This is a genomic window from Pseudomonas sp. TH31 (assembly GCF_016650815.1).
In the GTDB taxonomy this organism is placed as follows: Bacteria; Pseudomonadota; Gammaproteobacteria; order Pseudomonadales; family Pseudomonadaceae; genus Aquipseudomonas.
The window spans coordinates 1-115,343 of record NZ_JAEKEZ010000014.1; the positions used below are offsets into that span (position 1 = coordinate 1).

Sequence of the window (115,343 nt, forward strand, 5' to 3'; positions counted from 1 at the left end):
GCACACCGAACTGCTGGCAATGCCGCGAATACAACCACTGGTAGGCCTGATCGATGCTCGCATCGGCCATGTCCGAGAGGTCGCGGCAGGTCTGGATCAAGTCGGCCTGGCGTGTCAGGTCACGCCAGATGATGCGCACTTGCTGGCGGGTGCGTTGGCGGCGCAGGGCCCGGCCGAGTTCATCTTCGGTTTGCGCCGCATTCACTGCCGCCGCAATCTGCGCGCACAGCTCACCGGGGGCGAAGCGACGATCCAGTTCGCCGGACTGCACCAGCGCCAGCAACATCAAAGGGTCACGAACGCTCTGTTCAATGACGAAGTCGCTGGCGCCAGCGACACGGGCGAATTGCGCCCAGCGCTCAGGCGTCCAGGCAGACAGGCCATGATCGTCTTCCAGTAAGGCGACGGCGGCACGGAACGACTGCTCGGCACGGATGACCAATGGCTCAAGAATGGCGGGCAGTTCGGCAAGCGAAGGCAGGGTCATGGTCTATCCTTGATCGGCGTGTGAAGGGGCGCATGTAGTGATTCTTGAAAACACGCTACGTGACCGACTGTCGAACAAAGGTTAGAAATAGCTGAAATTTCTTTTATTTTGGCAGCCAACATCAAGCTTTCACCTTTTTCGGTTGGCAAAAGACCAACCTTAACGATTATTCTCACAACGCAGCCGGAGGCCACAAGCCATTCATCTGTAGTTTTACTACTCGTCTATACATTCGAAAGGCTGAAATGCCCGTTGATTTGTAGTAAAACTACACGCCGCCGGAACAACCTCTCGGCAATCCAAGAATTTATATCGTCTGCCCACAAGGCCAGTCGCAAACTCAGGCAACCGATTCTGGAAGCCTTTCCGCCCTGGAGCAAGCCATGCAAGACCTCGATCCCGTCGAAACCCAGGAGTGGCTGGACGCCCTGGAATCGGTTCTCGACAAAGAAGGCGAAGACCGCGCTCACTATCTGATGACCCGTATGGGCGAATTGGCGACCCGTAGCGGTTCGCAACTGCCTTACGCCATCACCACGCCATACCGCAACACCATTCCAGTTACCCACGAAGCACGCATGCCTGGCGACCTGTTCATGGAACGCCGCATTCGCTCGTTGGTACGCTGGAACGCGATGGCCATGGTGATGCGCACGAACCTGAAAGATTCTGACCTGGGCGGTCACATCTCCAGCTTCGCTTCCAGTGCAACCCTGTACGACATCGGCTTCAACTACTTCTTCCAGGCCCCGACCGACGAACACGGCGGCGACCTGATCTACTTCCAGGGCCACACCTCGCCAGGCGTTTACGCCCGTGCGTTCATGGAAGGTCGCATCACCGAAGAACAAATGAACAACTTCCGCCAGGAAGTCGACGGCCAGGGCCTGTCGTCCTATCCGCACCCTTGGCTGATGCCTGACTTCTGGCAGTTCCCGACTGTATCCATGGGTCTGGGCCCGATCCAGGCGATCTACCAGGCACGCTTCATGAAGTACCTGGAAGCCCGTGGTTTCATTCCTGAAGGCAAGCAAAAAGTCTGGTGCTTCCTGGGCGACGGTGAGTGTGACGAGCCGGAATCCCTGGGCGCGATCTCGCTGGCTGGCCGCGAGAAGCTCGACAACCTGATCTTCGTCATTAACTGCAACCTGCAGCGCCTTGATGGCCCGGTTCGCGGCAACGGCAAGATCATCCAGGAACTCGAAGGCGTGTTCCGCGGTGCTCAGTGGAACGTGACCAAAGTTATCTGGGGCCGTTTCTGGGACCCACTGTTGGCCAAAGACGTCGACGGTATCCTGCAACGTCGCATGGACGAAGTCATCGACGGCGAGTACCAGAACTACAAAGCCAAAGACGGCGCGTTCGTGCGTGAACACTTCTTCAACTCGCCAGAACTCAAGGCGATGGTTGCCGATCTGTCCGACGACGAGATCTGGAAACTCAACCGTGGCGGCCACGACCCGTACAAGGTCTACGCGGCGTACCACGAAGCGGTCAACCACAAAGAACAACCGACCGTCATCCTGGCCAAGACCATCAAAGGTTATGGCACCGGTGCCGGCGAAGCGAAAAACACCGCGCACAACACCAAGAAAGTCGATGTCGACAGCCTGAAGTTGTTCCGTGATCGTTTCGACATCCCGGTCAAAGACGAAGAGCTGGAAAACCTGCCCTTCTTCAAACCAGAACCAAACAGCGCCGAAGCCCGCTACCTCAGCGAGCGCCGCACTGCATTGGGCGGTTTCGTGCCGCAGCGTCGCGCCGAGAGCTTCAGCGTGCCGACGCCGTCACTCGATACCCTCAAGGCTATCCTTGATGGCTCGGGTGACCGTGAGATTTCCACCACCATGGCTTTCGTGCGAATCCTCGCGCAACTGGTCAAGGACAAGGAAATCGGTCCACGCATCGTTCCGATCATCCCGGACGAAGCCCGTACCTTCGGTATGGAAGGCATGTTCCGTCAGTTGGGCATCTACTCGTCCGTCGGCCAGCTCTACGAGCCAGTCGATAAAGACCAGGTGATGTTCTACCGCGAAGACAAGAAAGGCCAGATCCTCGAAGAAGGCATCAACGAAGCAGGCGCCATGAGCTCCTTCATCGCTGCCGGTACTTCGTACTCCAGCCACAACCAGCCAATGCTGCCGTTCTACATCTTCTACTCGATGTTCGGCTTCCAGCGTATCGGCGACCTCGCCTGGGCCGCTGGCGACAGCCGTACCCGTGGCTTCCTGATCGGCGGCACCGCCGGCCGGACCACGCTGAACGGCGAAGGCCTGCAACACGAAGATGGTCACAGCCACATCCTGGCCGGCACCATCCCGAACTGCCGCACCTTTGATCCAACCTACGGCTATGAGCTGGCGGTGATCATCCAGGACGGCATGAAGAAGATGACCGAAGAGCAGCAGGACGTTTTCTACTACATTACCGTGATGAACGAGTCCTACCAGCAGCCAGCCATGCCGGCCGGTGTCGAGGAAGGCATCATCAAGGGCATGTACCTGCTCGAGGAAGACACCCGCGAAGCGGCACACCACGTTCAGCTGATGGGCTCCGGCACCATCCTGCGTGAAGTCCGTGAAGCGGCGAAGATCCTGCGTGAAGAGTTCAACGTCGGCGCTGATGTCTGGAGCGTTACCAGCTTCAACGAACTGCGTCGCGACGGCCTGGCCGTGGAACGCAGCAACCGCCTGCACCCAGGCCAGAAGCCTAAGCTGAGCTACGTCGAAGAGTGCCTGAACGGCCGTAAAGGTCCGGTCATTGCCTCTACCGACTACATGAAGCTGTTCGCTGAACAAATTCGTCAGTGGGTCCCGTCCAAGGAGTTCAAAGTCCTGGGCACCGATGGTTTCGGCCGCAGTGACAGCCGCAAGAAGCTGCGTCACTTCTTCGAAGTCGACCGTCATTTCGTGGTGTTGGCAGCCCTGGAAGCCTTGGCTGACCGTGGTGATATCGAACCTAAGGTGGTAGCCGAGGCTATCGTCAAGTTCGGGATCAACCCGGAAAAACGCAACCCACTGGACTGCTGAGGAGACAATCTGTGAGCGAACTCATTCGAGTACCTGACATCGGCAGCGGTGAAGGTGAAGTAATCGAACTATTTGTGAAAGTCGGCGACCGTATCGAAGCCGACCAGAGCATCCTGACGCTTGAGTCGGACAAGGCGAGCATGGAGATTCCTGCCCCGAAGGCCGGCATCGTCAAAAGCCTGAAAGTCAAAATCGGCGATCGCCTGAAAGAAGGCGACGAGCTGCTGGAGCTGGAAGTCGAAGGTGCCGCAGCTGCGGCCCCGGCGGCTGCCGCTGCGCAGGCGCCAAAAGCTGAAGCGAAACCGGCTGCTGCACCTGCTCCGGCAGCGGCTGCACCGGCCGCTGCTCCAGCCGCTGCAACCACTCAGCAGATTCACGTGCCGGACATCGGTTCGTCGGGCAAGGCCCAGATCATCGAGATCCAGGTCAAGGTCGGCGACACCGTTGCCGCTGATCAGTCGCTGATCACCCTGGAATCCGACAAGGCGAGCATGGAAATTCCATCGCCTGCCGCTGGCGTGGTCGAAAGCATCAGCGTCAAGTTGAACGACGAAGTCGGTACTGGCGATCTGATCCTGGCGTTGAAAGTGGCAAGTGCTGCGGCCCCTGCTGCTGCCGCACCCGCTCAGGCTGCTGCACCTGCTCCGGCAGCCGCTGCGGCTCCAGCCGCCGCGCCTGCGGCTCCGGTAGCCGACAGCGTTCAGGACATTCATGTCCCGGACATCGGCTCGTCGGGCAAAGCCAAGATCATCGAAGTACTGGTCAAGGCTGGCGACACCGTCACTGCCGACCAGTCGCTGATCACCCTGGAATCCGACAAGGCGAGCATGGAAATTCCATCGCCTGCCGCTGGCGTGGTGGAAAGCGTTTCCATCAAGCTGGATGACGAAGTCGGTACCGGCGACCTGATCCTGAAGCTGAAAGTCAAAGGCGTTGCTCCGGCAGCGGCCCCGGCCCCGGCTCCAGCCGCTGCTGCTCCGGCTGCCGCTGCTCCTGTTGCGGCTCCTGCTGCTGCGCCTGCCGCACCGGTTGCTGCTGCCCCCGTCAAGTCGGGCGCCAAGGTTCACGCTGGTCCGGCAGTACGCCAACTGGCCCGTGAATTCGGCGTCGAACTGAACGCGGTCAGCCCAAGCGGCCCGCACGGTCGTGTGCTCAAAGAAGACGTGCAGGTTTACGTCAAAGCCATGATGCAAAAGGCCAAGCAAGCACCGGCCGCCGCAGCTGGCGCAACCGGCGGCGCGGGCATCCCGCCGATTCCGGTCGTGGACTTCAGCCGCTTCGGTGAAACCGAAGAAGTGCCGATGACTCGCCTGATGCAAATCGGCGCGTCGAGCCTGCATCGCAGCTGGTTGAATATCCCGCACGTGACTCAGTTCGATTCGGCTGATATCACCGACCTGGAAGCGTTCCGCATTGCTCAGAAAGCCGTTGCAGAGAAGGCTGGCGTCAAGCTGACCATCCTGCCCCTGCTGCTCAAGTCCTGCGCGCACCTGCTCAAGGAACTGCCGGACTTCAACAGTTCGCTGGCACCAAGCGGCAAGGCGATCATCCGCAAGAAGTACGTAAACATCGGCTTCGCGGTCGACACTCCGGATGGCCTGCTGGTACCGGTCATCAAGAACGTCGACCAGAAGAGCCTGTTGCAACTGGCAGCCGAAGCCGCTGTGCTGGCCGCCAAGGCCCGCGACAAGAAGCTTACCGCTGACGACATGCAAGGCGCCTGCTTCACCATTTCCAGCCTCGGCCACATTGGCGGCACCGGCTTCACGCCGATCGTCAACGCGCCGGAAGTGGCGATCCTCGGTGTTTCCAAGGCAACCATCCAGCCAGTCTGGGACGGCAAAGCCTTCCAGCCGAAGCTGATGCTGCCGCTGTCGCTGTCCTACGATCACCGCGTGATCAACGGCGCCGCTGCTGCACGCTTCACCAAGCGTCTGAGCGACCTGCTGGCGGACATCCGCACCATCTTGCTGTAACACCGGGCGGCCCTCCCTCGCCGGAGGGCCTGTCGCGTTCCACGATTTCCGAGCGCCACGCTCGTACCTCAACCCCGCCAATTTGGCGGGGCTTTTTTTGCCTGGCAGAAAGTAGCTGGCAACCTCCTACAGGCACGGCTTATTTGGCCTGACCAGTCGCCTGACTCAAAAAATCAAAAGATCGCAGCCTTCGGCAGCTCCTACGGGTTTATGGGCGCCGCTGCGGGCTGCGATTCTTTCGCTCCCACGCATTACTTTCACGCCTTCGCTGGAGAAATCCCCTCGCCTGCCGACACATTCTTATAGCACTTGGCCTTCATGTCTCTTGTCAGTCGGTGCCGCAATGATGCAACCTTGCCGCAGGCAACAGTAAAGAGGGCGAGAGCCCGGCGCGATCAGCATATTCGAAGCGAGTTTCCCCCCATGAAAAGCCAACCCGATGCCGCCAGCCGTAAGGTGGCCGAGGTAGTGACGCAGTTGCCTGTGCCCTCGCGGCTCGGCATGCTGCGTTTCGAACGGCTGAATGAAGCAAGCTGGGCGCTGCTGTTTCTTGATCCCAACTGCGAACGACAGTTCGGCCTCCCGGCCGTGGAGCTCTGCGCACTGGTCGGTTCGCCCTACGCCAGCCTGATGGAGCCCGAAGCGCGCTATCAACTGCATGACGCGATCCAGCTACAACTCGCCGACAGCCCGCATTACCTGATCCGCTACACACTGCACACCGCCGCTGGCACCTTGAGCCTGCTGGAACTGGGCGAAGCCTACAAACAACACAATCGTCATTTGCTGCGCGGCTACTTGCTGGTGGTGGACGGCCTGTTCGAGGGCGAGCCGCTGCTGCCGGCCCTGGACCTGGAAACCCAGAACTCGCGCCTGCAAATTGCCCTGGAACTCAACCAGCGTGCCCAGCAGGAACAACTGCAGCATCTGGACCGGGTGCGTGCCCAGCAAGACTTGATCCTGCTGCTGACCCGCCAGCGCTACAGTTCTGGCAATTCCTTGCAAGAAGCTGCCGAACTGATCACCCGCTGTGCCTGTGATATCTACGAAATCGACTGCGCCAGCCTGTGGAACCTCGAAGGCTCGATGCTGGTGTCGATCTCGGCCTACCACCGCGCGACCCAGGATTACCAACTGCCGGAGCCGATCGACGTCAGCGGTTTCCCGGATTATCTGGAAGCCTTGCAAACCAGTCGGGCTATCGACGCGCACAACGCCATGCGTGACCCGCGTACCCGGCACATGGCTGAAAGCCTGCGCCCGCGGGACGTCAACGCAATGCTCGACGCCAGCATTCGCGTCGATGGCCAGGTGGTCGGCGTGTTGTGCCTGGAACAGACCGGTGCAACCCGCGCCTGGCAGTCAGACGAAATCGCCTTTGCCGGCGAACTGGCGGACCAATTCGCCCAGGTTATCAACAACCACAACCGCCGCACCGCCACCAGCGCTCTGCACCTGTTCCAGCGCGCGGTGGAACAAAGTGCCAACGCCTTTTTGCTGGTCAATTGCGACGGCGTGGTCGAATACGTCAACCCGAGCTTCACCGCGATCACCCAGTACAGCACCGAAGAAGTCCACGGCCAGCGGCTGTCGGAACTGCCGGCGCTGGAAAACCTCAGCGAACTGCTGTTCGACGCGCCCTCGGCGCTGGCCAAAAGCAACAGTTGGCAGGGCGAATTCAAGAGCCGGCGAAAAAACCTCGAACCCTACTGGGGCCAACTGTCGATCTCCAAGGTTTACGGCGACAACCGCGAGCTGACGCATTACATCGGCATCTACGAAGACATCACCCAGACCAAGCTCGCCCAGCAGCGTATCGAACGCCTGGCCTACACCGACAACCTGACCAACCTCGGCAACCGCCCGGCGTTTATCCGCAACCTGGACGAACGCTTCGCCCGAGACAGCGATACCCCCATCAGCCTGTTGCTGGTGGACATCGACAATTTCAAGCGGATCAACGACAGCCTCGGCCACCAGACCGGCGACAAACTGCTGATCAGCCTGGCCCGACGCCTGCGCAACAGCCTGAGCCCGAGCGGCAGCCTGGCGCGCTTCGCCAGTAACGAATTTGCCGTGCTGCTGGACAACACCGACCTCTCGGCCGGCCAGCAAGTCGCCAACCAGTTGCTGGCGACCCTCGACAAGCCAATGTTCGTCGACAACCAGTTGATCAGCGTCACCGGTTCCGTGGGCCTGGCCTGCGCGCCGCTGCACGGTCGCGATCCGCAAACCCTGATGCGCAACGCCGGCCTCGCCCTGCACAAGGCCAAAGCCAACGGCAAGCATCAGGTTCAGGTGTTCACCGAAGCGCTGAACGCCGAAGCCAGCTACAAGCTGTTTGTCGAGAACAACCTGCGCCGGGCCTTGACCCAAAACGAACTGGACGTGTTCTACCAGCCCAAGCTGTGCCTGCGCAGCGGTCGTTTGCTGGGGATGGAAGCCTTGCTGCGCTGGAACCATCCGGAAAAAGGCATGATCCGCCCGGACCAGTTCATCAGCGTTGCCGAAGAGACCGGCCTGATCATTCCAATCGGCAAATGGATCGCCCGTCAGGCCTGCCGCATGAGCAAGGAACTGACCGCCGCCGGCCTGGGCAATCTTCAGGTAGCGATCAACCTGTCGCCCAAGCAGTTTTCCGACCCGGACCTGGTGGCGTCCATCGCCAGCATCCTCAAGGAAGAAGCGCTGCCGTCGAACCTGCTGGAGCTGGAGCTGACCGAAGGCCTGCTGCTGGAAGCCACCGAAGACACCCACTTGCAACTCGACCAGCTCAAACGCTTGGGCCTGACCCTGGCCATGGACGACTTCGGCACCGGTTACTCGTCGCTCAGCTACTTGAAAAAATTCCCGATCGACATCATTAAGATCGATCGAAGCTTTATCCACGAAATCCCGGACAACCAGGACGACATGGAAATCACCTCCGCGGTGATCGCCATGGCGCACAACCTGAAACTCAAGGTCGTGGCTGAAGGCATCGAGACCGCCGAGCAGTTGGCGTTCCTGCGCCGTCATCGCTGCGACGTCGGCCAGGGCTACCTGTTCGACCGCCCCATCCCGGGTTCCGAGCTGATCGAGAAGCTCAAACGCTATCCGCGCGGCCCTATCGCCTGACAGAGCCCCACCTTGTGAGAGCGAGCCTGCTCGCGATGGCGGTGCCCCAGCGTGAGTTCTGACTGACACACCGCCATCGCGAGCAGGGGTAGTGCGTAACTAGCCGGCATTAGGCACACTGGCGGTCTGACTACTTACACACTCTGACTGAGAGGACTGATCATGGTCTTGCGCTCGGAAATTCTGGTGAACAAAAACGTGCTCCCGACTAAAGAACAAGCTCTGCCTGGCCGTGAAACCCCGATGAACCTGCCGCAAAGACACTTCGTCCACGACGCCCCGCTGCTGGGCCCGTTCGTGACCGACGTGGATTTCGCGATCTTCGGCCTGGGCTGCTTCTGGGGCGCGGAACGCAAATTCTGGCAGCGCGAAGGCGTAGTCAGCACGGTGGTGGGTTACGCCGGCGGCTTTACGCCGAACCCGACGTATGAAGAAGTCTGCTCTGGCCTGACCGGCCATAGCGAAGTGGTACTGGTGGTCTACGAACCGGCAAAAGTCAGCTACGAAGAGCTGCTGAAGATGTTCTGGGAGCTGCACAACCCGACTCAGGGCATGCGCCAGGGCAACGACATCGGCACCCAGTACCGCTCGGTGATCTACGCCACCAACCCGACTCAGTTGGCAGCGGCCAAACACAGCGAGCAAGTGTTCCAGGCTGAACTGACCAAGGCTGGCAAAGGCACCATCACCACCGAAATCGACGAAGCGCCGACGGTGTACTTCGCCGAGGCGTATCACCAGCAATATCTGGCCAAAAATCCTGAAGGGTATTGCGGGATTGGCGGTACGGGCGTGGTTTGCCCGATTTGACCCTTTAAAGCAAAAGATCGCAGCCTTCGGCAGCTCCTACATGGGACTTATGTACACCCTGTAGGAGCTGCCGAAGGCTGCGATCTTTTGATCTTGCTCGTTGGCTTATCGATTGACCTTATTCGGCAATCAACCAATCCATCTGCCACCCGCCCTGGGTCTGCCCAAGCGTCTTGGACAACCACGGCAGCAACTCACGCAATTCCTCTTCCAGACCCCACGGCGGATTCGCAATCGCCAACCCCGAGCCGTTCAGGCTGTTCGGCGTATCCAGCGGATGTACCAACAACTCCACCCGCAACAACTTCGGCGCCCCCGTGCCGGCCAGGTCCTGATAGAAACGACGCAGCATGCGCGGGTCCTTCACCGGGTACCAGATCGCTGCCACGGTCTGACGCATCCGACCGATGGCTTCTTTCAGTGACGCCGCACAACGCTGCATTTCATCCAGTTGCTCGAACGGCGGATCAATCAACATCACCGCCCGCTTCTCCTGCACCGGCAACATCGCGCGCGGCACATGCCAGCCTTCGCCCAGGTGAACCTTCACCCGACGATCACCCGCCATGTTGTCCTTGAGCAACAAGCCGTCCTCGGGGTGCTTCTCATTGAGCATCACCCGATCCTGCGGCCGCGTCAGCCGCCGCGCCAACTCTGGCGACCCCGGGTAATAGCGCAACTGGCCATCCGGGTTCATGTCGTGCAGCACTTTCATGTAATCGGCGGTCAGCTCAGGCAGATCCGGCCGATCCCACAACCGCGCGATCCCTTCCAGATACTCACCGGTACGGCTCGCCTGATCACCCTGCAGGTCATACAGACCAATACCGGCGTGAGTGTCGAGATAGGCAAACGGCTGCTCCTTACGCGACATCAGGGCGATGAGGCGGGTCAAAGTCAGGTGTTTGAACACATCGGCGTGATTGCCGGCATGGAAGGCGTGACGATAATTCATGATTGCTCCTGCGCAGGGCGGGAAGTTTACCTTGTACGGGGCCGAACGTCAGGGCTTCGCAGCCGAGCGGCTCCTCACGCCGTCATCGCAATCACCGTAGGAGCTGCCGAAGGCTGCGATCCTTTGATCTTGCTTTACCTTTTCGGCACCTGAAAAATCCCCCCTCACCCTGACCCTCTCCCAAGGGGCGAGGGGAATGACCGAGTTGTCTGGGTGATTTACGGCGACCTGCGACTGTGCGGCGCTCTTGGCTTGGCCAAGCCTGAGTTCACCTTGTTCGCTCAGGTCGGCGGCGGCCAGTAGATCACCGCAATCAGTCCCCTATGGCGCGAGCAAGTTCGCACCCACAGGGAATTCAGCGCCCATAAAAAACGGCCCGCCTCCAAAAGGAAGCGGGCCGTTTTCATGTTCGGCGAAAGATCAGAGCCTCAGCTCATCCCCCATCACTTGTTCAGGCGGTAATCCTTCTCGGCCGCATCAAAGCGCATCAGCATGCCTTTGGTCGGTTCGCCCAGTTTACTGACGATGTAGATCGCCAGACTGGCGAAAATGAAGCCCGGGATGATTTCGTACAGGCCCAACACGTTGAAGTGCTTCCAGACGATCACGGTAATCGCGCCGACCAGGATGCCGGCCAGTGCGCCGTCACGGGTCATGTCTTTCCAGATCACGGAGATCAACACCACCGGACCAAACGCAGCGCCGAAACCGGCCCAGGCGTAGCTGACCAGGCCGAGTACGCGGTTTTCCGGGTTAGCGGCCAACGCGATAGCGATCAGGGCCACCAGCAATACCATGGCGCGGCCGACCCAGACCAGCTCAACCTGGGAGGCGGATTTACGCAGGAAGGTTTTGTAGAAGTCTTCGGTCAGGGCGCTCGAGCACACCAGCAACTGGCAGCTCAGGGTGCTCATCACGGCAGCCAGAATGGCCGACAGCAGCACACCGGCAACCCAGGGATTGAACAGGATTTTCGCCAGCTCGATGAACACACGTTCGTGGTTTTCGGTCACAGGAGCGGCCAGCTCAGGGTGCGCCGAAAAGTACGCAATGCCGAAGAAGCCCACAGCGACGGTGCCGCCCAGGCACAGGATCATCCAGGTCATGGAGATACGACGTGCTTTAGCGATCGACTTGACCGAATCCGCCGCCATGAAGCGCGCGAGGATGTGCGGCTGGCCGAAGTAGCCCAGGCCCCAGCCCATCAGCGAAATCACACCGATGAAGGTGGTGTTTTTCAGCATGTCGAAGTTGCTTGGATCTTGTGCTTCGATGGCCAGGAACGTGGTATCGACGCCACCGGTCGCCAGCAGCACGATGATCGGTGTCAGCAACAGGGCGAAGATCATCAACGTGGCTTGTACGGTGTCAGTCCAGCTCACGGCCAGGAAACCGCCGATGAAGGTGTAGGCAATCGTTGCCACAGCACCGGCCCACAGCGCTGTCTCGTAGGACATGCCGAAGGTACTTTCGAACAACCGGGCGCCGGCGACGATGCCGGAGGCGCAATAGATGGTGAAGAACACCAGAATCACGATGGCGGAGATGATCCGCAGCAGGCCGCTATTGTCTTCGAAGCGGCTGGAGAAGTAATCCGGCAGGGTCAATGCATCGCCGTTGTGCTCGGTCTGCACCCGCAGACGGCCGGCGACGAACAACCAGTTCAGGTAAGCACCGACAATCAGGCCGATGGCGATCCAGCTTTCGGAAAGACCGGACATGTAGATCGCGCCAGGCAAGCCCATCAACAACCAGCCGCTCATGTCGGAGGCACCGGCAGACAATGCAGTCACGACGCTGCCCAGGCTGCGACCGCCCAGGATGTAGTCAGAAAGGTTGTTGGTGGAGCGATAGGCCATCAAGCCGATCAGCACCATTGCTGCGATGTAGATCACGAACGTGATCAGGGTTGGATTGCTTACGCTCATTAAGTAATTCCCTGGCTTTGTTTTTATGTAGCGACGGAGTGTGAAACCGTGGACAAACAGCGATGGTTATCCAGACGGATTCAGGGGCCGCGCATTTATGACTGATGTTTCCCCAGGAAAGCCATCAGCCGGTGCACCTGCCTAGGCTGACTGGTTGCACCTTAAGGCGCGAATCCTATTCAACAAAGCAAATTAGGTGCAACCAGTTTCTCGAGAATAAGTTGCACCTACGTTGTTTTTCTTGAAGAAGAGCGTTTTTTGCTACCGTTTAGAGCAGTCAGCGCCTTTTGCTAGAAACAAAAGCACCAAGCATGAGCAGTAAATTCGTATCGGAATTTAATTCCTGACAAGGTGCTTATTATTCCGACAAAAAAAGGGTTGCACCCGGTTGCACCTCTGCCAGCGCACAGCTAATCTTGCGGCCAGCTGATGCCACGCGGTCGTGGCAAACATGAGGATAAAAATATGGCTACCACCACCCTTGGGGTCAAACTTGACGACCCAACCCGCGAACGCCTCAAGGCTGCCGCGACCTCGATTGATCGCACGCCGCACTGGCTGATCAAGCAGGCAATTTTCAATTACCTGGAAAAACTCGAGGGTGGTGCAACCCTGACCGAGCTGAGCGGTTTGACCAAGGATTCCGACGACGCCGTCGATGCGCCAACGGATCATGCCCATCAGTGCTTCCTCGAATTCGCCGAAAGCATCCTGCCGCAATCAGTCCTGCGCGCCTCGATCACCGCCGCTTACCGTCGCCCGGAGCCGGAAGTCGTGCCAATGCTGATGGAGCAGGCTCGCCTGCCGGCCGCGATGGCCGAAGCCACCAACAAGCTCGCCTCTTCGATTGCCGACAAACTGCGCAATCAGAAAAGCGCAGGCGGCCGTGCCGGGATTGTCCAGGGCCTGTTGCAGGAGTTTTCCCTGTCGTCCCAGGAAGGCGTAGCGCTGATGTGCCTGGCCGAAGCGCTGCTGCGCATCCCGGACAAAGGCACCCGTGACGCCCTGATCCGCGACAAGATCAGTACCGGCAACTGGCAGCCACACTTGGGCAACAGCCCGTCGCTGTTCGTCAACGCCGCCACGTGGGGCTTGCTGCTGACCGGCAAACTGGTCGCGACCCACAACGAAACCGGCCTGACCTCGTCCCTGAGCCGCATTATCGGCAAGAGCGGCGAGCCGATGATCCGCAAGGGCGTCGACATGGCCATGCGCCTGATGGGCGAGCAGTTCGTCACCGGCGAAACCATCGCTGAAGCCCTGGCCAATGCGAGCAAGTTCGAAGCCAAGGGCTTCCGCTATTCCTACGACATGCTCGGTGAAGCTGCACTCACCGAACACGACGCCCAGAAGTACCTGGCCTCGTACGAACAAGCCATTCACTCGATCGGCAAAGCGTCCCACGGTCGTGGGATTTATGAAGGCCCGGGCATTTCCATCAAGCTGTCGGCACTGCACCCGCGTTACAGTCGTGCGCAGTACGAACGGGTGATGGACGAGTTGTACCCACGCCTGCTGTCGCTGACCCTGCTGGCCAAGCAATACGACATCGGCCTGAACATCGACGCCGAAGAAGCCGACCGCCTCGAGCTGTCGCTGGATCTGCTCGAACGCCTGTGCTTCGAGCCGCAACTGACGGGCTGGAACGGTATCGGTTTCGTGATCCAGGCTTACCAGAAACGTTGCCCGTATGTGATCGATTATGTGATCGACCTGGCTCGCCGCAGCCGTCATCGCCTGATGATCCGTTTGGTAAAAGGCGCGTACTGGGACAGCGAAATCAAGCGTGCTCAGGTCGAAGGCCTGGAAGGCTATCCGGTCTACACCCGCAAGGTGTACACCGACGTTTCCTACATCGCTTGCGCGCGCAAACTGCTGTCGGTACCGGAAGTCATCTATCCGCAATTCGCCACGCACAACGCCCACACCCTGTCGGCCATTTACCACATTGCAGGTCAGAACTATTATCCCGGCCAGTACGAGTTCCAGTGCCTGCACGGCATGGGCGAACCGCTATACGAACAGGTTGTAGGCAAAGTTTCCGAAGGCAAGTTGAACCGTCCGTGCCGTGTGTATGCACCGGTCGGCACTCACGAAACACTGTTGGCGTACCTGGTGCGTCGCCTGCTGGAAAACGGTGCGAACACCTCGTTCGTCAACCAGATCGCCGATCAGTCGATCTCGATTCAGGCGTTGGTGGCCGATCCAGTGGCCAGCATCGAGCAGATGGCGACAGTGGAAGGCGGCTTCGGCCTGCCGCACCCGCGCATCCCGCTGCCGCGTGATCTTTATGGTGCCGAGCGCGCCAACTCCAGCGGCATCGACATGGCCAACGAACACCGTTTGGCTTCGCTGTCGTGCGCCCTGCTGGCCAGCGCTCACAACAGCTGGAAAGCTGCGCCGATGCTCGGTTGCGCCTCCAGCACTGAAGCACCGGCACCCGTGCTGAACCCGTCCGATCTGCGTGACGTGGTAGGCCATGTGCAGGAAGCGACCGTCGAAGACGTCGACAACGCAATTCAGTGTGCCCTGAATGCCGGACCGATCTGGCAGGCCACCCCGCCCGCCGAACGCGCCGCGATCCTGGAACGTGCCGCCGATTTGATGGAAGGCGAGATCCAGCCGCTGATGGGCCTGCTGGCTCGCGAAGCCGGCAAGACTTTCGCCAATGCCATCGCCGAAGTGCGCGAAGCCGTGGACTTTCTGCGTTATTACGCAGTGCAGGCACGCAACGATTTCACCAACGACGCCCACCGCCCATTGGGCCCGGTGGTTTGCATCAGCCCTTGGAACTTCCCACTGGCAATCTTCAGTGGCCAGGTTGCCGCAGCACTGGCCGCCGGTAACCCGGTCCTGGCCAAGCCTGCAGAACAAACCCCGCTGGTGGCTGCTCAAGCTGTGCGCTTGCTGCTCGAAGCCGGGATTCCGGAAGGCGTGCTGCAACTGTTGCCGGGCCGTGGCGAAACTGTCGGCGCTCGCCTGGTCGGTGACGATCGGGTCAAAGGCGTGATGTTCACCGGTTCGACCGAAGTCGCTCGTTTGCTGCAACGCAACGTCGCGGGTCGCCTGGATGCACAGGGTCGTCCGATTCCACTGATCGCTGAAACCGGCGGCCAGAACGCGATGATCGTCGACTCTTCGGCACTCACCGAACAGGTTGTGATCGACGTGGTGTCGTCGGCCTTCGACAGCGCCGGCCAACGTTGCTCGGCACTGCGGGTTCTGTGCTTGCAGGAAGATTCCGCTGACCGTGTCATCGAAATGCTCAAGGGTGCCATGGCTGAATGCCGTCTCGGCAACCCGGAACGCCTGTCCGTGGACATCGGCCCGGTGATCGACGCCGAAGCCAAGGCTGGCATCGAGAAACACATCCAGGCCATGCGCGACAAAGGTCGCAACGTGTACCAGGTCGCTATCGCCGACGCCGAAGAAGTCAAACGCGGCACCTTCGTGATGCCAACCCTGATCGAGCTGGAAAGCTTCGACGAACTGCAGCGGGAGATCTTCGGCCCGGTGCTGCACGTGGTTCGCTACAAGCGCAAAGACATCGATCAACTGATCGGCCAGATCAACGCTTCCGGCTATGGCCTGACGCTGGGCGTGCACACTCGCATCGACGAAACCATCGCCAAGGTGATCGACAACGTCAACGCCGGTAACGTCTATGTGAACCGCAACATCGTGGGTGCCGTGGTTGGCGTTCAGCCGTTCGGTGGCGAAGGCTTGTCGGGTACGGGTCCGAAGGCGGGTGGTCCGCTGTACCTGTACCGTCTGTTGTCGACACGTCCTACCGATGCGATCGAACAATCCTTCGCTCGCGGTGATGCTATCGCTGCACCGGACGTTCGTCTGCGTGATGCCATGAGCAAACCGCTGACCGTCTTGCAAACCTGGGCTGACAGCAACAAGTTTGCCGACCTGAGCGCCCTGTGTGTGCAGTTCGCTGCGCAATCGCAAAGCGGGATCACCCGAGTTCTGGCCGGCCCGACCGGCGAGCGCAACAGCTACGCGATCCTGCCGCGGGAACACGTGCTGTGCCTGGCGGAAGTTGAAGGCGATCTGCTGACTCAACTGGCGGCGGTAATGGCGGTGGGCGGTTCGGCGGTATGGCCGGAAGCTGACTTGACCAAGGCATTGTTCGCACGGCTACCGAAGGAAGTTCAGGCACGGATCAAGCTGGTTTCCGACTGGAACAAGGACGAAGTGGTGTTTGATGCGGTTGTGCATCACGGCCATTCCGATCAGCTGCGTGCGGTGTGCCAGCAAGTGGCCAAGCGTGCCGGAGCGATTGTCGGGGTTCATGGGTTGTCCCAGGGCGAGACCAACATTGCGCTGGAGCGATTGGTGATCGAGCGGGCGTTGAGCGTTAACACTGCGGCGGCGGGTGGTAATGCGAGTTTGATGACCATCGGCTAAAGCGCGATAAGATCGGGCATCCATGGATGCCCGAGGCTTCAAAAACAAGATCAAAAGATCGCAACCTTCGGCAGCTCCTACAGGGGATCGTGTTTCTCTGTAGGAGCTGCCGAAGGCTGCGATCTTTTGCTTCTCCATCACCATAATCAATCATCCTTCCAGCCGCCCTTCCCCACGCCTAGACTCGGTCCATTCCAAAAGAAGGTAGGCCGACATGTCCGAGACGCTGCTCAGTTCCCGCAATCTGGCTTTCGAGCTGTATGAAGTCCTTGATGCCGAGGCCCTGACCCAGCGTGAGCGGTTCGCCGAGCACAACCGCGAGACCTTCGACGCCGCCATTGGCACTGCCCGCAGCATTGCCGAGAAGTTCTTCGCCCCGCACAACCGCAAGGGCGACGAGAACGAGCCGCGCTACGAGAATGGTCAGGCGATTCTGATTCCGGAAGTGAAACCGGCGGTGGACGCGTTCCTTGAAGCCGGTTTCCTCAACGCCGCGCGCAGTTTCGATGCCGGGGGCATGCAACTTCCCACGCTCTTGTCCCAGGCCTGCTTTGCGCACTTCCAGTCGGCCAACGCGGCCTCGACTTCATACCCGTTCCTGACCATGGGCGCGGCGAACCTGATCGAAAGCTTTGGCACCGAGGAGCAGAAACAGCGCTTCCTGCAGCCGATGATCGACGGTCGTTTCTTCGGCACCATGGCGCTGACCGAGCCCCATGCCGGGTCGTCGCTGTCGGATATTCGTACGCGCGCCGAGCCTGTGTCCGACGGCACCTATCGCCTCAAGGGCAACAAGATTTTCATCTCCGGCGGCGACCATCCGCTGTCGGAAAACATCGTGCACATGGTGCTGGCCAAGTTGCCGGACGCCCCGGCCGGCGTGAAAGGTATTTCGCTGTTTATCGTGCCCAAGTTTTTGGTCAACGCTGATGGCAGCCTTGGCAAACGCAACGACGTACTGCTCGCCGGACTGTTCCACAAGATGGGCTGGCGCGGCACCACCTCCACCGCACTGAATTTCGGCGATAACGGCGAGTGTGTCGGTTATCTGGTGGGCAAGCCGCACCACGGCTTGAGCTACATGTTCCAGATGATGAACGAGGCGCGAATCGGCGTCGGCATGGGCGCGGTGATGCTCGGTTATGCCGGTTACCTGTATTCCCTGGAGTACGCCCGCGAGCGGCCGCAGGGTCGCGTGCCGGACAGCAAGGACCCGAACACCGCGCCGGTGGCGATCATTCAACACGCCGACGTCAAGCGCATGTTGCTGACGCAAAAGGCCTACGTCGAAGGCTCGTTCGATCTTGGGCTGTACGCGGCGCGGCTGTTCGACGACACCACGACTCTTGAGACCGAAGCCGAACGCAAGCAGGCCCATGAACTGCTGGATTTGCTCACGCCAATCGTCAAATCCTGGCCGTCGGAGTTCTGCCTCAAGGCCAACGAACTGGCGATCCAGATCCTCGGCGGCCACGGTTACACCCGCGAATACCCTGTGGAGCAGTACTACCGCGATAACCGTCTGAACCCGATCCACGAAGGTACCCACGGTATTCAGTCGCTGGACTTGCTCGGTCGCAAACTGGCGCAGAACGGCGGCGCCGGGCTCAAGCAACTGATTCGGCTGATCGCCAACACCGCCGAACGCGCCCAGGCGTATGAAGCGCTGACCCCACTGCGCGAGCCGCTGGAGAAACTGGTCGCACGCCTGCAAACCGTGACCATTGGCCTGCTGACGGATCTGGGTCAGGGCAAGGTCAACAGCAGCCTGGCGAACTCGGCGCTGTACCTGAAAGTGTTCGGCCACACGGTGATTGGCTGGCGCTGGCTGGAACAGGCGATTCGTGCAGAGGAAGGGTTGGCCAAGGGCAATGCGGCGGATGTGAGTTTTTATAGAGGCAAGCTGCAAGCGGCGCGGTATTTCCTGACGTGGGAAGTGCCCGGCTGTCACCATGAGTTGGCGATTCTTGAGGCGCGCGATGATGTGTGCCTTGGGATGCGGGATGAGTGGTTTTGATCGATCGTAGATCAGCGTAACGGCCACAAAAGATCGCAGCCTTCGGCAGCTCCTACATTGGAATGCGTTTCCCTGTAGGAGCTGCCGAAGGCTGCGATCTTTTGATCTTTTAGCTCAACTTGAACCCACCCATCTGCCGCGCCAGATCATCGGCCAAACGCTGCAACGTCTGACAATCCTCACGGCAAGCCCGGACTTCCCCGGCCGTCGCCCGCGCCAGATCAGAAATCCCCTGCACGTTCCGGTTGATCTCTTCCGTCACCGCCGACTGCTCTTCCGTCGCCGTCGCCACCTGATGGTTCATGTCGCTGATGCGCTCGATCTGCCCGGTAATCGCGGTCAACGACGTCCCGGTACGCTGGCTCGATTCGACACCTGTACCCGTCGCCGCTTGCCCGGAGTGCATGGACGTCACGGCATTTTCCGCACCTTGCTTGAGGCTGCCGATCATCTGCTGAATCTCGTCGGTGGACGACTGCGTGCGCCGCGCCAGGGTCCGTACTTCATCGGCCACCACCGCAAACCCACGGCCCATATCCCCCGCCCGCGCCGCTTCAATCGCAGCATTCAGGGCCAATAGGTTGGTCTGCTCGGAAATCCCGCGAATCACCGCCAGCACCTGATCGATGGACGCCACTTGATGAGCCAACTCGCCCACCGCCGTGGCGGCCACGCCGATTTCGTCGGACATGCTTTCAATATGCCGAATTGAACCACCGACCACTTCCCGCGCCTGCATCGCTTCATCGCGGGCGGTTTGTGACGCGAGCGCGGCATTGCCGGCGTTCTGGGCGATTTCCTGTACGGTCAGCCCCATCTCGTGGACGGCGGTGGCCACCATGTCGGTCATTTCCTGCTGACGCCCGGATCGTTCGGCGGTGTTGTCCACCACCTTCGCCACTTGGCCGACGGCGGTGCGCAAACGCTCGCTGGTGGTCAGCACTTCACCGATCATGTCGCGCTGACTTTCCAGGAACCGATTGAAGCCCCGCGCCAGGTCGCCCAGTTCATCGGCGCGAGCAGAATCTAACCTGTGGGTCAAATCTCCACCACCGCTACCGATGGCTACCAATGCGGCTGTTACCTGACGGATCGGTCGAACCAGCCCACGGGCCAGCAACACCACCAACATCAGGCACACCAGTGCTACCGCCAGGCCGATGCCGCTGCTCATCCACAGGGCCCGACGAGCCTCGGCGTAGATCTGCGATTGCGGCACTTCGGCCACCAGGGTCCAACCCAAATCCCGCAACGGCAGGCTCAATGCCAGAAAATCTTCGCCATCGCGGGTAAAAACACTGTGGGTGGCGGACGCTTTGGAGGTTGAGAGTTGACCCATAACGGCTTGCGCTGCCGGGGCTCCGATTTGCTCGGTCAAGGTGCGTTTACCGCTGAATTGCGCCTCGGGGTGAACCTGGATCAAACCGTCGGAACGCACAAGATAGACCTTGCCGCGCTCACCGAAGTTGAAGTTGTGGATCAGCTCCGAGAGCTCTTTCATGCTCAGCCCGAGGCCGGCAACGCCCACGACTTTACCGGCCTGCTCGACCTTGAGGTCGATGAACAGCGCCAACTCTCCGGTCGCGGAGTCATTGTCGATATTGAGGGTGCGCGGCTGATTGCTGTCGAGAAAGGTGTAGAACCAGGCGTCCCTGGGGTTGGAGCGGCTAAGGGTCCGGTCCAGGCCTTTTTCAGTGATGTAGTGGTTTGAAGCCGTGCCGATAATCAACGCGGTAAAGGCTTTGTGCTCGGCGCGGATGCCTTCCAGGTACTTCACGAAGGTGTCGGTCCGGGCACTGTCTTCGCCCCCGGCCAGCCAGTCGCGCACCATGCTGTTGCTGGCGATGTCCTTGGCGGCGGTGAGGGGCTGAACAAGAATTCGCTCGATGTCGTTGCGCATCGCTTCGATGCTCGACGGCAGCGCTTGTTCGACCAGATAGCGCTGGGCCAGGCGGTTGACCACCAGGGTATAGACGCCAACCACGATCAGAATACTGACCAGCAGGGCGGTGCCCATACTCAGGATCAACTGCCATTGAATACTGCGTCGCCAGAACTGCATGGAGCACCCCCAAAGAATAAGTGGCTGAAACACTGCAACAGCCGTGCCGATTGTATACAACGCAAGCGACAATTTTATTCTTTGGTTGTGCGCAAAGCCGATCAGGCCTGATTGATCGTCTTGGAGATCACTTCAACCGTGGCGCTGACTTGCTCTTGGTAACGGTCGAGTTCGAGCTGGTGCTGCTTTTTCATTTCGATCTGCTGGGAACACAAATTCATCGCCGCCAGCACCAACAAACGGTCACCGATCAGCGTCGGGTACTTCCTTTTGGTATCGGCCAGGGCTGCCTTCAACATCAATGCGGCGTCCAGCAGGGTTTGCTCTTCCCCGGCCGGCGCCTTGATCGAATAGTCCTCCCCCAGGATCGAGACGACTTTTACCCCTGCAGCGCCTTGATTCATGCGCTGACAGGGCCGGCGCTGACGCGCTCAACCAGGGCCTGGATGCGTGCAGCGGTGGCGCCTTGCTTCTCTTCCTGTTCCATCAGGCTCAGTTGCAGGCTTTCGTTTTCGTCCTTGGCCTGGGCCAGTTCTGCACTCAGGGTCTGGTTGGTGCCGAGCAGGGTCTGGTTCTGTTGCACCAGGTCGCTGACCAGTTGTTCCAATTGGCTAAGGGATGCTTCCAACATTTTGATTTTCCAAGCATTTTAAAAGGGCGCGTACGATAAAGAAAAGTCACCACGGATGCCAGGGTTATTGGGGCGCAAGGCCTTGATTTTCCTGGCGGGCGACCTTCCTCGCGAACTTTAAAGACTGTGATTGGCGGATCTGGTTCCTGCACTTCGTCGCCGGGCCCTTCCTGCGACAAATACGCGCAGCGCCTCAAGACTTTAGTCGTATGACCGATAAGTCATCCATACAGCAGTCTCAGCCCCGCACGGATGCGCCTTTCTCGGTAAACACCATGTCCCTTCGTAATATGAATATCGCTCCGCGGGCGTTCCTCGGTTTTACCCTGATTGGCGCTCTGATGCTGATCCTGGGTGTGTTCGCCCTGAACCAGATGAGCAAGATTCGCGCGGCCGCCGAAGACATCACCTCCAACAGCGTGCCAAGCATCAAGAGTCTGGATGAGTTCACCCAACTGACCCTGCGCCTGCGGGTGCTTTCGTATCGCCTGATGGTCAATCGCGAGCCGGACGTTCAGCAGAAAACCATGGAACTGCTGGAAACCCGCAACCAGCAGATCCGCACCGCTCAGACCGTTTATGAAAAGCTGATCAGTAGCCCTCAAGAACGCGCGGTCTATGATCAATACGTACAGTTGCTGGGTCAGTATCGCCTTATTGAAGACCGGATGAAGTCGCTGTCGCGCAACAATCAGGTCGATGAATTGCGCACCCTGCTCAATACCGATTTGCTGACAAACTCTGACGCGATCAACACCGCGCTGAACCGCCTGCTGGAAATCAATACCCAGCAGACCATCGACACCAACCAGCAGGCCGCCGATCAATATGCTTCGGCCTTCAATCTGGTCGTCACCCTGCTGGTGATCGCCACTGGCCTGACGTTCCTGTTCGCCTGGTTGCTGACCAACAGCATCACCAAGCCCATCGCCAATGCATTGAGCGCCGCAGAAGAAATTGCTGAAGGCAACCTGACCCGTCCAATTACCGTCGACGGCGAAGATGAAGCAGGCCGTCTGCTGCTGGCCATGTCGAAGATGCAGGACAAACTGCGCGACACCCTGCAACGGATTTCCGGCTCGGCAACGCAACTGGCGTCCGCCGCTGAAGAACTGAACAGCGTCACCGACGAAAGTGCTCGTGGCCTGACCCAGCAGAACAATGAAATCGAACAAGCTGCCACCGCAGTCAACGAAATGACCAGCGCCGTGGAAGAAGTCGCCCGCAACGCCGTGAGCACTTCCGAAGCCTCGAAAAACGCCACCACCTCTGCCGGTGACGGCCGTGACCTGGTGCAGGAAACCGTCAGCGCCATCGAACGCATGAGCGCCGATGTGCAGAGCACGGCGACGCTGATTGGCGACCTGGCCAACGAGTCCCGGGACATCGGCAAGGTGCTGGACGTGATTCGCGGTCTGGCGGACCAGACCAACCTGCTGGCCCTGAACGCGGCGATCGAAGCGGCCCGTGCCGGAGAAGCCGGGCGTGGTTTTGCGGTGGTAGCGGATGAGGTTCGTGCCTTGGCGCACCGGACTCAGCAGTCCACCAGCGAAATCGAGCGCATGATCGGCAGCATCCAGAGCGGTACTGAACATGCCGTGAATTCGATGCGCAACAGCACCGAACGGGCTGAATCAACGCTGAACATTGCGCGTGGCGCCGGCATGTCGCTGGACACGATCAACAGCGCCATCGTCGAGATCAACGAGCGCAACCTGGTGATCGCCAGCGCGGCGGAAGAACAGGCCCAAGTGGCCCGTGAAGTGGACCGCAACCTGGTGAACATTCGTGATCTGTCGGTGCAATCGGCGACCGGGGCGAATCAGACGAGCGCGGCGAGCAATGAGCTGTCGCGCCTGGCGCTGGACCTGAACAATATGGTCGGGCGGTTTAGCCTCTAAACGAAATTCGCATCACTGCCGAAACGAGGCTGCGATCTTTTGATCTGAAAAAGCTTTTTGACAGCATCACATTTCAACAGGTTAGAATCGCTGGCACGCAGACTGCATGGTCAGTTTGTGTCCGCCTTTCGCTTTCTGGAGTATTGCCTTTGAATGCTACGACCATCAACAGCCTGTTCTTGATCGGCGCGTTGCTGGTAGGTGCGAGCATTCTGGTGAGTTCCCTTTCGTCCCGCCTCGGCATCCCGATTCTGGTGATCATCCTGGCCGTGGGCATGGCCGCTGGCGTCGACGGCGGCGGCATTATTTTCGATAACTACCCAACGGCTTATCTGGTCGGCAACCTCGCGTTGGCGGTCATTTTGCTCGACGGTGGCTTACGTACAAGGGTCGCCAGTTTCCGCGTGGCATTGTGGCCGGCGCTGTCGCTGGCCACGGTCGGCGTGTTGATCACCACCGGGCTGACCGGCATGGCGGCGGCCTGGCTGTTCAACCTGAACATCATTCAAGGCCTGTTGATCGGCGCCATCGTCGGCTCCACCGACGCCGCGGCAGTATTCTCGCTGCTGGGCGGCAAAGGCCTGAACGAACGGGTGACCGCCAGCCTCGAAATCGAATCCGGCAGCAACGACCCGATGGCGGTGTTCCTCACCGTGACCCTGATCGACATGCTCGCCAGCGGCCAGACCGGCCTGCACTGGAGCCTGCTCGGTCATCTGGTGCGCGAGTTCGGCATCGGCGGTGTGATCGGTCTGGGCGGCGGCTGGGTCATGCTGCAACTGGTCAACCGCATCAACCTCGCCAACGGTTTGTACCCGATCCTGGTGATCGCCGGCGGCCTGCTGGTGTTCGCCCTGACCAACGCCTTGCACGGCAGCGGCTTCCTCGCCGTGTACCTGTGCGGTCTGGTGATCGGTAATCGCCCGGTGCGCAGCCGTCACGGCATTCTGCACATGCTCGACGGCATGGCGTGGCTGGCCCAGATCGGCATGTTCCTGGTGCTGGGGCTGCTGGTCACGCCTCACGACTTGTTGCCGATCGCCCTGCCCGCACTGGGCCTGGCGCTGTGGATGATCCTGTTTGCCCGGCCGCTGTCGGTGATGGTCGGCCTGCTGCCGTTCAAAGCGTTCCACGGCCGCGAAAAAGCCTTCATTTCCTGGGTCGGCCTGCGAGGCGCGGTCCCGATCATTCTGGCAGTGTTCCCGCTGATGGCCGGATTGCCGAACGCACAGCTCTATTTCAACCTCGCCTTCTTTATCGTGTTGGTGTCGCTGCTGGTGCAGGGTACAAGCCTGCCGTGGGTCGCCAAACTGTTGAAGGTGACGGTTCCGCCAGAGCCGGCACCGATCTCCCGGTCGGCGCTGGAAGTCCACGTCACCAGCGAGTGGGAGATGTTCGTTTACCGCCTCGGTGCTGAAAAATGGTGCATCGGCTCGCCTTTGCGTGAACTGAAAATGCCCGACGGCACGCGTATCGCGGCGTTGTTTCGTGGCCAGCAACTGCTCCATCCGTCGGGTAGTACAGTGCTCGAAGTCGACGATTTGCTCTGCGTAATCGGTCACGAACACAACCTGGCAGCCCTCGGAAAACTCTTCAGCCAGGCACCGCAACGGGGCCTCGATTTGCGCTTCTTCGGCGACTTCGTACTCGAAGGAGACGCGCAGCTGGCCGCGGTTGCGGCGCTGTACGGGTTGAAAGTCGAAGGCATCGATCCGGACATGTCCCTGGCCCACTTCATTGCCCAGAAGGTCGGCGGTGCGCCGGTCGTGGGCGACCAGGTGGAGTGGAACAACACCATCTGGACGGTTGCGGTCATGGAAGGGAACAAGATCGGCAAAGTGGGCGTCAGATTCCCCGAAGGAAGTCGCCCGAGTCCGGGTCTCTTCCTCTAAACTGCCATTCTTTTCACCTAGTTCGATCGGTCTCTATGCCAACCCTGCGCACTTTTTTCATCATGGCCCTGCTGGGCTTGAGCCTCTCCGTCGGTACATTGCAAGCCGCCGAACCGCCGTCCAGCGAAGCTGTGCAGGGGAGCCTGGACAGGATTGCCGAGCGCAAACTACCGGAAGCCGATCAAAAGGCTCTGCAAACCATCCTGCAGAACACGCTGACCCAGCTCAACAACAAGCGCGACTACGATCAAAAACTGATCGATCTAAATCAGCAACTGACCACCGCGCCCAAGCAGAACATCGAAAACCAGCGTGAACTGGCCCGGCTCAAGGCCACCAAAGTGGTGCCGATCGAGCAGCGTTACGCCAACCTGTCGATCCAGCAACTCGAGCAAATGCTGACCGAGCGCTCTACCCAGCAAAGCGATCTGCAAAAAGCCCTGGCCGACGCCAACAGCCTGATCATCACCGCCCAGACCCGCCCCGAGCGCGCCCAGGCCGAGATCGCCAGCAGCCAGACGCGCATCCAGCAGATCAACAACATCCTCAAGGCCGGCAAAGACAACGGCAAGACCTTGAACGGCGAGCAGCGTGACCTGCTCAACGCCGAACTTGCGGCACTCAATGCGCTGATCCCGCTGCGCCGCCAGGAACTGGCGGGCAACAGTCAGTTGCAGGACCTGGGCAACAGCCAGCATGACGTGCTCTCGGAAAAAGTCGCACGTCAGGATCAGGAAATCCAGGAACTGCAAACCCTGATCAACCAGAAGCGCCTGGCCCATTCCCAAGAGGCGGTGACCCAACAATCCATTGAAGCGCAGAAGTCCGGAGGCAGCGCCTTGCTGGCCACGGAAAGCGCGCAGAACCTGAAACTCTCGGACTACCTGCTCAAAAACACCGATCGCCTCAACGTCATTACCCAGCAGAACCTGCAAACCAAGCAGCAACTGGACAGCGTGACCCAAAGCGATTCGGCCCTGGACGAGCAGATCAACGTCCTCAAGGGCAGCCTGCTGCTCTCCAAGATTCTCTACAAACAGAAGCAGGCCCTTCCGCGCCTCAAGCTTGATCGCGACCTGGCGGACCAAATCGCAGATATTCGCCTGTTTCAATTCGAAGTCAGCCAGCAACGGGAACTGCTCAGCAACCCGGCGAGCTACGTCGACAGCCTGCTGGCGACCCAACCGCCAGAGCAAGTCACACCGCCGTTGCGCAAAAGCCTGCTGGAGCTGGCCAACACCCGAGCCGACCTGCTGGAACGACTTAACCGCGAACTGAGTGCGGTGCTCAACCAATCCATCACCCTGCAACTCAACCAGAAGCAATTGCTCAGCACTGCGCAAAGCCTGAGATCCACACTGGACGAGCAGATGTTTTGGATTCCCAGCAATAAACCGCTGGATCTGGAATGGATGCGCGGCGTACCAGACCGTCTGCAGCGTCAGGTCAACTCGCTGCCCTGGAATTCGAGCCTGAGCGAATTGAGTGACGGCTTGATCCAGCGGCCGCTGCTGTTCCTGCCCTTGGTGCTGCTGATCGGTGCCCTGCTGTGGCGCCGCAAGAGTCTGTATGCCCGCCTGAACAAGGTTCACCAGGACATCGGTCACTTCAAGCGTGACAGTCAATGGCACACCCCCAGGCAATCCTGATCAATATTCTGTTGGCGATGCCGGTTGCGCTGGGCCTGGCCTTGTGTGGCTATGCCTTGCAGGTCGACGCCCGTGAGCAGAACGTCAACCTGGGCGCCGCGCTGCTGCAAATGGGTCAGGCCTGGCTGGTGTTCTACACCGCGTACCGAATCCTCGCACCGGGCGGAGTGGCCGAATTGCATTTCCGCTGGGAAAAGCCCCAGGTCGAATTCCTGCAAGGCTGGGTCCGTCGCCTCGGGCTGGTGGTCATGGCGTTGGTCGCGGTGGTAGCAGTCGCTGAACTGCAACCGTCGGCACTGGCTGATGATGTGCTGGGAATGCCGGTGGTGCTGACCTGTTACGCCTTGATGGCCTGGCTGCTCAGTCGCCTGCTGATCAGCAGCCCGACCCATGAAAGCGCCTCGCTGTTTCGCAAAGCGGTGGGGATCCTGTTCACCGTCCTGCCCGTCGCGTTGTTCGTGGCGGTGTGCTTTGGCTACTACTACACCGCGCTGAAACTCAGCGATCGGTTGATCAACACCCTGTACCTGTTGATGTTCTGGCTGGTGATTGAAGCCACATTCGTCCGCGGCCTCAGCGTGGCGGCGCGGCGCCTGGCCTATCAGCGCGCCCTGGCCAAACGCCAGGCCGCCAAAGAGGCCGGCGAAGGCGAAGCAGTGATCGAAGAGCCGACGCTGGATATCGAAAAGGTCAACGAGCAGTCGCTGCGCCTGATCCGCCTGGCGCTTCTGGCCGGTTTCATCGCGGCGCTGTACTGGGTCTGGTCGGACCTGATTTCAGTGTTCTCATACCTGGACAACGTGACCCTCTACGAATACACCAGCGGCACGGGCGCCAACTTGAGCATGGTGCCCATCAGCATCGGCGACCTGCTCGGCGCACTGATCATCATCGGCATCACGTTCGCCCTCGCGCGCAACTTGCCGGGGCTGTTGGAAGTGTTGGTGCTGTCCAAGCTTAATCTGGCTCAGGGCAGCGCCTACGCCACGACGACGCTGCTGTCCTACGTCATTGCCGGCGTCGGGTTCGTCTCAACCTTGTCGACCCTGGGCGTAAGCTGGGACAAATTACAGTGGCTGGTAGCAGCGCTATCGCTCGGTATCGGTTTCGGGATGCAGGAGATCTTCGCCAACTTCATCTCCGGCATCATGATCCTGTTCGAACGCCCGGTACGGATCGGCGACACCATCACCATCGGCAACCTGTCGGGCACGGTGAGCAAGATCCGCATCCGCGCCACGACCATCACCGACTTCGACCGCAAGGACATCATCGTCCCGAACAAGACGTTCATCACCGGGCAACTGATCAACTGGTCCCTGACCGACACCATTACCCGGGTGACCCTCAAGCTCGGCGTCGACTACGGTTCGGACCTGGACCTGGTCAAGGCTTTGTTGCTGCAGGCCGCCCGGAAAACCCGCGCGTGCTCAAGGAGCCTGAGCCGCATGTGTACTTCCTGAACTTCGGCGAGAGCACCCTCGACCACGAGTTGCGCATGCACGTGCGCGACCTCGGCGACCGTAACCCGGTACTCGATGAGGTCAACCGCTTCATCAACCGCGAGTTCAAGAAACAGCACATCAACATCTCGTTCCGCCAGATGGAGGTTTATCTGAAGAACCTTCACGGCCAGGAATACAAGTTGGTGCCGGTCGAGGAAGAGAGCAAAACCATCATCACCCGCGACGACCCGGCGCAAGAGCCGCCCGAGACCAAACTCGACTAACCGCCTTATCCCTAGCAGAATGCTCGGACATTCTGCTGGAGATGGCCGTTGAAAGCCCTCGACGAACTGACCTTCGATAATCGCTTCGCCCGCCTGGGCGATGCGTTCTCAACGCATGTGCTGCCCGAGCCCATCGCCGCGCCGCGACTGGTGGTCGCCAGCCCCGCCGCCATGGCATTGCTGGACCTGGACCCGGCCGTGGCCGAGACGCCGGTGTTCGCCGAACTGTTTGGCGGTCACAAGCTCTGGGCCGAAGCCGAGCCACGGGCAATGATCTATTCCGGGCATCAATTCGGTTCCTACAACCCTCAACTGGGTGACGGTCGCGGCTTGTTGCTGGGCGAGGTCTACAACGAGGCCGGCGAACATTGGGACTTGCATCTCAAGGGCGCCGGACAAACGCCGTACTCGCGGATGGGCGATGGACGGGCGGTTCTGCGGTCCTCGATCCGCGAGTTTCTCGCCTCCGAAGCGCTGAATGCCCTGAACATCCCGACCACTCGCGCACTCTGCGTGATCGGCTCCGACACACCGGTCTGGCGTGAGAAACAGGAACGCGCGGCCATGGTCCTGCGCCTGTCGCCGAGCCATGTGCGCTTCGGGCATTTCGAATACTTCTACTACACCAAGCGCCCGGAGCAACAAAAAGCCCTCGGCGAGCACGTGCTGGCCATGCACTTCCCCGAATGCCTGGAACAGCCGGAACCGTACCTGGCGATGTTCCGCGAAATCGTTGAGCGCAACGCCGAACTGATCGCCAAATGGCAGGCCTATGGCTTCTGCCACGGGGTGATGAACACCGATAACATGTCGATCCTCGGCATCACCTTCGACTTCGGCCCGTTCGCCTTCCTCGATGACTTCGACGCCAACTTCATCTGTAACCACTCCGACGATCAGGGCCGCTACTCCTTCAGCAATCAAGTGCCCATCGGCCAATGGAACCTCAGCGCCCTGGCCCAGGCCCTGACGCCGTTCATCAGCGTCGACGCCCTGCGCGAAACCCTTGGCTTGTACCTGCCGCTGTACCAGGCCCACTACCTGGACCTGATGCGCCGTCGCCTCGGCCTCACCACCGCCGAAGACGACGACCAGAAACTGCTCGAACGCCTGCTGCAATTGATGCAGAACAGCGGCGTCGATTACACGCTGTTCCTCCGCCGCCTCGGTGATGAGTCACCTGAACTGGCCGTCGCCCGGTTGCGCGATGACTTCGTCGACATCAAGGGTTTCGATGCATGGGGCGAACTCTATGTCGCCCGGGCTGCTCGTGAAGGCGTAGTTGATCAGGAACAACGCCGTACGCGGATGCACGCGGTCAATCCGCTGTACATCTTGCGCAACTATTTGGCGCAGAAAGCTATCGATGCGGCAGAGGGTGGCGATTATGCCGAGGTCCGGCGCCTGCACGCGGTGTTGAGCAATCCGTTCACGGAGCAACCCGGAATGGAGAGCTACGCCGAGCGGCCGCCGGAGTGGGGCAAGCATTTGGAGATTAGTTGTTCGTCGTAATCATTCAGATAAACACGTCGACCGGTACCTTGAAGTGCTCAGCCAACCAGCGGATCTGCCGCAGGTTGAGCTGGCGCCTGCCGCTTAATATCTCCGAGACCACCGATTGGGGGCCTACGCCGGGCAGGTCGCTTTGGGTCAAACCATGCTCGCGCATCATGTAACCCAGAACCTCAGCACCACTCGCTTCGCGCATCGGGTGGTGTTGGTGATCCCACTCCGCAATCCAGTCGCCGATGATATCCACCAGACTCATCAATGGGTGCGACTCATCAAGCTTGGTCATCTCTAACAATTCGTCGAGCGCTAGTACCAACAGGTCGTAGTCTTCTTCGTTTTTTGGTTTTCGGAGCAAAGGAGCAACGTACTCCCAATGCTCGGCAGCCTTTTTGACCAAAACACTCATAACCTTCCCTCCTTCCATTTTCCCCGGTCATATTCGCGGTGATCCATCACATGCTTGATGTACAGCTTTTGATGCCCGTACCGGACATAAGCGATCAACCGTAACTTGTTGCCACCGATATCGAATACGTGAAGATCGCCTACTTTGTCGATCGCAGGAAATGAGGATTTCATAGACGCAAAATCATTTGGCTTGATCCTCTTGGCCATTCGATACCACTGATCCAACGCATTGGCCGCCTGAGGCCATTTGGCTTTAGCCTCCCGAATTGGTTTTTCGGTGAACACATGCATGCAACATCCTTATCGCATTTTGCTATGGAAGTTAATCACAGATCCGAAATATCGCAAGTTGCGATACACGTGGGCGGACCAGTGGCTCGCCCGCAACACTCAGCGTAGTGTCGACGACTGCCGCCGCACGATTGAAAATGTGAGCAGACGTCTCCAACTCAGCTTCATTAGCCTCTATTTGGAACACTCCAATGACTGACCCACTCCTCATCCCCTGCCCCCACTGCAACGGCCTCAACCGTATCCCCGCCGAGCGCCTCAGCGACCATCCGAAATGCGGCCGCTGCAAGGCTGAAGTGCTGTTGAGCAAACCCTTCGAATTGAAGCAAGGCGATTACGCCAGTCAGATCAAGGGCGATCTGCCGTTGCTGGTGGACGTGTGGGCGGATTGGTGCGGGCCGTGCAAGTCGTTTGCGCCGGTATTCGAGCAAGCGGCGGGGCAGTTGGCGGGTAAGTGTCGGCTGGCGAAGCTCGACAGCGAGGCGAACCAGCAGTTGTCGGCGCAGTTGGGGATTCGCTCGATTCCGAGCCTGATTCTGTTCAAGAACGGCCGGGAGGTGGCGCGTCAGAGTGGGGCGTTTCCGCTGCCGCAGTTGATGAGTTGGTTGCGTAGCCAGGGGATTTGATAACAGCCGTAAAAGATCGCAGCCTTCGGCAGCTCCTACAGGATCGGTGAAACACCGATGTCGATGTAGGAGCTGCCGAAGGCTGCGATCTTTTGATCTTCAGGCGTTTTCCAGCAGGTTATGCAACTCAACAAACTGCTGGGTCAGCTTGTGTCGCGGATCGAGGTGGATCAGCGGCGTGTTGGCCTGGTGCGACTCGCGCATGCGCACCGAACTGCCCAGGTACACCGGCAACACCGGCAGGCCTTCGGCGATCAACTCGTCGAGGATTTGCTGAGGCAGGCTCGCTCGGGCCTGGAACTGGTTGACCACGATACCTTCGACTTCGAGGCCTTCGTTGTGGTCTTCCTTCAACTCTTCGATTTCTGCCAGCAGGCCATACAGCGCCTGACGCGAGAAGCTGTCGCAGTCAAAAGGAATGAGCACCCGATCAGCGGCAATCAACGCCGACACGGCATAGAAATTCAGCGCTGGCGGGGTATCGAGGTAAATCCGGTCGTAGTCTTCGCTCAGTTCATCAAGCAGTTTGCGCAGCTTGTTGATCTTGTGTTTGGCCTCAAGCTTGGGCTGCAGGTCGGCCAGCTCAGCGGTGGCGGTGATCACGTGGAGGTTGTCGAATGGGGTTTCGTAGATATCCACCTGGTTTTTCTTCGAAAACGGCCCGGAAGACAGGGTTTGCTTGAAAAAGTCGGCGATCCCCATGGGGATGTCATTACCGGTGAGGCCGGTCAGGTACTGAGTGGAGTTGGCCTGGGCATCGAGATCCACCAACAGGGTGCGATAACCCTCGCTGGCACTGACCGCTGCCAGATTGCAGGCAATGCTGGATTTACCCACACCACCTTTCTGATTGAACACCACGCGCCGCATGTCAAAACCTCCGTGTATCAAAGAATGACCGAGTGTAGTAGTCCACCGCGTTGCTTAGCTACCTCGCGGGCAAAGGGACTACAGAGTCAGACGTAATCTCCTGCCGAAAAAACCGCAAGTTCGTGCGCTGATCGTAGAAAGAGCCGATAGATCAGCCCGCTGAAATATGGACAATGGCCATACGACAGCTTTTTCACGAACCAAACGGTACGTTTTATTGCACAAAATGTAACCAGCAATTGCTACCCGCCTGCCGCACCGGGATAATGCGTGCCACTCGGCGTTAAGCGCCACGCAAGGTGGGCCGCAGGTTGTGCGACTTACCGCGTCAAGGCAAGCCCGCAGGGGCGGGATGAATCTTTGTGATCAACTTCAACATCGCCCAATGGCGCGCATGGGCCCCTGGGCTCGAAAGCGTGGACGATTGGCAGGCCTGGAGCCGACAACCGGTCACGCTCCAGTGCAGCGATGCCGCCCCGGATGTATCGTTTCTGCCGGCCATGCAGCGCCGCCGACTCAGCCGCCTTGCGCGGATGGCCTTCAGCGTTGGCTGGCCGCTGGCCGATGGTCGGCAAGACCTACCGTTGGTCTTTATTTCCCGCCACGGCGAGACCCCGCGCACTTTCGAAATCCTCAGTGATCTGGCGGCTGATCAGCCATTGTCGCCGACCCAGTTCAGCCTTTCGGTGCACAACGCGATCATCGGCCTCTGGTCGATCATGCGCGGCGAAACCAGCGAGATGACCGCGCTGGCTGCGGCTGGCGACGGCCTTGAATACGGCATGCTTGAGGCTGCAGCGCTGCTTTCTGAAGGCGCGCCTGCTGTCCTGCTGGTGGTCACCGAAGAACAACCGCCCGAGGCCTACTCGACCTGGATCGACGATGTGCCGTTTCCTTACGCGGTAGGCTTGCTGATCACACCCGGTAATGACTGGCAGTTGTCCCTGAACAGCAATCCGGATGAGTTGTCCAAAGCTCACTGGCCCCATGCCCTGAATCTGTTGCGTACCCTGCTCGGCCAGCAGTCAACCTGCCAACATGCCTGGAAAAATCGTGTATGGACCTGGCAACGCAACCTGTAACCGAAAAAAACCGCGACGCCTACTACTGGCGCCTGCTGGCCACCGCCGCGAGCTTTACCCTTTTCGGGCTGGGCGGGCTGTGCCTGCGGCTGCTGATTTTCCCGCTGCTCGGCTGCCTGCCCGGTGATGCCCAGGCCCATCGGCTGCGGGCGCGAAACACCGTCAGTCGCTGCTTCTGGTTTTTTGTCCGGTTCATGGCTCGCAGCGGCGTACTGACCTACGACATTCAGGGCGCGGAAAAACTCGGCCGTCCGGGACAAATGATCATCGCCAATCATCCGTCACTGATCGATGTGGTTTTTTTGATTGGCCTGGTACCGCACGCCAACTGCGTGGTCAAAAAGAGTCTCTGGGAGAACCCTTTTACCCGCGGTCCGTTGCGCCGCACCGAATACATCAGCAACGACGGCAGCATGGACATGCTCGACGCCGCGGCCGACGCACTGAAAAACGGCCAGACCTTGATCATTTTTCCCGAAGGCACCCGCACCCATCCCGGCCAACCGCCGGCCTTTCATCGGGGCGCTGCGGCCATTGCCCTGCGGGGTGCGAAAATTCTCACCCCGGTAATCATCAAGGTCAGCCCGACCACATTGACCAAGGCCGAGCCCTGGTATCGGATCCCAAAACGCCGCGTGCACTTCAGTTTCCGTGTGGGGGCCGATATAGACCCACAAGCCTTCACCGCGCAGGGGCCACCACCTCAAGCCTCGCGCAAGCTCAACGATTATTTGCATACCTACTTTATCAAGGAGCTCGCCGAAGATGAGCGATCTGCACCGTGAGATTAAAACGTTGATCATCGAAGCCCTGGGCCTCGAAGACATCAGTGTCGACGACATTGGCGACGACCAGACCCTGTTCGGCGAAGGCCTGGGCCTGGACTCGGTCGACGCCCTGGAACTCGGCCTGGCGATCCAGAAAAAGTACGGTATCAAGATCGATGCCGACGCCAAAGACACCCGTAACCACTTCACCAATGTGGCGAGCCTTGCGGCGTTCGTCACTGCAAAACAGGCAGCTTGAGACCGGACCATGCAAACTCGTGACGACATCTTCAACACCCTGCGCGATGCGCTGGTCGAACTCTTCGAACTGGACCCCGAGCGCGTCAGCCTGGAATCCAACCTGTACCAGGATCTGGAAATCGACAGCATCGACGCGGTCGACCTGATCGATCACATCAAGCGTCAGACCGGCAAGAAAATCGCCGCCGAAGAATTCAAATCGGTGCGGACCGTCAGCGACGTGGTCGAGGCGGTCTACCGCCTGGTTCAACCGGCCGCATGAGTCGACTGATCGGCCTTGGCCTGCTGCTGGCGGGCCTGCTGTACCCCTTTGCGGTGTATTTCGGCATGGAGCATTTCGCCCCGTGGCAGTTCGGCCTGCTGTTGGGCAGCCTGTGGCTGGCTCGCGCGCTGACCGGAGTGCGGCGGCCCGGAAGCCTGTGGATGGCCATCGTCGCCATCGCGTTTTGCCTGCTGCTGGCGCTGTTCGACAGCCCGGCGCTGTTGCGTTGGTATCCGGTGCTGATCAGCGGCTTCATGTTGGCACTGTTCGGGCTGAGCCTGAAATACGGCCCGCCGATGGCCGAACGCCTGGCCCGTCTGCATGAACCGCACCTGCCGGCCAAGGCGATTGTTTATACCCGCCAGGTGACGATTGCCTGGAGTGTGTTTTTTCTCTGTAACGGATTGTGCGCCGCCGCGCTGACCCTTTGGGCGCCGCTGAGTTGGTGGATGTTGTACACCGGCCTGATCTCCTATGGATTGATCGGCCTGATGTTTGCCATTGAATGGCTGATACGACAACGGGTACGAGGCCACCCATGAATTGGATAACACTTGAGCAACTGCTGCTCAAGGCTCTGCCGGAACGCGCCGTGACGGCCGAGCCGGCGCTGAACCACGCGCAATTGTGCGAGCAGGCCCTGTGCCTCGCCGCCGGCCTGCAAGCCCAGGGTGTGCAGCGTATCGCTGTGCACCTCGAAGATGCCGCCGAGCTGGCGATTGCGCTGCTGGGCGCCTGGCGCGCCGGGGTCAGCGTGCTGCTGCCCGCCGACCTGCAAACCCAGACGCGCCAGCGCTGGTCGATTGAAGTCGATCTGTGGCTGACCGATCAGGCCGACGACGCGCACCTGAGCGACTACCGGCATTCGCCGATGTCCGCCGCCGCGCTGGACCTGGATCGCTGTCAGCTCAGCCTGTGCACCTCCGGGTCCAGTGGCGAGCCCAAGCGCATCGACAAAACCCTGCGGCAAATGGCCAATGAAGTCGAAGCACTCGAGCGGCTCTGGGGCGCCGATCTGGGCCAGGCCTGCATCATCGGCAGTGTCGCGACCCAACATATTTACGGTTTGCTGTTCCGGGTGCTCTGGCCACTGTGTGCCGGACGGCCATTCGTGCGCAAGCAACTGGCCTTCCCTGAAGACTTGCAGCGCGCCAGCCGCGAACACCCGGCATTCGCCTGGGTCGCCAGCCCGGCGCTGCTCAAGCGCATGGGCGACAACCTCGACTGGCCGGCCTTGAGCGTGGTGCGCCGGGTGTTTTCCTCCGGTGGCGCCCTGCCCGCCGAGGCGGCGCAAAGCCTGTTCGAACGCCTGGAGCAATGGCCGACGGAAATCCTCGGCAGCTCGGAAACCGGCGGTATTGCCTGGCGTCAGGGGCAAGAACTCTGGCAGCCGTTCGCCGACGTCGTGTTGAACCAGGACAGCGACGGCGCGTTGCTCATCGCTTCGCCCTACTTGCCGGCCGGCCACATTGAACACACCGCCGACGCTGCGCGAATCGCCGCCGACGGCCGTTTCGAACTGCTGGGACGGCTGGACCGGATCGTCAAACTGGAAGAAAAACGTATCTCGCTGCCGATGCTGGAACAGGCGCTGATGGCCCACGCCTGGGTTGCCGAAGCGCGCCTCGGGGTGGTTCAGGAAAACCGCGCCTCGCTGGGTGCATTGTTGGTGCTCAGTCAGCCAGGGCTGCACGCCCTGCGCAATCAGGGTCGACGTACCCTCACTCAAGAACTGCGTCAGCATCTGGGCCAGCATTGCGAAGCCCTCGCCTTGCCACGGCGCTGGCGCTTGCTGCGCCAGTTGCCGTTGAACGCCCAGGGCAAACTGCCCCAGGCCTATGTCGAAGCCCTGCTGCTGGCGCCGCGCCCGAAGGCGCCGGAGGTACTGGAGCAGGTCGAAACCGACGGCGAATGGAGCCTGCAACTGGCGATACCGCCGGATCTGGCCTACTTCAGCGGCCACTTTCCACAGACTCCGGTATTGCCCGGTGTGGTGCAGGTGGATTGGGCCTTGAGCCTGGGTCAGCAATTGATGAACTTGCCGGCCAGATTCGCCGGCATGGAAGTACTGAAATTCCAGCAACTGGTGCGTCCGGGGGATGAAATCCAGCTGCACCTGCGGTTCGACCCGGTGCGCAGCAAGTTGTACTTCGCCTATCGCAACGACACCGCCACCTGCTCCAGCGGACGGATCGTGCTGGAGGCGGCCTGTGGATAAGTTTCTTTCCCATGTAGCAGCTGCCGCAGGCTGCGTCCGAGTGCGAAGCGCTCGCAACTGGGCCACCATGATTACTCTGCAAGACCTTGCATACCCGTTTTACGACCGCTTCGCGGCCGAACGCAGGCTGCGCCAGCTGCTACATGGACGCGGTGAGTGCCCACATGCATAACCCCTGCGCCATCATCCCGGTCTACAACCACGAAACCGCGATCACCACGGTGGTCGACGCACTGCTCGCCCAAGGTTTGCCGTGCATCCTGGTAGACGATGCGAGCACCCCGGCCTGCGCGAAAGTGCTCGATCAACTGGCTTTGCGGGATAACACTTACCTGATTCGCCTCACCCTCAATCAAGGCAAGGGCGCCGCCGTCATGACCGGTTTTCGCGAAGCCTCACGCCTGGGTTTCAGCCACGCCTTGCAGGTGGACGCCGACGGTCAGCATGACCTCGCCGACGTCGCGGTTTTTATCGAACAGTCCCGCGTCCATCCCGAAGCGGTCATCTGCGGGTATCCGCTCTACGACGCCAGTGTGCCCAAGGGTCGCTTGTATGCGCGCTACCTCACGCACGTGATGGTCTGGATCAACACAATGTCGTTGCAGATCCGCGATTCGATGTGCGGTTTTCGCGTCTATCCATTGCCGCCGACCCTGGCGTTGATCGACTCGGCGAAGATCGGTAAACGCATGGATTTCGACTCGGACATTCTGGTACGCCTGGCCTGGCGCAACCTGTCGATGCAGTGGCTGCAAACCAAGGTCCATTACCCGCTGGACGGCGTCTCGCATTTTCGCCTGTTCCGCGACAACGTACTGATCTCCAGCATGCACACCCGGCTGTTCTTCGGCATGTTGCTGCGCGCACCGCTGATCCTCTGGCGACGGTGGCGAACATGAGCACTGAGACAGACAAAAAACACTGGGCTGACCGCGAGGAGCGCGGCAACTTCTGGCTGATGAAATTCACCGCACTCTGCGCCAAAGTGCTCGGCCGGCGACTGTTGAGCCCGCTGCTGTACGGCATCGTCTTGTACTTTTTCCTGTTCGGCCGCAGCGCTCGGAAAAGCGCCTGGCAATACCGGCAGCGCCTGGCCGACTGGAGTGGCCGCAGCGAATTGCGTCCGACCCATTGGCGGGTGTTCGGCCAGTTCATGGCCTTCGCCGATTCGATGCTCGACAAGCTCGACGTCTGGAACGGCAAGCTGAGCATCGAGCAGATCGAAATCATCGACCCGGCGCTGCTGCGCACGCAACTGCGCGGCGCCCGTGGGCAGATGCTGGTCGGCGCGCACCTGGGCAATCTCGAAGTCTGCCGCGCGCTGGCCGAGATCGGCGAAAAAGTCACGATGAACGTGCTGGTGCACACCAAGCACGCCGAGCAGTTCAACCGTTTACTCGGTGAAGCCGGGGCGACCAATTTGCGGCTGATCCAGGTCAGCGAACTGGACCCGCTGATCATGCTGCAACTGCACGAACGCCTGGAGCGCGGCGAGTGGCTGGCGATTGCCGGTGACCGTGTGCCCTTGCATGGCGGGCGCAGCGTGACCGTGGATTTCCTCGGCCATCCGGCAGCGTTCCCCCAAGGTCCGTGGCTGCTGGCCGGTTTGCTCAAATGCCAGGTCAATCTGTTGCTGTGCTTGAAGAAGCCGACAGGCGACTATCGACTGACCCTCGAACCCTTCGCCGAGGCCGTGGTGTGGAAGCGCAGCGACCGCGAACAGGTCATTCATCAGTGGGCCTCCCGCTACGCCGAACGACTGGGTCACTATTGCCTTGAAGCGCCCCAACAATGGTTCAACTTTTACCCTTTCTGGAAGACCGATGACGACGCCAACGCTTGAGCCGGTAACCTTCGGCGAACTCCCTTTGCGCATCGAAGACGTGCTGGCCCTGGCCAACCGTCAGGCGCCGACGCAGTTGCAGGGCGACCCTGAATACCGCGAGCGCATCGCCAAGGGTGCGCGATTCCTGGATTCGCTGCTGGACAAGGAAGGCGTGATCTATGGCGTGACCACCGGTTACGGCGACTCTTGTGTAGTCGCAGTGCCGCTGCATCACGTCGAAGCGCTGCCGCGTCATCTGTACACGTTCCACGGCTGTGGCTTGGGCAAACTACTCGACGCACAGGCCACCCGCGCGGTACTCGCGGCGCGTTTGCAGTCGCTGTGCCACGGCGTTTCCGGGGTGCGCGTGGAGTTACTGGAACGCCTGCAAGCGTTCCTGGAACACGACATCCTGCCGCTGATCCCGGAAGAAGGCTCGGTCGGCGCCAGCGGTGATTTGACGCCGTTGTCCTACGTAGCCGCGACATTGTCCGGCGAGCGCGAAGTGATGTTCCGTGGCGAACGTCGCGAAGCCGCCGACGTGCATCGCGAACTCGGTTGGCCGCCGCTGGTGCTTCGGCCCAAGGAAGCCCTGGCTCTGATGAACGGCACCGCCGTGATGACCGGCATCGCTTGCCTGGCCTTCGCCCGCGCCGATTACCTGCTGCAACTGGCCACGCGCATCACCGCGCTGAACGTGGTGGCGCTGCAAGGTAATCCGGAACATTTCGACGAACGCCTGTTCGCTACCAAGCCGCATCCGGGGCAGATGCAAGTCGCCGCATGGCTGCGCAAGGACCTGGCCATCGATGCGCCAACCGCGCCACTGCATCGCCTGCAAGACCGCTACTCGCTGCGCTGCGCCCCGCACGTGCTCGGCGTGTTGGCCGACAGCCTGAACTGGCTGCGTTCGTTCATCGAAATCGAACTCAACAGCGCCAACGACAACCCGATTATCGACGCCGAAGCCGAACGCGTGCTGCACGGCGGGCACTTCTACGGCGGCCACATCGCGTTCGCCATGGACAGCCTGAAAACCCTCGTCGCCAACGTCGCTGACTTGCTGGATCGGCAACTCGCGCTGCTGGTGGACGAGCGTTACAACCACGGTTTGCCGAGCAACCTGTCTGGCGCCACTGCCGACCGCGCCATGCTCAACCATGGTTTCAAGGCCGTGCAGATCGGCACCAGCGCCTGGACCGCCGAAGCGCTGAAAAACACCATGCCGGCCAGCGTGTTCTCGCGTTCCACCGAGTGCCACAACCAGGACAAGGTGAGCATGGGCACCATCGCCGCCCGCGATGCGATCCGGGTGCTGGAACTGACCGAACAAGTCGCCGCCGCCACCCTGCTGGCCGCCAATCAAGGCGTCTGGCTGCGCAGCCAGGTCGAGGACGCACGGCCACTGCCACCGTCCCTGGCCGCCATGCACGAAGAGCTGGCCAAGGACTTCCCGCCGGTCATCGAAGACCGCGCCCTGGAAGGCGAACTGCGCCTGTGCCTGAAACGAATCGCCGAGCAACACTGGAGGCTGCATGCGTAGCAAGGGAATGCTTCACGCCGATACGGAAATCCTCGTGCCGTTCTTTGACGTCGACACCATGAACGTGGTCTGGCACGGCCATTACGTCAAATACCTGGAAGTGGCCCGGTGTGCGCTGCTGGACAAACTCGGCCATAACTACACCGCCATGGTCGAGTCCGGTTTTGCCTGGCCGGTGATCGACCTGCAACTGCGCTATGTGCGCGGTGCGGTGTTCGGCCAGAAGCTGAACGTGCGCGCCAGCCTGGTGGAATGGGAAAACCGCCTGAAGATCAATTATCTGATCAGCGACCTGCAAACTGGTGAGCGCCTGACCCGCGCCGTTTCCGTGCAGGTTGCTGTCGACATGAGCAGCCGTGAGATGCAATTGGCCTCGCCGAAAGTGTTCACCGACGCTGTAGAAAGGATGCTGCCATGAATGTCCAAACCCTCTGTAGCCGTCTGCGTTCAACCTGTAGCAGCTGGCGAAGCCTGCGTTCGGCTGCGCAGCAGTCGCCTTGCGATTCAACTGACATACCGCATGCACAGGTTTTACCACGGCTTCGCCGCCGGTCGCAGCCTCGCGGGCTCGGCAGCTGCTACATGTTCGTGGTGGTGCTTGGTTTTTCTTCGCTGGCGCAGGCATTTGATTTGCAGCAACTCAGCGATCAACTGGCCAGGCCCGATGTGATCCACGGCAACTTCATCCAGGAAAAACACCTGCGCGCCCTGCCGCAACCACTGACCAGCAAGGGCACGTTCGTCCTCGCTAAAAACCACGGCTTGCTCTGGCTGCTGAAAACCCCGCTGCAACAGGACTACCGCATCAACGCCAAGGGCATCGCCCGGCGTGACGCCAACGGCTGGCAACTGCTGCCGGGCAAGAGTGCCGGCGCCGAGCAGAACCGGTTGTTCCTCGCCGTACTGCAAGGTGACAGCAGTGGCTTGCAACGAGACTTCGAGCTGTCGCTGAGCGGCGATGCGCAGAAATGGAAATTGACCCTGACCCCGCGCTCGATGTTGCTCAAGCAGGTGTTCAACCAGATCAACATCGACGGCGGCGAGCTGGTGAACAGCATCGAACTGCTGGAAACCCAGGGTGACAGCACCGTGATGCGCATGCAGGACAGCACCAGCGCCCAACCGTTGAGCGACGCGGAGCAACATGACTTTGCCGAGTGAACGGATGCTCCCACGGCTGTTCCTGATCCTGCTGCTGGCGGTGCTCGCGCTCGCCGGCTGGCAATGGCGTGACGGCGCTCCGCTGTCGGCCAACCTGATGGAATTGGTGCCAGGTACGGCGCCGGACGCGCTGGAACTGCGCGCCGAACAACGCATGCAAGAACCGCTGAACCGCGAAATGCTGGTGCTGGTCGGCCATACCGATCGCCAGCAAGCCGTGGCCATGGCGCAGAAACTCGGCGAGCAATGGCAGGCCAGCGGTCTGTTCGAAAAGGTCCAATGGACCCTGCAAGCCGACTTGCCCGCCCTGCGCGCACAGTTGCTGCAAGGTCGGCTGGCGATGCTCTCGGACGCGGATCGCCAGCAACTGATCAAGCATCCCGACGCTTTCATTCAACAGCGCGTGCAAGCGCTGTTCGACCCGTTCACCGGTTTCAGCCTGGTGCCGAGCCAGGATGACTGGCTGGGCCTGACCGGGCGCATCCAGAACAGCCAGCCGCAACACGGCGCGGTGCAACTGGACATCGGCAGCGGTGCCTTGGTCGCCGATGCCGACGGCAAGAGCTGGGTGCTGCTGCGGGCTCGGACCACCGGCAACGCCTTCGACATGAACCTGCCGCTGCAAGTGGCCGCACTGCTCAAACACAGCCGCGAAGAGGCCGCCCAGGGCGATGTGCAACTGCTGGCCGCCAGCGGCTTGCTCTATGCGGCCAACGGCCAGCAGCAAGCGACCCGCGAGATGACGTGGGTCGGTGGCGGCGCCACGCTCGGCATCCTGTTATTGCTGCTGTTGGCGTTTCGGCGGTTACGCGTGTTGCTCGCGTTTGTCCCGGTGCTGGTGGGTATGTTGTTCGGTGGAGTGGCCTGCGTCGCACTGTTCGGCCACCTGCATGTGATGACTCTGGTGCTCGGTTCCAGCCTGATCGGCGTTGCCGTCGATTACCCGCTGCACTACCTGTCCAAGAGCTGGAGCCTGAAACCCTGGAACAGTTGGCCAGCCCTGCGCCTGACCCTGCCGGGGCTGACGCTGAGCCTGATCACCAGTTGCATCGGCTACCTCGCCCTGGCCTGGACACCGTTCCCGGCCCTGACCCAAATCGCCGTGTTCTCCGCCGCCGGCCTGCTCGGCGCCTACCTGTCGGCGGTGTGTCTGCTGCCGGCGCTGCTCAAGGGCACTGACCTGCGGCCGGCGCAATGGCCGCTGCGGGTTGCCGAGTTTCTGGTGAACCTGCGTGAAGCGCTGCTCAAATACGCTCGAACGCCAGTTTTGCTGGCCCTGCTGGTCGCCTTCTGTGTCGGCGGTCTGTGGCAGCTCAGCACCAGGAACGACATTCGCCAGTGGGTCGGCATGCCCCAGCACCTGACTGACGAAGCGCAGGCCATCGCACGGATCACCGGCTACCAGCCCACCAGTCAATTCTTCCTGATCCGGGCGGCCAACCAGCAGCAATTGCTCGAACGCCAGACCGCCCTGAGTGATCGCCTGGAGCAACTGGTCAACCTCGACAAACTCCAGGGTTTTCTGTCCCTCAATCAATTGGTCAGCCAGCCGAGTGAACAGAAGCAGGTCCGCGATGCGCTAAGCAAACTGCCGCAATTCTGGCAACCGTTGCTCGATGTTGGCGTGCCGGCCGAGGCGCTACAAGCCGAACTGACGACGTTGCAGGCACTGCCCACCGAAGACATCGACGCGGCGCTGGCCGGGCCGTTGGCCGAACCTTATCGCGCGCTGTGGCTGGGGCCGACCGCTGACGGCGGCGTGGCAGCCATGGTCAGCCTGCAAGGCTTGAACAACCCGTCGCTGCTGCGGGTTCAAGCGCTGGATTTACCGGGCGTGCAATTGGTGGATCGCCTCGGCGAGCTGAACAATGTCTTCGCCGCTACGCAGATCAGCGCCGCAGAATTGAAACTCGCCTCCTGTGTGCTGATCGTATTGGTGCTGATCCTGCCATTCGGCCTTGGCGGCGCGTTGCGAATTGTCGCCCTGCCGTTGCTGGCCGCATTGTGCAGCCTGGCCAGCCTCGGCTGGCTCGGCCAGCCGCTAACACTCTTCAGCCTGTTCGGCCTGCTGCTGGTGACGGCCATCAGCGTCGATTACGCGATCCTCATGCGCGAACAGGTGGGCGGCGCCGCTGTGAGCCTGCTGGGCACCTTGCTGGCGGCGTTGACCACTTGGCTGTCGTTCGGATTGCTGGCGGTGTCCAGTACCCCGGCGGTGAGCAATTTCGGTCTGTCGGTGAGCCTGGGGCTGGCGTTCAGCTTCATTCTGGCGCCATGGGCCGGACGTCACGTTCACGCCGTGGCCGTCGCGGAGCCGGCAGCATGATGATCGCGCTGTTTTGGGCAATGGCCCTGGGGATGTTTGCCGGCGCCACCCACGTCGGTCGACATTTCGGCCTGATCCCGATTGTCAGCCAGTTGCTGTTGGCGACCTTCGGCCTGCCGCTATTGATGTATTTCTGGATCGAGCCAGGCTGGCAGCTCAGTGGCGCCCAGCTGATCTCGCCGGTATGGCTGAAAAACCTTTATAGCCTGAGTTTCGCCTTGCTGTTGGGGCACATTCTCAGTGACGTGATCGACCTGCGACTGGATCGCCAGAGCCTGAAAATCGCCCTGCCGAGTTTCTGCCTGCCGTTCGCTTGCGGGCTGGCGACGGCGATCTGGCTGTTGCCGGCGCAATCGTGGATCAGCTCGTTGGCGGTCGGCCTGGTGTTCGCCATCACCGCGATTCCGGTGCTGTACCTCTACCTGCGACACATCAACTACCCGCCCGACGCCACCCGGCGTTTGGTGCAGACCGCGATCCTCATCGACCTCACGTGCTGGACGTTGTTCGGCTTCGCCCAGGGCAGCCTGCACCTGAGCAGCCTGCTGCTGCCACTGGCCGGCGCCTGTCTGCCGTTGCTGTTGCGGCTGCTCGGCGTGCGCCAACCGCTGCTGCACAGCGGCTGCTTCTTCGCGCTGCTGGTGGTGGCCGAACACTTCAAGCTCAATGCACTGATTTTCGGCATCGGCTATCTGCTGTGCATGGCCGCGCTCAAAGTACCGCTGGTGTTGCCATTGCCGGCGGTATGGATGAATCGCTTGCAGACGTGGATTGCCATCCCGCTGATTCTCACCTTCGGCATCGTGCAGATCGATGTGCACAGCGCCATGGCCAGCCTCGGCTGGTTGCAACTGGCCGCGCTGCTGTTATTCCCGATCATCAGCAAACTGCTGGGCAACTGGCTCGGCCTGGGCTGGGCCGGCGCCTCGTTTGATGGCGCCAGCCGCTGGAGGGAAAGCCTGCTGCTGAACATTCGCGGCTTGAGCGAGATCGTCTTTCTCAACCTGCTGCTGCAACAACAACTCATCAGCCCGGCGTTGTACTTTGCGCTGATGCTGATGGGCCTGATCGCGACACTGCTGCCGGCACTGGCCGGCATGCACCGAATCCCGCTGAATATCGCCGCCCCGGCAAGGAGCTCCCGTGCCAACCGTTGAAATGGAACGTCGTCAGGTAGTGGTCATCGGCGCAGGCCCTTCGGGCGCCATTGCCGCCGCGCTGCTCAAGCGCAAGGGTCACGATGTCCTGGTGATCGAGCGCCAACATTTTCCAAGGTTTTCCATCGGAGAAAGCCTGTTGTCCCATTGCCTGGATTTCGTCGAAGAGGCCGGCATGCTTGAAGCGGTGAACGCCGCTGGTTTTCAGATAAAAACCGGCGCGGCGTTCGCTTGGGGCGAGCAGTACAGCGCCTTCGATTTCGGCGACACGTTCAGCAACGGCAAGCCCACCACGTTTCAGGTGCAGCGCGCCGATTTCGACAAGCTGCTGGCCGATCAAGCGGCGCTGCAAGGTGTGGAGTTACGCTACGGCGAAGCCATCGTCAGCGCTGATTTCGATCTGCCAAAACCGCAGCTGAACGTACTGCGCGAGGACGGCAGCGAGTACCGCGTCGAAGCCGATTTCGTACTCGACGCCAGCGGCTACGGCCGCGTGTTGCCGCGCCTGCTCGACCTTGAAGCCGCATCGAATTTCCCGGTCCGTCAGGCGGTGTTCACCCACGTCGAAGACCAGATCGACAACCCGGCCTTCGACCGGACCAAGATCCTCATCACCACTCATCCGACCCATCGCGACATCTGGTTCTGGACCATCCCGTTCAGCAACGGTCGTTGCTCAGTGGGCGTGGTGGCCGCCGCCGAGCACTTCGACGGTCGCACCGACAATCTGGACGAATGCCTGCGCGGCTTTATCGCCCAAACCCCGAGCCTGGCCGGCGTGCTGAACAACGCGGTGTGGGACACCCCCGCGCGGACCATCGGCGGCTACTCGGCCAATGTCAAAACGCTCCACGGCCCAGGCTTTGCGCTGCTGGGCAACGCGGCGGAATTCCTCGACCCGGTGTTCTCCTCTGGCGTGACCATCGCCATGCGCTCGGCGAGCATGGCTGCCGGCGTATTGCATCGCCAATTACAGGGTGAAAGCGTCGACTGGCAGACCGAGTTCGCCGCCCCGCTCAAACGCGGCGTCGACACCTTCCGCTGCTACGTCGAAGGCTGGTATGCCGGGACCTTCCAGGATGTGATTTTCCACGACGGCAGCTCACCGGATATCCGCCGGATGATCGCCTCGATCCTCGCCGGTTACGCCTGGGATGAACGTAACCCGTTCGTCAGCGAAGCGAAGCGCCGGTTGAAGGTGATTTCGGAAATTTGTGCAAGGGATGCGACATGAGCTACCTGAGCGACAACTACGTCGAAGAGACCCGATTCGGTTTCTGGTTCCTGCGCAGCCACACCTGGCAGCACCATGTGCTGCGGGTGGCGATCAATGACCTGCGCGGGCTGTTCAGCGACTCGCTGCCAAGCAACCCGGTGTTGCTGGATGCCGGTTGCGGCCAGGGCAAGTCGTTCCAATATCTGCGTCAGACCTTTGCGCCCCAGCGCTTGATCGGTGTCGATGCCGACCCGCACAGCCTGCACCTCAGCGGCGAAGAGGCGGCGCGTCAGGGCATGCCGGTGGAGCTGATCGGCAGCGACTGCGCGACGCTCAACGTACCGGACGCCAGCGTCGATCTGCTGTTCTGTCACCAGACCTTCCATCACCTTGTCGAGCAGGACTTGGCCCTGGCAGAGTTCTATCGCGTGCTCAAGCCCGGCGGCTATCTGCTGTTCGCCGAGTCCACCGAGGCTTACATTGATACGTGGGTGATTCGCTGGTTGTTCCGTCATCCGATGCACGTGCAGAAGAGCGCAGCCGGGTATCTGGAAATGATTCACCAACAGGGTTTCGAATTCGGCCCGCAGAACGTGTCTTATCCGTACTTGTGGTGGAGCCGCGCCAAGGATTTCGGCCTGCTTGAACGGTTTGGCCTGCGCCAGCCCAAGCCGTTTGGCCTCCGGGAAGAAACCCTGGTCAATGTGGTGGCGCGTAAACCTCTTGAAGGTGTTGTTTGATGTCTAGCGCAATTCAAATCTATGGGAGCGGGCTTGCTCGCGAAAGCGGTGTGTCAGTCGACATCATTGGTGAATGTCAGACCGCCTTCGCGAGCAAGCCCGCTCCCACAGGGTTTGTGGTGTTGCTGAGATTTGTGTTGCTGGGTTGTGCCCTGTTATTAAGCGCTTGCGCCAGCCGGGCACCGTTGCCCGAGCACAGCCCGACGCTGGCGTTGCCCTTGCAATTGCACATCCAGCGCCTGATGGCTGACCAGCGTCAGGACTGGGTGCTGGTGATCCAGCAGGAAGGTCCGGGCCTGCGCTGGTCGATGATGGATTTGCTCGGCATTCCCCAGGCTCGTCAGAAGTTGATCAACGGTGAATGGCAGGCCGACGGTCTGCTACCGCCGAACCCCGAAGCCAGGGAACTGTTCGCCGCACTGTTGTTTGCCCTGACGCCGGAAGACGAGTTGCACGGCAACTATCCCGCCGCATCGCAGCATGGCGGGCAACGCGTGTTGCCAGAGCGCTGGGACGTTCGTTACGCGCGCCCCATGAGTTTTGAACTGAACCTGCCCAAGGGCCCGAAATACCAAGTCACGCCACTGAGCGGGGACGCGCCATGACCGCCTATTTGAACGCCCTCGGCGTGATTTGCGCCCTGGGCCGGGACAAACAGGAAGTCGCCCGCAACCTGTTTGCCGGCGACTGCTCGGGCATGCGCATCGAGGCCGGCTGGGTGGTGGAACGTTCGTTACCAGTAGCCGCGGTTCACGGCGAGCTGGCGCCAATTGCGCCGGAGATGGCCGAGCAGCGCAGCCGCAACAATCAACTGTTGCTGGAGGCGGCGCTGCAAATTCGCCCAGCCATTGATCAAGCGATCCAGACCTACGGCCGCGAACGCATCGGCATCGTGCTTGGCACCAGCACCTCCGGCATCGACGAAGCCAGTCGCGGGTTGGCCCATTACATCCGTGAACATGAGTTCCCCGCTGACTACGACTATCAACAACAGGAGCTCGGCGCACCGGCCAACTTCCTCGCCGACTGGCTGCAATTGAGCGGCCCGGCCTATGTGATTTCCACCGCTTGCACCTCCAGCGCCCGAGCCTTGATGAGTGCCCAACGCTTGCTCGACCTGGGCATGTGCGACGCGGTGCTGTGCGGCGGTGTCGACAGTTTGTGCAAACTGACACTCAACGGTTTCTCGGCGCTGGAAGCAGTCTCCGGGCAGCGCTGCAACCCGTTTTCCGCCAACCGCAATGGCATCAACATCGGCGAAGCGGCGGTGCTGTTTTTGATGAGTAAAAGTGCCAGCGACGGCCAATCGATTGCCTTGCTCGGCAGTGGCGCCAGCTCCGACGCGCACCACATATCCGCGCCGGAACCGACCGGCCGCGGCGCCCGGCAAGCGATGCACAAAGCCTTGAGCCGCGCCGCGCTGCAACCGTCGCAAATCAGTTACCTGAACCTGCACGGCACCGCCACCCAACACAACGACGCCATGGAAAGCCTGGCCGTGGCCGCGCTGTTCCCGGATGGCGTGCCCTGCTCGTCGACCAAACCGATGACCGGCCACACCCTCGGCGCCGCCGGTGCCCTGGAAGCGGCGTTCTGCTGGTTGAGCCTGAGCGCCGGCAATTCCGAACACGCCTTGCCGCCCCACATCTGGGACGGTCAACCCGACCCCGACCTGCCGGCCCTCAATTGGGTGACCCCGGCCGATCGCCTGGCGTCCATTGCACCTCGCTACCTGATGAGCAATTCGTTTGCCTTCGGTGGCAATAACGTCAGCCTGATTATCGGAGACGCCCCATGATTGACTGGCCGATCGCCGAACTGCTGCCTCACGCTGGCGACATGATCCTCATCGAGCAGATCCTGTCGTTTGATGACGAGCAGATTTACACCCGCCTCACCGTCAAGCCCGACGGCCTGTTCAACCGTCCCGACGGCAGCCTGCCAGCCTGGGTCGGTATTGAGCTGATGGCCCAAAGTGTGGCCGCTTACGCCGGTTGCCATGCCCGTGCGCGCGGCGATGCGGTGGAGTTGGGCTTCCTGCTCGGCACCCGTAAATTCGAATGCAACGTCGAACACTTCCCCGCCGGCACCGAACTGACCATCCACGGGCTGCGCTCGCTGGAAGACGACAGCGGCATGGGCGTGTTCGAATGCCACATCAACGCCCCCGGCATCCACGCCACCGCCCGGCTCAACGTGTACCGCCCACCCCAGGCAGCGCAATATCTTCAAGAAACCCAAGGAGTCGAGTGATGACTGAATCCGTACTGGTCACCGGCTCCAGCCGTGGCATTGGCCGCGCTATCGCCCTGCGTCTGGCGCAGGCCGGGCACGACATCGTGCTGCATTGCCGCAGCGGTCTGGCCGAGGCCGAAGCCGTGAAGGCTGAAGTCGAAGTGCTGGGACGCAACGCTCGCGTGCTGCAATTCGACGTTTGCGACCGAGCCAGCTGCAAAGCCATTCTCGAAGCCGACGTGCAAGCACATGGCGCCTATTACGGCGTGGTGCTCAACGCCGGGCTGACCCGCGACGGTGCTTTTCCGGCGCTGAGCGAGGATGATTGGGATGTGGTGATGCGCACCAACCTCGACGGTTTCTACAACGTGCTGCACCCGGTGATGATGCCGATGATTCGTCGTCGCGCCGCCGGGCGGATTGTGTGCATCACCTCGGTTTCCGGATTGATCGGCAACCGTGGCCAGGTCAACTACAGCGCCTCCAAGGCCGGTTTGATCGGCGCGGCGAAAGCGTTGGCGATCGAACTGGGCAAGCGCAAAATCACCGTTAACTGTGTCGCACCCGGCCTGATCGACACCGCCATGCTCGACGAAAACGTGCCGGTGGAAGAGCTGATGAAAATGATCCCCGCACAACGCATGGGCACGCCTGAAGAGGTGGCCGGTGCGGTGAACTTCCTGATGTCGGCGGAAGCTTCTTACATCACCCGGCAGGTTCTGGCCGTCAACGGAGGCCTGTGCTGATGAAGCGCGTCGTCGTCACCGGCATGGCCGGCATCACCTCACTGGGCAGCGATTGGGAGACCATTGCCGCCAACTTCAAGGCCAATCGCAGCGGCATCCGCCGAATGGACGAGTGGGATCGCTTTACCGAACTCAACACCCGCCTCGCCGGGCCGATCGACGACTTCAAAGTGCCAAGCCACTGGACCCGCAAACAACTGCGCAGCATGGGTCGCGTCTCGCGCCTGGCGGTCGGTGCCGCAGAACAGGCGCTGGCCGACGCCGGGCTGCTGGGCGACGCATCGATCAAGGACGGACGCATGGGCGTCGCCTGCGGTTCGTCCACCGGCAGCACCGACGAGATCAAGGCATTCGGCAATATGCTGCTCAACTCGGTGGCCGAAGGCTTGAACGCCAACTCGTACGTGCGGATGATGCCGCACACCACCGCGGCCAATATCAGCATCTTCTTCGGCCTCACCGGCCGGCTGATTCCGACGTCCAGCGCCTGCACCAGCGGCAGTCAGGGCATCGGCTACGCCTACGAGTCGATCAAGTTCGGTCGCCTGCCGCTGATGCTGGCCGGCGGCGCCGAAGAACTGTGCCCGACCGAAGCCATGGTGTTCGACGCGCTCTACGCCACCAGCCTGAAAAACGATGCACCGCAAACCAGCCCGCGGCCTTACGACAAGGGTCGTGATGGCCTGGTGATCGGTGAAGGCGGCGGCATGCTGGTGCTCGAAGAACTCGAACACGCCCTGGCCCGTGGCGCACACATCCATGCCGAACTCGTCGGCTTCGGCAGCAACGCCGACGGCCAACACACCACGCGCCCCGAGCAAGCGACCATGCGCCGGGCCATGGAACTGGCGCTGGAAGACGCCGGGCTGCAACCGTCGGACATCGGCTACGTCAACGGTCACGGCACCGCCACAGAACAGGGCGACATCGCCGAAACACAGGCCACCCGTTCGTTGTTCGGCGAGCACATGCCCATCAGTTCGCAGAAGAGCTTCCTCGGCCACACCCTCGGGGCCTGCGGTGCGCTGGAATCCTGGTTCAGCATCGAAATGATGAACCGCGACCTCTACGTGCACACCTTCAACCTCGACGAGGTCGACCCGCACTGCGGCAAGCTCGACTACCTGCGCGGCGAATTCCGGCAGATGAGCAACCAATACGTGATGAACAACAACTTCGCGTTTGGCGGTGTGAATACTTCGCTGATTTTTCGGCGGTGGTCGTAAGCACGCGGCCTGACTCTTGGTCGGCCTCATTCAGGCAGGGCGCAGATCAGCAGGGTGGCGGCAGCGGCGGTTTTCTTGGAGCGTATCCCCGACGAAACCACCCTCCTCAACTTCCGTCGCCTGCTGGAAAAACACCAGTTGGCGACTGGGATTCCGGGCGTGATCAATGGCTCCCTGGGTGATCGCGGCCTGGCGCTGCGCCAGGGAACCATCGTCGATGCCACGCTAATTCAGGCACCGAGCTCGACCCATTTATACTGGCTATTCTGAACCTCATTATTAGCGACCATTAAACCGCTCTTCCACGATATCCCCTACAAGACGAATCACATCAGAATCAAAACAAGATTCATTAGTGACAAATAGCTTTTTTGTTGTTTTATCGTACACAAGCTTCTCTTTTCCACTACCCGACAAACCTCTCTTTACAATCAATAAATCTCCTGCCTCATTGACACCAGCGATATCATTCTGCAGAAGCACTCCGATTAAATTACGGGCTGTACCGAAGAAATAAGTCAGCGGATGGGTTGCGACCAGCTCACCAATCCTTTTGTCAAAATTCTGCAAAAGCAAACTCTCCTTAATGACGGGGACAGCCGCCGGATTCATATTGCCCTGCAAAGAAACGCTGCTTTCTATGATTTCCCTTTCTTCAAAATCAACTGTCTCTATCTCCTTATAAGACACACCGAAAAAGTCAGAAATCTTGCGGATGGTGGATTGCTGAACATTGACAACTCTTCCCTCCAGAATATTATAGATAGTCGTTCTGGTTAAACCACTGGCATTGCACAAAGACAGCTGCGTTTCCTTGCGACTTTTTATCAAATACTTAATATTATTTTTTAACCTTTCAGTCTTTTCTCGCTTGAATATCACATACTTACCATTGTTTGCAGTTACAACCAACCATACGCTTTGACTGAATGGCTACAGAAGTGGTTTTTTTGTCAGGCCAGCACCTTACGCACGACGGCACGCTGCAAAGCAATATCGCAAACACACCAGACAACCGTCAAATATTGTTTCCTGCCGCTATTCCCCCATCAAATCCTACAGATAAAACCTACTTACACAGGGAATATTTCTTACATACAAATAGGAAAGTTATTAAGGGCACAGCCTACAAGTTCAAATGTCAATCAATCACATATATATTAAATTACTTGGTTGAGTATGAGTTTCCCGATAATAATTCTGCCATTTTGTCAACTCACGCATTGCCCCCAACCCATTCTGACTGCTGGCATAGGACCAACTTTTTTTAATCTATATAGGGTGTTTGGACTCGGTCACTTATTACGTGCCGGCTCACCGCCAACTCCCAGCAACGAAACGATAAAAACGGAAGCGAAGTACGCAATTTCAGAAACGTCCCACAGCGAGAATTTTAACTTCGCGATAGACTCAATACCCCGTGACACATCGGGGGCATCCCAAGGAAGAACGAACCATGACTAAAAAGGCCGTTATCGTTTTCAGCGGTGGGCAAGACTCCACCACCTGTTTGATCCATGCGTTACCGCTCTACGATGAAATTCACTGTATTACGTTTGACTATGGCCAGCGCCACCGCGCAGAAATTGAGGTAGCGCAGCAGCTTTCCAAAGAGCTGGGTGTGGCAGTGCATAAGGTACTGGACACCACGCTGTTGAATGAGTTGGCTATCAGCAGTTTGACGCGGGACAACATCCCGGTCCCAAGCGCCAACAGTTCCGAAGAAAGCGTACCCAACACTTTCGTACCCGGTAGGAATATTCTATTTTTAACCTTGGCGTCTATTTATGCCTATCAAGTTCAGGCCGAGGCTATCATCACGGGTATTTGTGAAACAGAGTGCTCTGGCTACCCCGATTGCGGCGATGAATTTGTGAAAAATTTAAATAACTCCATCGAATTGGGCATGGACTATAAGTTACGTATTGAAGCTCCGCTTATGCAGCTGAACAAGGCGGAAACCTGGGCCTTGGCTGATCACCATAATCAGCTGGACTTGATTCGTTACCACACACTGACTTGTTATAACGGCATAAAGGGAAGCGGATGCGGCAACTGTGACTCTTGCAGTCTTCGTGCAAAAGGATTGAATGAGTTTCTGGAAAACAGAGCAGATACGATGAACAACCTGAAAATAAAACTGGAACTGTAAATCCACCCGTTATAGGGGCGAGGATGAATAGATCCAAAATCTATTCATCCCCTAACCTTAGGCCGCCGGGGCTGCAGCTATATACCTCTTAAATAATGACCTTGCTCCATAGGCTGGAAAAACGTTAAACACGGCGAAGCACATTTTTATAGCGATTTGAGCGTAAACCATATTAAGTATTTCACTACTTCCCATCACACTGTAAAACGCAATATAACAAAAAAGAAAGCTGTCTATTATTACCGCAAAAAACGTACTGAAAAACACTCGAATAAATAGAAACCTCGAATTTGTTAGTTCTTTTATCCTACAAAGCAAATATGAATTTACGTACTCAGAGAATAGGAAAGAAACTGATGACGCCACTAATACAGACGAAACCTGGGTAACGACCTCAACATAGGCCGAATTTAGTTTCCAATCAGGCAACTCAGGGAGATAAGTGACTGCATTCAGCAACATGACAATCAAAGCGTTACCTGCAAAAGCGAACAACAGCGCTTTCCTTGCGAGTCTAAGCCCATAAGTCTCGTTCAATAAATCAACTACCAAAAATGTCAATGGGTAAAGAAAAACGGCAGGCGGAACGACAAGATCGAGAGTGTTCAAATAAACAAGCTTTGTCGCAGCAATATTCGAAAAAACATAAAGTGCGAAAAGCAGCAAACTCAAAGCTACATAAATCATCCAAGATCGCTCATTGCGATCATTTATTTCATACGTAGTTAACGCAGAGCACCCCGAATAATACTTCCTACAAATGACCTTTATTTCCGCAATACTTAAATTATCTATCACTTCACTTTTCAGCAACTCACCGAGCTTCACCTTAATGATTCTACCTGTAGACACAATCATAACAACAGCAAGGCTTTTATTATTTTCGAACCCCAATAATTTATACTTACTATTCTGAACTTCATTATTAGCGACCATTAAACCTCTCCTCCATGATATCCCCTATAAGACGAATCACATCAGAATCAAAATAAGACTCATTAGTGACAAATAGCGTTTTTGTTGTTTTATCGTACACAAGCTTCTCTCTCCCGCTACTCGACAACCCTTTCTTTACAATCAATAAATCTCCGGCCTCATTCACACCGCTGATATCGTTCTCCAGTAGCACTCCGATTAAATTACAGGCTGTACCGAAGAAATAAGTCAGCGGATGGGTTGCGACCAGCTCGCCAATCCTCTTGTCAAGACTCTGCACAAGCAAACTCTCCTTAATGACGGGGACAGCCGCCGGATTCATATTGCCCTGCAAAGAAACGCTGCTTTCTATGATTTCCCTTTCTTCAAAATCAACTGTCTCTATCTCCTTATAAGACACACCGAAAAAGTCAGAAATCTTGCGGATGGTGGATTGCTGAACATTGACAACTCTTCCCTCCAGAATGTTATAGATAGTCGTTCTGGTTAAACCACTGGCATTGCACAAAGACAGCTGCGTTTCCCCGCGACTCTTTATCAAATACTTAATATTATTCTTTAATCTTTCAGTCTTCTCTCGCTTGAACATCAAATACTTACCATTGTTTGCAGTTACAACAAACCATACGCTTTGACTGAATGGCTACAGAAGTGACTTTTGCCAGGCCAGCGCCTTACGCACGACGGCACGCTGCAAAACAATATCGCAAACACACCAAACAACCGTCAAATATTGTTTCGCACCGCTATTCCCCTATTAAATCCTACAGATAAAACCTACTTATATTGGCGATATTTCTTACATAGAAATCGGAAGCTTATTAAGGCCACAGCTTACAAAATAAAATATTAATCAAACAATTTCCCATATGTTAAATTATTTGATTAAATCTGAACTCCCCGATAACAACTCTACCGTTCTGTCAACTCACGCATTGCCGCCAACCCATTCTGATTGCTGGCATAGGACTGACTTTTTTATCTTGCACGGAGCTCCGACATGAAAAAGACCACCCCCAACTCCCCGCAATCACCCGATGCTTCAGCCGACGACGATATCGATTCATCCAAACTATCCGATCCCATCAGCCACTTTTTCACCCTCCACCCCAACATCGACACGCTTTCGCTGCTCGCCCAAACCTGTGAAACACTGGCCTCGCTCAACGTCATGAGCACCAACCTTGCCCGCGGTCTCGAAAGTCCTCATCGCAACGTCGCACTGGCGATCCAGCAGTTGGCGGAGCTGGCCGAGCTGCTGATCAACCGGGCGCTGGACAACCTGGACCCACCCGCCGGGTTAGCTGAGACGCCCTCCGATAGTGCCCGCTGAGCAGTGCCGAGCTCACCGCTCCAGGGACTTGAGGCGTGCGGTGATATTGGAGCGCACGGTGCAGCAACTCGGCGACGCGCGCGATGCTGGCGAAGTCGTAAACCGGCGGGAACCTATGCAGTCAGGCCAATTCAATGGCTCACGCCGAGTGATGGCTTAGATCAGTTCAAGTCGCTTGCAGTGATGGTACCGGCGCACGTTGCTGTGAAGCCCTGGCCCTTTCATATCCCTCGATATGCTGGAGTTTGTATGGCGTTGATTATGCGAAAAATCCAGTCCCTCGCCGAAAGCGTGTTCACCCATAACGCCTTGAATAATCTTTTCTACCGACGATGGCTGGCTGGCCCACTCCCCCTCGCCGACGTTGAAGTGTTTGCTCGAAACTACCTGGCCCGCACCACGCGGAGCTCCCGTAGGGTTGCCCTGCCATTGGTGATCACGGACGACTTGTACGCTCAGCTCGAAATCGCCACAAAACGCTACTCCGAGATGGGCTACGGTAACCCGGAAAAGACCCATCTCTGCCTGCTGGAAAATTATTTGATCGATCTTCTCAGCCGTCTCGCCGGTCAGCCATACCGCATGGACAAACTCATGGCTTTGCCTGTGCTGGACAGCAGCCACACGTTTAATCGCGAAAAACTGAGGTTTTACATCGACGGTGACCACGATAATCCGCGCCGTATACTCGGCACGTTGTTGGCTCAGGAGTGGCTGGCCCATTCGATGCTCAGCCGTTTGTACGAAGGGGCGCGCAACTATAAGCACCTGTATGCCAATAACGACGACTTTCATGAACACTGCGAGTATTTTTACATCCACATCGGCGATGCGGAAAAAGAACACAAGATCCAGGCCGTGAATGCCGCCAGCCAGGCATGCACCACCGACCAGCACATCGAGGAAGTCAGTACAGCGTTCTACCGCTTCCTGATCCTCACCGAGCAGTACTGGGACGGAATAGCCCGTGCCATGCCCAGCGTGCAAAATCGGGTTACATCCAAGGGGAAGAGTTGATTCAGCACCACACCCTGTCTTGTTACAACGGAATAAAAGGCAGTGGATGCGGCAACTGTGACGCGTGCAATCTTCGGGCGAAAAGGACTGAATGAGTTTCTTGAAAATAAATCAGCGGTCATGAACCGCCTGAAAGATAAATTGGGATTGAAATAGTTTTAACCTCGAGCTCACAGAGGTCGACCCGTTCCGGCAAAATGCGCCGCCAATACGCAATGAATAACAACGTTGCCTGCGGCGGCGTCAGCACTTCGCGGATCCTGCGTCGCTGGTCGTAACCGTATTAATCAAGGTCAAGGAGACCTCCATGCACTTCAAGAAACTCGCCGCTGCCGCCACCCTGCTGATCTGCGCCCTGCCGGCCGTCAGCCAGGCTCGCGACACCACGGTGTACCTGCCTCTCGACAAAGCCGTTGCCGAGGCCACCCGCACCGGCAAAATCGATGGCAGCGTGAAGTTCTACCTGGCGGGCAACACCCCGGCCGGCAACGTTACCGTCGTCAGCCCGGGCGCCGTGACCAACAAGAAAACCAACGCCTTCAACAAGACCGACGCAGTGGCCTGCGAATGGGTCGCCCAATCGGCAATCATCAGCCTGTTCCAGGCCGCGAAAAACGCCGGGGCGAATGCGGTGACCAACATTGTCAGCTTCTACAAGAGCAACGAGCGTAAAGACACCACGACCTATGAATGCCACGCTGGGGCGATCATGGCCGGGGTTGCGTTGAAAGGGGATTTGGCGAAGGTTCAGTAAGGACCGTCAGCCAGGACACAGAACCGGAATGCGCAACGCATTCCCTGTAGGCGCTGCCGAAGGCTCGGGCCGCGATCGGACGATCTTTTGACTTTGCTTTTTAAAGGCAAGATCAAAAGATCGCAGGCTCCGCCAGCTCCTACAGGGTCAGGGGTTGTGTCTTCTGGCGATCATTGCTGCTACGCACTCAAAACGGGAGCGAGCTCTTCCTCGCCACAACGACAAAGGGCGCCTTTCGGCGCCCTTTCACAAACAGGTTGGCTTGTCATCGCCCTGTACCTGTCCGGCTCTGCGATGGCTGGTCACCCAGGATCCTCAGAGTCTCACAAGCCCCTTTCGGGAACGTCAGCAGTATTGCTTTAAATTGAACGAACGACAACGGCTGGCAATTCGCCCTGTCACGCCCATTTTAGGGCCATCAAAGGCCGAGAGCGCTGCGTACTGCGGCTTTGATGGCAAAAACTCATCTGTTGCAAGTTGTGAAATGAGATAAATACGCTTTCCCTGACGATCCCGGCTCTTGATCCGGTCCAGTCTGGAGAGACTTACGGTGGCAACCATGTCGCATTTTGCCCAGCAGATCGGACTGGCGCCCTGCAAGTGACTCGTGAGCTTAAGATGATAGTCAAGTACACAGTCAGGGGCGGTGGTGCTCAGCGGTACGACCGTCACCAATAAACTATTGGTCCTGTGTTTACGTATCACGACAACCGGCCTGACCTTGATCATCTCGGGGACTTCATAACCCCTGAAGTCACAAATCAATACGCTGCCTTCCTGGGGTTGATATCGAAGTGGCATCCATGGCACTCATCGAAAGAAATCGATATTGCGCAAGAATCGAGTAAATCACTAAGGCAGATCCGTTACCTGAAATGTCCTCCCTCTGGCGTTCCAGCCAAAAGCGCCAAGCTAATCCAACATCTACACTCGCTCAAACAGGCCAACGCACGCAGCCTGCATGAACGGCGAGTTCCGGTCGCTTGAACACTCGCGGTTCTCTTTCAAGTCAAGGAGATGACCATGCAAGCGAAAGCCCTGTTCGCCGCCCTTGTGTTCAGCCTGCTCCCCAGCGCCAGTCAGGCGACCAACCTCATGTACATGCCGTTCGAAACCGTCCTGTCCGACGCGATCCGCGCCGGGCGGCTGGATGGCAGTGTGAAGTTTTACCTGGCCGGGAACGGGCCGACGGCGAACCGGCAAAGGCAGCGCATGAATGTGATCAGCGATCTGGGGACCAACGCATCCAACAAGAGTGATCGCGATGCTTGCGAGTGGGGGCTGCAATCGAATCTGATCAAGTTTCAGGCCGACGCCAAACGCGTTGGGGCGACGGTGACCAATATCGTCAGTGACTACGACCAGCATGTGCGCAAGGATCTGAATACTTATGAGTGTCGGGTCGGGATTTTTGTGGCGCGGGTGGCGTTGCGGGGGGATTTGGTGCGTATTCCGTAAAACGGAACGCCCCCGCGACTGGCGCAGGGGCTGTCTGCTGGCTTCTTACTGAGCTTGAATCAACTTGCTTTCAGCAACGCCGGCACGGCCGGCTTTGTCATCGACGACTTGCAGGTTGTTACGCGCTTTGATGAAGCCCACTTTCACTTCCTGCCAGACAAAGTAGTTCTTGCCGGCTTCTGCGGTGAGTTTCAGTTCGGAATCGTTTTCCGCCGAAGACACCAGGGTCTGCTGACCAGCCGGAACGGCCAACATCAGGTAGGACTTGGCGACAGTCTCCCCCACAGGTTTGCCATTGAGCGTAACCGGCATTTTCACCCCGGCGCCCATGCTCTCGTTGCGATACACGTAGATGTTGGCTTTGTCCGGGGAAACCTGGAAGGTTTTCGCTTGAGCGTCCTGGCCTTCATCAGCCATTTTTACCGAAGCACAACCAGCGGTCAGTGCGGTCAATGCCAACAAAGCGGTGAAGGTGATCTGCTTGAACATCCTGTATCTCCATAGTGTGTGATGTGCCATGACGGTTATCGGCCGATACGACAAAAGGCAAAGGGCCATCACCCATAATATCTTGAAGACCTATGGCGTCAGCTTGCGTGTCAACAATTCAACAAACGCCTTGGCCATCGGCGATTTCTGATCCTTGCGTTGCACCAGCCACACTGCCGACACCGCTTGCGGATCGAGCAGCGGCCGATAGACCACGCCATCAATGCGCATCCGCCGATAAGACGCTGGCAACACCGACACACCCAGCCCCGCAGCCACCAGCCCGATGATAGTCATCGCCTCGCCGGCCTCTTGGGCGAAGTGTGGGCTGAAGCCGGCGTCCCGCGCCAAGGTCAGCAATTGGGCGTACAGACCGCTGCCATAGCTGCGTGGGAAAAATACGAAAGGTTCGAGGGCCAGGGTTGACAGAAACAAGCCTTCTTCGCTGCCGTTCACCAGCGGATGCTTGGAGCTGAGCACTGCCACGAGGGGTTCGCGCATCAACTCCACGACGCTGAGGGAATCCGGCAAACCGAGCGGTCGCATGATCCCGACTTCAATCGATTCATCCACCAGTGCGTCGGCCACTTGGGTGCTGCTCATCTCCCGCAGGTTCAGGTGCACGGCCGGGAAGCGTTGGCGAAACGAGAAGATCGCCTGGGGAATCGTGGAGTTGAACGGTGCCGACGAGGTGAAGCCGATTTTCAACTCGCCCAGTTCACCGAGTTGCGCACGCCGGGCGACGTCCGCCGCTTTGTCGACCTGAGCCAGCACCAGCCGCGCCTCTTGCAGAAACAACCGACCGGCCTCGCTGAGTTCGACCCGACGATTGGTGCGCTCGAACAAGCGTGCGCCGACCTCGGCTTCCAGTGCCTGGATCTGCTGGCTCAAGGGCGGCTGAGAGATGCCCAGGACCTGGGCGGCGCGGCCGAAATGCAGTTCTTCGGCGACGGCGATGAAGTAGCGCAGGTGACGCAATTCCATGAAAACCCCATTAGGTCGTAAAACGTCTTAAACAGGTCGAATAATATATTGGATTGAATCGTTAGGCAGCTATATGCTTTTTTCCATTGCCTGACCGGCTGCGCCCCTCCGAGGTCCGAAGTGAAAACTGCTGTCGCCCCGCTCGCCCATGAAGTTCCGCCCACGGCGCTGGACGATGTTGTCGCCGAGCTGAACGAGATCTACATCGAAAAAGGCACGCCGATGTTCATGCGCACGGTGCTGGCGCTGTTCTCCGGCGGCTTCGCGACGTTCGCCCTGCTCTACTGCGTGCAGCCGATGATGCCGCTGCTGTCCCACGAATATTCGATCAACGCAGCGCAAAGCAGCCTGATTCTGTCGGTGGCCACCGGCATGCTCGCGATTGGCCTGCTGATTACTGGCCCGATTTCCGACCGCGTCGGGCGTAAGCCGGTGATGGTCACGGCGCTGTTTGCGGCAGCCTTGTGCACCATGGCCAGCGCGATGATGCCGAGCTGGGAAGGTGTGTTGATCATGCGCGCGTTGATCGGGTTGTCGTTGAGCGGCCTGGCGGCGGTGGCCATGACTTACCTGAGCGAAGAGATTCACCCGCAGCACATCGGCCTCGCCATGGGTTTGTACATCGGCGGCAACGCGATTGGCGGGATGAGCGGCCGCTTGATTACCGGTGTGTTGATCGACTTCGTCAGCTGGCACACGGCGATGCTGGTGATCGGCGGCCTGGCGCTGATTGCGGCGACGGTGTTCTGGAAGATCCTTCCCGAATCGCGCAACTTCCGCGCCCGCTCAATGCACCCGCGCAGCCTGCTCGACGGCTTTACCATGCACTTTCGCGACGCCGGCCTGCCGCTGCTGTTTGTCGAAGCCTTTGTGCTGATGGGCGCGTTCGTCACGCTGTTCAACTACATCGGCTATCGCCTGCTGGCGGCCCCCTACAACATGGACCAGGCGTTTGTCGGGTTGCTGTCGGTGGTGTACCTGTCGGGGATTTATAGCTCGGCTAAAATCGGCTCGCTGGCCGACAAACTGGGCCGGCGCAAAGTGCTTTGGGCAACGATTGTGCTGATGCTTGCAGGCCTGGCGCTGACGATGTTCACGCCGCTGCCGGTGGTGATCATCGGCATGCTGATCTTCACCTTCGGCTTCTTCGGCGCGCATTCGGTGGCCAGTAGCTGGATTGGGCGCCGGGCGATCAAGGCCAAGGGGCAGGCGTCTTCGCTGTATCTGTTCAGTTATTACGCCGGGTCGAGCATTGCCGGGACGGCGGGTGGGGTGTTCTGGCACCTGGGCGGGTGGAACGGGATCGGGTTGTTTATTGGTGGGCTGTTGGTGATTGCGTTGTTGGTGGCGTTGAAGCTGGCGAAGTTGCCGCCGTTGGGTGGTGTGAAGGCTTAACAGCAAAAGATCGCAGCCTTCGGCAGCTCCTACAGGATTGAGTGAACCCGTTACCCAACGATTCACATCACCGGTGTAGGAGCTGCCGAAGGCTGCGATCTTTGATCTTGCCCAAACAAAAACGCCCGGCATAAGCCGGGCGTTTTTTATTGGGCGACGATCACTCGTGATACTGCGCCGACAGTTCATGCACAGCGCGCATGAACGCACCCGCATGTTCCGGATCAACTTCCGGGGTGATGCCATGGCCGAGGTTAAACACGTGGCCACTGCCTTTGCCGTAGCTGGCAAGGATGCGGCCGACTTCGGTGCGAATGGCTTCTGGCTTGGCGTACAACACCGTCGGGTCCATGTTGCCTTGCAGGGCGACTTGGTTGCCGACGCGCCGGCGGGCTTCGCCAATGTCGCAGGTCCAGTCCAGGCCCAATGCATCAGCACCGGCGTCGGCGATGCTTTCCAGCCACAGCCCGCCGTTTTTGGTGAACAGGATGACCGGCACTTTGCGGCCTTCGTGTTCGCGGATCAGGCCGCTGACGATCTTGCGCATGTAGGCCAGGGAGAACTCCTGGTACGCCGCCGCCGAGAGGTTGCCGCCCCAGGTGTCGAAGATCTGCACCGCTTGCGCGCCGGCCATGATCTGGCCGTTGAGGTAGCTGGTGACAGACTGCGCGAGTTTATCCAGCAGCAGGTGCATGGCTTGCGGGTTGTCGTAGAGCATGGCCTTGGTCTTGCGGAAGTCTTTCGACGAACCGCCTTCGACCATGTAGGTGGCCAGGGTCCACGGGCTGCCGGAGAAGCCGATCAGTGGCACGCGGCCGTTCAGTTCGCGGCGGATGGTGCTGACCGCGTCCATGACGTAACCGAGGTCCTTGTGCGGATCCGGAATCGGCAGGGCTTCGATGTCGGCCATCGTGCTGATGACTTTCTTGAAGCGTGGACCTTCACCGGTTTCGAAGTACAGGCCTTGGCCCATGGCGTCCGGGATGGTCAGGATGTCGGAGAAGAGGATCGCCGCGTCCAGTTGCGGGTAGCGGTCGAGCGGCTGCATCGTGACTTCGCACGCGAACTCCGGGTTCATGCACAGGCTCATGAAGTCACCGGCCTTGGCACGGCTGGCGCGGTATTCAGGCAGGTAGCGACCGGCCTGACGCATCATCCATACCGGCGTGACGTCTACAGGTTGCTTGAGCAGGGCGCGAAGGAAACGGTCGTTCTTCAGGGCAGTCATGTCGGCATCCGGAAAAAAGTGCGGGCATTTTCTCAGAGCGCGACGCAAAAGGCACGGTTGCAGGTCAGCCTTTTGTCTATCGGGTCAATTTATTGCGGTGAAACTCCGGTATTGGTAACACCCTGAAACCAATGTGGGAGCGGGCTTGCTCGCGAAAGCGGTGTGTCAGTCGACATCAATATTGACTGTTACACCGCCTTCGCGAGCAAGTCGAATCGTCGCACCGCCGCTCCCACATTTTGATCGCATTCCAATTCTGGAAAGTGATCAGACGCCCAGGTAATCCAGGATCCCTTCAGCAGCATTACGCCCTTCGAAGATCGCCGTCACCACCAGGTCAGAACCGCGAACCATGTCGCCACCGGCGAAGATTTTCGGGTTGCTGGTCTGGTGCTTGTATTGACCTTGTTCCGGCGCCACAACGCGGCCCTGGCTGTCGGTCTGGATGTCGAACTGCTCGAACCACGACGCCGGGCTTGGACGGAAACCAAAAGCGATGACCACGGCATCCGCCGGGATGATCTCTTCGGAACCCGGATCGGCTCAGGGCTGCGACGGCCACGGGCGTCCGGTTCGCCGAGACGGGTCTCGACCACTTTCACGCCTTCGACACGGTCTTCACCGACGATGGCGATCGGCTGGCGGTTGTAGAGGAATTTCACGCCTTCTTCCTTGGCGTTCTTCACCTCTTTGCGCGAGCCCGGCATATTCGCTTCGTCGCGACGATACGCACAGGTCACCGACTTGGCGCCCTGGCGAATCGAGGTACGGTTGCAGTCCATCGCCGTATCGCCGCCGCCCAGCACTACAACCTTCTTGCCTTTCATGTCGACGAAATCGGCCGGCGACTTTTCAAAGCCCAGGTTGCGGTTGACGTTGGCGATCAGGTAATCCAAAGCGTCATGCACGCCCGGCAGGTCCTCACCGGCAAACCCGCCCTTCATGTAGGTGTAGGTGCCCATGCCCATGAACACGGCATCGTATTCTTCGAGCAACTGCTCGATGGTCACGTCCTTGCCCACTTCGGTGTTCAGACGGAACTCGATGCCCATGCCGGTGAAGACTTCGCGGCGATTGCTCAGCACGGTCTTTTCCAGCTTGAACTCGGGGATGCCGAAAGTCAGCAAACCGCCGATTTCCGGGTTCTTGTCGAACACCACCGGGGTCACGCCGCCGCGCACCAGCACGTCGGCACAGCCCAAACCTGCCGGGCCTGCGCCGATCACTGCGACACGCTTGCCGGTCGGCTTGACCTTGGACATGTCCGGCCGCCAGCCCATGGCGAACGCGGTGTCGGTAATGTACTTCTCGACCGAACCGATGGTCACCGCACCGAAGCCGTCGTTAAGGGTGCACGCACCCTCGCACAGACGATCCTGCGGGCACACCCGGCCGCAGACTTCCGGCAGGGTGTTGGTCTGGTGCGACAGCTCGGCGGCCTGGAGGATGTTGCCCTCGGCCACCAGTTTCAGCCAGTTCGGAATGAAGTTGTGCACCGGGCACTTCCATTCGCAATACGGGTTACCGCAACCCAGGCAGCGGTGGGCCTGATCGGCCGAATGCTGGGGTTTGAAGGGTTCGTAGATTTCCACGAACTCTTTCTTGCGTTGACGCAACAGTTTCTTCTTCGGATCTTTGCGCCCGACGTCGATGAACTGGAAGTCGTTATTCAGACGTTCAGCCATTGTTAAAACCTCATCAAACTCTTCAGGCGCATATCACTGCGGGTTGGCACGGGTGCTGGAAAGCAACGATTTCAGGTTGGCAGCCTTGGGCTTGACCAGCCAGAAACGGCGCAGATAGTCATCGAGGTTTTCAGCGAGGTTACGACCCCATTCGCTGTCGGTTTGCGCGACGTATTCGTCCAGCACGCGTTGCAGGTGGCTGCGATAGGCTTCCATCGCTTCGCCGCTGATCCGCTGGATTTCCACCAGTTCGTGGTTGACCCGGTCAACGAAGGTGTTGTCCTGGTCGAGCACGTAGGCGAAACCGCCGGTCATGCCTGAGCCGAAGTTGTAACCGGTTTTGCCCAGGACGCAGACGAAACCACCGGTCATGTACTCGCAGCAATGATCGCCCGTGCCTTCAACCACGGTGTGGGCACCGGAGTTACGCACAGCGAAACGCTCGCCCGCGGTGCCAGCGGCGAACAGCTTGCCGCCAGTGGCGCCGTACAGGCAGGTGTTGCCGATAATGGCGCTGTCCTGAGTCTTGTAGACGCTGCCCTTGGGCGGCACGATGACCAGTTTGCCGCCGGTCATGCCTTTGCCGACGTAGTCGTTGGCGTCGCCTTCCAGGTACATGTTCAGGCCGCCGGCGTTCCACACACCGAAGCTCTGACCGGCCGTCCCTTTGAAGCGGAAGGTGATCGGTGCGTTCGCCATGCCTTGGTTGCCGTGCTTGCGGGCGATTTCACCGGAGATCCGCGCGCCGATCGAACGGTCGCAGTTGCAGATATCCAGCGCGAAATCAGCACCGCTCATGTCGTTGATGGCCGAAGTGGCCATGTCGACCATTTTCTCGGCCAGCAGGCCTTTGTCGAACGGTGGGTTGCGCTCGACCTGGCAGAATTGAGGCTTGTCTGCCGGGATGTGATCGCTGCCCAGCAACGGGGTCAGGTCCAGATGTTGCTGCTTGGCGGTCTGGCCTTCGAGGATGTCCAGCAGATCGGTACGGCCGATCAGCTCTTCGAGGGAGCGCACGCCGAGCTTGGCCAGCCACTCACGGGTTTCTTCAGCCACGTAGGTGAAGAAGTTGATCACCATGTCGACGGTGCCGATGTAGTGGTCTTTACGCAGCTTCTCGTTCTGAGTCGCGACGCCGGTGGCGCAGTTGTTCAGGTGGCAGATGCGCAGGTATTTGCAGCCCAGGGCGATCATTGGCGCGGTACCGAAGCCGAAGCTTTCAGCGCCGAGAATGGCTGCCTTGATCACGTCGAGGCCGGTTTTCAGGCCGCCGTCGGTTTGTACCCGGACTTTGCCGCGCAGGTCGTTGCCACGCAGGGTCTGGTGGGTTTCGGCCAGGCCGAGTTCCCACGGAGCGCCCGCGTATTTGATCGAGGTCAGCGGCGATGCGCCGGTGCCGCCGTCGTAGCCGGAGATGGTGATCAAGTCCGCGTAGGCCTTGGCCACACCGGCAGCGATGGTGCCGACGCCCGCTTCTGCTACCAGTTTCACCGAGACCAGGGCCTTCGGGTTGACTTGTTTCAGGTCGAAAATCAGCTGCGACAAGTCTTCAATCGAATAGATGTCGTGGTGCGGCGGCGGCGAAATCAGGGTCACGCCCGGCACTGCATAACGCAGCTTGGCGATCAGACCGTTGACCTTGCCCCCTGGCAGCTGACCACCTTCGCCGGGCTTGGCGCCCTGAGCAACTTTGATCTGCAGTACTTCAGCGTTGACCAGGTATTCCGGGGTTACACCGAAACGGCCCGTCGCCACTTGCTTGATTTTCGAGCTCTTGATGGTGCCGTAGCGCGCCGGGTCTTCGCCGCCTTCGCCGGAGTTGGAACGCGCACCGAGGCGGTTCATGGCTTCGGCCAGGGCTTCGTGGGCTTCAGGCGACAAGGCACCGAGGGAGATGCCCGCGGAGTCGAAGCGCTTGAGCACCGATTCCAGCGGTTCGATCTCGCTGATGTCCAGCGGCGTGTCCAGGGTTTTGACCTTGAACATGTCGCGGATCATCGACACCGGACGGTTGTCCACCAGCGCCGTGTATTCCTTGAACTTGCTGTAGTCGCCCTGCTGCACAGCGGCTTGCAGGGTGCTGACCACGTCCGGGTTGTAAGCGTGATATTCGCCACCGTGGACGAACTTCAGCAGACCGCCCTGCTGAATCGGCTTGCGCGGGCTCCAGGCTTCGGCGGCCAGTGCTTTCTGCTCGGCTTCGATGTCGACGAAACGCGCCCCCTTGATGCGGCTTGGCACGCCACGGAAGCTCAGTTCGCAGACTTCTTCGGACAGGCCGATGGCTTCGAACAACTGCGCACCGCGGTACGAAGTAATGGTCGAGATACCCATCTTCGACAGGATCTTCAGCAGGCCTTTGGTGATGCCTTTGCGGTAGTTCTTGAACACCTCATAGAGGTCGCCCAGCACTTCACCGGTCCGGATCAGGTCGCCCAGCACTTCGTAGGCCAGGAACGGATAGACCGCCGAGGCGCCGAAACCGATCAACACCGCAAAGTGATGCGGGTCGCGAGCCGTCGCCGTTTCCACGAGGATGTTGGAGTCGCAACGCAGGCCTTTTTCGGTCAGGCGGTGGTGTACCGCGCCGGTGGCGAGCGAAGCGTGGATCGGCAACTTGCCCGGGCAATGTGACGGTCACTCAATACCACCTGGGTACGACCGGAGCGAACGGCTTCTTCAGCCTGATCGGCAACGTTGCGGATCGCCGCTTCGAGGCCGACGCTTTCGTCGTAGTTGAGGTCAATGATCGCGCGCTCGAAACCCGGACGATCGAGGTTCATCAGCGAGCGCCACTTGGCCGGGGAAATAACCGGCGAGCTGAGGATCACGCGCGAAGCGTGTTCCGGCGACTCCTGGAAGATGTTGCGCTCGGCACCGAGGCAGATCTCCAGCGACATGACGATGGCTTCACGCAGCGGATCGATCGGCGGGTTGGTGACCTGCGCGAACTGCTGGCGGAAATAGTCGTATGGCGTACGCACGCGCTGGGACAGCACGGCCATTGGCGTATCGTCGCCCATCGAGCCAACGGCTTCGTAGCCTTGTTCGCCGAGCGGACGCAGTACCTGATCACGTTCTTCGAAAGTGACCTGGTACATCTTCATGTACTGCTTGAGCTGATCGACGTCGTAGAAGGCCGATCCGTGGTCATTGTCTTCCATGGTCGCCTGGATGCGCAGGGCATTCTTGCGCAGCCATTGCTTGTACGGATGACGAGACTTCAAGCGGTTGTCGATCGCGTCGGTGTCGAGGATCTGACCGGTTTCGGTGTCCACGGCAAAGATCTGGCCCGGACCAACGCGGCCCTTGGCGATCACGTCTTCAGGCTGGTAGTTCCAGACACCGATTTCCGACGCCAGGGTGATAAAACCGTTTTTGGTGGTGACCCAACGCGCCGGACGCAGACCGTTACGGTCGAGCAGGCACACCGCGTAACGACCATCGGTCATTACCACGCCGGCCGGACCGTCCCATGGCTCCATGTGCATCGAGTTGTATTCGTAGAACGCCCGCAGATCCGGGTCCATGGTTTCGACGTTCTGCCACGCAGGCGGAATGATCATCCGCACGCCACGGAACAGGTCGATGCCACCGGTCACCATCAGCTCGAGCATGTTGTCCATGCTCGAGGAGTCGGAACCCACGCGGTTAACCAACGGGCCGAGTTCTTCCAGGTCCATCAAATCGTTGGTGAACTTGGTGCGACGCGCCACGGCCCAGTTACGGTTGCCGGTGATGGTGTTGATCTCGCCGTTGTGGGCGAGGAAGCGGAACGGCTGCGCCAACGGCCATTTCGGCAGGGTGTTGGTCGAGAAGCGCTGGTGGAACACGCAAATCGATGTTTGCAGGCGCTGGTCGCTGAGGTCTGGATAGAAGGCGGTCAAATCCGCCGGCATCATCAGGCCTTTATAAATAATGGTTTTGTGCGAAAAGCTGCAGACGTAGTGATCGGCGTCTGCGGCGTTGGCCACCGACGAGCGACGACGGGAGGTGAACAGTTTGACCGCCATCTCCTGATCGCTCAGGCCGTCACCGCCGATGTACACCTGCTCGATTTTCGGCAGGCGCTCGAGCGCCAGGCGGCCAAGGACGCTGGTGTCGATCGGCACTTTGCGCCAACCGACGAGGGTCAGGCCGGCCGCGAGGATCTCGCGGTTCATGTTCTCGCGAGCGGCCTCGGCTTTGACCGGGTCCTGGTTGAAGAAGACCATGCCCACGGCATATTGCTTGGGCAGCTCGACGCCGAAGGTTTCCTGGGCGATGGCTCGCAGGAACACGTCCGGCTTTTGAATCAGCAAGCCGCAACCGTCACCGGTCTTGCCGTCGGCGTTGATCCCACCGCGGTGGGTCATGCAGGTCAGGGCCTCAATGGCCGTTTGCAAAGGGTATGACTGGGCTCGCCCTGCATATGGGCTATCAGGCCAAAACCGCAGTTATCCTTGAATTCATCTGGTTGGTACAGACCTGCTTTCATAGACACTTTCTCACCAGGCTGCCTCTTTTCGAGGCAAATTTCTTTTCAATTCAACCACTTGCCATCCGCGCCGAACGTACGCCAGCTTTGCGGGGGCAAAAGGGAGGTCATTGTACACACCGACACAGGGGCTCACAAATTTGACGACGATTTGTCGCAAATCTATGTCGCATTTGTGAAAGGTTTAAAGCGATATGCTGTGCTAGTCAAAACTTTTTTAATGTTGACCGCAACGACTCAAAGACTACTGTGACGCAGACGCCACAAGGCACGCGGCCTCCAGGGCAGCATGCTACTTGCGGAATATTTTGAGGTGCCGGGAGAGGCGGCCTGGGTAAGGCCGCCGAATCTTCAGCGAGCTGTGGCCAGTTCCTGTTGGACGCTGGCGACGGAGCGAGGCCAAGGTTTACCAGCCTGAACCTTCGCTGGCAAGGCCTTGATAGCGGTAACGGCTGCATCGCGGCTGGCGAAGCTGCCGTAGGTGATGACGTAAAGCGGCTTGCCGTTGAGGACTTTCTTGAAATAACGGTACTCGCCGCCCTGCTCCTTGACGAAGGTTTGCGCAGAGGCTTCGGAGCTGGTGCCGAGAATCTGCACCACGTAGTTGCCCGGCGCTTGCCCGGCGTACCAGCCGCTACCGGCGGCCTTGGCCACGGTAACCGGCTTCTCGGCAGGCTTGGCGGCAACCACAGGCTTGGCAGGCGCTGGCGCCGGCTTAGCCACGGGAGCAGGCGCTGGCTTGGCGGTAGCGACCTGAGTCGGTGCCGGAGCCGGTTTGGCGGCAGGCGTCGGCGCAGGACCCGGCTGGATGCCCGTAGGTGGCGCGATCGTGGTCACAGTCGGCGGTGTAGCGCTGGAGCCTTCGACCGGCACGCCGTCGTCGCCCTCAGTGATGCCACCGGCCGCTTCGGCCAGCGGGCTGCGCATGACCGGTTGCGACTGGCCAACCAGCGGCAACGGCATCGGCTGCGTGTTACCGGCGAACTCCACGGAGGGAGCGCCTCCGGCGGCGTTCGGTTTTGGCGTACCCAGTGGCAGCTGGGCCTGTTCGTTGGCCGGTGCGCCGGTGGTCGGTGTCTTGCTGCGGCCCGGCATCAACCAGGCGGCGGCTACCGCGACCACGACTACGGCAGAAATCGCCAATACGTGTTTCTTCGGCATGTTGAACCCCATACTTGGACGCTTCACCGCTGTGCGGCTGGCAATCATGGCTTCGATCATCGCATCGCGGGCGACCTGGTTGATGTTGCCAGGCCAACCGTCGGAGCTTTCGTGAATATCAGAGATCTGATCTGCGGTAAAAAGTTCGATACCGCGACCGGCGCCTTCGAGACGCTGGTCCAGATACTCGCGAGTTTCTTCTTCAGTGTAAGGCTGCAATTCGATGACGTGGAAGCGCTCTTCCTCAAGGCTCAGCGCCTCCAGTTGAGCGATGAGCGACGATTCACCGAACAGGAACACGTGCGGGCGACCTTCCGGTGCGCCGGCCGCCAGGGCCATCAAGGCTTCGAGTGCGGATTCGTCGAGCTGCTCGGCGTCATCCACCAGCAAGTAGACTTCCTGCCCGGTGAGGGCAAGCTGAACCACCTGGGCCAGAATCGCGCCGACCTCGGCCTGGGCCACGTTCAGCGCCTGGGCGACCTGGCGCAAGACACCGGCGGCATCGCCAGCGCCACGGGCGGAAACCACCACGCTTTGCACGGACTGCTTGTTGGTGCTGGCCACCAGGGCCTGACGCAACAGGGTCTTGCCGCTGCCTTGCGGGCCGGTGACCACCAGCAGCAACTGGCTGTATCGGGCCAGGTGATGCAGTTGTCCCAGCACCGGTTTGCGCTGGGCCGGGAAAAATTTGAAGCCAGGCACCCGTGGAGCAAAAGGGTCATGACTTAACTGGTAATGGCCGAGGAAAGCCTCGTCGGCATGCAAACTAGTCATCGGATCTTATTAACCTTTAAGCTGAGCCAGGGCGCGGTAATCCGCTCCCAGCGTGGCCTGTAGAACCTCTTTCGGATAATCGTCGGTCACCACTGCTTCGCCCATTTGGCGCAGCAGCACCAGGCGCAAACGACCGTCGATCACTTTCTTGTCAATTGCCATGTGTTCGAGAAAATCGGCTTCGGTCATCTCTTCAGGCGGGATGACCGGCAAGCCGGCACGCTGGAACAGGCGAATACCGCGATCTCGCTCTTGCTCGCTGATCCAGCCCAGGCGTGCAGACATTTCCAGCGCCATTACGGTGCCAGCAGCGACTGCTTCACCATGTAGCCACACACCATAGCCCATGTGGGTTTCAATGGCGTGGCCGAAGGTGTGCCCCAGGTTCAGCGTGGCGCGCACGCCGGTTTCCTTTTCGTCAGCACCGACCACCGCAGCCTTGGCCGCACAGGAGCGTTCGATCGCATAAGTCAGGGCCACCTGATCCAGGGCGCGCAGGCGATCAACGTTTTCTTCGAGCCAGGTGAGGAACGGCTCGTCGCAGATCAACCCGTACTTGATGACTTCCGCCAGGCCCGCGGACAGTTCGCGAGCCGGCAAGGTATTGAGGGTGGCGGTATCGATCAGCACCACGTTGGGCTGATAGAAAGCGCCGACCATGTTCTTGCCCAGCGGATGGTTGATCCCGGTCTTGCCGCCCACCGAAGAGTCGACTTGCGACAGCAGTGTGGTCGGCACCTGAATGAAATCGACGCCGCGCTGGTAGCAGGCTGCCGCAAAACCGGCCATGTCGCCAATCACGCCGCCACCGAGGGCGATCACCGTGGTCCGGCGGTCGTGCCGGGCGGTCAGCAGACCGTCGAAAATCAATTGCAGGGTTTCCCAGGTCTTGAAGGCTTCGCCGTCGGGCAGTATCACCGAGACGACCGAGAACTGTGCGAGGCTTTTGGTCAGACGTTCGAGATAGAGCGGCGCCACAGTCTCGTTGGAGATGATTGCCACTTGCCGCCCGCGAACGTGCGGGGCCAGCAACTCGGGCTGATCCAACAAACCTTCGCCAATATGAATCGGGTAGCTGCGCTCGCCTAGATCGACCTTGAGTGTCTGCATGTGTCCCCACAGTGAAGATGGAATCAGGCGTCCTGCCTTGAGTTAACCAATGTCCGCGGCATCTGCTGATGTGACGCCGGTTGATAGCCATCCGCCACAACCTTGAGCGGCCATGACAGGACGCCGAGGATAGCGCATTTCGCGCTGCGCTTTAACGGGGAGGTAGCTGCTGCAAGCGTTCGAGGATGTCGAGCACCACCATTCGCGGCGGCCGCTCATCGGTTTCTACCACCAGATCGGCGATTTCCCGATAAAGCGGATCGCGGATCGCCAGCAAGTCCCGAAGGGTCTTGGCCGGATCGGCGGTGCGCAACAGCGGACGATTGCGGTCACGGGCGGTGCGGCCGACTTGCTGCTCGACGGATGCGTGCAGATAAACCACACGTCCCCCGGCATGCAGCGCCCGACGATTGGCTTCGCGCATGACTGCACCGCCACCGGTCGCCAGTACTACGCCGTCGCACGCGCACAGCTCTTCGATCATCGCTTGCTCACGATCACGAAAGCCGGGTTCGCCTTCCTTATCGAAGATCCACGGGATATTGGCGCCCGTGCGCAACTCAATTTCCTTGTCGGAATCTTTGAATGGCAGGCGCAGCTCTTTGGCCAGCAACCGGCCGATGGTGCTTTTTCCAGCCCCCATCGGTCCTACAAGAATCAAATTTCGCACAGAATCAACGACTCACAGCAATCGCCTGGTTATTCATGATACGCGGAGTGAGAAATACCAGCAGCTCGGATTTTTTCTCCGAAACCACGTCACGCCGGAAAAGGCGGCCAAGATACGGCACATCGCCGAGAAATGGCACCTTATCTACAACCTTGCTCTGAGTATTTGAGAAAACCCCGCCAATGACGATGGTCTCGCCGTCATTGACCAGGACCTTGGCGTTGACTTCGTTCTTCTTGATCGGCGGTACATCCTGCACTTTGTTGAGGTAGTCCGGCTCATCCTTGGTGACCTTGACCTCCATGATGATGCGGTTATCCGGGGTGATTTGCGGCGTCACTTCCAGGGACAGCGACGCCTCCTTGAACGCTACCGACGTCGCACCGCTGGAGCTGGCTTCCTGATAGGGGATCTCGGTGCCCTTGAGGATTTTCGCGGTTTCCTTGTCGGACGTGACCACCTTGGGTTGCGAGACGATTTCGCCGTTACCGGTTTTTTCCATGGCCGTCAGCTCAAGGTCGAGCAGCACGTTGTCGGTGATGAAGGCGATACCGATCCCCGACGTATTGCCCGCCGTACCCATGTCGACGAACGGTGAGTTGGTGCTGGTGCTGCCCGGCGTACCAATGGTGGTTGAAGACCCATTACTGACACCCGAGGTGTTCCAGTTACCCTTGTTCTGCACCGACCCGCCCCAGCGCACGCCGAGACTCTTGTCGTAATCGACGTTGGCTTCGACGATCCGCGCTTCGATCATTACCTGGCGCACCGGGATGTCCAGTTGCGCGACGATGCGGCGAAGCTCGTCGAGGCGATCCTGGGTCTGGTAGGCGATGATGTTGTTGGTTCGATCGTCGACCGTGATCGAGCCCCGTTCGTCGACTTTCGCCTCGGCGCTGGTCACCGAGGTGAACAGTTTGGCGATATCGGCAGCCTTGGCGTAGTTGACCTGCAACAGTTCACGACGCAGCGGCGCCAGTTCGGCGATCTGTTTCTGCGACTCCAGTTCCTGGCGCTCACGGGCGGCGATCTCATCCGCCGGGGCGACCAGTAACACGTTGCCAATCTTGCGTTTGTCCAGCCCCTTGGTTTTCAGCACCAGGTCCAGGGCCTGATCCCACGGCACGTTCTGCAGACGCAACGTGATGCCGCCCTGCACGGTGTCACTGGCCACCAGGTTGAGGTTGGTGAAGTCGGCGATCAGTTGCAGCACCGAGCGCACATCGATGTCCTGGAAGTTCAGTGAAAGCTTTTCACCGGTGTAGGCAAAGCGCTCGGCGTTACGCTTTTGCAAGTCGTCGGCGGTCACCGCCCGGATGCTGACAGTCAGCTTATTGTCGGTCTGGTAGGTCGAATACTCATAGGCGCCGACAGGCTCGATGCTGATCGTGGCGCGGTCGCCGGTGGCAGCGGCGTTGACGAACTGCACCGGGGTGGCGAAGTCCTTGACGTCCAGCCGCACGCGCAACGGCTCGGGCAATTGGGTTTTGGCAAAACCGAGGATGATCTTGCCTTCGCGCTCCTGAATGTCCGGGGCGATGGTCGGATCCGACAGATCGATCACCACATTGCCTTCGCCCTGGGTCCCGCGCTGAAAGTCCACGCCCCGAATGGCCTTGCTCACGGGGGCATAGGTTCTTGCGGGAGCCGGTTTTGCAGTGGCGACGCGCGGTGCGCTGGCGACCGGTTTGGCCGCCGCGCCGTTAGCACCTTGCCCGACGACCACGAACAGCGTGTTGCCGGCCACCCGGTGCTGTAAGGCGTCAGCTGGGTCAGGTTGATGATCAGTCGCGTGCGGTCCTTGGCTTCCACCACCGTGGCATTGCGCGCGTTACCGCCACCGAGCTCGCGATTTTTGCTCGCCAGTTTGCTCACCACGCCTGGCAGATCCAGCGCAATTCGCGCCGGTTGCTCTGTGGTGTAACCGTGGGGCGGCGGCGGTGGCCCGTCGAAGGTCAACTTCAACTCGACGCGGTCACCCGGCAGTGCTGCGACATCCAGCGTGTTGAGGTTGGCCGCTAGTACCATCGGCGACAGCAGCGCTATCCATAGCGAAATACCGAAGGTTGAGAAAATCCTGTTCATTGTTCGAGTTCCACTATGAGTGCTCTTTCAAAGGGATGGTCCGCGGCCGTTCCAGCCAGGCGCCTTCACCATCGGGAACGATTTCGACCACATCGACTTGCGAGCCGCTGATGGCGATGATCCGCCCATCGTTACGCCCCAGGTAATCGCCGACTTTCAACCGATGCACACCGCCGGCCCCGCGCAGCAACGCAAAGGAACCGCTGGCATTGGAGATCGTGCCGACCATTTCAAACTGCTCGATGTTGAATCCTTCGAGGTACTGCTTGACCCGATTAAGGTCAGGTTTGACGTTACGCGAACCGTGCTTTTGACCGGCCATGTCGACTCTGACCTGCCGGGAAAACGGGCTGCGCAGGCTGGCGGCGCTATAGGTGAATGTGGGGGAAGACCGGAATGTCGGCGCAGGTTCAATCTTGCCGGCCGGGCGCAGACGTACTTCGTTCATGTACGCGTCGAGGTCGCTGAAGCCATTGTCACCGCCACACCCGGCCAGGCCCACCAGCAACACACCCATGGATAAACAACGAAACGGGGTCATTTTTGCAGCCCCTTGTCGTTGTAGCGGTAGGTCTTGGCGAGGATGCTCATGCGCAGCTTCGTACCGCCTTCGGGATTGGCCGGCGCAAGGTCGAAGTCATGCAGCGTGACGATTCGCGGCAACCCGGCCACGCCACTGACGAACGTGGCCAGGTCGTGGTAAGCGCCGGTAACGGTGATCTGAATCGGCAACTCGATGTAGAACTGCTGGGTGACTTCCGGCAGTAACTTGATCTCTTCGAACTCCAGGCCGCTGCCCAGACCGGTGCGGGTGATGTCCTCCAGCAGGCCGGGCACCTCGGTGTCGCTGGGCAACTGCCGCAACAGCACACCAAAGGAATTCTCCATCGCTTTCATCTGTTGGGTGTAGAGCTCAAGGTTCGCCGCCATGCCGGCCTTGCTGGCGAATTGGTCCTTGAGCGTCGACTCTTCCGTGCGCTTGAGATCGAGCTGATCTTCCAGGTCGCTGATGTAAAAGTAGTAGCCCAGCCCCAGCACCATAACCATCAGCAGAATACCCGCCAGCGCCTTGATGGCTGGCGGCCAGGAACCCATGTTGTTGGTGTCCAGATCGTTGAAGTCGATCTTGCGCAGCTCGTCGAACCATTCGGACGGCCTCATTTAGCGACCTCCATCGCGGTAGGCTGAGTCTGACGGACGGTCAGTTGAAAAACGTTGGCCTGGTCCAGTTGGCCGGCGGTCGTCGCTTTGACCTCGGTCAGGCTTGGCGCATCGAACCAGTCCGAGGCCTCCAGATTGCGCATCAACTCCGACACTTTGTTGTTCGACTCCGCCGCACCGGTGACGGCCAGGATCTTGCCGGTCAGTTTTACTTCCGTGAAGTACACCCCGTCCGGCAGGGTTCGCGCCAACTGGTCAAAAATTCGCCCGCTGATCTGCCGGTTGCCTTGCAGGTCCTGGATGATGCGCATGCGCTCCACCAATTGCTGACGGCGAGCCTTGAGGTCGCTGATTTGCTTGATCCGCTCGTCGACCACGGCAATCTGTTTGCCGAGGTAATCATTACGGGCCACTTGTTGATCAATGGCGCTACTGATGACCTGATCGGCAATCAGGAGCAAACCCACCGAGCCGACCAGCACACCCACCAGCGTCAGCAGAAAACGCTTGCGGCGTTCTTCGCGCAGTTCTTCGCGCCAGGGTAAAAGGTTGATCCGCGCCATCAGTCGAAACTCCTGAGGGCCAGACCGCAGGCAATCATCAAGGCCGGGGCATCACTGGCCAGGGCACCGGCGTTGACCTTGCTGCTCAGCGCCATGTCGGCAAAGGGGTTGGCGACCTGGGTCGGCGTCCCTAGCCGCTGTTCGATCAGCCGGTCGAGCCCGGGAACCGAGGCGGTGCCGCCTGCCAGCAGGATATGGTCGACCGAGTTGTACTGACCGGACGCAAAGAAGAACTGCAACGAACGAGACACCTGCTGCACCAAGGCATCGCGAAAGGGCTGCAACACCTCGCTGACGTAGTCGTCCGGCAAGCCGCCCTGTTTTTCGCCAGCCCGGCCTGTTCAAGGGTCAGGCCATAACGGCGCTGGATCTCTTCGGTGAGCTGGCGGCCGCCGAACAGTTGTTCGCGGGTGTAGATGATCCGGCCGTTGTGCAGCACGCTCAGGGTGGTCATGGTCGCGCCGATGTCCACCACCGCGACGGTCGGGCGCTCCTGGTTGGAGGCGAGTTGGGTGACCAGCAGACCAAAGGAACGTTCGAGGGCGTAGGCCTCGACGTCGACCACTTTGGCGGTCAGCCCGGCCAGGGCCAGGGCGGCTTCACGGACTTCGACGTTTTCTTTGCGACAGGCGGCCAGCAGCACATTGACCCGCTCGGGGTTGCGCACCGAGGGGCCCTGGACTACGAAGTCGATGGCGACTTCGTCCAATGGATAAGGGATGTATTGGTCGGCCTCGATCTTGAGCTGGTTCTCCATCTCGTCGTCGGAGAGCCCGGCGTCCATCTCGATGGTCTTGGTGATCACCGCCGACCCGGCCACGGCCACGGCGACGTTGCGGACACTGGTCCGGGCCTTGAGCAGCACACGCGACAGTGCCTGGCCCACACCTTCGAGCTCGGCGATATTTTTCTCGATCACGGCGCTGGGCGGCAGCGGTTCAACCGCATAGGCCTCGACCCGATAGCGGTCGCCCTGGCGACTCAGCTCCAAAAGCTTCACCGACGTGGAGCTGATGTCGATCCCCAAAACCGTTCTGGTCTTTTTATTGAAGAGTCCTAGCACTACCAATTCCCTATGACTATCCGTGAGTTACGGACTCTGTAATGTGTGTTGCGTTCAATCACCCTGTCTTGACAGAAGCGCAAATAACGCTCCCTGCGGAAAAATGCTTATAATGCCCAGCGTTTTTTTCCGCTTTTACTGCCGGCGCGGGTCGTTCTCTGTGTAGCCGAGACCCTGTTGCCAAATTCATTCTTTGCCCTGGATGTCCAAAAGCCTTGATTCGTCTGCTGAAATTTTTCGGTTGGTCCATCGTCGCCGTTTTCTGCGGACTGCTTTTAGGTCTCAGTGGCGCCTATCTTTACCTTAGTCCGGGTTTGCCATCCGTGGAGGCGCTGAGAAGCATTCAGTTGCAGATTCCTCTACGGGTATACAGCAGCGACAACAAGTTGATTGCAGAATTTGGCGAAATGCGCCGGACTCCAATCCGTTTCGCCGACATTCCCCCCAATTTCATCAATGCGCTACTCAGTGCTGAAGACGACAATTTCGCCAACCACTATGGCGTCGACCCCAGCAGCCTGATGCGTGCCGCGACCCAACTGGTGAAAAGCGGACACATTCAGTCCGGCGGCAGCACCATCACCATGCAGGTAGCGAAGAACTTCTTCCTGAGCAGCGAACGCAGCTTCTCGCGCAAAACCACCGAAATCCTGCTGGCCCTGCAGATCGAACGACAGCTGACCAAGGACGAGATCCTTGAGCTGTACGTCAACAAGATCTATCTGGGTAACCGCGCCTACGGCATCGAGGCGGCGGCGCAGGTCTACTACGGCAAGTCGATTCGTGATGTGAGCCTGGCGCAGATGGCGATGATCGCCGGCCTGCCAAAAGCGCCGTCGCGCTTCAACCCGCTGGCCAACCCGACCCGCAGCAAGGAGCGTCGCGACTGGATCCTGGGGCGCATGTACAAGCTCGGAAAAATCACCGAAGCCGACTACACCACCGCGATCAACGAACCGCTGAACGCCAGCTATCACGTGCCGACTCCGGAAGTGAATGCACCGTACATCGCTGAAATGGCCCGCGCCGAAATGGTCGGCCGCTATGGCAGCGACGCCTACACCGAAGGTTTCCGCGTCACGACTACCGTGCCGAGCAACTTGCAGGAAATGGCCAACACCGCGGTCCACGAAGGCCTGATGACCTACGACCAGCGTCACGGCTACCGTGGCCCTGAATCGCGCCTGCCGGGCAAAACCCGTGAAGCCTGGGCCACCGAACTGACCAAGCAGCGCACTATCAGCAGCCTTGAGCCAGCCATCGTCACCCAGATCGACAAAAACGGCGTGCAAGTGATGACCCGCACCGGCGACGAACACGTTGGCTGGGACAGCATGAAGTGGGCACGGCCATTCCTGAACACCAACAGCATGGGTGCCAACCCGAAACAGCCGTCGGATGTGGCTCAGGTCGGTGACTTGATTCGCGTACAACGCCAGGCGGACAACTCGCTGAAGTTCAGCCAGATCCCCCAGGCCCAGGGCGCACTGGTTTCCCTTGATCCGCAGAACGGTGCGATTCGTTCGCTGGTCGGCGGCTTCGCCTTCGAGCAGAGCAACTACAACCGCGCCCTGCAAGCCAAGCGTCAGCCGGGTTCGAGCTTCAAGCCATTCGTCTATAGCGCTGCGCTGGATAACGGCTACACCGCCGCCACCCTGGTGAACGATGCGCCGATCGTGTTTGTCGACGAGTACCTGGACAAGGTCTGGCGGCCGAAGAACGACACCAACACCTTCCTCGGCCCGATCCGCCTGCGTGAAGGGCTGTACAAGTCGCGCAACCTGGTGTCGATCCGACTGGTGCAGGCGCTGGGCGTTGATCGCACCATCGACTACATCAGCCGGTTCGGCTTCAACAAGCAGGACCTGCCGCGCAACCTGTCCCTGGCCCTCGGCACCGCGACCCTGACGCCAATGGAGATCGCTACCGGCTGGAGCACCTTCGCCAACGGCGGCTACAAGATCACCCCGTACATCATCGACAAGATCGAAAGCCGCAACGGCGACACACTGTTCGTCGCCAACCCGCCGTCGGTGCCTCATGGTGATGCAACGACCAGCGGTGTCGCCGCACCGGCCGCCCAGACGTTCACGGTCAACCCGACCCCGGCGAGGCGCCAGCCGCACCTGGCACGTTGCCGCAGACGCCAGCCCTGGCTGAACGCATTGTCGATGGCCGCACCACATTCATCCTCAACAGCATGCTTGAGGACGTGATCAAACTCGGTACCGGCCGCCGCGCACTGGCACTGGGCCGTCCCGACATCGCGGGCAAGACCGGTACCACCAACGAATCCAAGGATGCGTGGTTCTCCGGTTACAACGCCGATTACGTGACCACGGTCTGGACCGGTTTCGACCAGCCTGAAAGTTTGGGCCGCAGGGAGTACGGCGGCACCGTCGCGCTGCCGATCTGGATGAACTACATGGGCGCTGCGCTCAAAGGCAAGCCGCCACACACGCAACCAGAGCCGGAAGGCATCCTCAGCCTGCGGGTCGACCCGGTCAGCGGCCGAGCGGCCACGCCAAGCACGCCTGGCGCCTACTTCGAGCTGTTCAAGGCCGAAGACACGCCACCGTCGGTGAACGAGCTGGGCAACGGCACTGCGCCGGGCAGCCCGCTGCCAGCGGACGAAGCGGCGCCGATCGATTTGTTCTGATCCGGTAGCGCAACAAAAAGCCCCGCCTTCGAGAGAAGCGCGGGGCTTTTTGTTGCAGGCAAGATCAAAAGATCGTCCGAAGGCTCGGGCCGCGTTCGGACGATCTTTTGATCTTTATACCCATAAAAAAACCCGGCCTATGGCCGGGTTTTTTATGAGCTGCAGCTTAGCCGTTGAACACGTCATCCACGCTTTTCAGCGGGTAGTTCTTCGGATACGGCAGGGTTGCTACGCCGGTCTCGATGGCAGCCTTGGCCACGGCATCGGAGATCACGGTGATCAGGCGGGCGTCCATTGGTTTCGGGATGATGTACTCACGACCGAATTCCAGTTTGATGCCGCCGTAGGCGTCGCACACTTCCTGAGGGACCGGCAGCTTGGCCAGTTCACGCAGGGCGTTGGCCGCCGCCACTTTCATTTCTTCGTTGATGCGTTTGGCGCGAACGTCCAGGGCACCGCGGAAGATGAACGGGAAGCCCAGTACGTTGTTGACCTGGTTCGGGTAGTCCGAACGGCCGGTGGCCATGATCACGTCGTCACGGGTGGCGTGCGCCAGTTCCGGGGCGATTTCCGGGTCCGGGTTCGAGCAGGCGAACACGATCGGGTTGGCCGCCATGGATTTCAGGCCTTCAGCGCTCAGCAGGTTCGGGCCGGACAGGCCGACGAACACGTCAGCACCGGTCAGCGCGTCAGCGAGGGTACGCTTCTCGGTCGCGTGAGCGAACACAGCTTTGTACTGGTTCAGGTCGTCACGGCCGGAGTGGATCACGCCGGTACGGTCAACCATGAAGATGTTTTCGATATTGGCGCCCATGCTCACCAGCAATTTCATGCAGGAGATGGCGGCCGCACCAGCGCCCAGGCAGACGATCTTGGCGTCAGCCAGGGTTTTGCCAGCGATTTCCAGGGCGTTGATCATGCCGGCGGCAGTAACGATTGCCGTGCCGTGCTGGTCATCGTGGAATACCGGAATGTCGCACTGCTCGATCAGAGCACGTTCGATCTCAAAGCACTCAGGCGCCTTGATGTCTTCCAGGTTGATGCCACCGAAGGTGATGGAGATACGCTTGACGGTGTCGATGAAGGCTTGCGGGCTTTCGGAGTCGACTTCGATGTCGAACACGTCGATGCCGGCGAAGCGCTTGAACAACACGCCTTTACCTTCCATCACTGGCTTGGAAGCCAATGGGCCGAGGTTACCCAGGCCGAGAATCGCGGTGCCATCGGAAATGACTGCAACCAGGTTGCCCTTGCCGGTGTATTTGTAGGCCAGTTCAGGATCGCGGGCGATTTCGCGTACTGGTTCGGCTACGCCGGGGCTGTAGGCCAGCGACAGATCGCGGGCGGTAGCGGTGGCCTTGGTGAGCTCGACACTCAGCTTCCCTGGACGAGGATGGGCGTGATATTCGAGAGCGGCAGTTTTCAAATCAGACATGTGGGCATTCCGCTTTTTACTGTTGGACAGACGGACCGCCGAGGATACGCGTGTCGCAAAGTCCCTACAAGACTGACCAGTCACCCCTGTCAAGCGCCCTGCCCTACGACTTTGGGCCAAGAGCCACGGAACACAAGGGATTGACTGTTCACAATCAAGATAAAAAATGTCTACAATTTTTATCGCTGGATGGCTTGAAGCATCGACGGATCGCTAAGCGGCAACAGCCAGCGCGCTTGTCCATTCTCAAGTCCGCCACGGCGCGAACGGTCCAGCACCCAGCCACGCGCCTCAATCTGCTTGCCCTTCAGCCGTTCAAGAGCGGCGACATCGAACGACCCGAGTAGATTGGGTGCAACGCGCAATACAACCGAATCCTGCAACTCGATCCAAACCCCGCCGCGATTGCGTTGAACCTTGCTCACACGACCACTGAGCACGGCGAAACCGGACGTGCGAATCTGCTCCGCTTTCAGTACAGGCGACTGTCGCCACAGACCAAGACCAGCCTGTCGGGCCGCGCGCTCCGCCGCTTGTTGGCACATCGCCAAATCGACGTTCGGCGCCACGGCCACCTGAAAACCGAGGCCTTCGGCGAGCATCTGCGCTTCGAGGTTGGCGCCGTCGGCACCGTAGACGTGAGCCAAGGTGCGGCCGTAGCGATCCGTGGCCTCTTTACCGGGCAACAAACCCACTTGGCCCTTGCTGGCCGCGACCAGCGCTTCAAGGCGTTTGCGTGCAGCCACAGCGAATGGTTCGTCAGTGCGGCCCTGTCGGCCCAGTTCCGGGGTATTCAAGCCGATCATACGCACACTGCGGCCATCGCTCAGGCGCAGGGTGTCGCCGTCTACCACTCGCTGCACGGCGACAGACGTCAAACCGCTCGGTGCCGGGCAGAAAGCCTGGGCGCCGGAGAGCCAAATCGCGGACATAAAAAAGGCGCCCGCAAGGGACGCCTTTTTCAACAGCAGGGAAAAGCCCATCGGGCTCTTCAGCCTTACTCTGCAGCAGCAGGAGCTTTCTTGCCGAAAGCACCGAAGCGGTCTGCGAAGCGCTGTACACGGCCGCCAGTATCCAGAGTCTTCTGCTTACCGGTGTAGAACGGGTGGCACTCGTTGCATACGTCAGTACCCAGTGGCTTGCACAGGTTCGAACGAGTTTCGAACTTGTTGCCGCAGCTGCAAGTTACTTCGATGGTTTCGTATGCTGGATGGATATCGGCTTTCATGGTGTATTCCTCAGGCTAGTGTGCCGCCACTCAACACTATTGTTGAATACCGCACATAATTAGGCCGCGGATTCTACCAGACCTTTGCAATCACGCAAGCTGTCCAAGGTGCCCTCCATCAGAAAAGACTGTTCAAGGTTGACGGCGTCTTTTAACGCCATGCTGCGTTGCTACTCCTCCCCATAGCGCGCTATGGGGAGGAGTAGCGCCTTGCCTGGCATTAAAATCCACTCGCCAACACTTGAACGCTTTTCTGATGGAGGACACTCAACCAGTCGTCTGCTAGGCTCCCGGCACTTAACACTATCCCTGTGGGAGCGAGCCTGCTCGCGAAGAGGACCTGTCAGTCAGCATTTATGTCGTCTGACACAACGCTTTCGCGAGCAGGCTCGCTCCCACAAGTTATGCGCACAACCTTTCATTTATTGCCCGCCCAAAGAGAATCCCCCGCGTGCCCGACGCCATTTTGCGCCTCGCCTTGCCTTCGCCGCTGCGCCGCCTGTTCGATTACCGTGCCCCGGCCGGCGTACTGCGCGCCCAGTTGCAGCCGGGCATGCGCCTGCGAGTGCCGTTCGGTCGGCGGGAGATGATTGGCATTCTGGTCGAAGTCACCGACACCAGCGAAGTGCCGGTGGAAAAGCTCAAGCCGGCCCTGGCCCTGCTCGACGCTACGCCGCCATTGCCGCCCGCGCTGTTCAAGCTGTGCCTGTGGACGTCCCAGTATTACCAACACAGCCTCGGCGACACGTTGAGCTGGGCGTTGCCGGTGTTGCTGCGCCAGGGCGAACTGGCCGAAGCGCGCCAGGAACGCTTCTGGTCCGTCGCCCCCGGCGCCAGCCTGGATGACCCGCGTATCGCTCGCGCCCCGCGCCAGCGCGAAGCCTTGGCGACGCTGGCCCAGCACCCGCACGGCGTGGCCCATCAGTTGCTGAGCAAACTGATGCTGAGCAAAGACAGCCTCGACCTGTTGCTGGCCAAGGACCTGGTGCAGGTAGAAATCCGCAAGCACGCCCCCGGCGCCCGTCATGAACACTGGCTGGCCCAGCCCGAATTGCCGCTCAACCCGGAACAACGCGCGGCCTACGAGGCGATCCGTGCCGGGTTCGACAGTTATCACGCGTTCCTGCTGGCCGGCGTCACCGGCAGCGGCAAGACCGAAGTCTATTTGCAGTTGATCCGCGAAACCCTTGAAGCCGGCAAGCAGGCGCTGGTGCTGATCCCGGAGATCAACCTCGGCCCGCAGACCCTGGCGCGCTTCGAGCAGCGCTTCAACGCCCGGATCGCGCTGATCCACTCGGCGATCAATGATCGCGAGCGCCTGGAAGCCTGGCTCGCTGCCGGGACGGCGACGCCGACATTATTATCGGCACCCGTTCGGCACTGTTTACGCCGATGAAGAATCCCGGCCTGATCATCATCGACGAAGAGCACGACGGCTCCTATAAACAGCAGGAAGGCTTGCGCTACCACGCCCGCGACCTGGCATTGGTCCGCGCCCGGCAGGAAAACATCCCGATTGTCCTCGGATCCGCCACGCCTTCGCTGGAAAGCCTGCACAACGCCTACACCGGCCGCTACGGCCTCCTGCGCCTGAATGAGCGCGCCGGCGGCGCGAAACAGCCACGCTTCCTGCGCCTGGACGTAAAAAGTCGTCCACTCGATAGCGGGATTTCCGGGCCGATGCAACAGGCCATCGGCCAGACCCTGGCCGCCGGCCAGCAAGTCCTGGTCTTCCTTAACCGTCGCGGCTTTGCGCCGACCTTGCTCTGCCACGATTGCGGCTGGATGTCCGAGTGCCAGCGCTGCGATGCGCGGATGACCGTGCACCAGCGCTCCGGCGAATTGCGTTGCCACCATTGCGGCTACGTCGAACGCGTGCCCCGGCACTGCCCGAAATGCGGCAAGGTCGATTTGCGGCCCGTCGGCGCGGGCACCGAGCGCGCTGAGGAACGGCTGGCGATTCTGTTTCCGGACGTGCCGGTGCTGCGAGTTGATCGCGACAGTACCTCGCGCAAGGACGCGATGAACCAGTTGTTCGCAACCATTCAGAAAGGCCAGCCGTGCATTCTGGTCGGCACGCAGATGCTTGCCAAAGGGCACCATTTCCCTCGGGTGACGCTGGTGTCGATTCTCGATGCCGACGGCGGGCTGTTCTCCGGCGACTTCCGCGCCAGCGAGCGCATGGCGCAGTTGATCGTCCAGGTCGCCGGCCGTGCGGGGCGGGCCGAAGAGCCAGGTAGAGTGATCATCCAGACCCACCTGGCGGACCATCCGCTGCTGGTGCAACTGACCGAACAGGGTTACTTCGCCTTTGCTGAACAGGCCTTGAGCGAACGCCGTGCCGCCGGCCTCCCGCCGTTTGCGCACCTGGCACTGCTGCGGGCCGAGGCGCACAAACCAGGGCAGGCCGAAGGCTTTCTCGATGAGGCGTGCAGCGAGGCGGAACGATTGCTGGCCGAGCAGAATCTGAGCGGTATCGAGTTGCTCGGGCCGGTGCCGGCACCGATGGAGCGTCGCGCCGGGCGCTATCGGGCGCAGCTATTGTTACAGGCTACGGCCCGGGCGCCGCTGCATCGGTTGCTCAGCAGTTGGCTGCTGGTTCTGGAGCAAATGCCGAGTGGGCGGGCGGTGCGCTGGTCTTTGGATGTTGATCCCGTCGATTTGTATTGAAGATCAATAGATCGCAGCCTGCGGCAGCTCCTACAGGGGAATGCGATTAATGCAGGAGTTGCCGCAGGCTGCGATCTTTACCGCTTTTGTCACCACATATCCATAACCTGCCCGCTATAGTTGGCAAGCACGTCCGGGCCACGGATAATGCCCAGTTTTTCCACTAGCGCATCGAAGCGCCGCCGCGCTTGCGGTCGAAAGAGAACACCATGAAAGACACCATTCGCCTGCTGATCCAACAAGCCATCACCCAACTCGTCAACGAAGGTGTGTTGCCTGAAGGCCTGTCGCCGGCGATCCAGGTGGAAAACTCCCGTGACAAGAAGAACGGCGACTTCGCCAGCAATATCGCGATGATGCTGGCCAAACCGGCCGGTATGAAGCCGCGCGACCTGGCAGAAAAAATCATCGCCGCGCTGCCGGCTGACAAAAACGTCACCAAGACCGAAATCGCCGGTCCGGGCTTCCTGAACTTCTTCCAGAACACCCAGGCCCTGGCCTCGCGCCTCGACGCGGCGCTGGCTGACAAGAACGTCGGCGTGCGCAAGGCCGGCCCGGTGCAGCGCACTGTGGTTGACCTGTCGGCGCCGAACCTGGCCAAGGAGATGCACGTCGGCCACTTGCGCTCGACCATCATCGGCGACGGCGTGGCGCGGGTGCTGGAGTTCCTCGGCGACACCGTGATCCGTCAGAACCACGTGGGCGACTGGGGCACCCAGTTCGGCATGCTGATGGCGTACCTGCAAGAAAACCCGATTACCAGCGACGAACTGTCGGACCTGGAAAACTTCTACCGCGCTGCCAAGCAGCGCTTCGACGAATCCGAAGAGTTCGCTGACCGTGCCCGCGGCCTGGTGGTCAAGTTGCAGGCCGGCGACGCCGAATGCCTGGCGCTGTGGTCGCGCTTTCGCGAGATCTCGCTGTCCCACTGCCAGGCGATCTACGAACAACTGAACGTCAAACTGACCATGGCCGACGTAATGGGCGAAAGTGCCTACAACGACGACCTGATCAACGTGGTCAACGACCTCAAGGCTGCCGGCCTGTTGGTCGAGAGCAACGGCGCCCAGTGCGTGTTCCTCGACGAGTTCAAGAACGCCGACGGCGACCCGTTGCCGGTGATCATCGTCAAGGCCGACGGCGGCTACCTCTACGCCACCACCGACCTGGCGGCCGTGCGTTATCGCAGCAGCAAGCTGAAGGCTGATCGTGCGTTGTACTTCGTCGACCAGCGTCAGGCCCTGCACTTCCAGCAAGTGTTCCAGGTCGCGCGCCTGGCTGGTTTCGTCACGCACCCGATGGACATGGAACACATGGGCTTCGGCACCATGAACGGCGCCGATGGCCGTCCGTTCAAGACCCGTGATGGCGGCACCGTGAAACTGGTCGATCTGCTGACCGAAGCCAAGGACCGCGCCTACACCCTGGTGAAAGAGAAGAACCCGGAGCTGGCCGAAGACGAGTTGCGCAGTATCGCCAAGGTCGTGGGCATCGGCGCGGTGAAATACGCCGACCTGTCCAAGCACCGTACCAGCGACTACAGCTTCAACTTCGACCTGATGCTGAACTTCGAAGGCAACACCGCGCCGTACCTGCTGTACGCCTACACCCGCGTGGCCGGCGTGTTCCGCAAGCTCGGCAAGGATTTCAGCGAAGTCGAAGGCCAGATCGTTCTCGAAGCGCCGCACGAACATGAACTGGCGGCCAAACTGGCGCAGTTCGGCGAAGTACTGAACAACGTTTCCGACAAAGGGACGCCGCACATTCTGTGCACCTACCTGTACGATGTCGCCGGCCTGTTCTCCAGCTTCTACGAGAACTGCCCGATCCTCAGCGCCGACACCCCGGCGCTAATGCAGAGCCGTCTGCGCCTCGCCGCGCTGACCGGTCGCACACTCAAGCAAGGCCTGGAACTCTTGGGTCTGGAAACTCTGGAGCGTATGTAAGTTGGCTGCCAAGAAAAAACCTGCACCCAAGCGCGGCGCCAGTCGTTACACCGCTCCTGCAAAGAAACCGATCCCGGGCTGGTTATGGATGGCCATCGGCCTGACCGTCGGCGCGTTTATCGTGTTCCTGATGAAGCTGGAGCCGGGCAAGGGTAGCGAGAGCGTCAAGCGCGAGAAGATCGAGCAGCAGAAAGCCAGCAAGATCGCCGAGGCCAACAAGACGCCACCGAGCCCGACGCAACCGGTGAAGCCGAAGTACGACTTCTATACCTTGCTGCCGGAATCGGAAGTGATCGTGCCGCCGGACGCGGTGCCGGAGAAAACCCTGCCGACACCACAAGTGCCGACGGTGCCAACCACCCCGGTGACGCCAGAACAAGCGGCGAAGATCGACACCGCGCGGGCGCAGGCGGCGCTGTCCGGGATCACCCCGCCACCCGCGCCACCGGTTTCCAAAGCGGCGCCAGTGACCAGGTTCTTCCTGCAGGCCGGTTCGTTCCGCAAGCAGGCTGACGCCGACAAGGTTCGCGCACAGATCATCTTGCTCGGTCAGGCGGTGGCGGTTGAATCCGGCACGGTGAAAGATGAAACCTGGTATCGGGTTTTGGTTGGACCGTTCAGCAACCGTGAACAACTGACCACTGCCCAGAAACAACTGGCCGGCAGCGGCTTCAGCAACCTGTTGTTACAACAACGCCAGAGCCGCTGATTTCTGCCACTGCAGCTCCCACAGGAGACACATATCCCTGTAGGAGCTGCCGCAGGCTGCGATCTTTTCTGGGGTTGCAGGTTACTTGTCTGGAAAAAAAGAGCAAGATCAAAAGATCGCAGCCTTCGGCAGCTCCTACGCGCCTCGCACCGCTCGTCCCCCGCCTCGTCCTACAGTTGAAAAACGCTCCACCACCCCCATATGAGTTGGCATAAGGCATTTTCGCCCCGCTGCGTGGAGACTCTCCCTTGACCACCATCGTTTCAGTTCGCCGCCACGGCAAAGTCGTCATGGGCGGCGACGGCCAGGTTTCTCTCGGCAATACCGTGATGAAAGGCAACGCGAAGAAAGTTCGCCGCCTGTACCACGGCCAGGTCATCGCCGGTTTTGCCGGGGCTACCGCTGACGCCTTCACCCTGTTCGAGCGTTTTGAAGGCCAGCTCGAGAAACATCAGGGTCACCTGGTTCGCGCCGCCGTCGAACTCGCCAAAGAATGGCGCACCGACCGTTCCCTCAGCCGCCTCGAAGCCATGCTCGCCGTCGCCAACAAAGACGCATCCTTGATCATCACCGGCAACGGTGACGTCGTTGAACCCGAAGAAGGCCTGATCGCCATGGGTTCCGGTGGCGGTTACGCCCAGGCCGCCGCGAGTGCCCTGCTGAAGAAAACCGATTTGTCGGCTCGGGAAATCGTCGAAACCGCGCTCGGCATCGCCGGCGACATCTGTGTATTCACCAACCATACCTTCACCATTGAGGAGCAGGACCTCGCCGAGTAAGCCTGTTTCGGCCTAGCGCCACGGCTCGCTTTTGCTAGAGGACCGCCAATTACTATGTCCATGACTCCCCGTGAAATCGTCCACGAACTCAATCGCCATATCATTGGCCAGGACGATGCCAAGCGCGCCGTCGCCATCGCGCTGCGTAACCGCTGGCGCCGGATGCAGCTGCCTGAAGAGCTGCGCGTTGAAGTAACGCCAAAGAACATCCTGATGATCGGCCCGACTGGTGTCGGTAAAACCGAGATCGCCCGTCGCCTGGCCAAACTGGCGAACGCGCCGTTCATCAAGGTCGAAGCGACCAAGTTCACCGAAGTCGGCTATGTCGGCCGCGACGTTGAATCGATCATTCGTGACCTCGCCGACGCCGCGATCAAGCTGCTGCGCGAACAGGAAATGACCAAGGTTCGCCACCGCGCCGAAGACGCCGCCGAAGAGCGCATCCTCGACGCCCTGCTGCCGCCGGCACGCATGGGCTTCAGTAACGAAGAAGCACCGTCGGCCGATTCCAATACCCGTCAGCTGTTCCGCAAGCGCCTGCGTGAAGGCCAGCTGGATGACAAGGAGATCGAAATCGAAGTCGCCGAAGTCGCGGGCGTCGATATCTCCGCGCCACCGGGCATGGAAGAGATGACCAACCAGTTGCAGAGCCTCTTCGCCAACATGGGCAAAGGCAAAAAGAAAAGCCGCAAGCTCAAGGTCAAGGAAGCGCTGAAACTGGTCCGTGACGAAGAAGCCGGTCGCCTGGTCAACGATGAAGAGTTGAAGGCCAAGGCGCTGGAAGCCGTCGAGCAGCACGGCATCGTGTTCATCGACGAAATCGACAAGGTCGCCAAGCGCGGAAATTCCGGTGGCATCGACGTGTCCCGCGAAGGCGTACAGCGTGACTTACTGCCGCTGATCGAGGGCTGCACCGTCAACACCAAACTGGGCATGGTCAAGACTGACCACATCCTGTTCATCGCTTCCGGTGCGTTCCACCTGAGCAAGCCGAGCGATCTGGTGCCTGAGTTGCAGGGTCGCCTGCCGATCCGCGTCGAGTTGAAAGCGCTGACCCCGGAAGACTTCGAACGTATTCTCAGCGAGCCGCATGCATCGCTCACCGAGCAATACTGCGCACTGCTGAAAACCGAAGGCCTGACCATCGAGTTCCAGCCGGACGGGATCAAGCGCATTGCCGAGATCGCCTGGCAGGTCAACGAGAAGACCGAGAACATCGGCGCCCGTCGCCTGCACACGCTGCTTGAGCGCCTGCTGGAAGAGGTGTCGTTCAGCGCCGGTGATCTGGCCAGCGCCCACGACGACAAGGTGATCCTGATCGACGCCGACTACGTCAACAGCCACCTCGGCGAATTGGCACAGAACGAAGACCTGTCCCGTTATATCCTGTAGGTCTCCTGTTCCCCTGGTAGGAGCTGCCGCAGGCTGCGATCTTTTGATCTTTCAAGATCAAAGATCAAAAGATCGCAGCCTGCGGCAGCTCCTACCAGGGTGCTCCACCAAGACGGACGACCTGTCATGACCCAGTTGCCCACCGACATCAAACTGCACAAAGCCTCGAAAACCCTGTCGCTGAAATACGCGTCCGGCGAGGAATATCACCTGCCCGCCGAGTTCCTTCGGGTGCACTCTCCTTCCGCCGAGGTCCAGGGCCATGGCAAACCTATCCTGCAATTTGGCAAGATCGCCGTCGGCCTGAGCAAGGTAGAACCGGCCGGTCAGTACGCACTGAAATTGACCTTCGATGACGGCCACGACAGCGGCCTGTTCACTTGGGAATATCTGTACGAACTGGCGCGACGTCATGACGCACTCTGGGATGATTATCTTGCCGAGCTCAAAGCCGCCGGCAAAACCCGCGATCCAAGCCAGTCCATCGTCAAGCTGATGCTCTAGGTCAGGCTTCTTGCTCTTTAGAGGGCATTTTCTAATTTCATCTGTTTGAATGCTCTGCTGTCAGGCTGAGGATCGGCCTGCTTGCGAAAAAAATTAAACTCGGGTAACCAATGGAGCTGGCAAGTTCCCTGCAGTGCTCGTTGTACTAAAAAGCAGCGATGCAGAATTAACGGTCACCCGAGCAGCAGTACCTGATATTGGTTGTGTGACTACACGGCTGGGCTCAGGTACTCGTCTCAGGACAATGGAGCGTCGTAGATGAGTAACAAGAACAACGATGACCTGAAGTATCAAGCCTCGGAAAACACCCTGGGGCTTAATCCAGTTGTTGGGCTGCGTGGAAAGGATCTACTGGCTTCTGCTCGAATGGTGCTCAGGCAGGCCATCAAACAACCGATTCACAGTGTCAAACATGTCGCTCATTTCAGTCTCGAACTCAAGAACGTGTTGTTTGGTAAATCCGAGCTGCAACCGCCAGGCGAAGACCGTCGCTTCGCCGATCCGGCCTGGAGCCAGAACCCGCTCTACAAACGTTATTTGCAGACTTACCTGGCGTGGCGCAAGGAACTCCATGCCTGGATCGACGACAGCAGCCTGTCGCCCAAAGACGTCGCCCGCGGACACTTCGTGATCAACCTCATGACCGAAGCCATGGCCCCGACCAACAGTGCGGCCAACCCTGCGGCGGTCAAACGCTTCTTCGAAACCGGCGGCAAGAGCCTGCTCGACGGTCTCTCCCACCTGGCCAAGGACATCGTCCATAACGGTGGCATGCCGAGCCAGGTCAACATGGGCGCCTTCGAAGTCGGCAAGTCGCTTGGCGTGACCGAAGGCGCGGTGGTGTTTCGCAACGACGTGCTGGAGCTGATCCAGTACCGGCCGATCACCGAGCAGGTGTACGAGCGCCCATTGCTGGTGGTGCCGCCGCAGATCAACAAGTTCTACGTATTCGACTTGAGCCCGGACAAGAGCCTGGCGCGCTTCTGCCTGCGCAATAACGTGCAGACGTTCATTGTCAGCTGGCGCAACCCGACCAAGGAACAGCGCGAGTGGGGTCTGTCGACCTACATCGAAGCGCTCAAGGAAGCCGTCGATGTGGTCACCGCGATCACCGGCAGCAAAGACGTGAACATGCTTGGCGCCTGTTCCGGCGGCATCACCTGCACCGCCCTGCTGGGTCACTACGCGGCGATCGGCGAGAAGAAGGTCAACGCCCTGACCTTGCTGGTGAGCGTGCTGGATACCACCCTGGAAAGCGACGTGGCCCTGTTCGTCGACGAACAGACCCTCGAAGCCGCCAAGCGCCATTCCTACCAGGCCGGTGTGCTGGAAGGCCGCGACATGGCGAAAGTCTTCGCCTGGATGCGCCCCAATGACCTGATCTGGAATTACTGGGTCAACAACTACCTGCTGGGCAACGAGCCGCCGGTGTTCGACATCCTGTTCTGGAACAACGACACCACACGGTTGCCAGCCGCGTTCCACGGTGACCTGATCGAGATGTTCAAAAGTAACCCACTGATCCGCCCCAACGCACTGGAAGTGTGCGGCACGCCGATCGACCTCAAGCAGGTGACGGCCGACATCTTTTCCCTGGCCGGCACCAACGACCACATCACGCCGTGGAAGTCCTGCTACAAGTCGGCGCAGTTGTTTGGTGGCAATGTTGAATTCGTACTGTCCAGCAGCGGGCACATCCAGAGCATTCTGAACCCGCCGGGCAACCCGAAATCGCGCTACATGACCAGCATCGACATGCCGGTGAAGGCCGAGGACTGGCAAGAGAACTCCACCAAGCACACCGATTCCTGGTGGCTGCACTGGCAGGCGTGGCAGGCCGAGCGCTCAGGCAAGTTGAAGAAATCCCCGACCATACTGGGCAACAAAACCTACACCGCCGGCGAAGCTGCGCCGGGCACTTACGTACATGAGCGGTAACTGACACACCTCGCGCCCCTGTAGGAGCTGCCGCAGGCTGCGATCTTTTGATCTTGGTTAAGAGAGTCAAGATCAAAAGATCGCAGCCTGCGGCAGCTCCTACAGGGGATCGAGGATGAATTTTAGAAAGTGACCCACAGGGCCAGAAGCATGCCGCAACCGTTCATTTTTCGTACCGTCGACCTGGATGGCCAGACCCTCCGCACCGCGGTACGCCCCGGCAAGCCTCACTTGACGCCCTTGCTGATTTTCAACGGCATCGGCGCCAACCTTGAGCTGGTATTTCCGTTCGTCGCGGCGCTGGACCCGGACCTGGAAGTCATCGCTTTCGACGTTCCCGGTGTCGGCGGCTCGTCGACGCCGAACCGGCCATATCGCTTTCCGGGCCTGGCGAAACTCACGGCACGGATGCTCGACTATCTCGACTACGGACAGGTCAACGTGATCGGCGTGTCCTGGGGCGGCGCCCTGGCGCAGCAGTTCGCCTACGACTATCCCGAGCGCTGCAAAAAACTGGTGCTGGCCGCCACGGCGGCCGGTGCGGTGATGGTGCCCGGCAAGCCGAAAGTCCTGTGGATGATGGCCAGCCCCCGGCGTTACATCCAGCCGTCCCACGTGATCCGCATTGCACCGATGATCTACGGCGGCTCGTTCCGTCGCGACCCGACACTGGCGGCCAGCCATGCGGCGAAGGTGCGTTCGGCGGGCAAGCTCGGTTACTACTGGCAACTGTTCGCCGGCCTCGGCTGGACCAGCATTCACTGGCTGCACAAGATCCACCAGCCGACGCTGGTGCTGGCGGGCGACGACGATCCGCTGATCCCGCTGATCAACATGCGCATGCTCGCCTGGCGGATTCCCAACGCCCAATTGCACATCATCGATGACGGGCATCTGTTCCTGATTACCGGGCCGAAGCGGTGGCGCCGATCATCATGAAATTCCTCGAGGAAGAACGTCAGCGTGCGGTGATGCATCCGCACCCGACACCATTGGGCGGCTAATCCGCCCCGGCTTTTTGTTAATGGGAAAGGGACGGCAGGACGCCTTACCGCGCAACAACCCATAACAGCGTCTATGGTGATCTGGTTCGGTGTGTTTGTTTTTGGCCTGAAGACGAAGGAGTGTTGACTCATGCGCGAAAAACCAGCGACGGGCTCGTTGCCCTCTCCCGCCGCCTTCATCAACGCACAAAGTGCGATTACCGGTCTGCGCGGCCGGGATCTGTTGTCGACCCTGCGCAGCGTGGCGGCCCACGGTTTGCGCAACCCGGTGCACAGCGCCCGGCACGCCCTGAAACTGGGTGGCCAGTTGGGCCGTGTGCTGCTGGGGGAAACCCTGCATCCGACCAACCCGCAGGACAGTCGCTTTGCCGACCCGGCGTGGAGCCTCAACCCGTTTTACCGGCGTAGCTTGCAGGCCTACCTGAGCTGGCAGAAACAGGTCAAGACCTGGATCGACGAGAGCAACATGAGCCCGGACGATCGCGCCCGCGCCCACTTCGCTTTTGCCCTGCTCAACGATGCCGTGTCGCCCTCCAATACCCTGCTCAATCCGTTGGCGATCAAGGAGATTTTCAACTCCGGCGGCAACAGCCTGGTGCGCGGCCTCAGTCACCTGGTCGACGATTTCCTGCACAACGATGGCTTGCCCCGGCAAGTCACCAAGCAAGCCTTCGAGGTCGGTAAAACCGTCGCCACCACTACCGGTTCGGTAGTGTTTCGCAACGAGCTGCTGGAGCTGATCCAGTACAAGCCGATGAGCGAAAAACAATATTCAAAACCGCTGCTGGTGGTGCCACCGCAGATCAACAAGTACTACATTTTCGACCTGAGCCCGCACAACAGCTTCGTCCAGTTCGCCCTGAAAAACGGCCTGCAAACCTTCATGATCAGTTGGCGCAACCCGGATGTGCGTCACCGAGAGTGGGGGCTCTCGACCTACGTTGAGGCCGTGGAAGAAGCAATGAACGTCTGCCGGGCGATCACCGGCGCACGCGAGGTCAACCTGATGGGCGCCTGCGCCGGCGGGCTGACGATTGCCGCGTTGCAAGGTCATCTTCAGGCCAAGCGACAACTGCGGCGAGTCTCCAGCGCGACCTACCTGGTGAGCCTGCTCGACAGCCAGATGGACAGCCCGGCCACCCTGTTCGCCGACGAACAAACCCTGGAAGCGGCCAAGCGCCGCTCCTATCAGAAGGGCGTGCTGGACGGTCGCGACATGGCCAAAGTGTTCGCCTGGATGCGCCCCAACGATTTGATCTGGAGCTACTTCGTCAACAACTACCTGCTGGGCAAGGAGCCGCCGGCATTCGACATTCTCTACTGGAACAACGACAACACGCGCCTGCCCGCGGCGTTCCATGGCGACCTGCTGGACTTCTTCAAGCACAACCCGCTGAGCCATCCGGGCGGTCTTGAGGTGTGTGGCACACCAATCGATTTGCAGAAAGTCACGGTCGACAGTTTCAGCGTGGCCGGCATGAACGACCACATCACTCCGTGGGATGCGGTGTATCGCTCGACCCTGCTGCTGGGTGGCGAGCGGCGCTTCGTGTTGTCCAACAGCGGCCATGTACAGAGCATCCTCAACCCGCCTTCCAACCCGAAAGCCAACTTTGTCGAAAGCCCGAAACTGAGCAGCGACCCGCGTGCCTGGTATTACGACGCCAAGCAAACCGACGGCAGTTGGTGGACGCAATGGCTGAGCTGGATTCAGGAGCGCTCCGGCGCGCAAAAAGAAACCCACATGGCCCTCGGCAACGCCAACTATCCACCGATGGAAGCCGCACCCGGCACTTACGTCCGCGTGCGCTGACGCTCAACCCACCACGGCCGAAGCAGGCCGTGGCATGACTCGACCATTAAGAAGACTGGATGAAAACCCGCGACCGGATCCTCGAATGTGCTTTGCAGTTGTTCAACCTCAAGGGCGAACCGAACGTATCCACCATGGAAGTTGCCAACGAAATGGGGATCAGCCCCGGCAACCTCTACTACCACTTCCACGGCAAGGAACCGCTGATTCTCGGGTTGTTCGAGCGCTTCCAGAATGAGCTGGCTCCGCTGCTCGATCCACCGTCCGACGTGGAACTGGGCCCCGAAGATTACTGGCTGTTCCTGCACCTGATCGTTGAGCGCCTGGCGCATTACCGGTTCCTGTTCCAGGACCTGTCGAACCTGGCAGGACGCCTGCCGAAACTGGCCAAGGGCATCCGCAATTTGCTCAATGCGTTGAAACGCACACTGGCATCGTTGCTTGCGCGATTGAAGGCTCAGGGACAGTTGGTCAGCGACACCCAGGCGTTGGGGCAACTGGTGGAACAGATCACCTTGACGTTGCTGTTTTCGCTGGACTATCAGCGGATTCTGGATCGAGAGGGGGAAGTGCGGTTGGTGGTGTACCAGATCATGATGCTGGTGGCGCCGCATCTGCTGCCGCCGATTAAAGCGGCGACTGAGCAACTGGCGTTGCAGTATCTGGAGGAACATTAAGATCAAAAGATCGCAGCCTTCGGCAGCTCCTACAGGTGTATGCGATCCCCTGTAGGAGCTGCCGAAGGCTGCGATCTTTTCGCTGACCATTCAAATCTCAAATAAAACGCCCGACCTTTGCAGGCCGGGCGTTTTCTTGAGCCCTGAAAATCAGGACTGACTGGTTGGCGTCACTGGAGCTGGCGCGGCAGTCGGGGTAGCAGCAGGGGTCGGTGCGGCAACGGAGTTCGTTGTGCTGGCCGGGGCTGCCAGCTTGGCGGCAGCGACTGCTGGTTTGGGTGCGGCGGCTTTTGGCGCTGCCGGTTTTTTCACTGCGGGCTTCTTCGCTGCGGCAGGTTTTGCCGCTGGCTTGGCTGCAGGTTTGGCTGCTGCGGTTTTTGCTGCAGGCTTGGCCGCTGCCGGTTTCGCTGCTGGTTTAGCGGCGGCTTTGGCGGCGACCGGTTTGGCCGCTGGCTTGGCGGCTGCAGGTTTCGCTGCGGCAGTTTTGACCGCAGGCTTCGCCGCTGGTTTGGCAGCCGGTTTAGCGGCAGCTTTGACCAGTGGCTTGGCAGCGCTTTTGGCCGCTGGTTTGGCTGCTGCGGTTTTCGCCGCAACAGGCGCAACCTTGGCACCGGTGAGCCGTTCGATTTGCTTGGTCAGGGTATCGACCTTGCTGTGCAGCGCCTTGACTTCGTTGCGGCTCGGAACACCGAGACGCGAAATGGCGCTGTTCAGACGCTTGTCAAAAGCCCCTTCCAGCTCATCCCACTTGCCCAGTGCGCGATCTTTCACGCCGCTGATGCGCGACTTGGCCGACGAAGCAGTATCCTTGGCGGCGTCGACTTTTTTGCCGACAGCGCTTTTGGTGAGCTTCTCGGCTTTCTCGCCGTCTTTAACCAATGTATCGAAGAGTTTGCTGCCGTCAGTGTCGATCTTCGAATACACGCCTAAACCAGCCAGCCAGATTTTGCGGGAGTAGTCTTCGACTTTCCCGATCCACGAGCTGCCTTCTTTTTCAGTATTCTTTTTACCAGCCATCCCGTTCTCCTTAAGATTTACGCGCGACACGTTCGAGCAATGCCGTCAGCTCATCGAGCTTAGCAGAGAGTGTCTCAACGTCATGTTTAGACGGAATGCCGATACGATTCAAGGCACTTGCGACACGCGAGTCAAAAGCCTTCTCGACCTTGTCGAGTTGAACTTCGACCTTGCCTTTGAAAGTGCTCACTTCACTCTTGGCTTCATCGATCTCGGCATTGGCCGCTTCGAGTTTTTCAGCAACGACCTTTTTGCCTTTCTTTTCAACAGTTTGACCAGCCTTGATCAACTCTTGAAAGTACTCGCCGCCCTCGTGTCCAACCTTGGTGTAGGCACCCAGGCCTGCCAGCCAGATCTTGCGGGCATACGATCTGACGTCTTGCAGAGCGTTAGTCGATGCGTCGATTTTTTTCTTCAAAATAACTTTGGCCATGGTGCACCTCACGCGCAGAAGGTTTGAGGAACTGCCCGCGAAAGTCTCGGGCTCATGCACAAAGTAGGGAGAAAAGTTAGAAACGGCACCCTAACAACTGACATAAAACCGTGGCGCCTGATGGAAGAGATCGCAGCCTCGTTTCACTCGACAGCTCCTACGGGGGCGGCGTACACCTGTAGGAGCTGTCGAATGAAACGAGGCTGCGATCTCTTTGGAATCACGCCAACGCTTTATCGAGCGCCTTTTCGATTTCAGATTTGATCATTGCGCTCATGGCCGACATCATCAGGCCCAGCTCCACATCAACCTTGATCGAATCCTCACCGACATGCACCGCGCCTTTCACACCCGAACGCTTGAGGTTCAGGGTATCGCCGGACCACTGCGGCTCCAGGCCATATTGATCGGACAGTTTCTGCGCCAACAGGTCGGCCTTCTCGCGTGCAGCTTCCTTGCCCAGGCCGTGGGCACGTTCAACACTAATTCGGGCCATCGAATGACTCCTGCTTTATGGATACTTTCCTGACGCATCTTGACCGCTGCTGCGGCAAAACGTCCCGCTCAGGCGGTGTGAAAACGTAGCGAGCGAAGGCAAGACAAGGCAAAAACAGGCGAGGACGCGGAGTTTACGAGCTGTAAATGAGCAGTCCGAGCCTGTTTTTAACGCAGTATTGCCGAGCGCAGTAGTTTTCACACAGTCTGAGAGGTTGCCTATCTTACCTTTAGCCATTCCAAGACAAAGCAGGCCACCGGGATTAGAATGTCCCGCATTCTCTTCTGGTGACAGCGATATGACTGATCAGCGCAAAGGCAGCGATGCCGAACCCACCACTCACTTCGGTTTCAAAAACGTTCCGGAAAGCCAAAAAGCGGAAAAAGTCGCTGAGGTTTTTCACTCGGTAGCCGCCAAGTACGACTTGATGAACGACCTCCTGTCGGGCGGCATGCACCGTCTGTGGAAGCGTTTTGCGATCGAGCTGTCGGGCGTTCGCACCGGTAATCGTGTGCTGGACATCGCCGGCGGCACCGGCGATTTGACCAAGAAGTTCTCGCACCTCGTCGGCCCGACCGGCCAAGTGGTGTTGGCCGACATCAACGAATCCATGCTCAAGGTCGGTCGTGACCGCCTGCTGGACCTCGGTGTGGCTGGCAACGTCGAATTCGTCCAGGCCGACGCTGAAAAGCTGCCGTTCCCGGACAACCATTTCGACTGCGTGACCATCGCTTTCGGCCTGCGCAACGTCACTCATAAAGAAGACGCCCTGCGCTCGATGCTGCGTGTACTCAAGCCTGGCGGTCGCCTGTTGGTATTGGAATTCTCCAAGCCGACCAACGCGCTGATGTCCAAAGCCTACGACGCCTACTCGTTCGCCTTCATGCCGCTGATGGGCAAGCTGATCACCAACGACTCGGAAAGCTATCGCTACCTGGCCGAATCGATCCGCATGCACCCGAATCAGGAAACCCTGAAGTCGATGATGGTCGAGGCCGGTTTCGACCGCGTGACCTACCACAACATGACCGCAGGCATTGTCGCCCTGCACCGCGGCATCAAGCCCTGATGTGGCTGGCCGGCCTGCTCGCCAGCGTTGAACTCGGTCTGAACCGGGTGCTGCGCCTCGACAGCACCGCGCTGCCGCGTCTGGCACATTTGACCGGCAAAGTGATTGCCGTCGATTGCCGCAGCCCGGCGCTGCAACTGTTCATCCTGCCCAGCGATGAAGGCCTGATGCTTGCCTCCCAGTGGGAAACCGGCGCCGATTGCACCTTGCGTGCACCGGCCTCAAGCCTGTTGAAACTGGCGATGAGCAAGGACAAGACTTCGATCTTGCACAGCCCGCAAGTCGAGCTTGATGGCGATAGCGGCGTACTGCTGGAACTGGCGGCCGTGCTGCAAGACCTTGAGCTGGACTGGGAGTACGAACTCGCGCTGGCTCGGCCCGGTTGCCACGCAATTGGTCGGCGGTCACCTGCGCAGCCGCGCACGTTTTTATCAGCAAGGGTTCGCCAGCCTGAACCAGAACCTTGGCGAATACCTGGCCGAGGAATCGCGCACCCTCGTCGGTCAGCGCGAAGCCGAAGCCCGTTTCAGTGAACTGGACCAGATCAAACTCGATCTGGAACGTCTCGAGGCGCGTTTCGAGCGCCTTTCCCGATCCCTAGACCCAAGCGATAACGCATGAAGCTGCTTGCCGTCCGCCGTTTGTTGCGCATCCAGCGCGTCGTGATCCGCTACCGCCTCGATGACCTGCTGTTCGCCCTGCCGCTGCCCTGGTTTCTACTGGCGCTGCGCTATGCCTTGCCGTGGCGCTGGTTCCCGCGCAAGACGCTGGACCTGAGCCGTGGCGCACGATTGCGCCTGGCGTTGCAGGACCTGGGACCGATTTTCATCAAGTTCGGGCAGATTCTGTCCACTCGCCGCGACCTGTTGCCCGAAGACATCGCCGATGAGCTGATGAAATTGCAGGACCGGGTGCCACCGTTCGACTCGCAAGTGTCGATCAAGCTGATCGAAGAACAGCTTGGCAAAAAGATCAGCGAAGTTTTCAGCCGTTTCGACGTTGAACCGCTGGCCTCGGCCTCGGTGGCGCAGGTACATGCCGCGCAGTTGAAGACCGGTGAAGAAGTGGTCGTCAAAGTCATCCGCCCGGCCTCAAACCGATCATCAAGCAAGACCTGGCGTGGCTGTTCATCCTCGCCCGCGCCGCTGAGCGGCTGTCGGCCGACGCGCGCCTGCTGCATCCGGTGGACGTGGTCCAGGACTACGAAAAAACCATCTACGACGAACTCGACCTGCTGCGCGAGGCGGCCAACGCCAGCCAGTTGAAGCGCAACTTCGAAGGCTCACCACTGCTGTACGTACCGCAAGTCTATTGGGACTGGTGCCGGCCGAAAGTGCTGGTGATGGAGCGCATCTACGGGATCCAGGTCACCGACCTCACGACCCTGGCCGACCAGCGCACCGACATGAAAATGCTCGCCGAGCGTGGCGTGGAGATCTTCTTCACCCAGGTGTTCCGCGACAGTTTCTTCCACGCCGACATGCACCTGGGCAACATCTTCGTCAGTACCGTCAACCCGTGGAGCCCGCAGTACATTGCGATCGACTGCGGTATCGTCGGCAGCCTGACCCCGGAGGACCAGGATTACCTGGCGCGCAACCTGTTCGCGTTCTTCAAGCGTGATTACCGGCGTGTGGCACAGTTGCACATCGATTCGGGCTGGGTGCCGGCGGAAACCAAACTCAACGAATTCGAAGCGGCGATCCGCACGGTTTGCGAACCGATTTTCGAAAAACCGTTAAAAGATATTTCCTTCGGCCAGGTGCTGATGCGCCTGTTCCAGACCGCTCGGCGCTTCAACATGGAAGTGCAGCCGCAGCTCGTGTTGCTGCAAAAAACCCTGTTGAACATCGAAGGCCTGGGCCGTCAGCTGTACCCGGACCTGGATCTGTGGAACACCGCCCAGCCGTTCCTCGAACGCTGGATGCGTGAACGCGTCAGCCCCAAAGCCTTGATCGGCAATGTACAGAGCCAGTTCGAACAGTTGCCGCACCTGGCCAACATGGCTCGCGACCTGCTCGAACGCATGTCCCAGCCCCACGCCTACGACCCGCCACCCCCGTGGCACAAACGCAAGGACGACTGGTTCCTGCGCCTGCTCGGTTGTGCACATCTGGCCGGCGGGACGATACTCGCCGCGGGTGGGCCACTGAACGAACTGGGGCATTGGCCAGCCGGCATCATGGTGGCCGTCGGCTTGTATCTGGTCGTTCGCCGATAGCCAGAGCTCCCGCGCGCTGGCACACTGTTTCAACGCCTGCCCGACTAATGAAGTGTCGGGCCCGCTGTCGGAGTCGAAGATGAAAAACTGGCTGGACGAGATCAAGTGGGACGCCGATGGCCTGGTGCCAGCGATTGCCCAGGATCACAAGACCGGGCGCGTCCTGATGATGGCCTGGATGAACCGCGAAGCGCTGGAACTGAGCGCTGCCGAGAACCGTGCCATTTACTGGTCACGCTCCCGTGGCAAGTTGTGGCGCAAGGGTGAAGAGTCCGGCCACGTGCAGACCCTGCATGAAATGCGCCTGGACTGTGACGCCGACGTGATCATCCTGATGGTCGAGCAAATCGGCGACATCGCCTGCCATACCGGCCGCCAGAGCTGCTTCTACCGCGTCTTCGAGAACGGCGACTGGAAAACTGTCGATCCGGTACTCAAAGACCCGCACGCCATCTATTCTGCAGGACATTAGGATGTGTCATCAGTCATTTCCTGAGCTGCGTTGCCGGCTCAAAGCGCGCCAGGCAAGGCGTAGGCCGCCGGGAATGGCGTTTCCTTGCCAAGGCCTGCAACGCGGCATGGCGCGCTTTGAGCCGGCAACCCGAAGGGCCGGGCCTGATTTTGTGCAGGGCTGCGTTACTCGTCGTTTATTTGAAACACCAAACCACACTCCTCGCGCCTTGCCCTGCACAAAATCAGGCACCGGCGCAGCTCAGGAAATGACTGATGACACATCCTCACATGAGTGACACTCTGACCCGTCTGGCCGAGGTGCTGGAAGAGCGCAAAGGCGCCGCCGCCGACAGCTCGTATGTCGCCAGCCTGTACCACAAGGGCTTGAACAAGATTCTGGAAAAAGTCGGCGAAGAGTCGGTCGAAACCATCATTGCCGCCAAGGACGCCGCCATCAGCGGTGACTGCAGCGATGTGATCTACGAAACCGCCGATTTGTGGTTCCACAGTATGGTCATGCTCGCCCAACTGGGGCAGCATCCACAGGCTGTACTCGATGAACTGGACCGTCGCTTCGGTCTGTCCGGACACGCCGAGAAAGCCTCGCGCCCGTCCGCCTGAACAACTATTAGAGAGGAGCAGCAACATGGGCATTTTTGACTGGAAACACTGGATCGTCATCCTGGTTGTCGTGGTGCTGGTGTTCGGCACCAAGAAACTGAAAAACCTCGGCACTGACGTCGGCGAGTCGATCAAGGGCTTTCGCAAAGCCATGAACGATGAAGAGAAGCCAGTTGACCCGACGGTGACCCCGGCCCAACCAGTGCCACCTGCTCAACCAACGACGACCTCGCCACTGAACCAGCCGCACACCATCGACGTGCAGGCGCAGAAAGTCGAAGAGCCGATCCGCAAAGACGTGTGAGCACTGACTAATGTTTGGTATCAGCTTCTCTGAACTGCTGCTCGTCGGCCTCGTTGCCCTGCTGGTGCTGGGCCCCGAGCGTTTGCCGGGTGCTGCGCGCACCGCCGGCCTGTGGATCGGGCGGCTGAAGCGCAGCTTCAACGCGATAAAACAGGAAGTTGAACGTGAAATCGGTGCCGACGAAATTCGTCGGCAACTGCACAACGAGCACATTCTGTCCCTGGAACAGGAGGCGCGGAAGATCTTCACGCCGACCCAGCAGGAGGCGACGCCGGTGCAACCGGTCGAGCCGGTGGCGGAACAGACGATTCATGCTCCGGTAGCGGCAGAACCTGCCGTTGTTGTCCCGCCTGCAGAACACGCGCCTACCGTGGCTGCCGTCGAGCCTGCGCCTGTCGTTGTCGCACCGACACCAATTGAACATGTTGCTCCTGCCGCCGCGCCGACAACGCCGGCCCCTCACGACCCAACATTGCCGCCGCGAGCCCCATGAGCGAACTTCCTGAAAACGACCAGCACATGCCGCTGGTTTCGCACCTCACCGAGTTGCGTACCCGCCTGCTGCGCTGTGTAGCGGCGATTTTCATCATCTTCGCCGGGTTGTTCGCGTTTACCCAGCAGATCTACACTTTTGTCTCGACTCCCCTGCGGGCGTACCTGCCCGTCGGCGCAACGATGATCGCCACCGACGTATCATCGCCGTTCCTGACACCGCTGAAACTGACGATGATGGTCTCGCTGTTCCTGGCGATCCCGGTGATCCTGCATCAGATCTGGGGCTTTATCGCACCGGGCCTGTACAAGCACGAGAAACGCATCGCCGTGCCGTTGCTGGTCTCCAGCATCCTGCTGTTCTATACCGGCATGGCGTTCGCCTACTACCTGGTCTTCCCGCTGATCTTCAAGTTCTTCGCCTCTGCCACCCCGGCCGGCGTGGAAATGATGACCGACATCACCAGCTACCTCGATTTCGTCATGACGCTGTTCTTCGCCTTCGGCGTAGCGTTCGAGATCCCGGTGGCCGTAGTGTTGCTGGTGTGGATCGGCGTGGTTGACGTCAAATACCTGAAGAAAATCCGCCCGTACGTGGTCATCGGCTGCTTCGTGGTCGGCATGATCCTGACCCCGCCGGACATCTTCTCGCAGACGCTGTTGGCCGTACCGATGTGGTTGCTGTTCGAAATCGGCATCCTGTTCGGCAGCCTGGTCAGCAAACGTGGCGAGCACCCGGACGACCAACCGGCTGACGATCACAACGACCAGCCGCCAGCGACCCAGCCGTGAATCTGCTGCTCCTAGAAGAGGCCGACTTTATTGCGGCCGACCGGGCGATCCTGCGTGATCGCCGGTTGACCCATATGCAGGAAGTCCATCGCTGTGTCGTCGGTGACAGCATGCGTGTCGGCCGTATCGGCGGCTTGATGGGTTCGGCCGAAGTGCTGCGCCTGGATGCTGATGAAGCCGAATTACGCGTCGTTCTCGATCAACAGCCACCGACCAAGCTGCCGCTGACCCTGGTGTTGGCCCTGCCACGGCCGAAAATGCTCCGCAGGGTGTTTCAGACCGTGGCGGCCATGGGTGTGCCACGCGTCGTGCTGGTGAACAGCTACCGCGTCGAGAAGAGCTTCTGGCAAACCCCGTTTCTGGAACCTGAAGCGATTCGTGCACAGTTGGTCCTTGGCCTGGAACAAGCCCGAGACAGTGTGCTGCCGGAGATCGTCATCGAGAAGCGCTTCAAGCCGTTTGTCGAAGACCGCCTTCCCGCCATCACCGAAGGCACCCTCGGCCTGGTCGGCCACCCCGGCAACTACCCGCCCTGCCCCCGTGGCCTGGACGAACCGGTAACCCTGGCCATCGGCCCCGAAGGCGGCTGGATCCCTTACGAAATTGAGTTGCTGGGCAAGTCCGGCCTGCAACCGGTGCAACTGGGCGATCGCATCCTGCGGGTTGAAACTGCCGTTACTGCGCTGCTCGCCCGCCTGTTCTAACCCTGCACCATCCGGCGTAGGAGCTGCCGAAGGCTGCGATCTTTTGATCTTCGCGGCAGTGAGATCGACGAAGATCAAGATCAAAAGATCGCAGCCTTCGGCAGCTCCTACACAAAGTTGTGTTCCCGCATCGCGAGCCCGCTCGGTGCCTACAGATTCCCGCCAACCAGCCGATACAGTCCCCATAAAACCAATTTGTGGTCCGAGGGGAGTAGCAGCATGTACCGTTGGCTAGCCGAGAAACTGGGAAACGTAGGCGTTAATCGCAAACTGGGTGTCGGCTTCGGTCTCGTCCTGCTCCTGACCCTTTTGATCACCTTCACCGGCTGGACCGGCCTGACAGGTGTGATGAGCCGTGGCGATAAACTGGGCTTCATTTCCAGTCTCAATGAGCTGACCAAGGACCTGCGCCTGGCGCGCCTGGACTACGAAATGCGCCGAGGCGAACAAGGCCCGGGCGCGGTCAACGACCTGGTGGGCCAACTCGACGCCGGCCTGCAGACCGCGCGCAAGCTGATCGAGCAACCCGCCGACGTGGCGATGATCGACCAGCAACTGGCCGCCGTCAGCCAGTACAAGCAAGCCTTCATCGCCATGACCCAGGCCGGTGCCAACCGCGAAGACGCCCGCAGCAAGCTCGGCGCGACCGCCGACAACGCCGTGGCCAAGGTCGCTGAAGTCGAGAAAACGCTGCTGCAAGGCGACAGCGTCGCCCAGTTCAACAGCGTGATCGACCTGAGCAAACTGATCCAGCAAGCGCGCTTCCAGGTCCGCGGCTACACCTACAGCGCCAAGACCGAAGCTGAGCAGCCGGCGCTGGACGCCATCGACGCCGCCCTGAAAAACCTCGAGACCCTGCCGGCCAAACTGCCGGAACAGCACATCGCCAACCTGCAACAGGCCACCGACTCGCTCAAGGCCTATCGCGCTGCCGTCAGCCAATTCCGCGACTCTCAGGTGGCCAGTGCCGCCGCGCTCAAACGCATGAGCGAGCAAGGCGATATCCTGCTCGACCTCAGCAAAAAACTGACTGCGTCGCAAACCATCGTGCGCGATACCGACGCCGCCAGCGCCAAAAACCTGCTGCTGATGGCCACCGTCCTCGCACTCGCCTTTGGCTTGCTCGCGGCATGGGCGATCACTCGCCAAATCGTCATTCCGCTGAGCCAGACCCTCAAAGTCGCCGAACGCGTTGCGGCGGGTGATCTGACCCAAAACCTCATTTCTCTACGTCAGGACGAACTGGGTCAGCTCCAGCGCGCCATGCAGAGCATGACCCTGGGCCTGCGCGAGTTGATCGGCGGTATCAGCGACGGTGTCACGCAAATTGCCAGCGCCGCTGAAGAACTGTCCGCCGTCACCGAGCAAACCAGCGCCGGGGTCAACAGCCAGAAAGTGGAAACCGATCAGGTCGCCACGGCCATGCACGAGATGACGGCCACCGTGCAGGAAGTCGCGCGTAATGCCGAGGAAGCCTCCGAGGCCGCCGTTGCAGCCGATCAGCAGGCCCGCGAAGGTGACAAAGTGGTCGGTGAAGCCATCGCCCAAATCGAGCGGCTGGCCATAGAAGTCGGTAACTCCACCGTCGCCATGAGCGATCTGAAACGCGAAAGCGACAAGATCGGCAGCGTGCTCGACGTGATCAAATCCGTGGCGCAACAGACCAACCTGCTGGCGCTCAACGCCGCCATCGAAGCCGCCCGTGCCGGTGAGGCCGGACGCGGTTTTGCGGTGGTTGCCGACGAAGTCCGCAGCCTGGCCCAGCGCACCCAGAAGTCCACCGAAGAAATCGAAGAGCTCATCGTCGGCCTGCAATCCGGTACCCAGCAAGTCGTGACCATCATGGACAACAGCCGCAGCCTGACCGACAGCAGCGTCGAACTGACCCGTCGGGCCGGTGGTTCGCTGGCAAGCATCACTCGCACAGTGTCGGCGATCCAGTCGATGAACCAGCAGATTGCCGCTGCCGCCGAGCAGCAGAGCGCCGTGGCCGAAGAGATCAACCGTAGCGTGCTGAACGTGCGTGATGTGTCCGAGCAGACCTCGGCGGCGAGTGAAGAGACCGCGGCCTCCAGCGTTGAGCTCGCGCGGTTGGGCACGCATCTGCAGATGTTGGTTGGGCGGTTTAGGATTTAAAACCGCGTCAAACGAAAAGATCGCAGCCTTCGGCAGCTCCTACAGGGTTATGTGTACACCCGTAGGAGCTGCCGAAGGCTGCGATCTTTTTTGCTTCTGTGGTTAGAGAACCTGCCGCAAGAAAGCCTGCGCCCGTGGATCCTTCGGCGCATCAAAGAAATCGGCCGGCGAGGCGTCTTCCAGCAATTTGCCGTGATCGAAGAACAGCACCCGATCCGCCACTTCCCGGGCAAAGCCCATTTCGTGAGTGACGCAGACCATGGTCATGCCTTCCACGGCCAGGGTTTTCATCACGTCCAGCACCTCGCCGACCATTTCCGGGTCAAGCGCCGAGGTCGGCTCATCGAACAGCATGACCTTCGGCTCCATCGCCAACGCCCGGGCAATCGCCACACGCTGTTGCTGGCCGCCGGACAGGCGTGACGGAAACTCGTTGGCTTTTTGGGCGATGCCGACTTTCTCCAGCAACGCCAGGGCCTTCGCTTCGCGCTCCTGCTTGCCGCGCTTGCGCACGACTTTCTGGGCCAGGCAGAGGTTTTCCAGCACGGTCATGTGCGGGAACAGGTTGAAATGCTGGAACACCATGCCGACTTCCCGGCGGTAGGCGTTCACGTCGGTTTGCGGGTCGGCCAGTTGCAGGCCGTCAATGCTCACCGAGCCCGAATCAAACGCCTCCAGGCCATTGAGGCAACGCAGGAAGGTCGACTTGCCGGAGCCGGACGGGCCGATCACCACCAGCACTTCGCCCTTCGCCACTTGGGTGGACACGTTATCCACCGCGCGCACAACCTGGCCGCGCGTGTCGAAGACTTTTACCAGGTCGCGGACTTCAATCACTTTGCGCGAGCCTCCGCTCAAGCCGGCTGGCGATTTTCGACAGCGGCAGGTTGATCAACAGGTACAACCCGGCCACGCAGAACAGGATTTCGAACGGCGAGAACGAGGTGGTAATGACTTCGCGACCGCTTTTGAGCAGCTCGGTAATGGCGATCACCGACACCAGCGAGGTGTCTTTCACCAGACTGATGAACTGCCCGGCCAGCGGCGGCAGTACGCGTTTCAGCGCTTGCGGCAGCACCACATGACGCATCGACTGGCCTGCGCTCAAACCGAGGGAGCGGGCCGCTTCATTCTGGCCACGGGCGATCGACTGCACGCCGGAGCGGATGATCTCGGCCACGTAGGCACCAGTGAACAACGACAGCGCAGCGATCCCGGCGAACTCCCGGGACAGGTTCATCACGGTGCCGATGAAGAAGTAGAAAATGAAGATCTGCACCAGCAACGGGGTACCGCGCACCAATTCGACATAAATGGTCGAGAGATCACGCAGGGTCGGGTTATTCGACAGCCGGCACAGGCCGGTGGCCAGGCCGATAAACAGCCCGAGCACGCCAGACACCACGGACAGCCACAACGTAGTCCACAGGCCCCACAGCAGTGGTCCGGCGGCCCAATGCCGGGTGACACCGATCACATCGCCTTCAGCCACATCATCGCCTTGGGCGACTTGCAGGCTGTTTGCGTCGACGCTCAGCTGTTGTTCAACGCCCGCCTCATTGCGCAGGGTGACTTCGGCCTTGTCGCCCTGGCGCACCAGCTCGCTGACGGTGGAGATGTCAGCGGCGCGCTGGGACTCTTCGGCGTGGTAGGCGAAGTACTGCGGCACGCGATTCCAGCGCCATTCGTAGGACATCAGCGAGGTGGCGTAGTACAGCGCACCGGCCAGGCCGATCAGCACGAGCACGGTTAACACGTGCCAGGGCAGTTGGGATGTTTTTTGTTTCATTTGCTCTGAAAATTCCGATTCTGTATCGCCTGGGAGGGCGCCTTCGCGAGCAGGCTCGCGAATTGGGGGCGACTCGGTCTATCTGACCGGGTGTTACTCCATGTCCTTGAGCCAAGCGGTGTCTTTAAACCACTTGTCATGGATGCGATCGTAGGTACCGTCTTCGTGGATCTGGTGCAGGAAGTTGTTGATGAAGTTGAGGCTGTCGTAGTCGCCCTTCTTCAGGCCGAAGGCCAGCGGCTCGTAAGTGAACGGCTTGTCGAGGAACACCAGTTTGCCCGCACCGACCTTGTTCACCGCAACGACGTTGTAAGGCGCGTCGTAGATGAAGGCGTCGGCCTTGCCGTTGACCACGTCGAGCACAGCTTCCTGCTCATTGTCGTAGCCGTGGTACTTGGCTTTGGCGATCAATTTCCTGGCAACCAATTCGCCAGTGGTGCCGAGCTTGGAGGTGATGCGGTAGTCGTCGGTGTTCAGGTCTTTATAGGACTTGATGGTGCCTTCCAGGTCCTTGCGGATCAGCAGGGTCTGGCCGACCACGATGAACGGCTCGCTGAAGTTCAGGCGCAGGTTGCGTTCCTGGGTCAGAGTCATGCCGCTGCCGATCATGTCGAACTTGTCGGTCATCAGGGCCGGGATGATGCCGTCGTAGCCGGTGGACACCAGCTCCAGCTTGACGCCCATGGCCTTGGACATGGCTTTGAGGATGTCGACTTCGAAACCGATGATCTCGCCGCGCTTGTTGGTCATTTCGAACGGCATGTAGGTCGGGTCCATGCCGACTTTCAGCGTGCCACGCTTGACGGCGTCATCGATGGCACCGGCCTGCGCCGCGTTGACTGCAACCAATGCCGTGACGCCGACCAGCAGCATCGACAGATACTTCTTCATCATCAAGTCCCCAAAACCATTGCGTTGTGAGGCGCGCAATCGACGATTTTCTTTAGAAAACCGATAGATACGAACAGAAAGCTGCCCGGCGCACCAATTCGGGAACGGATGCTAACGCACTCGTTCGTTTGCACAAGGGTTTACGCAGGATTTGTTGGTGTGTTGCAGGGCAGAAAAGCAAAAGATCGTCCGAACGCTCGGGCCGCGTTCGGACGATCTTTTGAAGCGCCCCGCTTCTGAAAGGAAGCGGGTTTTTTCGTCAGGCCAACTGAGCCTGTGCACTCATCGGCTTGAGCGGCAGCAGCGGTGCATGCGGATCGGCTTTCACCGATTGACGCCATGCGTCCAGCCACTCGGCGTGGCCTTCGCTCCAGACCTGCTCATGCAGGCGAGACAGTGCCACCGGATCGCTCAGCAGTTGCAGGCGCTCATGGTTGTTCAGCCCGGCAGGGCCGGCCTTCAATGCATGACGAACGCGCTCGGCGCGCAAGAACTCGATCGGTTCGGCCTGACCGTGACGGGACGTCGCCAGCGAGCACGCCAAGGCATTCTGCTGTGGATCGACCACCGCCCGAATAAAGCCGTCCTTCAACGCGTGATAACGGTTTTCATGGGTGTACTTGTCGGTCGCCTGCAACGCCTGTGGCGGATTGTATTCCTCTGGGATGAGGAACAGGCTCTCGTCACGGGACTTCAGGCCCAGGCCAACACGGCTGGAGATCACCGACACCGGGATCGACAGCATCAACGAACCGACGATCGGCACCAGCCACCAGAGGAAGCTCGGGTTCAGCCAGATCACCAGCAAGGCCCAGAAGAAGCCCAGCAAGGTTTGCGGGCCGTGGCGCTTGACCGCTTCGCTCCACGGTGTCGAGTCGTCGTCACGTTGTGGCGAGTTCCAGGTCGCAGCCCAACCGAGGAACGCGGCGAGTACGAAACGGGTGTGGAAGATCATCCGCACCGGCGCCAGCAGCATGGAGAACAGCATCTCCAGCAGCATCGAGAACGTCACCTTGAACTTGCCACCGAACTCTTTCGCGCCCTTGGCCCAGATCAGGATGATGCTCAACAACTTCGGCAGGAACAGCAGCACGATGGTCGTCGAGAACAGCGCGACGGCCTTGTCCGGGTGCCATTGCGGCCACAGCGGATAGAGCTGTCGCGGTTCCATGAAGTATTGCGGCTCCATCAACGTGTTCACCGCCAGCAGCGCCGTGGACAACACGAGGAAGAAGAACCACAACGGCGCCGACAGGTAGGACATCACGCCGGTCAGGAACACCGCACGGTGTACCGGGTGCATGCCTTTGACCAGGAACAGCCGGAAGTTCATCAGGTTACCGTGGCACCAGCGACGGTCACGCTTGAGTTCGTCGAGCAGGTTCGGCGGCAGCTCTTCGTAGCTGCCCGGCAAGTCGTAGGCAATCCACACGCCCCAGCCGGCACGGCGCATCAGCGCGGCTTCGACGAAGTCGTGGGACAGGATCGCACCGGCAAATGCACCTTTACCTGGCAACGGCGCCAGGGCGCAGTGCTCGATAAACGGTTTCATGCGGATGATCGCGTTGTGGCCCCAGTAGTGGGATTCACCCAACTGCCAGAAGTGCAGGCCGGCGGTGAACAGCGGACCATACACGCGGGTCGCAAATTGCTGCATGCGCGCATAAAGGGTGTCCATGCCCGACGCCCGTGGCGCGGTCTGGATGATCCCCGCGTCCGGCGTGGCTTCCATCAAGCGCACCAGACTGGTCAGGCATTCGCCGCTCATCACGGAGTCTGCGTCGAGCACGACCATGTACTTGTAGTCACCGCCCCAACGACGGCAGAAGTCGTCGAGGTTGCCGCTTTTGCGTTTAACGCGACGGCGACGACGGCGATAGAAGATCTTGCCGAAGCCTTTGGCTTCACGGCACACCTCCAGCCAGGCCTGTTGCTCGGCGACGCAGATATCGGTTTCGTTACTGTCGCTGAGGACGAAGAAGTCGAAACGGTCCAGGTCACCGGTGGCCGCAACCGACTCGAAGGTCGCCCGCAGACCGGCGAATACACGCGGTACGTCTTCGTTGCAGATCGGCATCACCAGTGCGGTGCGTGCGTCCCTGGCAATCGGTTCGTTGCCGGCGCTTTTACCGGAGATGCGGTATTTGTCGTGACCGGTGAGCAACTCGAGGAAACCCATCAGTGCCGTCCAGAAACCGGCCGACACCCAGCAGAAGAGAATCCCGAACAGAATCAGGATGCTGGTTTGCAGCGCATACGGCAGCACTTGCGTGGCGGTTTGCATCAACGATTGATGCAGCACTTCGTTCAGGTCGACGAACGCCCAGCCCTGGTACGGCATGATGCCTTTCATGTACCAGCCGGCAACGATGGTCTGGCCGAGCATCAGCACCAGCAGAATGTAGCGGCGGATCGAACCGACGGTACGCCAGCGAGCTGCCGGCAACACGCGTTCATCCTTCGGCGGCGCTGGCGGATTGGTGCGACCGGTCATCCGGCGCCAGCCACGCACCAGAATGTTGGTGCGCCATGGCTCAGGCACAACTTTCGTCCGGCGGATCGGCGGGGTCGCTTTGAGTACGACACGACCACTGGCGTCGACCGCCAGCATCTCGGCCTCTTCCAGCTCTTCGGCACTGTTCAGGATCAGACGCTTGCCCACCGAGGCTTGAGCAGCCTCGGTCGGTGCGTCGAACGTCGAGGACGAAAGTCGCTGGTGCAGTTCACTGAAGGACTGGCAGCCCGCGAGTTCCGCGCGCTGCTCGTCGGTCATCGGTAGATGCGCCAGATACTCCGATAGAGTCTCTGGCTGTACTTGAGAATTACTCATCGGCAGGCAACTGGTAGCTCCAGGTCTCGGTCAGGACTTCTTCAGTCGCTGTCGATTCCGGTGTGGCTGGGGCCGCGTTCGCAGCCGCAGGCTGCTTGGCGTCTTTGTTGTCCTTGTTCTTGGCATCGGCAGCTGGCTTGGCGTCGGCCTGCTTGGCTTCCGCTTGCTTGGCTTGCTTGGCGTCCTTGGCTTCCTTGTCCTCTTTCTCTTGCTGCCTGGCGGCGACCTTGTCGGCCTTGGCAACAGAAGAATTGGAGGCTGGAATCGAAGACTTGGCCAGATCCTCAGGCACGATGTTCTCGACCAGCGCCGCACGCATCTCGGTGGCCTTGCTCGGATCCTTGATCTTCATGCGCAGCGTCAGGCGCCAGCCCTTGGTTTCAGGGTTGTAACGCACGCTGTTCTCGACCAGTTCGGCATTGTCGCCAACGCTGACCTGGCTGCGCACGTCGGCAGTTTCCGGCAATGCAGCCAGGGACGGGCCTTCGAAGTCCACCAGATAGGCAACGCTGCCATCCGGCTGACGGATCAGGTTGGATTGTTTGACGTCGCCGGTGGAACGCAGGGTCTGTTTAACCCAGGCGCTGTCCGGGGCGTGGATGGCGGCTTCATCCATGGTCCAGTGCATGCGATAGGCAACGTCGAGCGGCTGGCCAGGCTCAGGCAGTTTGTCCGGGCTCCAGAAGGCAACGATGTTGTCGTTGGTTTCGTCGGCGGTCGGAATTTCGACCAGGTCTACAGACCCCTTGCCCCAATCGCCTTTTGGTTCGATCCAGGCGCTTGGGCGCTTGTCGTAACGGTCATCGAGGTCTTCGTAGTGGCTGAAGTCACGGCCACGTTGCAGCAAGCCGAAGCCGCGCGGGTTCTCGATGGCGAAGTTGCTCACCGCCAGGTGTTTCGGGTTGTTCAATGGGCGCCAGATCCATTCGCCATTGCCGGCGTGGATCGACAGGCCGCTGGAGTCGTGCAGTTCGCGACGATAGTTCAGCACTTTCGACGGCTGGTTGGCGCCGAACAGGAACATGCTGGTCAGCGGCGCAACGCCAAGCTTGGTGACTTTGTCACGCAGGAACATCTGGGCCTTGACGTCGACCACGGTGTCGCTGCCCGGACGCAGGGTCAGGCGATAGGCACCGGTAGCGCGTGGCGAATCCAGCAGGGCGAAGATCACCAGGTGCTTGTCACCCGGTTTTGGCTGTTGAATCCAGAACTCGGTGAAACGCGGGAACTCTTCGCCGGACGGCAATGCGGTATCTATGGCCATGCCGCGAGCGGACAAGCCATAGGTGTGACCCTTGCCGACAACGCGGAAGTAGCTCGCGCCGAGCATGGTCATGATTTCGTCTTGCTTGTCAGCCTTGTTGATCGGGTACAGCACACGGAAACCGGCATAACCCAGTTGTTCGGTGGCTTTAGGATCGAACTTCAGATCGCCGAAATCGAAACGACTTGGGTCGTATTTGATCTCTTCGACGGTGTTGGCCGTGATTTCGTTGATCTTCACCGGCGTGTCGAAATGCATGCCCTGGTGATAGAAGGACAGCTTGAACGGGGTTTTCTGATCGGCCCACTCGGCTTTTTCGGTCAGGAAACGAATTTTTTGATAGTCCGCGAATTTCATCTCGCGGAATTCGTTCGGCAGGTTACTGCGCGGGGCTTCGTATTTCTTCCCGGCCAGCTCTTTTGCCTTGACCGATACATCATCCAGATTGAATGCCCAAAGCTGACCGGCGCTGAACAGGCAGAGCAGTGCAGAGCCCGCTACCAGAGCGCTTCGGAACCGTTTGGCAGACAATTTTGGTGCATTACAGGGACTAACAATCACGAGCAACCCTCGCCGAAAACAGATCAAAAAACCAACGGCCAGTTAAAGGGCCTGTGAGGTATGCAGCATGGAAAAACCGACCCTACAGACCACTCTTGCCAAGTTGGCGAGCATTGTTCCGACTCCTATGGGGCTAAATGATTCCCCAACAGGTTCCGGGCAAGTCTCTACCTAAGTCAAAATGGACCAACGAACGCTGATCCCCGTAGCGCGCGATTATCTAGTAGGCCGCGTTACAACGCATCAGGGGTAGCAAAGTATTTATCGCGAAAACCCCCTGTTTTCAGTCGAAATGCCCCTAAAAACATGTTTCAGGGGCTGTCAGGTCTGTAACAGGAAGGTTACCGGGCCATCATTGACCAGGTGAACCTGCATATCCGCGCCGAATCTACCTGATGCCACAGTGCCATGCATCTGTTTCGCTTTGCCTAATAGATAGTCGAAAAGTTCTTCGCCCAAGGCCGGAGGTGCCGCGGTCGAAAAACTCGGCCGCAGCCCGCTCTTGGTGTCGGCGGCCAGGGTGAATTGCGAGACCAGCAGCAACCCTCCGCCGACATCCGCCAGGGACAGATTCATCTTGCCCTCTGCGTCACTGAATACACGATAGTTAAGCAGCTTATGCAGAAGTTTGTCGGCGCTGGCCCGTGTGTCCTCAGGCTCGACCGCCACCAGCACCAGCAAACCCTGGTCCACCGCGCCAACCAGCTCCCCCGCTACCTCGACTCGCGCACCACGCACGCGTTGCAGCAGGCCCTTCATGCTTCTTCAGGCGGCAGATCAAGCAAGCGGCGAGCCATCTGACCAGCGGCACGTACCAGGGCGTCGGTGATACCCGGTTCGGACGCGGCGTGCCCGGCATCGCGGATCACCTGCAGCTCGCTGTTCGGCCAGGCTTGATGCAACTCCCAGGCGTTGTCCAACGGGCAGATCACGTCGTAGCGGCCATGGAC

86 protein-coding genes and 16 pseudogenes (1 of these 102 running past the window's edge) are annotated in these 115,343 nt (G+C 59.7%); 62 read left to right on the plus strand and 40 right to left on the minus strand.

Features of this window, described 5'->3' with window-relative positions; all coding sequences use genetic code 11:
* A pseudogene (locus tag JFV26_RS10385) lies at positions 1–487 on the minus strand (bifunctional [glutamate--ammonia ligase]-adenylyl-L-tyrosine phosphorylase/[glutamate--ammonia-ligase] adenylyltransferase); the annotation flags it as partial.
* Between the two features lie 383 nt (positions 488–870).
* On the opposite strand from JFV26_RS10385, the gene aceE reads away from it, so the two are divergent.
* The 4 genes from aceE (at position 871) to msrA (ending at position 9,419) form a co-directional block, all read left to right on the plus strand.
* Positions 871–3,516: a pyruvate dehydrogenase (acetyl-transferring), homodimeric type gene (gene aceE, locus JFV26_RS10390; RefSeq protein WP_201192021.1), complete on the plus strand. Its 2,646-nt coding sequence runs from the start codon at positions 871–873 to the stop codon at positions 3,514–3,516.
* A gap of 11 nt (positions 3,517–3,527) precedes the next feature.
* Positions 3,528–5,492 (plus strand): dihydrolipoyllysine-residue acetyltransferase, encoded by a 1,965-nt coding sequence (gene aceF, locus JFV26_RS10395; protein WP_201192023.1) that lies wholly within the window; start codon positions 3,528–3,530, stop codon positions 5,490–5,492.
* Positions 5,493–5,915: 423 nt separating this feature from the next.
* Entirely contained in the window at positions 5,916–8,609 is a 2,694-nt protein-coding gene (locus JFV26_RS10400; RefSeq protein ID WP_201192025.1) for a sensor domain-containing phosphodiesterase, read from the plus strand.
* A 162-nt stretch (positions 8,610–8,771) separates the two neighbouring features.
* Positions 8,772–9,419 carry a peptide-methionine (S)-S-oxide reductase MsrA gene (gene msrA / locus JFV26_RS10405; RefSeq protein WP_201192027.1) on the plus strand — a complete coding sequence of 216 codons (648 nt, stop codon included), beginning with the start codon at positions 8,772–8,774 and terminating at the stop codon, positions 9,417–9,419.
* Positions 9,420–9,537: 118 nt separating this feature from the next.
* Here the strand turns inward: msrA and JFV26_RS10410 are convergent, their stop codons facing one another.
* Together JFV26_RS10410 and putP are read right to left on the minus strand one after the other, a co-directional pair.
* Entirely contained in the window at positions 9,538–10,374 is an 837-nt protein-coding gene (locus JFV26_RS10410; protein WP_201192029.1) for a 23S rRNA (adenine(2030)-N(6))-methyltransferase RlmJ, read from the minus strand.
* A gap of 443 nt (positions 10,375–10,817) precedes the next feature.
* Complete coding sequence (gene putP, locus JFV26_RS10415; RefSeq protein ID WP_201192031.1) at positions 10,818–12,302, minus strand: sodium/proline symporter PutP; 1,485 nt, start codon at positions 12,300–12,302, stop codon at positions 10,818–10,820.
* A gap of 465 nt (positions 12,303–12,767) precedes the next feature.
* Between putP and putA the strand changes: the two genes are divergently transcribed.
* Positions 12,768–16,718: a trifunctional transcriptional regulator/proline dehydrogenase/L-glutamate gamma-semialdehyde dehydrogenase gene (putA, locus tag JFV26_RS10420; RefSeq protein ID WP_201192033.1), complete on the plus strand. Its 3,951-nt coding sequence runs from the start codon at positions 12,768–12,770 to the stop codon at positions 16,716–16,718.
* A gap of 214 nt (positions 16,719–16,932) precedes the next feature.
* Positions 16,933–18,735, plus strand: a complete 1,803-nt coding sequence (locus JFV26_RS10425) for an acyl-CoA dehydrogenase (RefSeq protein ID WP_201192035.1) — start codon at positions 16,933–16,935, stop codon at positions 18,733–18,735.
* 109 nt (positions 18,736–18,844) lie between these two features.
* On the opposite strand, the gene JFV26_RS34790 is transcribed toward JFV26_RS10425, so the two are convergent.
* From JFV26_RS34790 to JFV26_RS10440, 4 genes and pseudogenes are all read right to left on the minus strand, one after another.
* Positions 18,845–19,690 carry a methyl-accepting chemotaxis protein gene (locus JFV26_RS34790; protein ID WP_446739915.1) on the minus strand — a complete coding sequence of 282 codons (846 nt, stop codon included), beginning with the start codon at positions 19,688–19,690 and terminating at the stop codon, positions 18,845–18,847.
* A gap of 21 nt (positions 19,691–19,711) precedes the next feature.
* Positions 19,712–20,797: pseudogene (locus JFV26_RS34795) on the minus strand (HAMP domain-containing protein); the annotation flags it as partial.
* Between the two features lie 101 nt (positions 20,798–20,898).
* A complete protein-coding gene (locus tag JFV26_RS10435) occupies positions 20,899–21,201 on the minus strand; it encodes a cell division protein ZapA (protein ID WP_092274361.1) in 303 nt (100 codons plus the stop codon).
* The gene (locus JFV26_RS10440) at positions 21,198–21,428 is read right to left on the minus strand and encodes a hypothetical protein (RefSeq protein ID WP_008149645.1); all 231 of its coding nucleotides are present in this window, start codon (positions 21,426–21,428) and stop codon (positions 21,198–21,200) included. Before JFV26_RS10440 ends, JFV26_RS10435 begins: the two co-directional genes overlap by 4 nt.
* A gap of 290 nt (positions 21,429–21,718) precedes the next feature.
* Between JFV26_RS10440 and JFV26_RS34800 the strand changes: the two are divergent.
* The 5 genes and pseudogenes from JFV26_RS34800 to selO all read left to right on the plus strand — a co-directional run.
* Positions 21,719–22,474: pseudogene (locus JFV26_RS34800) on the plus strand (MCP four helix bundle domain-containing protein); the annotation flags it as partial.
* Positions 22,466–23,329 carry a methyl-accepting chemotaxis protein gene (locus tag JFV26_RS34805; RefSeq protein WP_446739916.1) on the plus strand — a complete coding sequence of 288 codons (864 nt, stop codon included), beginning with the start codon at positions 22,466–22,468 and terminating at the stop codon, positions 23,327–23,329. The pseudogene JFV26_RS34800 and the gene JFV26_RS34805, both read left to right, overlap by 9 nt.
* Positions 23,330–23,478: 149 nt before the next feature.
* The gene (locus tag JFV26_RS10450; protein WP_201192039.1) at positions 23,479–25,221 is read left to right on the plus strand and encodes a potassium/proton antiporter; all 1,743 of its coding nucleotides are present in this window, start codon (positions 23,479–23,481) and stop codon (positions 25,219–25,221) included.
* Between the two features lie 35 nt (positions 25,222–25,256).
* Positions 25,257–28,599, plus strand: a pseudogene (gene mscK / locus JFV26_RS10455) (mechanosensitive channel MscK).
* Between the two features lie 48 nt (positions 28,600–28,647).
* Complete coding sequence (selO, locus tag JFV26_RS10460) at positions 28,648–30,111, plus strand: protein adenylyltransferase SelO (protein WP_201192041.1); 1,464 nt, start codon at positions 28,648–28,650, stop codon at positions 30,109–30,111.
* Positions 30,112–30,115: 4 nt separating this feature from the next.
* On the opposite strand, the gene JFV26_RS10465 is transcribed toward selO, so the two are convergent.
* On the minus strand, positions 30,116–30,517 hold the full coding sequence (locus tag JFV26_RS10465; RefSeq protein WP_201192043.1) for a helix-turn-helix domain-containing protein: 402 nt from the start codon (positions 30,515–30,517) through the stop codon (positions 30,116–30,118).
* The gene (locus JFV26_RS10470) at positions 30,514–30,810 is read right to left on the minus strand and encodes a type II toxin-antitoxin system HigB family toxin (RefSeq protein WP_201192045.1); all 297 of its coding nucleotides are present in this window, start codon (positions 30,808–30,810) and stop codon (positions 30,514–30,516) included. The genes JFV26_RS10465 and JFV26_RS10470 overlap by 4 nt, the downstream gene beginning before the upstream one ends.
* A 191-nt stretch (positions 30,811–31,001) precedes the next feature.
* Here JFV26_RS10470 and trxC point away from each other — a divergent pair, with 191 nt between their 5' ends.
* Positions 31,002–31,436, plus strand: a complete 435-nt coding sequence (gene trxC / locus JFV26_RS10475; RefSeq protein ID WP_123435540.1) for a thioredoxin TrxC — start codon at positions 31,002–31,004, stop codon at positions 31,434–31,436.
* A gap of 99 nt (positions 31,437–31,535) precedes the next feature.
* On the opposite strand, the gene JFV26_RS10480 is transcribed toward trxC, so the two are convergent.
* Positions 31,536–32,306: a ParA family protein gene (locus tag JFV26_RS10480; protein ID WP_054053184.1), complete on the minus strand. Its 771-nt coding sequence runs from the start codon at positions 32,304–32,306 to the stop codon at positions 31,536–31,538.
* A 356-nt stretch (positions 32,307–32,662) separates the two neighbouring features.
* Between JFV26_RS10480 and JFV26_RS10485 the strand changes: the two genes are divergently transcribed.
* The 21 genes and pseudogenes from JFV26_RS10485 to JFV26_RS10585 form a co-directional block, all read left to right on the plus strand.
* Positions 32,663–33,388, plus strand: a complete 726-nt coding sequence (locus JFV26_RS10485; protein WP_201192611.1) for a beta-ketoacyl synthase chain length factor — start codon at positions 32,663–32,665, stop codon at positions 33,386–33,388.
* The gene (locus tag JFV26_RS10490) at positions 33,364–34,173 is read left to right on the plus strand and encodes a lysophospholipid acyltransferase family protein (RefSeq protein ID WP_201192047.1); all 810 of its coding nucleotides are present in this window, start codon (positions 33,364–33,366) and stop codon (positions 34,171–34,173) included. The genes JFV26_RS10485 and JFV26_RS10490 overlap by 25 nt, the downstream gene beginning before the upstream one ends.
* Positions 34,154–34,414, plus strand: coding sequence for a phosphopantetheine-binding protein (locus JFV26_RS10495; RefSeq protein ID WP_201192049.1), 261 nt, complete (start codon positions 34,154–34,156; stop codon positions 34,412–34,414). The genes JFV26_RS10490 and JFV26_RS10495 overlap by 20 nt, the downstream gene beginning before the upstream one ends.
* 9 nt (positions 34,415–34,423) lie before the next feature.
* Complete coding sequence (locus JFV26_RS10500; RefSeq protein WP_007992314.1) at positions 34,424–34,678, plus strand: acyl carrier protein; 255 nt, start codon at positions 34,424–34,426, stop codon at positions 34,676–34,678.
* Positions 34,675–35,220 (plus strand): COG4648 family protein, encoded by a 546-nt coding sequence (locus JFV26_RS10505; RefSeq protein ID WP_201192051.1) that lies wholly within the window; start codon positions 34,675–34,677, stop codon positions 35,218–35,220. Before JFV26_RS10500 ends, JFV26_RS10505 begins: the two co-directional genes overlap by 4 nt.
* A complete protein-coding gene (locus JFV26_RS10510; RefSeq protein WP_201192053.1) occupies positions 35,217–36,896 on the plus strand; it encodes an acyl-CoA synthetase family protein in 1,680 nt (559 codons plus the stop codon). Before JFV26_RS10505 ends, JFV26_RS10510 begins: the two co-directional genes overlap by 4 nt.
* 164 nt (positions 36,897–37,060) lie before the next feature.
* Positions 37,061–37,795: a glycosyltransferase family 2 protein gene (locus JFV26_RS10515; RefSeq protein ID WP_201192056.1), complete on the plus strand. Its 735-nt coding sequence runs from the start codon at positions 37,061–37,063 to the stop codon at positions 37,793–37,795.
* Positions 37,792–38,739 carry an LpxL/LpxP family acyltransferase gene (locus tag JFV26_RS10520; RefSeq protein WP_201192058.1) on the plus strand — a complete coding sequence of 316 codons (948 nt, stop codon included), beginning with the start codon at positions 37,792–37,794 and terminating at the stop codon, positions 38,737–38,739. The genes JFV26_RS10515 and JFV26_RS10520 overlap by 4 nt, the downstream gene beginning before the upstream one ends.
* Positions 38,720–40,264, plus strand: a complete 1,545-nt coding sequence (locus JFV26_RS10525) for an HAL/PAL/TAL family ammonia-lyase (RefSeq protein ID WP_201192060.1) — start codon at positions 38,720–38,722, stop codon at positions 40,262–40,264. Before JFV26_RS10520 ends, JFV26_RS10525 begins: the two co-directional genes overlap by 20 nt.
* Positions 40,257–40,682, plus strand: coding sequence for an acyl-CoA thioesterase (locus JFV26_RS10530; RefSeq protein ID WP_201192061.1), 426 nt, complete (start codon positions 40,257–40,259; stop codon positions 40,680–40,682). The genes JFV26_RS10525 and JFV26_RS10530 overlap by 8 nt, the downstream gene beginning before the upstream one ends.
* A 164-nt stretch (positions 40,683–40,846) precedes the next feature.
* Positions 40,847–41,425, plus strand: coding sequence for an outer membrane lipoprotein carrier protein LolA (locus tag JFV26_RS10535; protein ID WP_201192063.1), 579 nt, complete (start codon positions 40,847–40,849; stop codon positions 41,423–41,425).
* Positions 41,409–43,751, plus strand: coding sequence for an MMPL family transporter (locus tag JFV26_RS10540; RefSeq protein WP_201192065.1), 2,343 nt, complete (start codon positions 41,409–41,411; stop codon positions 43,749–43,751). Before JFV26_RS10535 ends, JFV26_RS10540 begins: the two co-directional genes overlap by 17 nt.
* A complete protein-coding gene (locus JFV26_RS10545; RefSeq protein WP_201192067.1) occupies positions 43,748–44,908 on the plus strand; it encodes a sodium:proton antiporter in 1,161 nt (386 codons plus the stop codon). The genes JFV26_RS10540 and JFV26_RS10545 overlap by 4 nt, the downstream gene beginning before the upstream one ends.
* On the plus strand, positions 44,895–46,142 hold the full coding sequence (locus JFV26_RS10550; RefSeq protein WP_201192069.1) for a tryptophan 7-halogenase: 1,248 nt from the start codon (positions 44,895–44,897) through the stop codon (positions 46,140–46,142). The genes JFV26_RS10545 and JFV26_RS10550 overlap by 14 nt, the downstream gene beginning before the upstream one ends.
* Entirely contained in the window at positions 46,139–46,864 is a 726-nt protein-coding gene (locus JFV26_RS10555) for a class I SAM-dependent methyltransferase (protein ID WP_201192071.1), read from the plus strand. Before JFV26_RS10550 ends, JFV26_RS10555 begins: the two co-directional genes overlap by 4 nt.
* Positions 46,864–47,469: a hypothetical protein gene (locus tag JFV26_RS10560; protein WP_201192073.1), complete on the plus strand. Its 606-nt coding sequence runs from the start codon at positions 46,864–46,866 to the stop codon at positions 47,467–47,469. The genes JFV26_RS10555 and JFV26_RS10560 overlap by 1 nt, the downstream gene beginning before the upstream one ends.
* Positions 47,466–48,662, plus strand: a complete 1,197-nt coding sequence (locus JFV26_RS10565; RefSeq protein ID WP_201192075.1) for a beta-ketoacyl-[acyl-carrier-protein] synthase family protein — start codon at positions 47,466–47,468, stop codon at positions 48,660–48,662. The genes JFV26_RS10560 and JFV26_RS10565 overlap by 4 nt, the downstream gene beginning before the upstream one ends.
* Positions 48,659–49,117, plus strand: coding sequence for a hotdog family protein (locus tag JFV26_RS10570; protein ID WP_201192077.1), 459 nt, complete (start codon positions 48,659–48,661; stop codon positions 49,115–49,117). Before JFV26_RS10565 ends, JFV26_RS10570 begins: the two co-directional genes overlap by 4 nt.
* Positions 49,117–49,845 carry a 3-oxoacyl-ACP reductase FabG gene (gene fabG, locus JFV26_RS10575; protein WP_201192079.1) on the plus strand — a complete coding sequence of 243 codons (729 nt, stop codon included), beginning with the start codon at positions 49,117–49,119 and terminating at the stop codon, positions 49,843–49,845. The genes JFV26_RS10570 and fabG overlap by 1 nt, the downstream gene beginning before the upstream one ends.
* Positions 49,845–51,071: a beta-ketoacyl-ACP synthase gene (locus JFV26_RS10580; RefSeq protein WP_201192081.1), complete on the plus strand. Its 1,227-nt coding sequence runs from the start codon at positions 49,845–49,847 to the stop codon at positions 51,069–51,071. The genes fabG and JFV26_RS10580 overlap by 1 nt, the downstream gene beginning before the upstream one ends.
* A 63-nt stretch (positions 51,072–51,134) precedes the next feature.
* Positions 51,135–51,320, plus strand: a pseudogene (locus JFV26_RS10585) (IS5/IS1182 family transposase); the annotation flags it as partial.
* Positions 51,321–51,350: 30 nt separating this feature from the next.
* Here JFV26_RS10585 and JFV26_RS10590 read toward each other — a convergent pair.
* Positions 51,351–51,950, minus strand: coding sequence for a helix-turn-helix domain-containing protein (locus JFV26_RS10590; protein ID WP_201192613.1), 600 nt, complete (start codon positions 51,948–51,950; stop codon positions 51,351–51,353).
* 577 nt (positions 51,951–52,527) lie between these two features.
* Here JFV26_RS10590 and queC point away from each other — a divergent pair.
* Positions 52,528–53,223: a 7-cyano-7-deazaguanine synthase QueC gene (gene queC, locus JFV26_RS10595; protein WP_201192083.1), complete on the plus strand. Its 696-nt coding sequence runs from the start codon at positions 52,528–52,530 to the stop codon at positions 53,221–53,223.
* A gap of 57 nt (positions 53,224–53,280) precedes the next feature.
* Here the strand turns inward: queC and JFV26_RS10600 are convergent, their stop codons facing one another.
* Both JFV26_RS10600 and JFV26_RS10605 read right to left on the minus strand, forming a co-directional pair.
* On the minus strand, positions 53,281–54,159 hold the full coding sequence (locus JFV26_RS10600; RefSeq protein WP_201192085.1) for a queuosine precursor transporter: 879 nt from the start codon (positions 54,157–54,159) through the stop codon (positions 53,281–53,283).
* Positions 54,149–54,748, minus strand: a complete 600-nt coding sequence (locus JFV26_RS10605; protein WP_201192087.1) for a helix-turn-helix transcriptional regulator — start codon at positions 54,746–54,748, stop codon at positions 54,149–54,151. Before JFV26_RS10605 ends, JFV26_RS10600 begins: the two co-directional genes overlap by 11 nt.
* A gap of 411 nt (positions 54,749–55,159) precedes the next feature.
* Here JFV26_RS10605 and JFV26_RS10610 point away from each other — a divergent pair, with 411 nt between their 5' ends.
* From JFV26_RS10610 to JFV26_RS10625, 4 genes and pseudogenes are all read left to right on the plus strand, one after another.
* Positions 55,160–55,492, plus strand: a complete 333-nt coding sequence (locus JFV26_RS10610; protein WP_201192089.1) for a DUF6124 family protein — start codon at positions 55,160–55,162, stop codon at positions 55,490–55,492.
* Between the two features lie 249 nt (positions 55,493–55,741).
* Complete coding sequence (locus tag JFV26_RS33405) at positions 55,742–56,509, plus strand: iron-containing redox enzyme family protein (RefSeq protein WP_242487795.1); 768 nt, start codon at positions 55,742–55,744, stop codon at positions 56,507–56,509.
* An 11-nt stretch (positions 56,510–56,520) separates the two neighbouring features.
* Positions 56,521–56,665, plus strand: a pseudogene (locus tag JFV26_RS33410) (7-cyano-7-deazaguanine synthase); the annotation flags it as partial.
* Positions 56,666–56,816: 151 nt separating this feature from the next.
* The gene (locus JFV26_RS10625; RefSeq protein ID WP_201192092.1) at positions 56,817–57,263 is read left to right on the plus strand and encodes an excinuclease; all 447 of its coding nucleotides are present in this window, start codon (positions 56,817–56,819) and stop codon (positions 57,261–57,263) included.
* Positions 57,264–57,608: 345 nt separating this feature from the next.
* On the opposite strand, the gene JFV26_RS10630 is transcribed toward JFV26_RS10625, so the two are convergent.
* Positions 57,609–58,064, minus strand: a complete 456-nt coding sequence (locus JFV26_RS10630; protein WP_242487796.1) for a type II toxin-antitoxin system PemK/MazF family toxin — start codon at positions 58,062–58,064, stop codon at positions 57,609–57,611.
* Between the two features lie 222 nt (positions 58,065–58,286).
* Between JFV26_RS10630 and JFV26_RS10635 the strand changes: the two genes are divergently transcribed.
* Complete coding sequence (locus JFV26_RS10635; protein ID WP_201192094.1) at positions 58,287–58,721, plus strand: excinuclease; 435 nt, start codon at positions 58,287–58,289, stop codon at positions 58,719–58,721.
* A gap of 45 nt (positions 58,722–58,766) precedes the next feature.
* Here JFV26_RS10635 and JFV26_RS10640 read toward each other — a convergent pair whose 3' ends face one another.
* Together JFV26_RS10640 and JFV26_RS10645 are read right to left on the minus strand one after the other, a co-directional pair.
* Positions 58,767–59,210: a DUF2846 domain-containing protein gene (locus JFV26_RS10640; protein WP_201192096.1), complete on the minus strand. Its 444-nt coding sequence runs from the start codon at positions 59,208–59,210 to the stop codon at positions 58,767–58,769.
* 90 nt (positions 59,211–59,300) lie between these two features.
* Complete coding sequence (locus tag JFV26_RS10645) at positions 59,301–60,194, minus strand: LysR family transcriptional regulator (RefSeq protein WP_201192098.1); 894 nt, start codon at positions 60,192–60,194, stop codon at positions 59,301–59,303.
* A 168-nt stretch (positions 60,195–60,362) separates the two neighbouring features.
* Between JFV26_RS10645 and JFV26_RS10650 the strand changes: the two genes are divergently transcribed.
* Positions 60,363–61,589: an MFS transporter gene (locus JFV26_RS10650; RefSeq protein ID WP_446739917.1), complete on the plus strand. Its 1,227-nt coding sequence runs from the start codon at positions 60,363–60,365 to the stop codon at positions 61,587–61,589.
* A 160-nt stretch (positions 61,590–61,749) separates the two neighbouring features.
* On the opposite strand, the gene hemE is transcribed toward JFV26_RS10650, so the two are convergent.
* The 11 genes and pseudogenes from hemE to JFV26_RS10705 form a co-directional block, all read right to left on the minus strand.
* A complete protein-coding gene (gene hemE / locus JFV26_RS10655) occupies positions 61,750–62,817 on the minus strand; it encodes a uroporphyrinogen decarboxylase (protein ID WP_201192102.1) in 1,068 nt (355 codons plus the stop codon).
* A 267-nt stretch (positions 62,818–63,084) separates the two neighbouring features.
* A pseudogene (locus tag JFV26_RS10660) lies at positions 63,085–64,502 on the minus strand (FAD-dependent oxidoreductase).
* A gap of 33 nt (positions 64,503–64,535) precedes the next feature.
* A pseudogene (gene gltB, locus JFV26_RS10665) lies at positions 64,536–68,979 on the minus strand (glutamate synthase large subunit).
* Between the two features lie 351 nt (positions 68,980–69,330).
* On the minus strand, positions 69,331–70,914 hold the full coding sequence (locus JFV26_RS10670) for an AAA family ATPase (RefSeq protein WP_201192104.1): 1,584 nt from the start codon (positions 70,912–70,914) through the stop codon (positions 69,331–69,333).
* 9 nt (positions 70,915–70,923) lie between these two features.
* Entirely contained in the window at positions 70,924–72,024 is a 1,101-nt protein-coding gene (aroB, locus tag JFV26_RS10675) for a 3-dehydroquinate synthase (protein ID WP_201192106.1), read from the minus strand.
* A 151-nt stretch (positions 72,025–72,175) separates the two neighbouring features.
* Complete coding sequence (gene aroK, locus JFV26_RS10680) at positions 72,176–72,694, minus strand: shikimate kinase AroK (RefSeq protein WP_201192108.1); 519 nt, start codon at positions 72,692–72,694, stop codon at positions 72,176–72,178.
* A gap of 4 nt (positions 72,695–72,698) precedes the next feature.
* Positions 72,699–74,779: pseudogene (gene pilQ / locus JFV26_RS10685) on the minus strand (type IV pilus secretin PilQ).
* A gap of 13 nt (positions 74,780–74,792) precedes the next feature.
* Positions 74,793–75,320 (minus strand): pilus assembly protein PilP, encoded by a 528-nt coding sequence (locus tag JFV26_RS10690; protein ID WP_201192110.1) that lies wholly within the window; start codon positions 75,318–75,320, stop codon positions 74,793–74,795.
* Positions 75,317–75,940, minus strand: coding sequence for a type 4a pilus biogenesis protein PilO (gene pilO, locus JFV26_RS10695; RefSeq protein WP_201192112.1), 624 nt, complete (start codon positions 75,938–75,940; stop codon positions 75,317–75,319). The genes JFV26_RS10690 and pilO overlap by 4 nt, the downstream gene beginning before the upstream one ends.
* Entirely contained in the window at positions 75,937–76,503 is a 567-nt protein-coding gene (locus JFV26_RS10700) for a PilN domain-containing protein (protein WP_201192115.1), read from the minus strand. The genes pilO and JFV26_RS10700 overlap by 4 nt, the downstream gene beginning before the upstream one ends.
* A pseudogene (locus JFV26_RS10705) lies at positions 76,503–77,566 on the minus strand (pilus assembly protein PilM). The gene JFV26_RS10700 and the pseudogene JFV26_RS10705 overlap by 1 nt, the downstream one beginning before the upstream one ends.
* Positions 77,567–77,784: 218 nt before the next feature.
* On the opposite strand from JFV26_RS10705, the pseudogene JFV26_RS10710 reads away from it, so the two are divergent.
* Positions 77,785–80,225, plus strand: a pseudogene (locus JFV26_RS10710) (penicillin-binding protein 1A).
* 166 nt (positions 80,226–80,391) lie between these two features.
* Here JFV26_RS10710 and JFV26_RS10720 read toward each other — a convergent pair.
* The 3 genes from JFV26_RS10720 to rpmE form a co-directional block, all read right to left on the minus strand.
* A complete protein-coding gene (locus JFV26_RS10720) occupies positions 80,392–81,660 on the minus strand; it encodes a malic enzyme-like NAD(P)-binding protein (RefSeq protein WP_054054610.1) in 1,269 nt (422 codons plus the stop codon).
* A 179-nt stretch (positions 81,661–81,839) separates the two neighbouring features.
* Positions 81,840–82,643, minus strand: a complete 804-nt coding sequence (locus JFV26_RS10725; protein WP_201192119.1) for a thermonuclease family protein — start codon at positions 82,641–82,643, stop codon at positions 81,840–81,842.
* Between the two features lie 14 nt (positions 82,644–82,657).
* Positions 82,658–82,888, minus strand: coding sequence for a 50S ribosomal protein L31 (gene rpmE / locus JFV26_RS10730; protein WP_008080648.1), 231 nt, complete (start codon positions 82,886–82,888; stop codon positions 82,658–82,660).
* A 451-nt stretch (positions 82,889–83,339) separates the two neighbouring features.
* Here rpmE and JFV26_RS10735 point away from each other — a divergent pair.
* From JFV26_RS10735 to JFV26_RS10780, 10 genes and pseudogenes are all read left to right on the plus strand, one after another.
* A pseudogene (locus tag JFV26_RS10735) lies at positions 83,340–85,558 on the plus strand (primosomal protein N').
* A gap of 209 nt (positions 85,559–85,767) precedes the next feature.
* On the plus strand, positions 85,768–87,504 hold the full coding sequence (argS, locus tag JFV26_RS10740) for an arginine--tRNA ligase (RefSeq protein WP_201192120.1): 1,737 nt from the start codon (positions 85,768–85,770) through the stop codon (positions 87,502–87,504).
* A gap of 1 nt (position 87,505) precedes the next feature.
* Positions 87,506–88,213, plus strand: a complete 708-nt coding sequence (locus JFV26_RS10745) for an SPOR domain-containing protein (RefSeq protein WP_201192122.1) — start codon at positions 87,506–87,508, stop codon at positions 88,211–88,213.
* A 248-nt stretch (positions 88,214–88,461) separates the two neighbouring features.
* Complete coding sequence (gene hslV / locus JFV26_RS10750) at positions 88,462–88,992, plus strand: ATP-dependent protease subunit HslV (RefSeq protein WP_007899242.1); 531 nt, start codon at positions 88,462–88,464, stop codon at positions 88,990–88,992.
* Positions 88,993–89,046: 54 nt separating this feature from the next.
* Positions 89,047–90,384, plus strand: coding sequence for an ATP-dependent protease ATPase subunit HslU (gene hslU, locus JFV26_RS10755; RefSeq protein WP_201192124.1), 1,338 nt, complete (start codon positions 89,047–89,049; stop codon positions 90,382–90,384).
* A gap of 126 nt (positions 90,385–90,510) precedes the next feature.
* The gene (locus JFV26_RS10760; protein ID WP_201192126.1) at positions 90,511–90,888 is read left to right on the plus strand and encodes a gamma-butyrobetaine hydroxylase-like domain-containing protein; all 378 of its coding nucleotides are present in this window, start codon (positions 90,511–90,513) and stop codon (positions 90,886–90,888) included.
* Positions 90,889–91,146: 258 nt separating this feature from the next.
* Positions 91,147–92,826 (plus strand): class II poly(R)-hydroxyalkanoic acid synthase, encoded by a 1,680-nt coding sequence (phaC, locus tag JFV26_RS10765; protein WP_201192128.1) that lies wholly within the window; start codon positions 91,147–91,149, stop codon positions 92,824–92,826.
* A gap of 150 nt (positions 92,827–92,976) precedes the next feature.
* Positions 92,977–93,830 (plus strand): annotated as a pseudogene (phaZ, locus tag JFV26_RS10770) (poly(3-hydroxyalkanoate) depolymerase).
* 130 nt (positions 93,831–93,960) lie between these two features.
* Positions 93,961–95,643: a class II poly(R)-hydroxyalkanoic acid synthase gene (phaC, locus tag JFV26_RS10775; protein ID WP_201192130.1), complete on the plus strand. Its 1,683-nt coding sequence runs from the start codon at positions 93,961–93,963 to the stop codon at positions 95,641–95,643.
* A 59-nt stretch (positions 95,644–95,702) separates the two neighbouring features.
* Positions 95,703–96,320 carry a TetR/AcrR family transcriptional regulator gene (locus JFV26_RS10780; RefSeq protein ID WP_201192132.1) on the plus strand — a complete coding sequence of 206 codons (618 nt, stop codon included), beginning with the start codon at positions 95,703–95,705 and terminating at the stop codon, positions 96,318–96,320.
* Positions 96,321–96,470: 150 nt separating this feature from the next.
* Here JFV26_RS10780 and JFV26_RS10785 read toward each other — a convergent pair whose 3' ends face one another.
* The 3 genes from JFV26_RS10785 to JFV26_RS10795 all read right to left on the minus strand — a co-directional run bounded on the left by JFV26_RS10785 (position 96,471) and on the right by JFV26_RS10795 (position 98,266).
* Positions 96,471–97,337: a phasin family protein gene (locus JFV26_RS10785; protein ID WP_201192134.1), complete on the minus strand. Its 867-nt coding sequence runs from the start codon at positions 97,335–97,337 to the stop codon at positions 96,471–96,473.
* Positions 97,338–97,347: 10 nt separating this feature from the next.
* The gene (locus JFV26_RS10790) at positions 97,348–97,770 is read right to left on the minus strand and encodes a phasin family protein (RefSeq protein ID WP_201192136.1); all 423 of its coding nucleotides are present in this window, start codon (positions 97,768–97,770) and stop codon (positions 97,348–97,350) included.
* 220 nt (positions 97,771–97,990) lie between these two features.
* The gene (locus tag JFV26_RS10795; RefSeq protein WP_201192138.1) at positions 97,991–98,266 is read right to left on the minus strand and encodes a polyhydroxyalkanoic acid system family protein; all 276 of its coding nucleotides are present in this window, start codon (positions 98,264–98,266) and stop codon (positions 97,991–97,993) included.
* A 298-nt stretch (positions 98,267–98,564) separates the two neighbouring features.
* Between JFV26_RS10795 and ubiE the strand changes: the two genes are divergently transcribed.
* The 11 genes and pseudogenes from ubiE (at position 98,565) to JFV26_RS34815 (ending at position 107,058) form a co-directional block, all read left to right on the plus strand.
* On the plus strand, positions 98,565–99,335 hold the full coding sequence (gene ubiE / locus JFV26_RS10800; RefSeq protein ID WP_007948968.1) for a bifunctional demethylmenaquinone methyltransferase/2-methoxy-6-polyprenyl-1,4-benzoquinol methylase UbiE: 771 nt from the start codon (positions 98,565–98,567) through the stop codon (positions 99,333–99,335).
* Positions 99,335–99,956: pseudogene (locus JFV26_RS10805) on the plus strand (ubiquinone biosynthesis accessory factor UbiJ). The gene ubiE and the pseudogene JFV26_RS10805 overlap by 1 nt, the downstream one beginning before the upstream one ends.
* Positions 99,953–101,556 (plus strand): annotated as a pseudogene (gene ubiB / locus JFV26_RS10810) (ubiquinone biosynthesis regulatory protein kinase UbiB). Before JFV26_RS10805 ends, ubiB begins: the two co-directional pseudogenes overlap by 4 nt.
* A 79-nt stretch (positions 101,557–101,635) precedes the next feature.
* Positions 101,636–102,028, plus strand: a complete 393-nt coding sequence (gene hisI, locus JFV26_RS10815) for a phosphoribosyl-AMP cyclohydrolase (protein WP_201192140.1) — start codon at positions 101,636–101,638, stop codon at positions 102,026–102,028.
* A gap of 269 nt (positions 102,029–102,297) precedes the next feature.
* A complete protein-coding gene (locus tag JFV26_RS10820) occupies positions 102,298–102,630 on the plus strand; it encodes a phosphoribosyl-ATP diphosphatase (RefSeq protein ID WP_008047820.1) in 333 nt (110 codons plus the stop codon).
* A gap of 25 nt (positions 102,631–102,655) precedes the next feature.
* The gene (locus JFV26_RS10825; RefSeq protein WP_123402561.1) at positions 102,656–102,934 is read left to right on the plus strand and encodes a twin-arginine translocase TatA/TatE family subunit; all 279 of its coding nucleotides are present in this window, start codon (positions 102,656–102,658) and stop codon (positions 102,932–102,934) included.
* 10 nt (positions 102,935–102,944) lie between these two features.
* Complete coding sequence (gene tatB / locus JFV26_RS10830) at positions 102,945–103,427, plus strand: Sec-independent protein translocase protein TatB (protein ID WP_201192142.1); 483 nt, start codon at positions 102,945–102,947, stop codon at positions 103,425–103,427.
* Positions 103,424–104,218, plus strand: coding sequence for a twin-arginine translocase subunit TatC (gene tatC / locus JFV26_RS10835; protein WP_207200292.1), 795 nt, complete (start codon positions 103,424–103,426; stop codon positions 104,216–104,218). The genes tatB and tatC overlap by 4 nt, the downstream gene beginning before the upstream one ends.
* Complete coding sequence (locus tag JFV26_RS10840; protein ID WP_201192144.1) at positions 104,215–104,922, plus strand: 16S rRNA (uracil(1498)-N(3))-methyltransferase; 708 nt, start codon at positions 104,215–104,217, stop codon at positions 104,920–104,922. The genes tatC and JFV26_RS10840 overlap by 4 nt, the downstream gene beginning before the upstream one ends.
* Before the next feature lie 219 nt (positions 104,923–105,141).
* A pseudogene (locus JFV26_RS34810) lies at positions 105,142–106,200 on the plus strand (methyl-accepting chemotaxis protein); the annotation flags it as partial.
* Positions 106,201–106,344: 144 nt separating this feature from the next.
* Positions 106,345–107,058, plus strand: coding sequence for a methyl-accepting chemotaxis protein (locus tag JFV26_RS34815; RefSeq protein WP_446739918.1), 714 nt, complete (start codon positions 106,345–106,347; stop codon positions 107,056–107,058).
* A gap of 102 nt (positions 107,059–107,160) precedes the next feature.
* Here JFV26_RS34815 and JFV26_RS10850 read toward each other — a convergent pair whose 3' ends face one another.
* From JFV26_RS10850 to pip, 7 genes are all read right to left on the minus strand, one after another.
* On the minus strand, positions 107,161–107,895 hold the full coding sequence (locus tag JFV26_RS10850; RefSeq protein WP_201192148.1) for an ATP-binding cassette domain-containing protein: 735 nt from the start codon (positions 107,893–107,895) through the stop codon (positions 107,161–107,163).
* Positions 107,888–108,847, minus strand: a complete 960-nt coding sequence (locus tag JFV26_RS10855) for an amino acid ABC transporter permease (protein WP_201192150.1) — start codon at positions 108,845–108,847, stop codon at positions 107,888–107,890. Before JFV26_RS10855 ends, JFV26_RS10850 begins: the two co-directional genes overlap by 8 nt.
* Positions 108,848–108,940: 93 nt before the next feature.
* Complete coding sequence (locus JFV26_RS10860) at positions 108,941–109,738, minus strand: transporter substrate-binding domain-containing protein (RefSeq protein WP_201192152.1); 798 nt, start codon at positions 109,736–109,738, stop codon at positions 108,941–108,943.
* 259 nt (positions 109,739–109,997) lie between these two features.
* Positions 109,998–112,568, minus strand: a complete 2,571-nt coding sequence (gene mdoH / locus JFV26_RS10865; protein WP_201192154.1) for a glucans biosynthesis glucosyltransferase MdoH — start codon at positions 112,566–112,568, stop codon at positions 109,998–110,000.
* Positions 112,561–114,393, minus strand: a complete 1,833-nt coding sequence (locus tag JFV26_RS10870; protein ID WP_201192156.1) for a glucan biosynthesis protein — start codon at positions 114,391–114,393, stop codon at positions 112,561–112,563. Before JFV26_RS10870 ends, mdoH begins: the two co-directional genes overlap by 8 nt.
* Positions 114,394–114,714: 321 nt before the next feature.
* Positions 114,715–115,152 carry a D-aminoacyl-tRNA deacylase gene (dtd, locus tag JFV26_RS10875; protein WP_201192158.1) on the minus strand — a complete coding sequence of 146 codons (438 nt, stop codon included), beginning with the start codon at positions 115,150–115,152 and terminating at the stop codon, positions 114,715–114,717.
* A protein-coding gene (gene pip, locus JFV26_RS10880; protein WP_054054666.1) for a prolyl aminopeptidase crosses the window boundary here: on the minus strand, positions 115,149–115,343 show its end. 777 nt of this gene lie beyond the right edge of the window; only the last 195 of its 972 coding nucleotides appear in the window; the start codon falls outside the window, past its right edge; the stop codon is at positions 115,149–115,151. Before pip ends, dtd begins: the two co-directional genes overlap by 4 nt.

Excerpts from the sequence above, each read along its gene's own strand:
- aceE (WP_201192021.1), top strand. The coding sequence starts at position 871 with ATGCAAGACCTCGATCCCGTCGAAACCCAGGAGTGGCTGGACGCCCTG.
- JFV26_RS10400 (WP_201192025.1), top strand. The coding sequence starts at position 5,916 with ATGAAAAGCCAACCCGATGCCGCCAGCCGTAAGGTGGCCGAGGTAGTG.
- msrA (WP_201192027.1), top strand. The coding sequence starts at position 8,772 with ATGGTCTTGCGCTCGGAAATTCTGGTGAACAAAAACGTGCTCCCGACT.
- JFV26_RS10410 (WP_201192029.1), bottom strand. The coding sequence starts at position 10,374 with ATGAATTATCGTCACGCCTTCCATGCCGGCAATCACGCCGATGTGTTC.
- putP (WP_201192031.1), bottom strand. The coding sequence starts at position 12,302 with ATGAGCGTAAGCAATCCAACCCTGATCACGTTCGTGATCTACATCGCA.
- putA (WP_201192033.1), top strand. The coding sequence starts at position 12,768 with ATGGCTACCACCACCCTTGGGGTCAAACTTGACGACCCAACCCGCGAA.
- JFV26_RS10425 (WP_201192035.1), top strand. The coding sequence starts at position 16,933 with ATGTCCGAGACGCTGCTCAGTTCCCGCAATCTGGCTTTCGAGCTGTAT.
- JFV26_RS34790 (WP_446739915.1), bottom strand. The coding sequence starts at position 19,690 with ATGATCGGTGAAGTGCTGACCACCAGCGAGCGTTTGCGCACCGCCGTC.
- JFV26_RS10435 (WP_092274361.1), bottom strand. The coding sequence starts at position 21,201 with ATGAATCAAGGCGCTGCAGGGGTAAAAGTCGTCTCGATCCTGGGGGAG.
- JFV26_RS10440 (WP_008149645.1), bottom strand. The coding sequence starts at position 21,428 with ATGTTGGAAGCATCCCTTAGCCAATTGGAACAACTGGTCAGCGACCTG.
- JFV26_RS34805 (WP_446739916.1), top strand. The coding sequence starts at position 22,466 with ATGCAGGACAAACTGCGCGACACCCTGCAACGGATTTCCGGCTCGGCA.
- JFV26_RS10465 (WP_201192043.1), bottom strand. The coding sequence starts at position 30,517 with ATGAGTGTTTTGGTCAAAAAGGCTGCCGAGCATTGGGAGTACGTTGCT.
- JFV26_RS10470 (WP_201192045.1), bottom strand. The coding sequence starts at position 30,810 with ATGCATGTGTTCACCGAAAAACCAATTCGGGAGGCTAAAGCCAAATGG.
- trxC (WP_123435540.1), top strand. The coding sequence starts at position 31,002 with ATGACTGACCCACTCCTCATCCCCTGCCCCCACTGCAACGGCCTCAAC.
- JFV26_RS10480 (WP_054053184.1), bottom strand. The coding sequence starts at position 32,306 with ATGCGGCGCGTGGTGTTCAATCAGAAAGGTGGTGTGGGTAAATCCAGC.
- JFV26_RS10490 (WP_201192047.1), top strand. The coding sequence starts at position 33,364 with ATGGACCTGGCAACGCAACCTGTAACCGAAAAAAACCGCGACGCCTAC.
- JFV26_RS10495 (WP_201192049.1), top strand. The coding sequence starts at position 34,154 with ATGAGCGATCTGCACCGTGAGATTAAAACGTTGATCATCGAAGCCCTG.
- JFV26_RS10500 (WP_007992314.1), top strand. The coding sequence starts at position 34,424 with ATGCAAACTCGTGACGACATCTTCAACACCCTGCGCGATGCGCTGGTC.
- JFV26_RS10505 (WP_201192051.1), top strand. The coding sequence starts at position 34,675 with ATGAGTCGACTGATCGGCCTTGGCCTGCTGCTGGCGGGCCTGCTGTAC.
- JFV26_RS10510 (WP_201192053.1), top strand. The coding sequence starts at position 35,217 with ATGAATTGGATAACACTTGAGCAACTGCTGCTCAAGGCTCTGCCGGAA.
- JFV26_RS10515 (WP_201192056.1), top strand. The coding sequence starts at position 37,061 with ATGCATAACCCCTGCGCCATCATCCCGGTCTACAACCACGAAACCGCG.
- JFV26_RS10520 (WP_201192058.1), top strand. The coding sequence starts at position 37,792 with ATGAGCACTGAGACAGACAAAAAACACTGGGCTGACCGCGAGGAGCGC.
- JFV26_RS10525 (WP_201192060.1), top strand. The coding sequence starts at position 38,720 with ATGACGACGCCAACGCTTGAGCCGGTAACCTTCGGCGAACTCCCTTTG.
- JFV26_RS10530 (WP_201192061.1), top strand. The coding sequence starts at position 40,257 with ATGCGTAGCAAGGGAATGCTTCACGCCGATACGGAAATCCTCGTGCCG.
- JFV26_RS10535 (WP_201192063.1), top strand. The coding sequence starts at position 40,847 with ATGTTCGTGGTGGTGCTTGGTTTTTCTTCGCTGGCGCAGGCATTTGAT.
- JFV26_RS10540 (WP_201192065.1), top strand. The coding sequence starts at position 41,409 with ATGACTTTGCCGAGTGAACGGATGCTCCCACGGCTGTTCCTGATCCTG.
- JFV26_RS10545 (WP_201192067.1), top strand. The coding sequence starts at position 43,748 with ATGATGATCGCGCTGTTTTGGGCAATGGCCCTGGGGATGTTTGCCGGC.
- JFV26_RS10555 (WP_201192071.1), top strand. The coding sequence starts at position 46,139 with ATGAGCTACCTGAGCGACAACTACGTCGAAGAGACCCGATTCGGTTTC.
- JFV26_RS10560 (WP_201192073.1), top strand. The coding sequence starts at position 46,864 with ATGTCTAGCGCAATTCAAATCTATGGGAGCGGGCTTGCTCGCGAAAGC.
- JFV26_RS10565 (WP_201192075.1), top strand. The coding sequence starts at position 47,466 with ATGACCGCCTATTTGAACGCCCTCGGCGTGATTTGCGCCCTGGGCCGG.
- JFV26_RS10570 (WP_201192077.1), top strand. The coding sequence starts at position 48,659 with ATGATTGACTGGCCGATCGCCGAACTGCTGCCTCACGCTGGCGACATG.
- fabG (WP_201192079.1), top strand. The coding sequence starts at position 49,117 with ATGACTGAATCCGTACTGGTCACCGGCTCCAGCCGTGGCATTGGCCGC.
- JFV26_RS10580 (WP_201192081.1), top strand. The coding sequence starts at position 49,845 with ATGAAGCGCGTCGTCGTCACCGGCATGGCCGGCATCACCTCACTGGGC.
- queC (WP_201192083.1), top strand. The coding sequence starts at position 52,528 with ATGACTAAAAAGGCCGTTATCGTTTTCAGCGGTGGGCAAGACTCCACC.
- JFV26_RS10600 (WP_201192085.1), bottom strand. The coding sequence starts at position 54,159 with ATGGTCGCTAATAATGAAGTTCAGAATAGTAAGTATAAATTATTGGGG.
- JFV26_RS10605 (WP_201192087.1), bottom strand. The coding sequence starts at position 54,748 with ATGTTCAAGCGAGAGAAGACTGAAAGATTAAAGAATAATATTAAGTAT.
- JFV26_RS10610 (WP_201192089.1), top strand. The coding sequence starts at position 55,160 with ATGAAAAAGACCACCCCCAACTCCCCGCAATCACCCGATGCTTCAGCC.
- JFV26_RS33405 (WP_242487795.1), top strand. The coding sequence starts at position 55,742 with ATGGCGTTGATTATGCGAAAAATCCAGTCCCTCGCCGAAAGCGTGTTC.
- JFV26_RS10625 (WP_201192092.1), top strand. The coding sequence starts at position 56,817 with ATGCACTTCAAGAAACTCGCCGCTGCCGCCACCCTGCTGATCTGCGCC.
- JFV26_RS10630 (WP_242487796.1), bottom strand. The coding sequence starts at position 58,064 with ATGCCACTTCGATATCAACCCCAGGAAGGCAGCGTATTGATTTGTGAC.
- JFV26_RS10635 (WP_201192094.1), top strand. The coding sequence starts at position 58,287 with ATGCAAGCGAAAGCCCTGTTCGCCGCCCTTGTGTTCAGCCTGCTCCCC.
- JFV26_RS10640 (WP_201192096.1), bottom strand. The coding sequence starts at position 59,210 with ATGTTCAAGCAGATCACCTTCACCGCTTTGTTGGCATTGACCGCACTG.
- JFV26_RS10645 (WP_201192098.1), bottom strand. The coding sequence starts at position 60,194 with ATGGAATTGCGTCACCTGCGCTACTTCATCGCCGTCGCCGAAGAACTG.
- hemE (WP_201192102.1), bottom strand. The coding sequence starts at position 62,817 with ATGACTGCCCTGAAGAACGACCGTTTCCTTCGCGCCCTGCTCAAGCAA.
- JFV26_RS10670 (WP_201192104.1), bottom strand. The coding sequence starts at position 70,914 with ATGACTAGTTTGCATGCCGACGAGGCTTTCCTCGGCCATTACCAGTTA.
- aroB (WP_201192106.1), bottom strand. The coding sequence starts at position 72,024 with ATGCAGACACTCAAGGTCGATCTAGGCGAGCGCAGCTACCCGATTCAT.
- JFV26_RS10690 (WP_201192110.1), bottom strand. The coding sequence starts at position 75,320 with ATGACCCCGTTTCGTTGTTTATCCATGGGTGTGTTGCTGGTGGGCCTG.
- pilO (WP_201192112.1), bottom strand. The coding sequence starts at position 75,940 with ATGAGGCCGTCCGAATGGTTCGACGAGCTGCGCAAGATCGACTTCAAC.
- JFV26_RS10700 (WP_201192115.1), bottom strand. The coding sequence starts at position 76,503 with ATGGCGCGGATCAACCTTTTACCCTGGCGCGAAGAACTGCGCGAAGAA.
- JFV26_RS10720 (WP_054054610.1), bottom strand. The coding sequence starts at position 81,660 with ATGTCTGATTTGAAAACTGCCGCTCTCGAATATCACGCCCATCCTCGT.
- JFV26_RS10725 (WP_201192119.1), bottom strand. The coding sequence starts at position 82,643 with ATGGGCTTTTCCCTGCTGTTGAAAAAGGCGTCCCTTGCGGGCGCCTTT.
- rpmE (WP_008080648.1), bottom strand. The coding sequence starts at position 82,888 with ATGAAAGCCGATATCCATCCAGCATACGAAACCATCGAAGTAACTTGC.
- argS (WP_201192120.1), top strand. The coding sequence starts at position 85,768 with ATGAAAGACACCATTCGCCTGCTGATCCAACAAGCCATCACCCAACTC.
- hslU (WP_201192124.1), top strand. The coding sequence starts at position 89,047 with ATGTCCATGACTCCCCGTGAAATCGTCCACGAACTCAATCGCCATATC.
- JFV26_RS10760 (WP_201192126.1), top strand. The coding sequence starts at position 90,511 with ATGACCCAGTTGCCCACCGACATCAAACTGCACAAAGCCTCGAAAACC.
- phaC (WP_201192128.1), top strand. The coding sequence starts at position 91,147 with ATGAGTAACAAGAACAACGATGACCTGAAGTATCAAGCCTCGGAAAAC.
- phaC (WP_201192130.1), top strand. The coding sequence starts at position 93,961 with ATGCGCGAAAAACCAGCGACGGGCTCGTTGCCCTCTCCCGCCGCCTTC.
- JFV26_RS10780 (WP_201192132.1), top strand. The coding sequence starts at position 95,703 with ATGAAAACCCGCGACCGGATCCTCGAATGTGCTTTGCAGTTGTTCAAC.
- JFV26_RS10785 (WP_201192134.1), bottom strand. The coding sequence starts at position 97,337 with ATGGCTGGTAAAAAGAATACTGAAAAAGAAGGCAGCTCGTGGATCGGG.
- JFV26_RS10790 (WP_201192136.1), bottom strand. The coding sequence starts at position 97,770 with ATGGCCAAAGTTATTTTGAAGAAAAAAATCGACGCATCGACTAACGCT.
- JFV26_RS10795 (WP_201192138.1), bottom strand. The coding sequence starts at position 98,266 with ATGGCCCGAATTAGTGTTGAACGTGCCCACGGCCTGGGCAAGGAAGCT.
- ubiE (WP_007948968.1), top strand. The coding sequence starts at position 98,565 with ATGACTGATCAGCGCAAAGGCAGCGATGCCGAACCCACCACTCACTTC.
- hisI (WP_201192140.1), top strand. The coding sequence starts at position 101,636 with ATGAAAAACTGGCTGGACGAGATCAAGTGGGACGCCGATGGCCTGGTG.
- JFV26_RS10820 (WP_008047820.1), top strand. The coding sequence starts at position 102,298 with ATGAGTGACACTCTGACCCGTCTGGCCGAGGTGCTGGAAGAGCGCAAA.
- JFV26_RS10825 (WP_123402561.1), top strand. The coding sequence starts at position 102,656 with ATGGGCATTTTTGACTGGAAACACTGGATCGTCATCCTGGTTGTCGTG.
- tatB (WP_201192142.1), top strand. The coding sequence starts at position 102,945 with ATGTTTGGTATCAGCTTCTCTGAACTGCTGCTCGTCGGCCTCGTTGCC.
- tatC (WP_207200292.1), top strand. The coding sequence starts at position 103,424 with ATGAGCGAACTTCCTGAAAACGACCAGCACATGCCGCTGGTTTCGCAC.
- JFV26_RS34815 (WP_446739918.1), top strand. The coding sequence starts at position 106,345 with ATGCACGAGATGACGGCCACCGTGCAGGAAGTCGCGCGTAATGCCGAG.
- JFV26_RS10855 (WP_201192150.1), bottom strand. The coding sequence starts at position 108,847 with ATGAAACAAAAAACATCCCAACTGCCCTGGCACGTGTTAACCGTGCTC.
- JFV26_RS10860 (WP_201192152.1), bottom strand. The coding sequence starts at position 109,738 with ATGAAGAAGTATCTGTCGATGCTGCTGGTCGGCGTCACGGCATTGGTT.
- mdoH (WP_201192154.1), bottom strand. The coding sequence starts at position 112,568 with ATGAGTAATTCTCAAGTACAGCCAGAGACTCTATCGGAGTATCTGGCG.
- dtd (WP_201192158.1), bottom strand. The coding sequence starts at position 115,152 with ATGAAGGGCCTGCTGCAACGCGTGCGTGGTGCGCGAGTCGAGGTAGCG.